The organism is Sporosarcina sp. Y1011 (genome assembly GCF_057669885.1).
The window spans coordinates 1-89,459 of sequence record NZ_JBYHFP010000011.1; the positions used below are offsets into that span (position 1 = coordinate 1).

Annotated in this window: 80 protein-coding genes, 4 pseudogenes and 3 riboswitches; of the genes and pseudogenes, 58 read left to right on the plus strand and 26 right to left on the minus strand. The window is 38.5% G+C overall.

Features of this window, described 5'->3' with window-relative positions; all coding sequences use genetic code 11:
• Positions 1 to 144: 144 nt before the first annotated feature.
• The 4 genes from tsaE to tsaD are packed head-to-tail and all read left to right on the plus strand — an operon-like array spanning position 145 to position 2,768.
• A complete protein-coding gene (gene tsaE / locus AC25Y5_RS12610; protein WP_482105768.1) occupies positions 145 to 597 on the plus strand; it encodes a tRNA (adenosine(37)-N6)-threonylcarbamoyltransferase complex ATPase subunit type 1 TsaE in 453 nt (150 codons plus the stop codon).
• A complete protein-coding gene (tsaB, locus tag AC25Y5_RS12615; protein WP_488140604.1) occupies positions 594 to 1,304 on the plus strand; it encodes a tRNA (adenosine(37)-N6)-threonylcarbamoyltransferase complex dimerization subunit type 1 TsaB in 711 nt (236 codons plus the stop codon). The genes tsaE and tsaB overlap by 4 nt, the downstream gene beginning before the upstream one ends.
• Positions 1,291 to 1,749, plus strand: a complete 459-nt coding sequence (gene rimI, locus AC25Y5_RS12620) for a ribosomal protein S18-alanine N-acetyltransferase (RefSeq protein WP_488140605.1) — start codon at positions 1,291 to 1,293, stop codon at positions 1,747 to 1,749. Before tsaB ends, rimI begins: the two co-directional genes overlap by 14 nt.
• The gene (tsaD, locus tag AC25Y5_RS12625; protein WP_488140606.1) at positions 1,746 to 2,768 is read left to right on the plus strand and encodes a tRNA (adenosine(37)-N6)-threonylcarbamoyltransferase complex transferase subunit TsaD; all 1,023 of its coding nucleotides are present in this window, start codon (positions 1,746 to 1,748) and stop codon (positions 2,766 to 2,768) included. Before rimI ends, tsaD begins: the two co-directional genes overlap by 4 nt.
• Positions 2,769 to 3,141: 373 nt before the next feature.
• Here tsaD and AC25Y5_RS12630 read toward each other — a convergent pair whose 3' ends face one another.
• Positions 3,142 to 5,073 (minus strand): ABC-F family ATP-binding cassette domain-containing protein, encoded by a 1,932-nt coding sequence (locus AC25Y5_RS12630; RefSeq protein WP_488140674.1) that lies wholly within the window; start codon positions 5,071 to 5,073, stop codon positions 3,142 to 3,144.
• A gap of 123 nt (positions 5,074 to 5,196) precedes the next feature.
• Here AC25Y5_RS12630 and AC25Y5_RS12635 point away from each other — a divergent pair, with 123 nt between their 5' ends.
• The 3 genes from AC25Y5_RS12635 (at position 5,197) to tatC (ending at position 7,026) form a co-directional block, all read left to right on the plus strand.
• Positions 5,197 to 5,847 (plus strand): redox-sensing transcriptional repressor Rex, encoded by a 651-nt coding sequence (locus AC25Y5_RS12635; RefSeq protein ID WP_488140607.1) that lies wholly within the window; start codon positions 5,197 to 5,199, stop codon positions 5,845 to 5,847.
• A 175-nt stretch (positions 5,848 to 6,022) separates the two neighbouring features.
• Positions 6,023 to 6,208 (plus strand): twin-arginine translocase TatA/TatE family subunit, encoded by a 186-nt coding sequence (locus AC25Y5_RS12640; RefSeq protein ID WP_488140608.1) that lies wholly within the window; start codon positions 6,023 to 6,025, stop codon positions 6,206 to 6,208.
• Positions 6,209 to 6,225: 17 nt separating this feature from the next.
• Positions 6,226 to 7,026, plus strand: coding sequence for a twin-arginine translocase subunit TatC (tatC, locus tag AC25Y5_RS12645; protein WP_482103180.1), 801 nt, complete (start codon positions 6,226 to 6,228; stop codon positions 7,024 to 7,026).
• Between the two features lie 45 nt (positions 7,027 to 7,071).
• On the opposite strand, the gene AC25Y5_RS12650 is transcribed toward tatC, so the two are convergent.
• The gene (locus AC25Y5_RS12650; RefSeq protein ID WP_488140609.1) at positions 7,072 to 7,809 is read right to left on the minus strand and encodes a CPBP family intramembrane glutamic endopeptidase; all 738 of its coding nucleotides are present in this window, start codon (positions 7,807 to 7,809) and stop codon (positions 7,072 to 7,074) included.
• A gap of 186 nt (positions 7,810 to 7,995) precedes the next feature.
• On the opposite strand from AC25Y5_RS12650, the gene groES reads away from it, so the two are divergent.
• From groES to AC25Y5_RS12665, 3 genes are all read left to right on the plus strand, one after another.
• Positions 7,996 to 8,280 carry a co-chaperone GroES gene (groES, locus tag AC25Y5_RS12655; protein ID WP_482103178.1) on the plus strand — a complete coding sequence of 95 codons (285 nt, stop codon included), beginning with the start codon at positions 7,996 to 7,998 and terminating at the stop codon, positions 8,278 to 8,280.
• Positions 8,281 to 8,336: 56 nt separating this feature from the next.
• Positions 8,337 to 9,971: a chaperonin GroEL gene (gene groL / locus AC25Y5_RS12660; protein WP_482105776.1), complete on the plus strand. Its 1,635-nt coding sequence runs from the start codon at positions 8,337 to 8,339 to the stop codon at positions 9,969 to 9,971.
• Positions 9,972 to 10,067: 96 nt separating this feature from the next.
• Positions 10,068 to 10,673 carry a tyrosine-type recombinase/integrase gene (locus AC25Y5_RS12665; RefSeq protein WP_488140610.1) on the plus strand — a complete coding sequence of 202 codons (606 nt, stop codon included), beginning with the start codon at positions 10,068 to 10,070 and terminating at the stop codon, positions 10,671 to 10,673.
• Here AC25Y5_RS12665 and AC25Y5_RS12670 read toward each other — a convergent pair.
• From AC25Y5_RS12670 to AC25Y5_RS12680, 3 genes and pseudogenes are all read right to left on the minus strand, one after another.
• Positions 10,659 to 10,814: pseudogene (locus AC25Y5_RS12670) on the minus strand (integrase); the annotation flags it as partial. The gene AC25Y5_RS12665 and the pseudogene AC25Y5_RS12670 overlap by 15 nt on opposite strands.
• A 483-nt stretch (positions 10,815 to 11,297) precedes the next feature.
• The gene (yghU, locus tag AC25Y5_RS12675) at positions 11,298 to 12,086 is read right to left on the minus strand and encodes a glutathione-dependent disulfide-bond oxidoreductase (protein ID WP_488140611.1); all 789 of its coding nucleotides are present in this window, start codon (positions 12,084 to 12,086) and stop codon (positions 11,298 to 11,300) included.
• Positions 12,087 to 12,195: 109 nt separating this feature from the next.
• Positions 12,196 to 12,588: pseudogene (locus AC25Y5_RS12680) on the minus strand (DUF8208 domain-containing protein).
• Between the two features lie 511 nt (positions 12,589 to 13,099).
• Between AC25Y5_RS12680 and AC25Y5_RS12685 the strand changes: the two are divergent.
• On the plus strand, positions 13,100 to 13,249 hold the full coding sequence (locus tag AC25Y5_RS12685; RefSeq protein ID WP_488140612.1) for a hypothetical protein: 150 nt from the start codon (positions 13,100 to 13,102) through the stop codon (positions 13,247 to 13,249).
• Between the two features lie 432 nt (positions 13,250 to 13,681).
• Here AC25Y5_RS12685 and gshAB read toward each other — a convergent pair whose 3' ends face one another.
• From gshAB to AC25Y5_RS12700, 3 genes are all read right to left on the minus strand, one after another.
• Positions 13,682 to 15,952 (minus strand): bifunctional glutamate--cysteine ligase GshA/glutathione synthetase GshB, encoded by a 2,271-nt coding sequence (gene gshAB, locus AC25Y5_RS12690; RefSeq protein WP_488140613.1) that lies wholly within the window; start codon positions 15,950 to 15,952, stop codon positions 13,682 to 13,684.
• A 154-nt stretch (positions 15,953 to 16,106) separates the two neighbouring features.
• A complete protein-coding gene (gene fghA, locus AC25Y5_RS12695) occupies positions 16,107 to 16,940 on the minus strand; it encodes an S-formylglutathione hydrolase (protein WP_488140614.1) in 834 nt (277 codons plus the stop codon).
• A 4-nt stretch (positions 16,941 to 16,944) separates the two neighbouring features.
• A complete protein-coding gene (locus AC25Y5_RS12700) occupies positions 16,945 to 18,063 on the minus strand; it encodes an S-(hydroxymethyl)glutathione dehydrogenase/class III alcohol dehydrogenase (RefSeq protein WP_488140615.1) in 1,119 nt (372 codons plus the stop codon).
• Between the two features lie 122 nt (positions 18,064 to 18,185).
• Here AC25Y5_RS12700 and AC25Y5_RS12705 point away from each other — a divergent pair, with 122 nt between their 5' ends.
• From AC25Y5_RS12705 to AC25Y5_RS12735, 7 genes are all read left to right on the plus strand, one after another.
• Positions 18,186 to 18,548: a winged helix-turn-helix transcriptional regulator gene (locus tag AC25Y5_RS12705; protein ID WP_488140616.1), complete on the plus strand. Its 363-nt coding sequence runs from the start codon at positions 18,186 to 18,188 to the stop codon at positions 18,546 to 18,548.
• A gap of 263 nt (positions 18,549 to 18,811) precedes the next feature.
• Complete coding sequence (locus AC25Y5_RS12710) at positions 18,812 to 19,159, plus strand: DUF6568 family protein (protein ID WP_488140617.1); 348 nt, start codon at positions 18,812 to 18,814, stop codon at positions 19,157 to 19,159.
• A gap of 892 nt (positions 19,160 to 20,051) precedes the next feature.
• On the plus strand, positions 20,052 to 20,633 hold the full coding sequence (gfa, locus tag AC25Y5_RS12715) for an S-(hydroxymethyl)glutathione synthase (protein ID WP_488140618.1): 582 nt from the start codon (positions 20,052 to 20,054) through the stop codon (positions 20,631 to 20,633).
• 955 nt (positions 20,634 to 21,588) lie between these two features.
• Entirely contained in the window at positions 21,589 to 22,035 is a 447-nt protein-coding gene (locus tag AC25Y5_RS12720; RefSeq protein ID WP_488140619.1) for a hypothetical protein, read from the plus strand.
• A gap of 1 nt (position 22,036) precedes the next feature.
• Positions 22,037 to 22,270 (plus strand): helix-turn-helix transcriptional regulator, encoded by a 234-nt coding sequence (locus AC25Y5_RS12725; RefSeq protein WP_488140620.1) that lies wholly within the window; start codon positions 22,037 to 22,039, stop codon positions 22,268 to 22,270.
• 36 nt (positions 22,271 to 22,306) lie between these two features.
• On the plus strand, positions 22,307 to 23,041 hold the full coding sequence (locus tag AC25Y5_RS12730; protein WP_488140621.1) for a DUF4386 domain-containing protein: 735 nt from the start codon (positions 22,307 to 22,309) through the stop codon (positions 23,039 to 23,041).
• Positions 23,042 to 23,367: 326 nt separating this feature from the next.
• Positions 23,368 to 23,826: a YrhA family protein gene (locus AC25Y5_RS12735; RefSeq protein ID WP_488140622.1), complete on the plus strand. Its 459-nt coding sequence runs from the start codon at positions 23,368 to 23,370 to the stop codon at positions 23,824 to 23,826.
• A gap of 223 nt (positions 23,827 to 24,049) precedes the next feature.
• Here AC25Y5_RS12735 and AC25Y5_RS12740 read toward each other — a convergent pair.
• Positions 24,050 to 24,139 (minus strand): annotated as a pseudogene (locus tag AC25Y5_RS12740) (ABC transporter ATP-binding protein); the annotation flags it as partial.
• A gap of 206 nt (positions 24,140 to 24,345) precedes the next feature.
• On the opposite strand from AC25Y5_RS12740, the gene AC25Y5_RS12745 reads away from it, so the two are divergent.
• Positions 24,346 to 26,469, plus strand: coding sequence for a glycoside hydrolase family 3 protein (locus AC25Y5_RS12745; RefSeq protein WP_488140623.1), 2,124 nt, complete (start codon positions 24,346 to 24,348; stop codon positions 26,467 to 26,469).
• 284 nt (positions 26,470 to 26,753) lie between these two features.
• Here AC25Y5_RS12745 and uvsE (AC25Y5_RS12750) read toward each other — a convergent pair whose 3' ends face one another.
• Positions 26,754 to 27,719 carry a UV DNA damage repair endonuclease UvsE gene (gene uvsE, locus AC25Y5_RS12750; RefSeq protein ID WP_488140624.1) on the minus strand — a complete coding sequence of 322 codons (966 nt, stop codon included), beginning with the start codon at positions 27,717 to 27,719 and terminating at the stop codon, positions 26,754 to 26,756.
• 41 nt (positions 27,720 to 27,760) lie between these two features.
• Positions 27,761 to 28,714 (minus strand): UV DNA damage repair endonuclease UvsE, encoded by a 954-nt coding sequence (gene uvsE, locus AC25Y5_RS12755; protein ID WP_488140625.1) that lies wholly within the window; start codon positions 28,712 to 28,714, stop codon positions 27,761 to 27,763.
• 1,319 nt (positions 28,715 to 30,033) lie between these two features.
• On the opposite strand from uvsE (AC25Y5_RS12755), the gene AC25Y5_RS12760 reads away from it, so the two are divergent.
• Entirely contained in the window at positions 30,034 to 31,650 is a 1,617-nt protein-coding gene (locus tag AC25Y5_RS12760) for an SLC13 family permease (RefSeq protein ID WP_488140626.1), read from the plus strand.
• 450 nt (positions 31,651 to 32,100) lie between these two features.
• On the opposite strand, the gene AC25Y5_RS12765 is transcribed toward AC25Y5_RS12760, so the two are convergent.
• Positions 32,101 to 32,481 (minus strand): YmaF family protein, encoded by a 381-nt coding sequence (locus AC25Y5_RS12765; protein WP_488140627.1) that lies wholly within the window; start codon positions 32,479 to 32,481, stop codon positions 32,101 to 32,103.
• Between the two features lie 442 nt (positions 32,482 to 32,923).
• Between AC25Y5_RS12765 and AC25Y5_RS12770 the strand changes: the two genes are divergently transcribed.
• A complete protein-coding gene (locus AC25Y5_RS12770) occupies positions 32,924 to 33,127 on the plus strand; it encodes a hypothetical protein (RefSeq protein WP_488140628.1) in 204 nt (67 codons plus the stop codon).
• A 282-nt stretch (positions 33,128 to 33,409) separates the two neighbouring features.
• Here AC25Y5_RS12770 and AC25Y5_RS12775 read toward each other — a convergent pair whose 3' ends face one another.
• Positions 33,410 to 34,825, minus strand: coding sequence for a PQQ-dependent sugar dehydrogenase (locus tag AC25Y5_RS12775; RefSeq protein WP_488140629.1), 1,416 nt, complete (start codon positions 34,823 to 34,825; stop codon positions 33,410 to 33,412).
• A gap of 424 nt (positions 34,826 to 35,249) precedes the next feature.
• Between AC25Y5_RS12775 and AC25Y5_RS12780 the strand changes: the two genes are divergently transcribed.
• The 3 genes from AC25Y5_RS12780 to AC25Y5_RS12790 are packed head-to-tail and all read left to right on the plus strand — an operon-like array spanning position 35,250 to position 36,615.
• Positions 35,250 to 35,741 carry a DUF2975 domain-containing protein gene (locus AC25Y5_RS12780; RefSeq protein ID WP_488140630.1) on the plus strand — a complete coding sequence of 164 codons (492 nt, stop codon included), beginning with the start codon at positions 35,250 to 35,252 and terminating at the stop codon, positions 35,739 to 35,741.
• Between the two features lie 15 nt (positions 35,742 to 35,756).
• Positions 35,757 to 35,978, plus strand: a complete 222-nt coding sequence (locus tag AC25Y5_RS12785) for a helix-turn-helix domain-containing protein (protein ID WP_488140631.1) — start codon at positions 35,757 to 35,759, stop codon at positions 35,976 to 35,978.
• 55 nt (positions 35,979 to 36,033) lie between these two features.
• Positions 36,034 to 36,615 carry a hypothetical protein gene (locus AC25Y5_RS12790; protein ID WP_488140632.1) on the plus strand — a complete coding sequence of 194 codons (582 nt, stop codon included), beginning with the start codon at positions 36,034 to 36,036 and terminating at the stop codon, positions 36,613 to 36,615.
• A 632-nt stretch (positions 36,616 to 37,247) separates the two neighbouring features.
• On the opposite strand, the gene AC25Y5_RS12795 is transcribed toward AC25Y5_RS12790, so the two are convergent.
• Positions 37,248 to 38,390 carry a hypothetical protein gene (locus AC25Y5_RS12795; RefSeq protein ID WP_488140633.1) on the minus strand — a complete coding sequence of 381 codons (1,143 nt, stop codon included), beginning with the start codon at positions 38,388 to 38,390 and terminating at the stop codon, positions 37,248 to 37,250.
• 865 nt (positions 38,391 to 39,255) lie between these two features.
• On the opposite strand from AC25Y5_RS12795, the pseudogene AC25Y5_RS12800 reads away from it, so the two are divergent.
• Together AC25Y5_RS12800 and AC25Y5_RS12805 are read left to right on the plus strand one after the other, a co-directional pair.
• Positions 39,256 to 39,357, plus strand: a pseudogene (locus tag AC25Y5_RS12800) (hypothetical protein); the annotation flags it as partial.
• Positions 39,358 to 39,726: 369 nt separating this feature from the next.
• Positions 39,727 to 40,050 (plus strand): hydrolase, encoded by a 324-nt coding sequence (locus AC25Y5_RS12805; protein WP_488140634.1) that lies wholly within the window; start codon positions 39,727 to 39,729, stop codon positions 40,048 to 40,050.
• A 1,364-nt stretch (positions 40,051 to 41,414) separates the two neighbouring features.
• Here the strand turns inward: AC25Y5_RS12805 and AC25Y5_RS12810 are convergent.
• The gene (locus AC25Y5_RS12810) at positions 41,415 to 41,624 is read right to left on the minus strand and encodes a hypothetical protein (RefSeq protein ID WP_488140635.1); all 210 of its coding nucleotides are present in this window, start codon (positions 41,622 to 41,624) and stop codon (positions 41,415 to 41,417) included.
• A gap of 860 nt (positions 41,625 to 42,484) precedes the next feature.
• On the opposite strand from AC25Y5_RS12810, the gene AC25Y5_RS12815 reads away from it, so the two are divergent.
• Positions 42,485 to 43,255 (plus strand): hypothetical protein, encoded by a 771-nt coding sequence (locus AC25Y5_RS12815; RefSeq protein WP_488140636.1) that lies wholly within the window; start codon positions 42,485 to 42,487, stop codon positions 43,253 to 43,255.
• Positions 43,256 to 44,562: 1,307 nt separating this feature from the next.
• Here the strand turns inward: AC25Y5_RS12815 and AC25Y5_RS12820 are convergent.
• Positions 44,563 to 45,879 carry a hypothetical protein gene (locus AC25Y5_RS12820; RefSeq protein ID WP_488140637.1) on the minus strand — a complete coding sequence of 439 codons (1,317 nt, stop codon included), beginning with the start codon at positions 45,877 to 45,879 and terminating at the stop codon, positions 44,563 to 44,565.
• A 319-nt stretch (positions 45,880 to 46,198) separates the two neighbouring features.
• Here AC25Y5_RS12820 and AC25Y5_RS12825 point away from each other — a divergent pair, with 319 nt between their 5' ends.
• From AC25Y5_RS12825 to AC25Y5_RS12845, 5 genes are all read left to right on the plus strand, one after another.
• Positions 46,199 to 46,930: a BMQ_0737 family morphogenetic spore coat protein gene (locus AC25Y5_RS12825; RefSeq protein WP_488140638.1), complete on the plus strand. Its 732-nt coding sequence runs from the start codon at positions 46,199 to 46,201 to the stop codon at positions 46,928 to 46,930.
• A 107-nt stretch (positions 46,931 to 47,037) separates the two neighbouring features.
• Positions 47,038 to 47,613, plus strand: a complete 576-nt coding sequence (locus AC25Y5_RS12830) for a hypothetical protein (RefSeq protein ID WP_488140639.1) — start codon at positions 47,038 to 47,040, stop codon at positions 47,611 to 47,613.
• A complete protein-coding gene (locus AC25Y5_RS12835; RefSeq protein ID WP_488140640.1) occupies positions 47,606 to 47,908 on the plus strand; it encodes a hypothetical protein in 303 nt (100 codons plus the stop codon). Before AC25Y5_RS12830 ends, AC25Y5_RS12835 begins: the two co-directional genes overlap by 8 nt.
• Before the next feature lie 54 nt (positions 47,909 to 47,962).
• Positions 47,963 to 49,963, plus strand: a complete 2,001-nt coding sequence (locus AC25Y5_RS12840) for a hypothetical protein (protein ID WP_488140641.1) — start codon at positions 47,963 to 47,965, stop codon at positions 49,961 to 49,963.
• Positions 49,964 to 50,264: 301 nt separating this feature from the next.
• The gene (locus tag AC25Y5_RS12845; protein ID WP_488140642.1) at positions 50,265 to 51,986 is read left to right on the plus strand and encodes a sulfate adenylyltransferase; all 1,722 of its coding nucleotides are present in this window, start codon (positions 50,265 to 50,267) and stop codon (positions 51,984 to 51,986) included.
• A 306-nt stretch (positions 51,987 to 52,292) separates the two neighbouring features.
• On the opposite strand, the gene AC25Y5_RS12850 is transcribed toward AC25Y5_RS12845, so the two are convergent.
• Positions 52,293 to 52,859 carry a hypothetical protein gene (locus AC25Y5_RS12850; protein WP_488140643.1) on the minus strand — a complete coding sequence of 189 codons (567 nt, stop codon included), beginning with the start codon at positions 52,857 to 52,859 and terminating at the stop codon, positions 52,293 to 52,295.
• Positions 52,860 to 53,120: 261 nt separating this feature from the next.
• Here AC25Y5_RS12850 and AC25Y5_RS12855 point away from each other — a divergent pair, with 261 nt between their 5' ends.
• Complete coding sequence (locus tag AC25Y5_RS12855; RefSeq protein WP_488140644.1) at positions 53,121 to 53,687, plus strand: NADPH-dependent FMN reductase; 567 nt, start codon at positions 53,121 to 53,123, stop codon at positions 53,685 to 53,687.
• 61 nt (positions 53,688 to 53,748) lie between these two features.
• Here AC25Y5_RS12855 and AC25Y5_RS12860 read toward each other — a convergent pair whose 3' ends face one another.
• Positions 53,749 to 54,099 (minus strand): winged helix-turn-helix transcriptional regulator, encoded by a 351-nt coding sequence (locus AC25Y5_RS12860; RefSeq protein ID WP_488140645.1) that lies wholly within the window; start codon positions 54,097 to 54,099, stop codon positions 53,749 to 53,751.
• A 121-nt stretch (positions 54,100 to 54,220) separates the two neighbouring features.
• Here AC25Y5_RS12860 and AC25Y5_RS12865 point away from each other — a divergent pair, with 121 nt between their 5' ends.
• Both AC25Y5_RS12865 and AC25Y5_RS12870 read left to right on the plus strand, forming a co-directional pair.
• Complete coding sequence (locus AC25Y5_RS12865) at positions 54,221 to 55,054, plus strand: pirin family protein (RefSeq protein WP_488140646.1); 834 nt, start codon at positions 54,221 to 54,223, stop codon at positions 55,052 to 55,054.
• A gap of 83 nt (positions 55,055 to 55,137) precedes the next feature.
• The gene (locus AC25Y5_RS12870) at positions 55,138 to 55,635 is read left to right on the plus strand and encodes a flavin reductase family protein (protein WP_488140647.1); all 498 of its coding nucleotides are present in this window, start codon (positions 55,138 to 55,140) and stop codon (positions 55,633 to 55,635) included.
• A gap of 154 nt (positions 55,636 to 55,789) precedes the next feature.
• Here the strand turns inward: AC25Y5_RS12870 and AC25Y5_RS12875 are convergent, their stop codons facing one another.
• From AC25Y5_RS12875 to AC25Y5_RS12900, 6 genes are all read right to left on the minus strand, one after another.
• Entirely contained in the window at positions 55,790 to 57,250 is a 1,461-nt protein-coding gene (locus tag AC25Y5_RS12875; RefSeq protein ID WP_488140648.1) for an MFS transporter, read from the minus strand.
• Positions 57,251 to 57,335: 85 nt separating this feature from the next.
• Positions 57,336 to 58,454: a 5-methyltetrahydropteroyltriglutamate--homocysteine S-methyltransferase gene (locus AC25Y5_RS12880; RefSeq protein WP_488140649.1), complete on the minus strand. Its 1,119-nt coding sequence runs from the start codon at positions 58,452 to 58,454 to the stop codon at positions 57,336 to 57,338.
• A 45-nt stretch (positions 58,455 to 58,499) separates the two neighbouring features.
• Positions 58,500 to 59,684 carry a cystathionine beta-lyase gene (gene metC, locus AC25Y5_RS12885; RefSeq protein WP_488140650.1) on the minus strand — a complete coding sequence of 395 codons (1,185 nt, stop codon included), beginning with the start codon at positions 59,682 to 59,684 and terminating at the stop codon, positions 58,500 to 58,502.
• On the minus strand, positions 59,681 to 60,802 hold the full coding sequence (locus AC25Y5_RS12890) for a methionine biosynthesis PLP-dependent protein (RefSeq protein WP_488140651.1): 1,122 nt from the start codon (positions 60,800 to 60,802) through the stop codon (positions 59,681 to 59,683). Before AC25Y5_RS12890 ends, metC begins: the two co-directional genes overlap by 4 nt.
• Positions 60,803 to 60,879: 77 nt before the next feature.
• Positions 60,880 to 60,986, minus strand: a riboswitch (SAM riboswitch).
• 76 nt (positions 60,987 to 61,062) lie between these two features.
• The gene (locus AC25Y5_RS12895; RefSeq protein ID WP_488140652.1) at positions 61,063 to 61,818 is read right to left on the minus strand and encodes an ABC transporter permease; all 756 of its coding nucleotides are present in this window, start codon (positions 61,816 to 61,818) and stop codon (positions 61,063 to 61,065) included.
• Entirely contained in the window at positions 61,815 to 62,552 is a 738-nt protein-coding gene (locus AC25Y5_RS12900) for an ABC transporter ATP-binding protein (RefSeq protein ID WP_488140653.1), read from the minus strand. The genes AC25Y5_RS12895 and AC25Y5_RS12900 overlap by 4 nt, the downstream gene beginning before the upstream one ends.
• Positions 62,553 to 62,887: 335 nt before the next feature.
• Between AC25Y5_RS12900 and AC25Y5_RS12905 the strand changes: the two genes are divergently transcribed.
• Entirely contained in the window at positions 62,888 to 63,412 is a 525-nt protein-coding gene (locus AC25Y5_RS12905; RefSeq protein ID WP_488140654.1) for a methylated-DNA--[protein]-cysteine S-methyltransferase, read from the plus strand.
• A gap of 34 nt (positions 63,413 to 63,446) precedes the next feature.
• On the opposite strand, the gene AC25Y5_RS12910 is transcribed toward AC25Y5_RS12905, so the two are convergent.
• Both AC25Y5_RS12910 and AC25Y5_RS12915 read right to left on the minus strand, forming a co-directional pair.
• The gene (locus tag AC25Y5_RS12910) at positions 63,447 to 64,463 is read right to left on the minus strand and encodes an AI-2E family transporter (RefSeq protein WP_488140655.1); all 1,017 of its coding nucleotides are present in this window, start codon (positions 64,461 to 64,463) and stop codon (positions 63,447 to 63,449) included.
• Positions 64,464 to 64,807: 344 nt separating this feature from the next.
• The gene (locus AC25Y5_RS12915) at positions 64,808 to 64,978 is read right to left on the minus strand and encodes a hypothetical protein (protein WP_482103144.1); all 171 of its coding nucleotides are present in this window, start codon (positions 64,976 to 64,978) and stop codon (positions 64,808 to 64,810) included.
• A gap of 978 nt (positions 64,979 to 65,956) precedes the next feature.
• Here AC25Y5_RS12915 and AC25Y5_RS12920 point away from each other — a divergent pair.
• The 22 genes from AC25Y5_RS12920 (at position 65,957) to AC25Y5_RS13025 (ending at position 89,061) form a co-directional block, all read left to right on the plus strand.
• On the plus strand, positions 65,957 to 66,670 hold the full coding sequence (locus tag AC25Y5_RS12920) for a GntR family transcriptional regulator (RefSeq protein ID WP_488140675.1): 714 nt from the start codon (positions 65,957 to 65,959) through the stop codon (positions 66,668 to 66,670).
• A gap of 125 nt (positions 66,671 to 66,795) precedes the next feature.
• Positions 66,796 to 67,218 carry a phosphonate C-P lyase system protein PhnG gene (gene phnG / locus AC25Y5_RS12925; RefSeq protein WP_488140656.1) on the plus strand — a complete coding sequence of 141 codons (423 nt, stop codon included), beginning with the start codon at positions 66,796 to 66,798 and terminating at the stop codon, positions 67,216 to 67,218.
• A 73-nt stretch (positions 67,219 to 67,291) separates the two neighbouring features.
• The gene (gene phnH, locus AC25Y5_RS12930) at positions 67,292 to 67,888 is read left to right on the plus strand and encodes a phosphonate C-P lyase system protein PhnH (protein WP_488140657.1); all 597 of its coding nucleotides are present in this window, start codon (positions 67,292 to 67,294) and stop codon (positions 67,886 to 67,888) included.
• Positions 67,888 to 68,994 (plus strand): carbon-phosphorus lyase complex subunit PhnI, encoded by a 1,107-nt coding sequence (locus AC25Y5_RS12935; RefSeq protein ID WP_488140658.1) that lies wholly within the window; start codon positions 67,888 to 67,890, stop codon positions 68,992 to 68,994. Before phnH ends, AC25Y5_RS12935 begins: the two co-directional genes overlap by 1 nt.
• Positions 68,994 to 69,866 carry an alpha-D-ribose 1-methylphosphonate 5-phosphate C-P-lyase PhnJ gene (locus tag AC25Y5_RS12940; RefSeq protein ID WP_488140659.1) on the plus strand — a complete coding sequence of 291 codons (873 nt, stop codon included), beginning with the start codon at positions 68,994 to 68,996 and terminating at the stop codon, positions 69,864 to 69,866. The genes AC25Y5_RS12935 and AC25Y5_RS12940 overlap by 1 nt, the downstream gene beginning before the upstream one ends.
• Positions 69,856 to 70,695, plus strand: coding sequence for an ATP-binding cassette domain-containing protein (locus AC25Y5_RS12945; RefSeq protein ID WP_488140660.1), 840 nt, complete (start codon positions 69,856 to 69,858; stop codon positions 70,693 to 70,695). The genes AC25Y5_RS12940 and AC25Y5_RS12945 overlap by 11 nt, the downstream gene beginning before the upstream one ends.
• Positions 70,696 to 70,708: 13 nt before the next feature.
• On the plus strand, positions 70,709 to 71,884 hold the full coding sequence (gene phnM / locus AC25Y5_RS12950; protein ID WP_488140661.1) for a phosphonate metabolism protein PhnM: 1,176 nt from the start codon (positions 70,709 to 70,711) through the stop codon (positions 71,882 to 71,884).
• Positions 71,881 to 72,507, plus strand: a complete 627-nt coding sequence (locus AC25Y5_RS12955; RefSeq protein WP_488140662.1) for an LbetaH domain-containing protein — start codon at positions 71,881 to 71,883, stop codon at positions 72,505 to 72,507. Before phnM ends, AC25Y5_RS12955 begins: the two co-directional genes overlap by 4 nt.
• 6 nt (positions 72,508 to 72,513) lie before the next feature.
• Complete coding sequence (locus AC25Y5_RS12960) at positions 72,514 to 73,209, plus strand: phosphonate C-P lyase system protein PhnL (protein ID WP_488140663.1); 696 nt, start codon at positions 72,514 to 72,516, stop codon at positions 73,207 to 73,209.
• A 16-nt stretch (positions 73,210 to 73,225) separates the two neighbouring features.
• A complete protein-coding gene (locus tag AC25Y5_RS12965; protein ID WP_488140664.1) occupies positions 73,226 to 74,038 on the plus strand; it encodes a PHP domain-containing protein in 813 nt (270 codons plus the stop codon).
• Positions 74,039 to 74,234: 196 nt separating this feature from the next.
• Positions 74,235 to 75,263, plus strand: a complete 1,029-nt coding sequence (locus AC25Y5_RS12970; protein WP_488140665.1) for a PhnD/SsuA/transferrin family substrate-binding protein — start codon at positions 74,235 to 74,237, stop codon at positions 75,261 to 75,263.
• 125 nt (positions 75,264 to 75,388) lie between these two features.
• On the plus strand, positions 75,389 to 76,153 hold the full coding sequence (gene phnC / locus AC25Y5_RS12975) for a phosphonate ABC transporter ATP-binding protein (RefSeq protein WP_488140666.1): 765 nt from the start codon (positions 75,389 to 75,391) through the stop codon (positions 76,151 to 76,153).
• An 11-nt stretch (positions 76,154 to 76,164) separates the two neighbouring features.
• On the plus strand, positions 76,165 to 76,950 hold the full coding sequence (locus AC25Y5_RS12980; RefSeq protein ID WP_488140667.1) for a PhnE/PtxC family ABC transporter permease: 786 nt from the start codon (positions 76,165 to 76,167) through the stop codon (positions 76,948 to 76,950).
• Entirely contained in the window at positions 76,950 to 77,813 is an 864-nt protein-coding gene (locus AC25Y5_RS12985; RefSeq protein WP_488140668.1) for an ABC transporter permease subunit, read from the plus strand. Before AC25Y5_RS12980 ends, AC25Y5_RS12985 begins: the two co-directional genes overlap by 1 nt.
• Positions 77,814 to 77,869: 56 nt before the next feature.
• A complete protein-coding gene (locus AC25Y5_RS12990; protein ID WP_488140669.1) occupies positions 77,870 to 78,676 on the plus strand; it encodes a Cof-type HAD-IIB family hydrolase in 807 nt (268 codons plus the stop codon).
• Between the two features lie 195 nt (positions 78,677 to 78,871).
• A complete protein-coding gene (locus tag AC25Y5_RS12995) occupies positions 78,872 to 80,341 on the plus strand; it encodes a nicotinate phosphoribosyltransferase (protein ID WP_482105829.1) in 1,470 nt (489 codons plus the stop codon).
• A 15-nt stretch (positions 80,342 to 80,356) separates the two neighbouring features.
• A complete protein-coding gene (gene nadE, locus AC25Y5_RS13000; protein ID WP_488140670.1) occupies positions 80,357 to 81,181 on the plus strand; it encodes an NAD(+) synthase in 825 nt (274 codons plus the stop codon).
• A gap of 211 nt (positions 81,182 to 81,392) precedes the next feature.
• Positions 81,393 to 82,343, plus strand: a complete 951-nt coding sequence (locus AC25Y5_RS13005; protein WP_482105831.1) for an AAA family ATPase — start codon at positions 81,393 to 81,395, stop codon at positions 82,341 to 82,343.
• The gene (locus AC25Y5_RS13010) at positions 82,340 to 83,554 is read left to right on the plus strand and encodes a DUF58 domain-containing protein (RefSeq protein WP_488140671.1); all 1,215 of its coding nucleotides are present in this window, start codon (positions 82,340 to 82,342) and stop codon (positions 83,552 to 83,554) included. The genes AC25Y5_RS13005 and AC25Y5_RS13010 overlap by 4 nt, the downstream gene beginning before the upstream one ends.
• Entirely contained in the window at positions 83,551 to 85,746 is a 2,196-nt protein-coding gene (locus AC25Y5_RS13015) for a DUF4129 domain-containing transglutaminase family protein (protein ID WP_488140672.1), read from the plus strand. Before AC25Y5_RS13010 ends, AC25Y5_RS13015 begins: the two co-directional genes overlap by 4 nt.
• Before the next feature lie 31 nt (positions 85,747 to 85,777).
• Positions 85,778 to 85,878, plus strand: a riboswitch (purine riboswitch).
• Between the two features lie 93 nt (positions 85,879 to 85,971).
• Positions 85,972 to 87,543 carry a glutamine-hydrolyzing GMP synthase gene (guaA, locus tag AC25Y5_RS13020; protein WP_488140676.1) on the plus strand — a complete coding sequence of 524 codons (1,572 nt, stop codon included), beginning with the start codon at positions 85,972 to 85,974 and terminating at the stop codon, positions 87,541 to 87,543.
• Positions 87,535 to 87,635, plus strand: a riboswitch (purine riboswitch). It overlaps the preceding gene by 9 nt.
• A 91-nt stretch (positions 87,636 to 87,726) precedes the next feature.
• Positions 87,727 to 89,061 carry an NCS2 family permease gene (locus AC25Y5_RS13025; RefSeq protein ID WP_488140673.1) on the plus strand — a complete coding sequence of 445 codons (1,335 nt, stop codon included), beginning with the start codon at positions 87,727 to 87,729 and terminating at the stop codon, positions 89,059 to 89,061.
• The last annotated feature ends 398 nt before the right edge of the window (positions 89,062 to 89,459 follow it).

Genomic DNA, 89,459 nt, shown 5'->3' on the forward strand with positions numbered 1-89,459 from the left:
TTCAGAACCGATTACGGGATTTCATTCCGGAGTCGGTTTTTTTGTTGTTTAAGATGTTAAAATGATTATAAAAAAGTATCAATACTTTCCGATGCAATGTATTTTAGGTACACTATAGCAAAGAAGTAGAAAGGAAATATGATTATGACTAGGAAAATAGAAGTGAATTCTGTCGAGGAGACAGAAAAAATCGCAACTAAACTTGCATCTCTTCTCACTCCTCCAGATGTACTGACGCTTGAGGGGGATTTAGGTGCCGGAAAAACAACATTTACAAAAGCCCTTGCAAAGGGATTAGGTGTTACAGGCACAGTTAATAGTCCGACTTTCACAATCATTAAACAGTATGAAGGGAAGTATCCGTTCAATCATCTGGATGTCTACCGATTAGCTGGCAGTGATGAGGATCTTGGCTGGGACGAGCTATTTTATGGTGATGCCGTATCAGTTATTGAGTGGGCACATCTAATTAAAGATGATTTACCTACAGAACGTTTGGAAATTCAGCTTGTCCATAATGGTGAAGACAAACGAACAATTATTATTACGCCTCTAGGTAAGAGATATGAAGAGATTTGTGAGGGGATTTTCTTATGATATGGTTAGGTATAGATACAGCTAACACGCCAATTTCCGTTGCCCTAGTTAAAGATGGGGAATTATTAATAGAAGAAACTTCCGCGATGGCTATTAATCACTCCTTACGTGCTATGCCAGCAATTGAACAGCTATTGGAAAAAGCAAATCTGAAACCATCGGATATAGGTGCAATTGCAGTTTCGGAAGGACCGGGTTCATATACAGGTGCTCGAATTGGAGTGACGATTGCAAAGACACTTGCCTGGACACTCGGTAAGCCTCTCGTTGGGGTGTCTACTTTGAAAGCAATGGCAGCAAATGTGTTATTTTACAACGGTTTGATTTGCCCGTTAGTCGATGCTAGAAGAAGTAATGTCTATGCAGGTGTTTATCGGTCCGAAGCAGGAAAACTTACTCAATTGATAGAGGATGGACATTACTCCCTTGAAGAATTGATTCTATTACTTGAAGAGCAAGGTAGTCCTATTTTATTCGTTGGAAAAGATACGGCTATGCATAAAGAAATGCTTATTGAACGGCTTGGTACAGGTGCGGTAATTTCTCCTCTTCAATTTAATCTACCTCGGGCATCTTCGCTTATATATGTAGCTGCTCAATCAGAACCGGAAAATGATATTCATGGATTCGTTCCGGAGTATCGACGTATTGCTGAAGCAGAGGCAAATTGGCTGAAAGAGCAGGGAAAGGAAAATGATCTTGGATAAAGTGATTGTTTATAGAGAGATGGGAACAGGTGATATATCTTCAGTTGTTGAAGTTGAAGAAGAAGTATTTGCTACTCCTTGGACTGCGGAAGTTTTTGAACATGAAATGAATGGAAATGACTATGCTCATTATGTCGTTGCTGAATTTGAAGAGAAAGTCATAGGCCATTGTGGCATGTGGATCGTTCTAGATGAGTGTCATATTACAAATGTTGCGGTACGAAAGCATATGCAGGGAAACGGCATTGGTGAAGGACTGATGAAAGAAGCGATAGCTGTTTGTAGAGAAAAAGAAGTCCGGTTAATGACCCTGGAAGTGCGGATGACTAATACTACGGCTCAAAATTTGTACCGTAAACTTGGTTTCCAGGACGGCGGAATCAGAAAAAACTATTATGCAGACGACCATGAAGATGCGCTCGTCATGTGGGTGGAATTCAAATGACAAAAGATATTTATATTTTAGGAATAGAAACGAGTTGTGATGAAACTGCCGCTTCCGTTGTGAAAAATGGAACTGAAATCATTTCAAATGTTGTGGCATCACAAATTACTAGCCAAAAGCGATTTGGCGGGGTAGTACCGGAAATCGCTTCAAGACATCATGTTGAACAAATTACATTGGTGATTGAAGAAGCACTTACGAATGCAAAACTTAAACCTGCAGAGTTGGATGCAGTTGCTGTTACGGAAGGGCCGGGTTTAGTCGGCGCGTTGTTAATCGGCGTTAATGCTGCGAAAGCATTTGCATTTGCCAATGGATTGCCGATTATAGGCGTGCATCATATTGCAGGCCATATTTATGCGAATGAGCTGATGCAACCAATGGAGTTCCCACTTCTTGCTATAATCGTCTCAGGTGGTCATACAGAGCTTGTATTAATGAAAGGGCATGGTTCATTTGAACTCATTGGTGAAACGCGTGATGATGCTGCTGGTGAAGCCTATGACAAGGTAGCTCGTGTGCTTGGACTTTCATATCCGGGTGGTCCACAAATCGATAAGCTGGCAGCTGAAAGTGATGGACAAATAGAATTTCCAAGGGCTTGGCTTGAACCAGGTTCGTACGATTTCAGCTTCAGTGGACTCAAATCTGCTGTTATTAACTACAAACATAACCTTGCACAACGTGGAGAGGCCGTAAACCCATTCCATGTCGCAGCAGGTTTCCAGGCGAGTGTTGTGGAGGTACTGACAACAAAAGCATTGAAAGCAGCGAAGGAGTTTGGAGTCAAGCAAGTAATTGCAGCTGGAGGAGTAGCAGCAAACAAAGGATTACGCTCATCTCTTGAAGAAAACTTCAAGAGGGAGGAAGTTCCCTTCTATGTACCTCCAATTGCACTCTGTACAGACAATGCAGCAATGATTGCTGCTGCTGGATCAGCAATGTTCAGTGACGGTATTCGCGGAAATCTTGCAATGAACGGTAAACCAGGTATGCCCCTCGTCTCGTGGAAAGAATAAATACGTAAAAACACAGAAGTTGCCAAATTGCGACAATTTCTGTGTTTTTTATCCCGATTTTTTTTAGAATGTCAATAGGGAACATTCGTACTTATGCACAATTGTTGATAAGGTGTGCATAACAATGACATATCAACCATTAATAACAGTTGAGAGAGGATAACTATGTGCATAACAAACGACTTTATTGTGGGTAGTGTGGATAATAGTAAACTATTACCGGTATAACTAGGTTTTAGTTGTGAATAAGATTGTGGAAAGTATTTCACCGGTATAATGTGCATATTTCGTAATCCGATATGTTCCGACAGCAAAAAGTGACAAAGCGCCACTTTGAATCAAGAGTCTTGATTCAAAATGGCGCAATCCTTTCTTAAGCTAAAATCTCTAGTTCCTCTTGCAGCGCAAGCCAATTTTCCGATTTGCGATCATGTTCATCCTGGAGTGTGTCAATCTGGGACTGCAATTCCATTAATTTCACATGGTCATCTGCAAAATCAGGAGTTGAAAGTTCTTCTTGTAATGCCCCAATCTTATCTTCCAAAACAGAAAGCTGAGATTCTATTTCGTCTATGGCTCTAGTTAATCTTCTTTCCTGTCTTTTTAGCTCTTTGTCATCATCTTTTTTTCTTTCAATCACTGGAGTAGTCGTTTTTCTTGCTGCATTTGTCTCGGCGAGCAGTTCTTCCTGTTCCAGCTTCTTCTCTACGAAGTAATCGTAATCACCAAGATATTCAACTGCACCCGAACCGCTAATATCAATTACCTTAGTTGCAATACGGTTAATGAAGTAACGATCATGTGACACGAAGATAAGCGTGCCCGGGAAGTCATCCAAAGCATTTTCTAGAATTTCTTTACTATCAAGGTCTAGATGGTTTGTCGGCTCATCAAGGATAAGCGTATTCGATTTCTGTAACATCAGTTTAGCAAGTGATAAGCGGGCTTTTTCCCCACCTGACAAAGACGTAACAGATTTCTCCACATCCTCACCGGTAAATAAAAAGCGTCCTAGAACAGAACGAACATCTTTTTCATTCATCATCGGCCACTCATCCCACAGTTCTTGTAGAACGGTTCCAGTTCCGATAAGCGTTGCCTGTTCCTGATCGTAATAGCCAAATTGAACATTTGTACCATACCGGATTTTACCGGATATCGGGTCTTGTGCTTTGACGATTGTTTTTAATATTGTTGATTTCCCTACGCCGTTCGGTCCGATGAGCGCAATGCGATCTTGTTTGTATACCCGCATATCGATTCCTTTTGAAACAGGCATACCGTCATAGCCTACCGCTAGCTCTTCAAGGGCAAGTACATCGTTACCACTGGGCCGGTCAATTGAGAAGGTGAAATTTGCGGATTTCTCATTACCATCAGGTGAATCCATCCAGTCCGTCTTTTCAAGCGTTTTTCTACGACTCTTGGCCATTTTGGATGTAGATGCACGTGCAATATTGCGCTGAACGAAATCCTCAAGCTTGGCCTTCTCTCCCATTTCTTTCACAAAAAGTTTTTGATCACGTTCATAGTTTTTTGCTTTATCGTCAAGATAGGCAGTATAGTTACCTGTGTACTTCACTACTTTTTTACGGGATACCTCATAGACTATTGTGACGATTTCATCTAGGAAATAACGGTCATGGGAAACAATTAGAATTGCCCCTTCGTAGGATACCAAGTATTTTTCAAGCCATCCTAACGTTTCGATATCAAGGTGGTTTGTCGGCTCATCGAGTATGAGGAGATCCGGTTTACTAAGTAGCATTTTAGCAAGCGCCAATCGTGTCTTTTGACCACCCGAAAGAAGGGTAACGTTTTTAGTATAGTCCTCTGGGTAAAAACGCATTCCATGCAACACTGAACGAGTATCAGATTCGTATTGATAGCCGCCTGAGTCTTTGAATTCAACTTGTAGAGCATCGTATTCTTTAATGACACGATCATAGTCAGTCGAATTGTCATAGACAGACGGATCCGCCATTTGCTCTTCAAGCGACCTGAGCCGTCTTTCTATACTGTGAAGTGGTTCAAATACGGTCATCATCTCTTCCCAAACCGTCAATAAGGAATCGATTCCTGAATGCTGTTCAAGATAGCCGATTCGTATATCTTTTGGAACGATTAAATCACCTGAATCAGCTGTCATTTCACCCGCAATTATTTTAAGAAGTGTTGATTTACCAGCGCCATTACGTCCAACTAATGCAACGCGGTCGCGGTGCTGGACTTCTAGTTTTACGTTTTCTAATATATCTGTTCCTGAAAATGATTTTGTTAGTCCATTCACTTGTAATACAATCAAAAGTAGCACCTCTATTCCTCTTCAGTTTAAATGAATAGTGTCAAGCGTGCAACGGTCGCCTTTACAACATTCATTATCTACTGTACGATAGAATCGCCTTTAAGTACGTGCAGGAGGGTTAGTATGATAGAAGAAACACCAAAAATTCCACAGGCAACGTCAAAGCGTTTGCCTCTATATTATAGGTTTCTCCAAAATTTTGCGAACACAGGAAAGAAACGTGTATCATCCAGCGAGTTAAGTGAAGCGATGAAAATCGATGCCGCTACGATTCGACGTGATTTTTCCCATTTCGGGGCACTTGGCCGTAAAGGTTATGGCTATGACGTGCATTACCTAGTAGACTTTTTCCGTCAAACTCTCGACCAGGATGAAAAAACGGATGTCGCCCTCATCGGGGTTGGCAGCTTGGGAAATGCTTTTTTGAAATATAATTTCCATAAGAATCATAATACGCGTATCGTCATTGCATTCGATCCAAAATCAACTCAAGAGGGTACAGAGATGAGTGGAATACCTGTCTTTCATCCTGATACGCTTAAAGAAAAGATTGAGGAATTAGGTATTGACCTCGTCATTCTCACAGTGCCATCACGTATTGCGCAAGAAGTGACAGATCGACTTGTCACTATGGGTATTAAAGGGATTCTAAACTTTACTCCTGTGCGTCTAGCAGTACCAGAATCGGTACGAGTGCATACAATCGATTTGTCTGTCGAATTGCAAACACTTATCTATTTCATAAAAAATGACGTCAAAGGTTCACATATGTAACGGTTCGTTATTAGTAATCCCAACAGCTTTCGTGTAAAATAGACAAAGGAAGGATTGAATTGTATCCTTCCACGAGAAGGATCGAACTTTATCCTTTCCAAGGAAGGATAGAATTTTATCCGTCCCCGAAGAAGGATTGTACTTCAATTCCTATCTTATGAAGGAGGTGTCCGAAATGCCAGGTCCAGGAAGTCTGATTATCATCGCTGTTATTGCTTTGCTCGTATTCGGTCCTAAGAAATTGCCTGAAATCGGGAAAGCCTTTGGTTCTTCATTGCGTGAATTCAAACAAGCCACAAAAGGTCTTGTAGAAGACGACGATGTAAAAAAAGTGGAAGACAAGAAAGAAGAACTGAAGTAAGTTAGGATGACTGTCCGATGAATGATAAAAACTTAACAATCATTGAACATATAGATGAAATTAGAAAACGGCTGATGGTCATCGTCGTTTTCTTTGTTATTGCAGTAATAGGTGCTTTTTTCGTCGCGAAGCCGCTGATTCAATTTTTGCAGTATGATGGAGAAGCGAATAATATTACGTTGAATGCTTTCAACGTACTGGATCCAGTCATGATTTACGTGAAAGTGATTGTCTTTATCGCATTCATCGTAATTTCTCCGGTACTGATGTATCAATTATGGTCTTTCGTTTCACCGGGATTGCATGAAACGGAACGGCGCGCGACATTAAATTATATTCCGTTCACCTTTCTCCTGTTTGTCGGAGGAATTGCTTTTTCTTATTTTGTCTTGTTGCCATATGTGATGAAGTTCATGATGAATTTATCCGCAGAGCTAGATATAACCCAAACAATCGGGATAAATGAGTATTTCACTTTTCTTTTCCAACTGCTTATACCATTTGGTATTGTTTTCCAATTGCCGGTAGTCTTACTATTTTTAACAAGACTCGGTATATTGAACCCGAAGACACTCGTGAAAATAAGGAAGTACGCTTATTTTGTCCTATTCGTGATTGCGGCATTCATTACACCACCTGACTTGTTGTCCCATTTGTTCGTCACGGTTCCGCTATTTGCGCTTTATGAAATTAGTATTTTCATATCCCGCTTTGGTCATAGGAAATACTTGAAGGCGGAACAGCAACGACAATTTGAAGAAGCGACAGCTGAACAACAACGTCAAATCGAAGAAGTTAACAATCAACAGCAGAAATAATAAAAAAGTCTTCCACAACCCGCATATGGGTTGTGGAAGACTTTTTTAGTTCAGGAAAGTGACGATGACAGGTTTCATCTTTTCTTGCCATTTTAGTATCTTCTCCATGTTTAGGTTGAGTAGGACTACAAATCCATTCATCAGTAAATGAGCAATCATCGGAGTCAATATTCGTTTCGTTCTGTAGTACAGATAAGCGAAGACGAATGCTGGCATCATGTACATCAGAAGGTGTTCAAATTCATTATGGACCGCGGCAAACACGAGCGCACTGACAGTAGCTGCAATCCAAAAATTCGTCTTTTGATAAACACCACCAAAAATAACTCTACGGAAAATGATCTCTTCGAGGAATGGGGCAAAGAGTACCATGCATATAATGATGATTGGGGATACTTTGGCAATTTCTGATAGGATTGCGGTATTATCTGAACCTGGTGTTATTCCAATTGCATTTTCGATAGCACCGGCAAGCATTTGACCTCCAAGTGCCAGAAAGAAACCAATGAAGCCCCATAGAATCGAATTAGGAATGGTAGACTTTTTCCCTTTGAAAACCTGGAAGAAATTCTTCTTCGGTACAATTAATAGTAGGAAGATAATAGATGCTATTGAATTGACGATGAAAAGTGTCCATGAACTTGCTCGATATGCTATATCTTTATCGGTGAATTGCTCATCCCAAGGGAAGTATAAGAATAGTCCTTCGGATAAAAAAATACTGCTTACATGCATTAGGATGTAAGTAAGAAATAGGTAGATGTAAATTTTTCCGTTTTTCAAGTAATGCCACCCTTTCAACTGTGGTTGAGCCTAATATTATCTGTTCAGAACAAGATATGCAAAGAGAAAATCTTCGGAGTATTTCACTTGCAATATATGCAAATCTTCATTATGATTAGAAATGTATTAGCACTCATGACTGTTGAGTGCTAAAAAGAAGATATTACTCTGAGGAGGTTGTTTCAATTGTTGAAACCATTAGGTGACCGTATTGTTATCGAGCTAATCGAAGCAGAAGAAAAAACGTCAAGCGGTATTGTGATACCGGACTCTGCAAAAGAGAAACCACAAGAAGGTAAGGTTTTTGCAACAGGTACTGGACGCGTTCTTGAAAACGGCCAACGAGTTGACTTAGAAGTTAAAGAAGGAGATCGTATCCTTTTCTCTAAATATGCTGGTACTGAAATCAAACATGAAGGAAATGAATATCTGATCTTGCGTGAAAGTGACATCTTAGCGGTAATTGGCTAATATACTAATGCTTGGATAGTTAAAAAATACACGAAAAATCAGGAGGGTACTTATAAATGGCTAAACAAATTAAATTTAACGAAGAAGCACGAAGCGCAATGCTGCGTGGAGTAGATACATTAGCAGATGCTGTCAAAGTAACGCTTGGACCTAAAGGACGTAACGTTGTTCTTGAGAAAAAATTTGGTTCACCGCTAATTACAAATGACGGAGTAACAATCGCACGTGAAATCGAACTGGAAGATGCTTTCGAAAACATGGGAGCAAAACTGGTTGCTGAAGTAGCGTCTAAAACGAATGAAATTGCTGGTGACGGTACAACAACTGCAACGGTTCTAGCGCAAGCAATGATCCGTGAAGGACTGAAAAACGTTACAGCTGGTGCTAACCCTGTAGGAATCCGTAAGGGAATCGAAAAAGCGGTTGCAACTGCTGTTGAAGGTCTAAAAGAAATCTCCAATGAAATCGAAGGAAAAGAAGAAATTGCACAAGTTGCTTCCATCTCTTCTGGAGACGAAGAAGTAGGACAACTGATTGCTGAAGCAATGGAGCGCGTTGGCAACGACGGCGTCATTACAATCGAAGAGTCAAAAGGCTTCACGACTGAACTCGACGTTGTTGAAGGAATGCAATTCGACCGTGGCTATGCTTCTGCTTACATGGCAACAGACACTGATAAAATGGAAGCTGTTCTAGATAATCCGTACATCTTGATCACAGATAAAAAGATTGCGAATATCCAAGAAATCCTTCCTGTTCTTGAACAAGTTGTTCAACAAGGTAAACCACTTCTAATGATCGCTGAAGACGTTGAAGGCGAAGCACTTGCAACACTTGTTGTGAACAAACTGCGCGGTACATTCAACGCTGTTGCTGTTAAGGCACCTGGCTTCGGTGATCGCCGTAAAGCGATGCTTGAAGACATTGCGACATTGACTGGCGGGGAAGTTATTACTGAAGACCTCGGACTAGACCTTAAATCAACTGATATTTCTCAGCTTGGTCATGCAGCAAAAGTTGTCGTTACAAAAGACAATACGACTATCGTTGAAGGTAGCGGAAATTCAGATCTTATCAAAGCACGTGTTAATCAAATCCGTGTTCAGCTTGAAGAGTCAACTTCAGAATTCGATAAAGAGAAATTGCAGGAACGTCTTGCGAAACTTGCAGGCGGCGTGGCAGTTATCAAAGTCGGAGCAGCTACTGAAACTGAACTTAAAGAACGTAAACTTCGCATTGAAGACGCATTGAACTCAACACGTGCGGCTGTTGAAGAAGGTATCGTTTCTGGTGGTGGTACTGCACTAGTAAATGTTTACACGAAGGTAGCGGCATTGCTAGAGTCTACTGAAGGCGACGTTGCAACAGGTATTAAAATCGTACTTCGTGCGCTTGAAGAACCTGTACGTCAAATCGCTAACAACGCGGGTCTTGAAGGATCTATCGTTGTTGACCGTCTGAAACGTGAAGAAATCGGCATCGGCTTTAACGCTGCAGAAGGCGAATGGGTAAACATGATGGAAGCTGGAATCGTTGACCCAACTAAAGTTACACGTTATGCACTCCAAAACGCAGCATCTGTTGCAGCGATGTTCTTGACTACTGAAGCAGTAGTTGCAGACCTTCCTGAACCAGCAGGCGGTGGAATGGGCGGAATGCCTGACATGGGCGGTATGGGCGGCATGATGTAATCTCTTCACAGGCTATTTTGTGAAGCTGTCTCGTTCATAATTAATTAGTATAGGAATAACCACTTCTCAGAAAAATTGGAGAGGTGGTTATTTTTTATGCTTTTAAAATTTGCATATCAAGACTTTTTAGCGGACAGAAGGTTTAAGAACACAACGAAAGTGAACATTGGAAACTACGAGAGGACACTAGGGCTGTTTATCGACTATTGCCTTGAACTTGGTGTCATTAACATTGAAGAGGTAGCACAAAGCCATGTACGTAGTTACCTAGTTGATTGTCAGGAGAGAGGGAATAAGCCGGGGACAATTAATACGAAAATTATGAGAATACGAGCGTTCTTCAATTATCTTATCGAGGAAAAAATAGTGAGTGAAAATATGGCTCATAAAGTAAAATTACAAAAAGAAGATGTCAAAATTGATGTCTTTACAGATGAACATATATATCAAATGTTAGTTTACTATCGAAGTTTAAGATGGAAAGAGAAAAGTTATTTCAGTTATCGAGGCTATTTATTGATTATGCTTTTACTTGGAACAGGCGTTAGATGGAAGGAAGCGATAAATCTCAAATGGTCAGATGTCGATATGCAAAATGTAACAATGAGCGTCTACGGTAAAAACTTCCAATATGTGACAAAACGTATGCCTAAAAGTATGTGGGCTAACCCTTACACCCTTAAAATTCATATGTTTCTGTAGGTTCCTAAACACTAGCATAATGGAGTTGTCTGTCATGGGAGTATTATCACGATTCAAGAACACATATTCATTCTCTTCTCCAAAAGGATTCTTACAAAACACTTTATACACAGAGAGTTCCTTAACAAGCTTTTCGGTCATAAACACTTTATTTATTTTAGCAGCTCTTTCATAATTACCACTATCCAACAATAGGGCGCTTTAATGGAACTACATTTAGATTTAAACGACTTTATTGTTATATTTTTTAAGTACAGTGAAGCTGTATTCGGCAATCAAAAAATGCTGTTTATGGCAGCATATTTTATGAATGAAAAAAGAGCCTAAATATACAAGAAGTGTATAAATCCTTGCATATTTTAGACTCTTTAATTTTATTCCTTATTGTGTAAAAGCACCCTATAGTTTAAGTGGGAATCTTCACAGTCTTTTCTTTACCCTAACAAGATCTCATCTATTAAATGTGCTGGGCATATCAAAAAGACGCCTTCTTATTCAAGAAAAGCGCCCTTTTGTTGAATAAACCACTCTTCCTATTTATGATACCGTTCTCTTTGACATGTCTATATAAGGTTTTAATTCTTTTTTAAAGGAGAAAAACATCAATACATTGTTTTCTTGAAACTACTCCCCAAGCAACTGATACTCTGCTACCAGACCTTTTTGAACGCCTGGTCGTTCCGCAATGCGATGAGCCCATTTCAAGAGATGAGTATATTCATCCATGTTTAAAAATTCATAAGAGCCTTCATACAATTTTCCTAAAGCTAAACGCCCGTACCAAGACCATATCGTAATATCTGCAATAGTATAGGTATCACCAGCGATATAAGAACGCTGAGCTAATATTTTATCAAGTAAGTCTAATTGACGTTTCGTTTCCATAGTAAAACGATCAATTGGGTATTTCATAGGCTCTGGCGCATAAGCAAAAAAGTGACCAAACCCTCCACCAACATAAGGACCTGACCCAATTTGCCAGAATAGCCAATTAAGGGTTTCTGTCCGTCCATGAATATCTGTCGGGATCAGTTTATTAAATTTCTCAGCCAAGTAAAGCAGAATCGACCCTGATTCAAAAATTTCCACACGTGGACTTTGACTTTGATCGACTAGGGCTGGGATCTTAGAATTAGGATTGATCTTGACAAAATCTGAACCAAATTGATCGCCGGCTCCAATATTGATTTTATACAAATCATAGTCTGCACCATCGACACCCAACTCTTTTAATTCTTCCAGCATAATCGTCACTTTAATACCATTCGGCGTTCCCAGTGAATAGAGTTGGAACGGTGCCTCTCCGACTGGTAGTTTTTGTTCGAAACGTTCACCGGCTGTCGGAAGATTACCGCCTCTATTCGAATTCTCTTCTTCCCACTGCCACACGTCTGGTAATTCATATTTTGTCATCTCAACACTCCTCCTAATATCTATTATTAACTCCATCATACTAACAATATAAAAGTACTCCTAATATTTAGCTTATCATCTATTTATAATACGGCTCAGCATAAAATATCTAAGTGCCTGCGTCTGTAAAGTCATTTGCTTTATCCATTCCTGCATTTAGCATGAGGACGATGATACAGTCGATAAAGATGTTTACTGCAATTCCTTCACGGTTAAACTTCCTGTTGAAGATTAGTAAATAGCACGTATAAAGAAGGGAAAAGGCTAACAAAATGTACAGGAAGGGTCTGATAGCATCGATAAAGGCTATAATTTCAGGATTGTTATAAAAGGTCTTAATCAATTAGATGTCATCGGTTAGGTTTTCAAGGATATCTACAACCCATGTCAAACCTTGAACGAATACCCAAGCGATCCATCTAACGATATCTGTAAAAATGTTTGAAGTACTCAGATAGTATTGGAACTCTTCAAGTTTGCGAGCTACCTCTTCTTTACTCATTTGTTACTCCTCCAGTCATGGAGTCAATAAAATAAATCAATTCCTTCTGTTGGCGAATTCCTTCATAAACTTCAAGGTCATATTCTCCATAGGTTTTTCCATCTTTGATATAGTAAATGGCATTCACATGCGACATTTCAAAATGAGGGAGTATGAAATCATTTAACGGTATTTTCTGATTTTTTTTGAAACGTTGATTTTAATGGGTTTCTTTGTAGCTGTTTTCGAGGATTTGCGTGGCGAACTTATGGGCGGCATGATGTAAGATAGCTAAAGAAATCCTTGCAAATTTCTTATCAAGATCCAGACTATACGATTGAAGAGAAAGCAGAGAGACAATTGACTAGCTATTTTTGGGGTGTATTTCGGGGTGTAATTTAATCAAAGTGAATCAAACAGCGATATGTTAATAATAAGATTTTTTAGTGATTAAGGTTTACTTCAGTAAAATAAGGTATATTATATTTGTTGAATAGATTCTCTTTAAAGACAAGAAAAGTAGGTGAACAAAGTGGGTAAATATCAATTGGATAACAAAGGTCGGGTAGCTGTGACAAAGTATCATGAAAAACACAAGCCGGCCCAATTTGATAAAAAGGAGCAACTCGAAAAAATACGTGCGGAGTATTTGAAAAAGAAGCAAAAACAAACAGATAAATAATAAGAAGACATATCTTCAAAATTGTCAAGAACAGACCAAGCAAAAGGATATTTTAGAATTTGCGACGGTACAATACTTGTTTAAGAATTTAATATATTGTAATTTGAATATTTAAAGAGGATTAAAGTAAAATCATTCTTTTACTAAGCGAGGTAGAGCAATCTATCTCGCTTTTATAAAAAAACACAAAAAGGAAGACCTTTTTTTGGTAGATTTAAGTCACCACAACTAATCCTAGAAAAGAGGTCTTCCCTTTGACTCAGTTTACAATAGCTATTGTTCAATAACTAGTAGAAAAACAAGATATTACCAAGCAACTCAGAACAAAGTAATACATCTTTAGATTTAAACATCAAATAACTTAATTATCATTCAACAGCTAAACGTTGTAAATTTGCGTTCTGCTTATGGTGCCTCTAAATTGATTAACTTTTATTCCTGACTTTGTAGTAGTTCAGGAAATAAATAATGTAAAATATCCATAGTCAGACGTTGCGAATTCCCTTTATATGGATATATATGCATATACATGGATGGATTAAAGTTCGCTTCTAAAATCCCATAAGCATTTTTATCAGATGCGGGAGCTTCTTTATTTTCAATAATCAAATCGATGCCGCTAATTTTAGCTCCAAGTGCCGATACCGCATCCACTGCAATCTTTTTATAATCATCAGAAATTTGATCTGTTACATCAATCGAGTCTCCACCTGTACTGACATTAGAGTTTTCACGCAAATAGATGATTTCATCAATTTTGGGAATCGAATCCAATCCATATCCTTGACCTTTAAGCATAAGTTGCTCCAATTCACCTAATTGAATACTTTCTAAAGGCGTCCTATGGTCTCTTCCTCTTAACGGATCACGGTTCTTTTCAATGACTAACTCTTCGATTGTATGTTTACCATCACCTTTAATATTCGCAGGAACTCGTGACAAAATAGCATACACTTTATCATTTAATACAAAAAATCTATATTCTGTTCCATTAAGAAACTCTTCGACTAATACAGAAGAATCTTCTTTAAATGCGAGTGTGATTGCTTTTAGATAATCTTCGTAATTTGCCCCTTCTTTAAAAATTGATATTCCCAATCCAAAGTTAGTTGTTTTAGGCTTCACAACGAAAGGTTTGGAAGAAAACAAATCGTAAGAACGTAAAGCATGATCTATGTCATTATATTCTTCACCATTCGGTACTCGGAATCCGTGTTGATGAAGAATCTTCTTTGTGACTGTTTTATTTTCCATAACTAAAGTAGATACATAGCTATCTTTACTTGTCATATTCCCGTTTTTTACAAATTCAACATGATCTTTTAATTGAAGCTTCAAAAACTGATCTTGCCTATCTAAGATTTCTACCTGGATTCCTTGCTGAAAAGCATCGAACATTAAAATCTGAGTGGACAACTCCATGTCAGTAAAACCTGTTAATTGATATGGTTTATCCCATGACTTTTCATGATTTTCTTTAGCAATACTCGTAGCCACTTGACCTTGACTATCCTTTTTACTATCTTTATACAGTCTTCCGGCTAAAGTCTTACTTGGGTCCATTAATATTTCCCTTAGACTAACAAATAATGAATCTGAAACAGTCAAATCCAGGATTTCTACTAGGTGTTCCATCTCATCAATAATATTTTTAGCATCTACTTCAAATTGTGTATGCTCTAATGGATGTTCAAGCGCCACTAAATCATTGTAAAATTTACCCGCTTTTACCCACTCATCACTATGAATACCTTCATCTTTCCAAAGTAAATAAATTAAAAAAAGATGTAGGAATTCTGCTTGTTCATAGCTAATTCCATTCTTTTCAAAAGGGTTAATATCTATATTTCTTAATTCAATATATCTTACACCCTGACCTTCTAAATCTGAAGCATGTTGCCCACCTCTTAAACGGACAGCTGAATAAAATTCTTTTTCTTCTACTAGTAGTCCTCTTTGAACCATCAAAGAGATATCTGATATATAATTTTGCAAACTACTATATGAAACTTGAACATCATTGTGATTGGTATAACCATATTTACTGTTTCTAATACTTCTTACTGGTACATTCAAAGAATCTTCATCGAAAAAGTTCTCTTCACTACTAGGAGATGCGCCATATAAATAAGTTATTAACCATTGATAGTGTAAATAATTTCTTGTGGTTTTAAGATAAATCTCGGTTTTAAAATGTTGATAATCTTTTATCTCCGATTGTAAGTTGAATAACGCTTGGATTAACTCGTCTCCGAATTCAAAGTTGAAATGAATACCACTAATCATTTGTTTACGACGGCCATACGTTTTGGATAACGATTGACGATATCTAACATTTTCGGAATTGTTCAGTTTTGCAATTACAATATCTTCTTCTTTTTCTGGTAACGCAGGCGGCATGCTTAATGGCCAAAGCATTTCATTATCATCCATAGAACGATAAACAACGTCATGGATAGCTGTTAAGTAATTAAACAGTTCATCTAGCGTCTCAGTAACAGGTGTGACTAATTCCATCTGTGTTTCGGAAAAGTCACGCTTTATAAAGGGGTGCTCATCTCTTGTAGAAATAGATTTAGGATGATCTGTTTTAGATAAATTTCCTGATAAGTCAACTCGTTGACTTTCTTTTTCAATCCCATAACGGGCTTTTAATAAGTATGGTTTAACCCGGTCATTCTCTAACATTTTTTTAATATCCATATTAGCGATACCTCGCAATTCACTTGTTTTTAAAATTATTACTTGTTTTTTAGATTGTAAACCGTGAAATATGACGAAATACAATAATGGAAAATACCCACATTTAGTTGAAATGGGGATATTTTCCATTCTATATTTTATTGTGAAAGGGGAATTAGCTTAAGTGTTTCATATGAAAAGCGAAATGATCATCTAAGAAAGTAGCAATGAAGAAATAGCTATGATCATAACCTTCAATTTTCTTGTAATTTACTTCTTGGTTACTTTCTCGGGCATTTTCTAAGAAAGTGGTTTCTCCCAATTGTTCTGGATAAAACGTATCTGCAGTTCCTTGTGAAATAAGAATAGGTGGCATGCCAGTTTCTTTGATGAGTTCTGAAGCATCCCAATCTTTCCAAGCTGTTTTATCTTCGCCTAAATAAGAGGAGAATGCTTTTATTCCCCACGGGACTTGACTAGGACTTAAAATAGGAGAAAAAGCAGAAATTGCTTTGAATCTCGCAGCATTTTTCATCCCAATTACTAATGCGCCATGCCCTCCCATTGAGTGGCCCATTATGCTTTCTTTTCCCGAAAAATTAGGGACTAAAGTGGACGCGATACCTGATAATTCATCTGTAATATACGTATACATTTTATAATTCTTTGCCCATGGATTTTGTGTAGCATTTAAATAAAAACCTGCACCTTGTCCAAGGTCCCATGCTTCAACATTAGCAACATTTTCTCCACGTGGTGAAGTGTCTGGAATAATGACAGCGACTTGATATGTTTCAGCCAATCTTTGAAAGCCACTTTTTTGGCTGAAATTATCATCTGTACAAGTTAAACCAGATAACCACCAAATAAGAGGGATTTCTTTCTTTTCTATATTTGATGGTAAGTAAATACTAAATGTCATATCGCATTGCAACGCTTCTGAATAATGGGTGTACTTAGATTGTTCTCCATCAAAAGAGCGTTTTTCTTCAATTAGTTTAAGACTCATTATTTCACTCCTCATATGTTAACATTGTACGGATTGACTCACCTTTATGGAGTAAGTCAAATGCCTCATTGATATCTGTAAAGTTTAAGTTGTGTGTAATAAACGAATCTAAATCGATATCTCCTTGCATAAAGTCTTCGATCATTCCTGGTAGTTCAGTTCTACCTTTAACACCACCAAAGGCTGACCCTTTCCATACTCGACCCGTTACTAATTGGAATGGACGAGTGCTAATTTCTTTACCGCCAGCTGCAACACCGATAACAATACTTTCTCCCCAACCTTTATGACAGGATTCAAGTGCGGATCTCATGACATCGACATTTCCGATACACTCGAAGCTATAATCTACTCCGCCGTCCGTCATGTCAACGATGACTTCTTGGATCGGTTTATCAAATTTAGAAGGGTTAATAAAATCAGTTGCACCCATTTTTTTAGCCAATTCAAACTTATCTTCATTCATATCAATGGCAATAATACGACTTGCTTTTGCTTGAACCAATCCTTGAATAACAGCTAAACCAATTGCGCCTAAACCAAATACCGCTGCTACAGCGCCTTCTTCAACTTTTGCTGTGTTGTGTACAGCGCCAATACCTGTGGTAACTCCGCATCCAAGCAGTGCAACTTTATTAAGTGGTACGTCTTTATCTTCTACTTTTGCTAATGAAATTTCAGCAACCACTGTGTATTCGCTAAATGTACTTGTTCCCATGTAGTGATAAATAGGCTCTCCGTTATAAGAGAAACGAGTCGTTCCATCAGGCATTAACCCTTTACCTTGCGTTTCCCGTATCGAACCGCACAAGTTCGTTTTACCAGAAAGACAGAATTTACATTCTCCACACTCAGGTGTGTATAGTGGAATAACATGGTCCCCTGGTTTTACTGAAGTTACGCCTTCACCGACAGATACAACAACGCCCCCACCTTCGTGACCTAGCACGGTAGGAAATACGCCTTCTGGATCAGCACCTGATAATGTGTAAGCATCTGTATGACAGACTGAAGTGTACAGAATCTTTACTAATACCTCTCCTGCTTTTGGTTCCTCTACATCGATTTCTACAATTGTAAGTGGTTCTCCTGGTTTAAATGCAACAGCTGCTCTACTTTTCATATGAATACCTTCTTTCTATTTATCTACCTCTACATTGTTCATGATTACATATTATTGAACATCATACAATACTGACATATTTGTCAGTATGTAGTATGATTAACATTAGGAAGTGAAAATGTATGACAATTCGGTATAAAGAGAAAACTTTTTTCAATGGAAAAGACTTGGCATTATCAGTTATAGGCGGACGCTGGAAAATAGCAATTATATGGTGTTTGCTTCAACAGTCTCCATTAAGGTTAAGTGAAATGCAAATAAAACTCCCCCAAGTCAATCAACGCATGTTAATTAGACAACTAAGGGAATTGGAAGATGATAAAATAATTAATAGAACTGTATTCCCAGTTGTACCTCCTAAAGTTGAGTATCAACTAAGCGTAATCGGTCTTCGACTAGAACCCGTTGTAACCTCCATCTGTGAGTGGGGAGATGATTTTGCAGAACAATTGGAAGGAAACGCTGGTAAAATATCAGTTGACTAACAAACTGTACAAATAATTCCGATAATTACACAAAAACACTATCCTAAATTGCAACATTAAATGCAACAAATGTTCACAGTTGTGGAAGAAGCACTGTGCATGTATCGGGCCAATGAAATAAATTCTTGTGAAATCAGGAAGCCTTTTTAAACTGTGAACTCTATTTTTATAAGTCTCGATATTCAGACCCGTAAGTATAATTTATTTGAATATTCACAAATTGTGGTATAATAATTACATATGAAAAAGGAGATTGAGCGATTATGACTACTTATGAAGAAAATGTTGAAGGTTTTGATAAAATTGATTCCGCAAAAGCACAGGACTTGGTAAAAGGAGAAACCGAAGCCGTAATCTATATTGGCAAGGCTGTATGTCCTTATTGTCAAATATTCGTTAAAAAACTTAGAAATGTTGCTGAGGAAACTGATACTCATATTTATTATATCAATAGTGTAGAAGAATCTGATATGGAAGGTATTACTGCCTTCCGTAAAAAATACGACATACCTACAGTTCCAGGTTTCATCTTTACTAATGGTGACAAAGTAAGCGTGAAATGCGATTCATCAATGCCAGAAGAAGAAATTAAAGCTTTTATGAATAAATAATTCAATTTCAAACAGTGATCTTTGCAATCGGGCTCTGTTGTGGGTGCGAAATGTTCCTGGCTTTAATGAAATGTGGTTACACAATTTCGGTAAAGGCCAGGCATTTTTAGGTTTCCTAAAACGGAGGGATTATGTCGAGGAGTCGGGTGAGTTGGTAACGCCCTGGAAGGCTCTCCATGCGTCGAGTAGCACGCTATTCAGTAAGGGGAAACGTGTTTTATTGGCTTGGCTAATAGGCACGAGAATCTACCGTAACAGTTCGATTGATGAAAGCATACTTGATGGGGTGTGTAAATCATGGAGCTTGGTTTGAACAGATATGGTGAGAGTGTAATATGAAATAACGGAATATACTGTATTTATGCAGATCTTTTGAATGTACGGTTCTAGAAGCGCGTTATATAGAAATGTATTTACTACCAAATGTGGGGTTAGCTATGGATGAGTAAGAATCCGCAATACGAAAATCCATCTTGTGTAACAGGCGCATGCATTGCTAACAGGCTCATAGGAAGCACCTAAGCTTGTTATTCGTATAAAGTTCCATACCTTTTTAATCAATCAAATTATTCAATTTCTTTCTCAATACTTAATTTAAATAGATAGTGACAAATATGTCAGTATTAACTTATTATTCAAAATACAGTACAATAGGTTTAGAAGGAAGAAGGGGGAAATGTGAAAAGTAAAGCAGCGTAACATTTGGACCGAATGGACCACTCAAAATTGTTTGCTTGGTTGTGGAATATCTCCTGGTATCTGAGCTGTTAAAAACACTTCGAAAGTCGAAGAAGAAGCTGTAACTGTAACTGCAGTATTTAAGTTAGGCGCATTTGGTTTAGCTGAAATTCAGAGATTAAAAAATAATGAATATACTCAAGGAGGAATTTATATGGTTACCACTAAATTACATTCAAGATTAGATAACGGGATTAATGATTATCCAGAAGTAAAAGACTTTGCTGGAGGTACATTAAAGTGTCTTTGTGAATCAAATAAAGTAGAAGTCAAGGTAGATTCACAAACAATGCACAACCATGCTTGTGGTTGTTCAAAGTGTTGGAAACCAGAAGGTGCAACTTTTTCTTTAGTAGCTGTAGTATCTCGTGATAAAGTTAACGTCGTTAGTAACGGTGATAAGTTAGGGATAGTTGATGAAACCGCTGCAATTCAAAGACATTTCTGTAAAGAATGTAACGCACATTTATATGGTCGTATAGAAAACAAAGACCATGCATTTTACGGATTAGATTTTGTTCATACAGAATTATCAGAGGATAAAGGATGGTCGGCACCACAATTCGCAGCATTTGTTTCGTCTGTAATCGAAACAGGTACACCGGCTTCAGAAATGGCTGATATCAGAAAAGAGTTAAATAATCTTGGATTACCTACCTATGATGTCCTATCACCTGAGTTAATGGATTTAATTGCTGCTAAAACTGCTGAACTGAATAGCGCATTGCAGAGATAAAAGTTATATTTTAATTTAGTAATTAAGAAATATTAGACTAGTTAAATGGACCTTCTTTTTTATAAACTAGCGGTTGTTGATTAATCGTAAAATCGTTAGTTTATAAAAATTATTGTCGTCAAGAGTCTTTTAAAAGTCTAGTTTTGCTTCAATCTCACACATTTTTAAAAATCTAGAGATTGAAAAGATATACAAAAGCACTTACTCTATTTCAGAGTAAGTGCTTTTGTATATTGATTATTTAGAGTGTGGGTCTAAGCCAACAAGTAACGTATTGTGGCTCAGGTTCGATAGAGTGTATGCAATCATTGCACTATTCGTCGTCTACATGTCTACATATTTATATGAAACCTCTCTTAATATCTGGAATAATAGGCTTTAAAAAGGAAATGTGAGAGAGTAATTTAATGCTAGATAGACAATTGAATACAGAAGCATTCGATAAAAGACGTTTCAACGAAATTTATGCTATGTTGCAAGGTCTTCAATAGAAGGAACAGATCTCAGCGAAAGAGGCGGCGAACATAGCAATTATAATAATTTTTAAAACTAGACAACAATTAGAAACAGAAAATGCGGTAAAAGTTATGCATGAGTGGGGAAGTGCCAGTGAAGTTTTTCCCTGAATGAACTTGTTTTCTGTTTAATTAGGACAGAACCTATTCATCAAATTACTTGGAACACTGGAATTATGAAACAGAAAATTTTATACTTATTTTTTTGAAAAAAGCATTGCTGTCTCTTAGCATTGCTTTTTTGATCCTATGAAGGTCAGAAAATCGTTTATGTCTGAGTTCGTTCTTAAGTTTACCTAACCAGTTGGACCTTCATTTGTACTTACTGACTATTCATTTAATCAATTTCCCCTCATGTATAGTCAACCTTACATAATGTTTAACATACAATACAATATGTAAAACAGCGCTGACTTAATTTTAAGAGGGGGTATGTAAGTATGACCTATCAAGAAAAGAAAAGCATCGTCTCGTTAATCAGCGCTATTTTCATTTTCATATCCTTCTGCTTGTATATGTATCCACAGTATCCAGAAGGGGGGCTAGACTCGTCCGAAACCTATCGCTATTGGGGTGTCTTCGTTCTCATCTTAACTGTGGTCTCTGTAGTAGCTCACATCGTAATTAGTATTATTTTTAACATTTTGTTTAGAATTACAACAAGAGAAAAAGAACCAGCTTTCGCAGATGAATTAGATAAACTAATTGACTTGAAAGCAAACCGAAACTCCTTCTTTGTATTTATCATCGGTTTTGTTATTGCAATGGGATCGTTAATTATTGAGCAGTGGTCACAGATGATGTTTATTATTCTAATTGCTTCAGGATTCATCTCAGATGTGGTTGGCTCTATATCGAGGCTATATTACTATCGGAAAGGTGTCTAATATGGGTAAAAGTCTTGTCGGCAATCACATCCGAAAATTACGGTTTAACCATGATGAAATGACCCAACAGCAATTAGCTGACAAGGCAGGTGTTACAAGACAAACTATCGTGGCTCTCGAAAAAGGAAACTACTCGCCATCACTAGAATTGGCCTTTCGTATTTCCTTAGCCTTTAACTTACCATTGGAAGAGGTTTTCTATTACGGGGACGTCACAAACTTGAAGAAAAAATAATCGTTTATTATGAGTTTTAGAAAAGGGGGATAAAGTATGAATTCAAATCAGAAAGCAGCAAAGATTGTGGGGGTCCTGTTTTTATTAGCAGCTCTTTCGGCGGTAATTGGTCTTTTATTGTACGATCCAATCCTAAATGGTCCCAATTACTTGATTGAAGGTTCTGCTCATGCCAATCAGGTGACACTAGGAGCACTTTTGGAGTTAATTCTTGTTGTATCCGTGGTGGGGACTGCTACGACAATGTTTCCGATTTTAAGAAAGTACAATGAAACTATAGCTCTTTGGCATGTTTACTTCAGATTTCTTGAAGCGGTTATAATTACTGTAGGCATAATTAGCGTATTGTCACTATTGACCTTAAGCCAGAACTTTGTAGCAGATGGAGCCGCGAATCCTGCCTCTTATCAAGCTTCAGGAATATTATTAAAAGCGATACATGACTGGACGTTTATGCTTGGGCCACTATTCATGTTAGGCATCAACACAATCATGTATAGTTATATATTTTACAAATCAAAGCTTGTACCCAGACCTTTATCTATCTTGGGTATGGTAGGAGCAGTGATGGTATTCCTTAATGCTTTGTTAGTACTGTTCGGAGTAGTTGAACAAATTTCTGCTTGGGGTATTTTAGCGCTTCCAATAGCAGCATTTGAAATGATATTAGCTGTATGGCTCCTAGTTAAAGGGTTCAATGAATCTGCACTTTCTTCCTTGTCAAAAATAGCAAAAGACAAGAGATTAGCTCAGGCAGATCGACTGCATTAATGCAAAAAGAGAGTACTGGATCATGACGTCGTCACAATCCAGTACTCTTTTATTTCAGCTATTCTATTGAAGATATGGAGGAATACGGACTAGTTCCTTATGGTTGGCAAGTCCATCATGAAATCCCTTTGAATCGAAATGGTACCAATGATATGGAAAACTTAGTTCTAATTAGAAACGATCCCTATCAAAAGGTTATTACAAATAAGCAAAATTCATTAACAAAGGGTATGAAACCTGGGGACAGTAAAATAGTGGATTTTCCTATTCCTGAAGGAGACATTTATCCTCCTAATAAGGAATAAATAATTTTAGAAGGTGATTATATGTGGAGAGAGCAAGTTAGTCAGATTTCCAAAATAAGAGAGGAAGAACGAGATCGAAAACTCAATTTACCTACCAATGAAAATGAGTTATCAAGATTTCGTAAATCTGTAGTAGAAAAATTTGGTGAAGATGTACTGCCAAAGCAATACTATGAATATCTACAAACAGTTAATGGAATTGAATTTAATGGACTTAAAATTTATGGGATTGACCAATCTTTTTTGGATTCTAAGTCAATTAATCATGTGGATAGTTTTTTTGATGCCAATGAAACATGGGAGTCAATTAAAGAAGAAGATGAACTGATTTTCTTTGGAGATTCAGATATAGCTTGGTATTGTTATAATATTTCTAAAAAAAATTTTGTTGAACTAGATAAACCTTCAGGTGAGCATATGGAAACTTTTTGCGATTTTGATACTATGCTTGAATCTGCTTTCTCAGCAGTACTTAGTTAAATGTACAATCCACCGCCAATTTTGGCGGATGGAGAGTATCGTGTACTACACAGAACCTGACCAACCGCTAACTGTTTTAAGGAATGAGATAATAGTAAATGATTCTGGATATTTATTGGTGGAATTGGTAAAGAAAGAAATTGTAGATTATAAATCACTATTTCTGACCTTGAAAGGCTTATGCCTTTCAAGGTTTCTTATTAGGAGGGGGATACCCAGTGACGAATACCCTTCTTGTTGGGGCATCTATGCAAAGATAAACTTCATCAAAAATGGTTATACTTGAGCGACTTGCTAATCCTATTGTTACATCCCTCGGGAAATAATCCCGTTGATCTTCGTTCCGTGCGGATGCCGATGACACCACGCCATGCAAAATATGAGCGTGAGACTTTTAGACAATTGGCAAATCAATAAAAGTCTTATGCAATGCCTCTTTGCAATTATACATGAAGGCGAATGATAGGTATTTTCATCTCATTGGTATAATAGAGAAAACCCAATTTAGGAGGAATTTAAATGGTAATGAACAATAAACAACCCAATTTAGAAGCCAGAGTCAAGAACATCATTGAAGTGGATGGGTTAAAATTTAAAGATTTGAATAACAGCGGAAAGTTAGAGCCATATAAGGATTGGCGTTTGAGTCCGAGAGAACGCGCGGAGAATTTAGTTACATTGATGAATACGGACGAAAAGGTCGGTATGATGCTTATTAATACACGTAAGATGGGACTTTCTCAAAAAGATAAGGAAAAGACGAGTCATAACGGTATATTAGATGAAGCGATTGTAGAAAAAGGGGAAAATATATTTGCTGCATCAAAAGTATATGGATCAACACATACGATTGAAAAAAGGAATTTAAGACACTTCATTTTAAGAGATAACTTTAGTCCAGCTGAAATGGCGGAGTGGATTAATAAATTAAATGAAGTTGCTGAGGGAACACGTCTAGGTATCCCAGTCCTCGTAACGTCTAATTCAAGAAATGAAAATGCCGAGCCTGTTTTTGGTATGAATGATGCAGGCGGTATTTTTTCCACATGGCCCGGAACTTTAGGACTTGCGGCGGCAGCACAAGGAGATATTAAAAACGGTGGGGATGCATCACTTATTAGCGAATTTGCCAGGATTGCTCATGAGGAGTGGAATGCTACGGGTATAAGAAAAGGTTATATGTATATGGCGGATACCGTTACAGATCCGAGATGGCAACGGACGTATGGCACATTCGGCGAAGATCCGGAATTTATTTCCGATGCGATTGGTCGCCTTATCGCTGGATTTCAAGGTAAGGAGTTAGGGAAAGAGAGTATAGCGATGACAACGAAGCATTTTCCAGGTGGTGGAGCAAGGGAAAATGGATTTGACCCCCATTACGTGGAAGGGAAGTGGAATCCTTACCCAACCCCGGGAAGTTTAGAAAAGTATCATTTACCTCCATTTAGAGCAGCCGTTGAGCATGGTACATCGTCTATTATGCCGTATTATTCTATACCGAGTATCAAGAAGAGTGTCGTACAAGAGTTCGAGGATGAAGAGATTCCATTCGAAGAGGTGGGCTTCGCATTTAATCATTATTTTATCAATTATATTCTAAGAGAAAAGCTTGGATTTAAAGGCTATATAAATAGTGACAGTGGCATTGTTAATAATATGAGTTGGGGCGTAGAAGCATTGAGTGTGGCTGAACGTTTTGCTAAAGCAGTCAATGCAGGAACAGATATAGTTGCTGATACAGGAGATATAGAGAATCTGAAATTAGCTGTTAGCAAAGGATGGATTAGTGAAAAACGTATTAATGAAGCAAATGTACGCCTCCTTACGGAAATGTTTACACTAGGACTTTTCGATGATCGTACGTATAATGCACCGGAATCGGCTACAACTGTAGTTAGTAACCAAGCTAATTGGGATGCAGCTTATGAGGGACATAAAAAATCTGTAACCGTATTAAAAAATCAAAATCAGACATTGCCTTTAACAGCTGAAAAGCTTGCAAATAAAAAGATTTATGTGGAAGTATTGCATAGGGAAACGGAACAAGCAACAGCTTACACTGATAAGGCGAGAAAAGAATGTCTTGAGTTTGGGCAATTTACGTTGACTGATAACTATGAAGAGGCAGACGTAGCGATTATGTTCTTACATCCAAAATCCGGATCCTATTTCAATGCAACACTAGGACTGTTAGAGCTTGATATTTGTGAGGATAAAGTAGTATCAGCGCTGGATGGTTCATTGTATCAAGAAACGACTTTAACTGGCTTGGATCATTTAAAAGAGGTGGCGGATAACGTTCACGACCGTGATGGAAAAGTGGTTATTAGTGTTAATGTGACATTGCCATGGATACTTGGAAGTATTGAGCCATTGGCAGATGCTTTGATTGTTGGATATGATACCTTCTATAAAGCGCAGTTTGAAGTTATTGCGGGAAATAGTAAACCTATAGGCGTTCTACCATTGACATTACCAGCAAGCGATCAAGTCATCGCAGTTTTTCAGAATGGCGATTGTGTATCCCGAAATGATGTGCCAGGCTATGACAAGGACAAGTACATGCCTGAAGGACTCAATTATGCTTATAAGGATAGCGATAGTAACATCTATAGACTTGGTCATGGATTAAGATATTAATCTATCCGCGGGGCACTTGCCAGTCTCTACGCAGTCGGGGTCGATCTCGATGGCCAGACAACTTGGAACCGGTTGGATTCGTCGAACCAAGGGCCGCGCTCCTGCCGCCCATGGATCTGACGACAATGGGGTAGTCTGAACGCGGTTGGTATCTTGTTGCTTACAAAGTACAACTGTTCGACACCAGAGGAAACGCAGGACCCATAGCTTGGGGGGTTGAACCCAAGGTGACTCCTGAGAAGTTATCCATTAGTGGTACAAACTTTTGGGAGACTTTTTTTCATTTACTTTAAGGAGAAAGAAGAATCATCAATAATTTCAACGTCTTTCCTTGCTTTTACTTCATTCATCAATTTAAAAAGCGCCTCATCTTTCTTCTTAGCCTCAATCATACAGTCAATTTGTGAAATACTACCCTTTATGACATTAAGGAATCTAAAAAACATATCGATGTCTACATAATCTGAATGATGGCGAAAATCTTTATCACTCTTTGGACTTGATATATGCATTTTTATTGGGAGAGGAGAATGCCTCCATGTCTGCACAACTCTATTCCAGTTGTTTTCCCAATTTGCATCTTGATGATGGGCCAAATGATGATGATAATCGAAAACTAGAGGTATATCTAGTTTTTCACATAAGTAAAGCGTATCGTCTAACGTAAAAGAAGTATCATCATTTTCAAGCATGATCATATTTTGAATTCTTTTCGGGACATCCATCCAATTATCAACAAAACGTTCAAGTGAAAGTTCGGTATCCTTATAATTACCTCCCACATGCATGACACAGCGATGAGTTGGGTCAATCCCCATCGCTTTCAATAATAAGTAATGTAGCTTTAAAGTACTTATTGAATTTTTCAAGATATGCTTCTCTTTAGAATTAATCAGAACAAAGTGATCTGGATGAAAATCAACCCTAATCTTATGGTTTTTTGTGAAATCTCCAATCTCACGAAGCGGTTCTTTTAATGGCTCTATATAATTCCAGTCAAGAAGTTCCTCGTGGTTTGCTAAAGGAATAAGGCGAGAGGTAAGCCGATAAAAATGAATATCAGACGCTGCATTATGTTTTAACAGTCTCAGTGTGTTGTGCAAATTCGACAGTGCAATACGTTCTAATTTACGGATAGCAGCTTCTTTATCATCGATTTTTTGGAATTGGGTAAAAGTCATTGTTTGCGATGGGGATGCATTTTTAAGTTCCGTACTCATTGCGACATAACCAAGACGTACAATCGTCAATTATTCCACCTCATTAGTTTTGTATACTCTAGTCTCCACGGTTACCATTCCACAGATGCGCCTGAAATACGTTTGACTCCCCGAATTGCGGCTATTTCATCTACGAGTCTGTGCATAGCGAGGTTCTTTTGTTTTGCTTCTATCATTATGTCAAAGTCCTGATTAAGCTCCTTTGCCATCTTTAAGAAGGGCAGGACAAAATCTAAAGAAACAAAATCAGCATGGGAACGATAGGCTTGTTCAGATTTTGGTGAAGAAATGTGGACTTTCGGTACAATTGTAGTGTTATTCCAAGTTTTAAATATACGATGTAAGTAAAGAGGGAGGTCGCACTCTCCGGTATTTGCCATAAAGTGATGATAATCGAGTACCATTGGATTGTTTTCCTTTTCACAAGTAATGAGTGTTTCCTGAATGTCATACGTTTTATCATCGTTTTCTAGCGTCATAAGCTTTTTAATTTCTTTTGGCAGCTTTTTGAGATTTTGATGGAAACGGTTTAATGAACTATTTTTATCCCCATAGGCTCCGCCAATATGAATATTAATTAATCCCTTATCGAGAGCATTCATTGCATTGAGCATTTTATAATGATATTCCATATCTTTTACTGCATTCGTTGTGACTTCTTCTCTTTCGCTTGTGAAAAGTGTAAATTGATTTGGGTGAAAGCTTACTCTGAGCTTAAAATTTTGAACTAAATTTCCGATTTCTTCCCATTCTTTTTTGAATGGAGTTAAGAAATCCCACATTACTTCCGGATGGGTTGCTAAAGGGACAAGTGAGCTTGAAAATCGGTATAATTCTATTTCATGCGCGATATTATAATGCAAAATTCTTTTTGTGTGCTGTAAATTTTGTGCGGTTACGGATTTCAACTTTTCCATTCTCTCGTTTTTAGGAAGCGCTGAATACCGTGCAAAAGTTAAAGTTTTTGATGGGCTTGCATCCCATAAGCCAAGTGCATTTGCTACATATCCGAACCGTATTTTCATCTACTTTACCCCTTCATTCAATACTTTGAGGTTGAAATCTATTCATGTAAACAGTGAGAAAAAAGTTGTATAAAGCATATTATTCGCATAAATTCATATTGCATACACAAGTTGAAAATGGAAATACCAAAATGTATGTAGTGATTTCAATTGTTCGCTAAGTAAAAAAAATATCCGAATCTGGATCCCCTTCTTTAAATATGGCGTGTTCTTTGTCGCCTTAAAAAGGAGCGCACTATCATCATTTTTCAAATGGGATAGAAGAATTAATGATTACTTGTTTACTAAATTTAAATGAAGTCATTGCCACGATTAACGAAGCTGTTTTCAGTAGGTAGCTATCAACTATGAACGGATAAGTTGGTTCATAATTTTGGGGAAACGGTGCCATTATTTGCAGAAATAAATAACTTTTTATTTTAGCAACGACCGGTTGAGTTTAATGAATTTCTTTGTTTCTGTTATCGAGGAATTCCGTAGAGAGCTTATGGGCGGCATGATGTAGTTCTCATCACAGGTTATTTTGTGAAGCTGTCTCATTCATAATTAGTTCGTATAGGAATAGCCACTTCTCAGAAAATTGGAGAAGTGGCTATTTTTTAGCATATAGAACGTTTAAGAACACACGATATCTGAAAATTTCAACTCACATTGACTTGTTAGAATTTACCCTTGACAATACATTCGCCCCCAGAGATAATTGAACTGTACGATATGTGATATATTGTACGCATAACGTACAAGTGATTGTTGGCTTACGCAATCCTTATCATGCGGATTTTATCGAAGGTGTTTAGACATTACTATGAAGGACTGTTTTATTGAAGTATGTAGCCGCTTTCAGAAGGTGGTAATACTTCCATCTCCACACATCAAATAGATGTAAAGGTCTTCATCAAACTGAAAGAAATTAAGCGACCCATTTTGAAGGGCTAAACTATAGGAGCTTTCATCCCTGCGCTTATTGCATCGTTACGATGATGAACGATTAGGAAAAATTGTGCCATTATTCAAGGGATTCGCAAAAATATTTAGTTGCATCATTTCATTACTACTAATGAAATGAAAGCGTTTAAATAGGAGGAGGGAAATTTAAAGCTAGGCATAGCTTTAATGTTTATTGGAGTAGAAAGAGCCATTATACATAGGTATTTGAGGAGTAACATGGAATTTATAGATTTTCCGTACAAAAAAGCTCATGCTGGTATAGCCCGTTTTAGAAACAGGATTAAATGCACATTAAATGGGAGTAACACAAAAAACGAATGAGATGATAACTTTTTTTAGAACAACCCAATTTGGATGAAGAGGTGTAAGAGATGTGGTATAAATTATGGGCTTCACACCAACAGACAAAGACGTTATTGTCTTTCGCGGTAATGAATCCAAAAGCAATGGAGCATGCGGCTAAATCCGTAGAGATGAAGGAAGTGGACAAGAAGAAAGGTCCTCCTTCCTACACAAATTTACAAAAAGCAGGACTGTTCCTAGGTCCACTGCTATTTCTGTTATTTACTTTTATTTTTAGTTTTCCGGGCTTAAGTCCTGAAGGACAGGCTGTTATGGGGACGACGATTTGGATGGCAACGTGGTGGATCTCAGAAGCGGTACCTATTCCGATTACTTCACTAATGCCAATTGTCTTATTGCCACTGTTTGGAGCGGGGACAGAGGGAGAAATTGCTTCAAGTTACGGAGATTCAATATTATTCTTATTTCTTGGTGGATTTCTAATTGCCCTTGCGCTTGAAAAATGGAATCTTCATCAGCGTATTGCTATAAATATTATCGCTGTAGTCGGTACAAAAACATCTGGGATTGTCCTTGGATTTATGGGCGCAACTTGGTTCTTGTCAATGTGGGTGTCTAATGTAGCGACGGTGATGATGATGATTCCAATTGGGACCGCTATCATTGGTGAAGTTGTCCAGCTCATGAAGGATAACAACGTGCACACGCTTGAAGAAGAACAAAAATTTACTAAGCTAATGATTTTTGGCATCGGTTTTGCAGCAACTATCGGTGGTGTAACAACACTAATCGGTACGCCAACAAATATTATTTTAGTGGGAATGCTTAGAACGATGTATGGCATTGAACTCTCTTTTGGAGGCTGGATGCTGTTTTCACTTCCATTTATCACCTTTATTATGATACTAACTTGGTTCTATCTGACACAAATTGCACTTCCGATGAAAGTTAGAAAAATCGAAGGTGCTAATCAATTTATTACCGATAGTAAAGCAAAATTAGGCAAAATTAGTTTTGAGGAAGTTGCAGTTTTAGTTATTTTTAGTTTAACTGCGTTTATGTGGATTACGCGTACTTTCATCTGGAATCACTTTATTCCAGGCTTAACAGACACAGCAATCGCGATTGTCGCTGGATTCTTACTGTTCTTAATCCCGGCCAAGAACAAACCAGGGCGTATTCTCAACAGTAATTCGATTAAAGACTTGCCTTGGGGAGTGCTTGTATTAGTTGGGGGCGGCCTTGCACTGGCGACAGGATTTATGCAAACTGACCTTGCAAGTTGGATTGGTAGTCAGATGCTAATAATGGAAAATATCCCAGTGTTCTTGGTGATCTTATCTGCTACTATTCTTGTTTTAGCAATGACGGAACTTATGCCAAATAGTGCGACGTCAACAATCATGCTACCGATTATGGGAGTACTTGCCTTAGCAATTGATGTGCATCCACTTACATTAATGATTCCCATCTCACTAGCAGCAGGGTTGACATTTATGTTGCCAATTGGAACTCCGTCAAATGCGATTATGTTTGCTACAGGCAAATTCACCATTTTGGATATGGTTAAAGTAGGGTTTTGGTTAAATATCCTTGCTGTTATCACCATTATGCTTGCCGTTTACTTCTTATTACCAGTGGTCTTTAATATTGATTTAACTGGCTTTCCAGTTGAATTAAAATAAATGTGTTAGATAATAAAAGGTGCAGGACACTACTAGAAAATCATATTAGATGCCCGTTTGATATCTAAACTTTAATATCGATCATTATCAAGCTATTAAAGGCTTCTCATTAGTTAAACAAACTTTTGAGAGGCCTTTTTCTACGTTTAGTCAAGCGTTTTTCAATGAGTGCGTAGGTATGGTTATATGTTGCTAAGACTAGTAGGTCGCCAACCAGTATTTATAGTTCAATAGTGTGAAACGAGAGAGAGAATAATTTACTAAGGCTTGTTCATACATCCGTAGAAGCGACTTTATGACATTTATTAATACACTGTTAAAGAAGAATGTAATTACTATACAAAGGAAAAAATAAACGCACCCCATTGAAAAATAAAAACCCCTTGGAGGTCTAAAAGGGGTTGTTTTATAATTAAATATTTCATATAAATTTCGAGTCAAAAAACGCCATTATAAACTTGTTCTTCCGCTATAACCGTGTCTATGGGAATTATCACCATTTATAGTAGTATATCCGCTAAACTCATGATAATGACCACCGTTAGGGAGGGGTATAGCGGGACCGGTAACTCCACGAATCTCATGTCGATGTCGATCATCGACAGATGTAAAAGTAAAGTATCTATGAGTGTGTGGTACACCACTTGGGGCTGGTTCAGTAGTTCCGGCATATCTGTGATTATGTCCTACATCAAAAGAAGTGACGCCTCTAAATTCGTGGACATGAGCAGGAACGGGTCTTCCATCCCATTGAGTAATAAAAAGCTGATGGGAATGCATAGGGTCAGAATCGTCTGAATGATACATGAACCCGGAAACTGGTATTTCCAATAGTATAACTCCTTTTTGCTTTTTCAATACTATATGTATGGGAGGAAAAAAGGTTTCAAACTTATGTCGATAAAGAGGTTTGTTTGTAAAAATACGCCACACCTTTTAATTTATCATATCAGTATGAAACTGCACTCTGAATATACAATGTTTAGGAGAATTATCCTCCCAATCTTACTAAATACCATTACAGTTGTTTTATTTACGACATTTACAAAATAATATTCCATTTTCTATTAGCAGATACATTTTTGGAAGTACACTTAATTTATTTAGGTGTTTTTCTATGTACTACGCCATTCGGATAATTCATCTTCAGCTAACAGGGGTTAATCAAAAAGAATTATCGTTGAAGTTTAGCTATGTTTAGGATAGGCGAATGTACATCATGTGAATCATTACATCGCATAACCTAAAATGAGATCAAAGGGAGGTAAAAATATTGACACGATTTGATTACGATCGATATGACAGAGATGATGATGACTACGATTATGACGGTTATGGGAGACGTCGCAGAAGACGTCGTCCACAATATCAATACCCACTTTTCCCAATTTATCCATTCTTCCCAATCTACCCGCCATACCCATCATACCCGCCCTATTATCGCTATCCATACTACAACCGTCCTTATGGCTATTAATATATAAGACGCCTACTCTTTTAAAAATATCTACACGAATTATGGATATACGGTGGCCGACTCGTGGATCTGGTTTGCCACGGGTTGTATCGTGAGCCTGCAAAAATTCCGCATTTAGTACTTCACGCACAGTTGTAAATGTAGAGTCATCCTCTAAATTTCCCGAAAAAATAAACAAACAAGAGAGCAGTTTACAGGCTCCCTTGTTTGTTTTATTTTTCAATTCAATTAAATACCTGAAAGAGATTTATCTGGTATTAAGTCGAATTCCGTAGTTATGGGTCATGGGACAATTTCAAAAACAGTACCTTTGTTAAAATCAGTCACATTCATAGAACCATAAACCCCTAAATATAGTTTTGTTTGATCCGAATTTGATCCTAAGCTAACATAATAAGCTGATTCAGACCCAAAATTATAATCGGTTTGAATCACACTAAAATCATTTGGTTTACTATCCGTTCTTACTTTAGTATAAGCTAAAACCCCTCTACCTGGAGATTGAGATTCCTCCTTCCGGGCAAAATCAGTAAAAACAACGCCTCCTTTTAAATCGGGGATTCCATTCCCCATATAGGCTTGCACTCCTGTAAGTGCAGTACCTCCAAACTTATCGGGTCGGGGATCGTTATGAAAATAACTAGTTAAAGGTTGAAGACGACTAGATGAATTTTTTACTGCTTCATTGTAATAAGCGATTATTTTTTCCTCCAAATTAAGATTTGCAGAGCAGCCTCTAATCATTGAAGTAGGAAAAGCGCCTTCCCACCCTCGCCAGCCAAAGTTAATAAATCCTTCATGGTCAGGTTCAGATTTCATTAAAGAAGTTTGAATTAGCTGAGTAACTGGTATTGGTTTATAATGCACAAATGAAAAAATCGCCTCTTCCAAATCCTGTCCTACATTTCCCACGTATTTAATATACTGTTTATAAAACCTTTGAAATGAAATACCTGGTATATTCCGAACACCTTTGGCGATTACTGTAAGTGTTTCCTGTATAGGGACAGGCAGTTCATTAAAACGTGTGACTACAGGTGAATTATAAATAAATGGATTCTTAACTACATCAATTTCAATTATTTTCCCGGCTATCTCCATATCATTCTGGCTTAAATTAAATGGATCATAGCCTGATCCGCCATCTCCAGTTGTTAAAACAAGTTTTCCTGATTCAGGTGAGAAGTTTAAGCTATTGACACCATTATGGTTTGAAAATGGTCTTCTTAAGTTTAGTAATGTCCGCCGTTTTTGAGGTTGACCATTCGATTGTAAAGCCCATTCTTCAACTGTATCAATATGATCATATCGAGTTTCTCTATTTATCCACCTTAGGTTTAAAGTACCTGGATCGCACGGGTTAGGCTCAAAAGGTTCAGTAAGAGCACCAGGCCCTTGTGTTCCAGCTACTGAATAGTGAAGATAAAACAGACCATTATAATGAAAATCGGGATGAAACGCTAGACCTAGTAAACCGCGTTCGTCATATCCACCACCAGAAGCACCTAGATTTATAATTCGAGGGCGAATATCTAAAAAAGTTCTTATAACTCCGTTTCCTATGTAAAAGATTTCTCCTACCTGTGTTGCAATAAATAAACTTTCAATTGAGTCACCCGGAAGTATAGTTGTTTTCAAAACGGTGGGTAAATTTATATTATTTACAATGGGACGTAAATTAACCTTAACTTTTATCAACTAACAATACACTCCTTTAAGTTGTTTTCTTTTATAAGAATATGAATTGAACTGTTCTGCTAGTACAAATTGAGGCGGGGGAATCTGACAAGACATTGCAGTGATTTCCGTACCAACGTCGGAGGAATCCAGGGGAGGGGACTTAGGGGATGACTCATTCATTTGCTTAAATTTTATACAACATACGATAGTGACATTATTGCTGCAATAACACCTGTTCCAGAAAATATGAGAAGTTCGGGCATATGTTTACAATTGAATAGTTTAAAGTTAGAAGCATTTCTTTGTAATAGAAATGTTTTTTTATTTTCCGGAAATGAAAATAATAACAACAATAAAGTAGTGGTATTGAATAAAAGTTTATTGCAAAACGATATATTACGTGCTAATATAAAAGTGATAATAAATATGTGAGGTGCTTTTTATGAAACGAGGATCAACACTTTTTTTGAAGTTAGCTGTTATTCTTATGGGAATTCCTGTTCTTGCTTTATGTCTGTTTTTGTTGCCCCAAATAGCGAATGAGGCAAATGAAGCAGCAGAAAGAGGTTCAGATTTAGCTTTTGTAGTATATGGTCTTTTAATGATTATGTATGTTTCGGCAATCCCATTTTACTTCGCTTTGTATCAATCTTTTAATCTTTTAAGCTACATTGACAAGAACCTAGCTTTCTCGAATTTATCCGTAGGAGCTCTAAAGAAAATCAAAAACTGTGCCATCTTAATCAGTGGCTTGTACTTGGTAGCTCTGCCTTTCGTTTATATCATGGCGGAGGTGGACGACGCACCAGGTCTAATAATAGTCGGAATGATCCCTATTTTTGCTTCCGTGGTTGTTGCCTTCTTTGCTGCTGTTCTTCAAAGGCTTTTAAAAGAAGCTATAGATATAAAAGAGGAAAATGATTTAATAGTCTGAGTTGAGGTGAATAATATGGCAATTATAATCAATATTGACGTGATGCTTGCTAAACGAAAAATGAGTGTGACGGAACTTTCGGAGAGGGTCGGAATCACGATGGCAAATATTTCGATCTTGAAAAATGGTAAGGCAAAAGCGATTCGATTATCTACTTTAGAGGCGATTTGTAAGGCTTTAGAATGTCAGCCTGGGGATCTTTTAGAATACAAAAGTAACGAGGACGCTCAAGGATGATCATTGATTAAACGGGTGCTAAACCACCTATTTAAAAAGATAAAAGGTGAGGATTATGATCAGGGAAAAACAGATTTACATCCTTTTAACTGATACAGGGACGACTTTAAATAGGATGATTAAGTCCTATACTAAAAAAACGTATAATCACGCTTCAATTGCCTTTGACGCGGAATTAATTGAGGTATATAGTTTTGGAAGAAAAACAGCGAAAAATCCTTTCATTGGAGGATTCGTTAAAGAAGATATTCATTCCGTCATATTCAAACAAGCCAATTGTGCAATCTATTCTTTAACCGTAACAAATGATGAATTTCAAAGGATGTCTCAATATATCCAAGAAATTGCAGCCAAAAAAGAACACTACCGTTATAATTTTATTGGATTATTTGGTGTAATGTTAAAAAAGCCGATAATAAGAAAGAATGCTTTCTTCTGTTCTCAGTTTGTGGCTACTGTCCTAAAGGAGAGTGAGTCCATTTACTTTGAAAAAGATCTTTCTCTGATCGAACCAAGTGAATTGCCTCATACGGCAAATTTCCAATTGATTTTTGAAGGTAAATTAAAAGGTTATCAAAACGGACTTATGAACGAAAGCGTCCATGTTTGTTATTCAATAGTTCCGATTGAAATGTGATTCTGTGTCATTAGACCAAGTCTCGCCAATTATGCTAGCTGTTCTATATTCGACATGAAAGAGGAGTTTTTGACAACTTTCGATGAAATTAATTTATTAAAAATTACGTGGCGAGGTTATGGGTAGTATGATGTAGCCTCGTCATAGATTATGGGAAAAGCGTCACTCCAATCATATGGAGGACGCTTTTTTTGTGTGCTATAGCGTGTAAGTTCCAAAGAAATAAGGGGTAGCTTAACGCAAGAATGTCCGCGTCGACATAGAATCTGAAGGAAGCGAGCGGCAAATTTCCGGTTTGAGGAACGCCAACGTCGATTCCAGTATTTTTGAAAATATCAAAAGAGCTTTAGCAAAACGAAGATCATTTACTTCGTTGCAACTTGGGAGGAGAATTTTTCCGTTTTTATATATTCTTCTCAATTTCGAAAAATAAGGCTTTCTTTATTTAATGGTAGAGTGTTAGTGTGAGTTTTATAAATATCCTATACCAAATAAAACCCTTGAAAACTCCTAACAGAGTTCCCAAGGGCCAAAAGTTTTATCGATATTAAATTCTCAAGTGATGAACCGTATATCATACGGTTCAGGCTAGGAATCATATGACTTCCTTCTAAAATAATGTATTTGCTATTTTACTTATTTAGTGAACTAAATAATGAATTGTAAGCTGTAACAACTTGTTGGTAATAACCGACTAAGTTCTCCCAAACCGTTTTTTGAACTGTTTCTTTAACAGGTTCTTCTGGAGCATCGTCGCCAACAGCAAGATCTTCTACTACATCTTCAGTAGGCGCATCCGTAGCGTCGTCGCTATCAGCGGGAACTTCTACTACATCTTCAGTAGGTGCATCCGTAGCGTTGTCGCTATCAGCAGGAACTTCTACTACATCTTCAGTAGGCGCATCCGTAGCGTCGTCGCTATCAGCAGGAACTTCAGTTAGATCCTCAGCAGGCATGTCCGTTATAGTACCATCTTCATCTGGTAAGATCATTCCAAGATGATCTTGGATTAGAAAATCGTAGTAATCAATTAAACTTCCATAATTTTGTATGACAGATCTATATTCATTTACTTGCTCTTCTGTTACAATAGTGCTATCGATAGATTGGTCAGTTGACGTAGTATCTTCATTGATATTATCGTCAGCTGGCTTTTCTGTTTCATCAGTTTCATTCGCTAATTCATCTTCACCAGCAGGCTCCTCTGCAGGTTCTTCGTCAACCACAGTTTCCTCCGCAGCATCGTCTTCAATTACAGGTTCATCCGTAGCATCGTCTTCAACCACAGGTACATCCGTAGTTTCGTCTTCAACTACAGGTGCATCCGTAGCATCGTCTTCAACCACAGGTACATCCGTAGTTTCGTCTTCAATTACAGGTGCATCCGTAGCATCGTCTTCATCAACAGGTACATCGGTAGTTTCGTCTTCAATTACAGGTGCATCTGTTGCTTCATCTTCATCAACAGGTACATCCGTTACTTCGTCTTCATCCAAATCATCATCCAAATCATCTTCATTCGGTGCATTTTCCTGCAAATTTTTATTTGCAATGGTACGCATTATTTTTCCTTTTTCAGGTGAACCTGGAATGCTTGTTGCAAAAGATGAAACCTCTGCACCGTGATTTTTAAACTCTTTTTCCTCACCATTTTCAGCTGCAAAAGCTGAGCCACCTGCTCCGAAAATAGCAGCTGTTATCATTGAGGTTGACATTACAAACGGCAAAATCTTCTTGTTCGTGCTCTTCTCTTTTTGATTAGTTTCTTTAACCAAGACTCATCAAACTCCCTTTTTTTGAATTTTTTTAATCTCGACTACTAAATAAGAAATTGAAATAACACTCGCTCTATTAAGCCGTTATGTACATCTACCTCCTTCACAAGCAGAGCCTAAAATAAGGGTCAGTTTTTGAAGTATTCGTTATGTAGCTTTTCAATCGAATAATTTAGCAGTGCCCCATCTGCTTGTTACCTACAATAACAAATGAAAATAACAAGAGTGTAACGGGCGAGTAACAAGTTCCCATGGAAATATTAACCTATGTCACAATTAAAAAACACACCAAGAGTCCTAACTTGTAATTGGGAAAAGACTAAAAGGAGGGCCTATTCTAATAGATCCGCCGCCTAAATCCAGTTTATTCCTTTTTGGAAAGGCATTATCAAAGTGCTGTCCAATCGTATCACGCTACTTTTTGGACATCTACCTTGAATGGTCTAAACGATCTAACGTTATTCAATTTTATATATTACATTCGTAAATATTGAGAAGTTTTCTACCTATTAATAATATGAATGAACGGCTCTACGACAAGTTCAATTCTATAAAACTAAATATCTGTTGCGGCAAAGTTTCCGAAGGCATAATGTAATAGAAACTCCAGACCCTTGAATTATCAAAGGTTAGAGGCTTGCATCATCAATAGGTAGTCATTGAATTAATCATAGGTGCCGAAAAATCACTCTGAATATCAAGGCTTCCCAACAATTCACTGAATTGTTGAGGGGCCTTTTTCAAATACACCAGTTAGTTGTCCGTAAACTTCACCCTTTCTTAAAACACTGGTAAGTTCTATTTTGTATGCAATTTTAATCAACTAAGAATCTTTAGCGTTTCTTACTATCATGTGAAAGAGTAAAACGTCGATGTGATGAACTTACAGCAAGGATCTTATCAAAATGAATTTGAAAATGGTACCACACTTAAAAGTAAATCCATCATCCTATCAACAGGTGCTCCTTGATGCAATGTCGTCGTCCCTGGCGAGGCGGAATTTAGAAATAAAGGAGTCCGAAACTGCCGTGATTATTAGTGTAAGAACTAAAATTGGCATACACTAGCCATCGTTTCGCATTGAAAGAGGAATCTTCTTTTGTAGAGGTAAATAAATTAAAGAATCAAAAGCTATTCATTTAGGGGTGCTGACATGTGGGAAAATCATACACTATTGCATTAGTTTAGTGCTGGGAAGTTATCAAATGGCAAAAGGAATTGGTAAAGACATAAAACATTTAATTACTCTAAACAGATGTCCAAGCGCTTTTCATCTTAAGTTCATATGTTATAAATGTAAGCTAAGCTTAACAAAACAAGAAAAGAGGTGTTATAAATGGAATATTACTATTATAAAAAGAATTGCTCATGTGATAAATGCGAGAAGAAAAACCATGATGAGAAACATGAGAAACATCAGAAAGATGAGAAAGATAAGAAAGATAAGAAACATGAGAATCGCTGTAGTGGCTGTGTTTGTGAACAATTCAGACGCTTAGGAACCGGGACTGCAGTTGACTTATATCTAAGTAGTGGAGCGCAGTTTGCAGCTGCAGTTTTTAATAATCTAGACGAGAAGAGTTGCTGTGCATACTTTACTCTCGGAACTACCCCCCTTATTGTGAGTTGCAAAGACATTACTGCTATTAATATCGTTTAAATGCAGACTGAATTAAAGAAGGACCACTTTCTTTATGAAAGCGGTCCTTCTTTAATTAATCAATGTTTCAAATTACTTCTTGCACAGTTTTTGCGGGTCCATTCTTCCATTGAGTCAACTAAAACCACTTGCATTCAATTCGGAAACTTTTTGTCTTAGCGGGAAATCGCATCCCTTACACGATTCTTACTATCAGTTTCCCCCAACACCTTCATTGATGTAAATAACCTTGAAATCAAACCGGAAAATTTACTCAGTGAAGCCGTTAATTTTGTAATTGGGGGAACATTTCGCGGAGGTTTATTAACGCGGATAGGCTGTACTACTGACAATTCATAAAAGCGGCGATCAACTCAAATAAGTTGATTGCCGCTTTTAAATCTGTTCTCATCATTATGCTTCCTGTATTGATTGTAGGTCCGACTCAGTAAGTTCAGCCGGCTCTATAAAATAATTTTTATCCACCCAGTCGCGCAAGGCCTTAATATGTTCCGCGGGCATCGTCGACGTGGCTCATTTCATCTTACCGTGATAACGATTGTGTTTCTAACATTCATTTCTTTTGGTGTAACGGGAACAAGTGCGAGCACATTGTCGATTGTAAAAGTCCGCTTGGATTCTCTGAGATGACAATATGCGCAGAACGATACCTCACACCCCGTAATACCTTGACTCTCCATTTACTAACTTTACATTTTATTTTATACAATTATAGTGCATTTTCAGAATAGATATCTTTCACAACTCAGTGGGGTTTTCAATGCATTTCCGTATATCACGTTTTAATAAAATGTTGTTCTAACTCAAATGTTAGGTTTAAAATCACGAATAGTTAATTCCAGATCTATTTGGAAAAATGCCTTTCGCTTTTAATATTTTAACGAGAAACGGAATTGACGCGGGAAGTGTCACTGCGTTTATGTTGAATATCATATTTAATATGTTTCCTTCGAGAAAGAAAAAACGGTTCAGTTGACTGAACAAGAAGTAGATAGAAAACCCCAATCAGAAAACGGATTATTTTTTTGTGAACTGAAAGTGAAATCTTTGAATGGAAAGTAAACTGCTTGATATGTATAGTGCATGATGAAATCACTAGAAGTTAAAAGGATGACACCGGAATACAATTCCAGTGCCATTAATTTTTGTCCCTATTCGAACTGTCCTAATAATAGGTGCTGTTCAACTACTATTAATCTTTGTTGTAACAATAACAGTTGGTTACACGATGATAATACCTTCACTAGTGGGATGGTTGCGAAACTCGCAGAACCAAAAATTATTTCACTAGGGGTGAGGGTACATCGACAGTTGCGTTTGTAGCAGAAAAGATATTATTTCCTATTTGCGCGCGATAGAACCGTTCAATCCTTGACGAATACGTTGATAACGGCGTTAGGAAAGGCCACCTGAACAACGACATTATTATTTCCATCTATGTCGACATCTCCATTCTTAATAAAGGAAAACGCCTTACTTCCGCCGCTCGAGCAAGAGTGAGAGTGATGTTGTATATCCGCCGCGTCAACACCTTTGAATGGTCCCCAACTCTTGTTAAAATGTTTAGAACACATATGATCACCTCCTTTCTATTGTTATACTATTCAAAGCAATTGCAAGGCGGACGGGCTATCGACTACTTGTCTAAAAGAAATGAAACCTCATCGGGACAACTGTGTAACATTCAAAACATTGTTGTATGACTGGCTGAATTTCACTATTCAAATTATCAATCAAAAAAACAGCTGCGTTGACTTAGTGTCGACGCAGCTGTTTTATAAAGGGTAATCGATTTGTTGATCCCACATGTCTTCATCTATTCAATAGTTCTAAATGGGAATTCAGGCTTCTTGCGAACGATGTTGAGAAGACATAATGACTCCTTATTTTTATGTTGTTGTCGTCGTTTCATTTTATTCGAAATTTCAATAGGAGCATATATCACCTCAACCGGTGATAGACTATTAAATTCATCAGAAGACTACGTCACCGTCTCGTTTTTTTCAGAAATGCTGAGACGACACGATGGGCTTTTTTAGGCACAAATGAGTATTGCCTAGAATACAGGTTGTTTCGCACATGGCGTTCGAATTTTTTTGTGACATGAGTTTCACTGACCTCATATTGGATAATTCAACGTTTTTTATCATTCACTGGATTAAACAAAATCTAAATATGCCAGTCTAATTTGTCACGATTGTAAACGCTCTTCACAACCAAACCTTTGCGGCATTGATAGCGTATATTCCACTACACTAATTTCATCAACATTGGAAATCCTATATTTAGAGACCAAAACTATCGCCTACATCTTTTCAACGCATGCATTTGAAAGATGAATCACCATTAAGTCGATAGTGTGAAATTGTTAATTTAAAGTCCAGTCCACCTTTGTAACATTGAATACTATGTAAGTAGATAGGAGGTGAAAAAAATGAAAAATAATCATAAAAAAGAATATGAAGAAACTGAGTGCATGGATTCTAATAGCGGGGAATCTATGTTCTGGGAATGTGTTAGCCAAGAACTCAATTGTGGAGACCATCACTGTTGTGAACCGGGACCAAAAGGTGACAAGGGTGACAAGGGCGACAAGGGAGACAAGGGCGACAAGGGAGACAAGGGCGACAAGGGCGACAAGGGCGACAAGGGTGACAAGGGCGACAAGGGCGACAAGGGCGACAAGGGCGACAAGGGCGACAAGGGTGACAAGGGCGACAAGGGCGACAAGGGAGACAAGGGCGACAAGGGTGACGCTGGTGCTCCTGGTTTGTTAGTGGAATTTGAATATTGCCAAAGTCTTGTGAATCCGAACAATGGAACGATGGAACTATCAGGCGGTCCTCTTGGGACAACCTTATGTCAATTGTCTGAAACTAATAATAATGCTATTACAGTTGTTGATCCAGATAGTCGAGTTCTTCTTACAGGAACGGTTGGATGGGAATCTGATGCATCAAATCAAGTAGAATTTGTTATTTACAGAGGTAGTGTAGCAGCTGGAAATGATATCTTCAGAACAAGAGATGATTCACAAGGAAATCAGAGAATTACAACAAGTTTTAATTTTGTGGATGTTGGGCCATTTATGGCTAACGATACCATTAATTATTACCTTACTGCTAGAGTAGTAAGCCAAGGAAATGCTCCGCAGGTCGTAGGACCTATAGTGTTTACAGGGTCTGTATTCAGCCCGAATGAATAACCACACAAACTAACAGTTTACCTTTTCAAGACCAAATATATGCACCCAAAAGACAGGGAAACTAACCTCCTTAGTACATTTTTACTAATTTAGGTAAGAGTACTCTTGGGTCGGCATTAAGATTGGTGACTGAAAGTTCTTTCATTATGCATCAAGCAAAGAGTTTACAATTTCAAAATAAAACAATCCAAATCACTTGTCGGGTACCCAATAGAGTGGCGTGTTTGTGAAAAAAGTAATAAAAGATGAGTATATGAGTCTAGGTATTTGTATGAAAAAATGCTCCTTCAGTAGAATAGATACTGACAACGAAAGTCAGTTCCCTACACTACAAATGAAGGGGCATTTTATTTATAATGAACGCAGTCATTCGTCAATACTTATCTATCCCAGCTTTCGCACTTCGGATCTTACTACACCGTTTTTGTAAAACCTATTTTTGAAAAGTAGTTTGTCAGGTTAGCGTTTACACAAGTTCAATCAAATTTGAAATTCAAGGTCATTTTCTGTATTTACAACGGATTGGTAGAATTATGGCCATTCAGAAACATCTTTTAGAGCCATTAGAACATAAATAGACATATCATACCCAAAGAGTGTAATAGCACGTTTCGTAGGTCTTTAATATTAAAATGGAGAAAACGCATGGTTTGTCCATTTTGTGGGATCAAAACAAGTTGGATGTCCATTAGTTGCACTTAGTGTGTTATTATCGTGAGTGCAAATAACATCCGCTATTCCATTAGAATAAATGGCCTTGTTTCCAGCTTCATTTTTGTTCGGATTCGATATTCAAGCATGCACAGTAATAACGCCGTGCCGTAGACAATTCCCCCTCTACAATGGTTGGATTCAAGTATGTCAAGATAAATAGAATTCATATTATCATCGACTTTCTCTGTTATTCTGTTAAAAGAGACTGCAAGTCGGACGGGCTATCGACTACTTGTTTATCGCAATTTATAGTTTATTGACTAGTAATGCGGTTTTTCGGAATATCTGTACAACTACCAAAAAAGGTTAAGTTAATAGCCGAATTTTGAAATTCATTTTCTTGATTCAAAAAACAGCCGCCTGACAATATGTCAGGCGGCTGTTTTAAATAGGCGATATGATTTGTTGATTCCAATTATTTCATCTAAATGAGTTGGAATATAGATATCCTTTAAATCCTAACTGGTGCATAGGGTATGCCTTCCGTCATAAGACTGATAGCGTAGCGGTCAGGCTAATGGCTTCGGCTGCCCCTGTAAGGTGTCTTTTCAATTTCCAAATGTATTCTTATGTTCAATAGTTCTATGTGGGAATTAAATCTTCTTACGAAAGAAGTTGAATAGCCATGACGTCTTTTTATTTTTATGTTGTTGTCGCGACATTTCATTAGAAATCTCAATAGAAGCATAATCCGTCTCAATTGGAGCTACATCACTAACTACATCTGAAATATCAATACGCGAGTTATCCACCCCGATTGTAGCTGCATCACTTACTACATCTAAAATCTCAATAGAAGCATTATCCACCTCAATTGGAGCTACATTAATCACTTCATCGGAACTCTCAATAGAAGTAATATCCATCTCAATTGGAGCTACATTAATCACTTCATCGGAACTCTCAATAGAAGTAATATCCACCTCAATTAGAGCTACATTAATCACTTCATCGGAACTCTCAATAGAAGTAATATCCACCTCAATTAGAGCTACATTAATCACTTCATCGGAACTCGTAATAGAAGCATTATCCGCCTCGATTGGAGCTACATCATTCACCTCATCGAAAATCTCAATAGAAGCATTATCCATCTCGACTGGGGCTACATTAATCACTTCATCCGAATACTCCGTCACCGTTTCGTTTTTTTCAGAAACGCTAGTAGCTAGAGACAATGATAGAGCTGAATTCTCGATGACCTTTAGAGGGATCCTTTGTTTTTTTATAAACTTATTTAGATGAATTGCTGATGTTATTGGAACATTTCTGTTTCGACCATTATATAGTTGGCTAGGATTAATGCCAGTCGATGGGAAACTCTTTTTATTAAATTGCTGCACTTCTGGGTGCTTCTTCAGAACATCGAGGCTTGCTATAGGGGGTATACCACTTGGTACTTCCTGTATGTCATTAGCTATCGTTACAAGATTTTGCAGTTGTTTAAAAGATGGTGGTCGATTCGATTGTTGAATGGAAGAAATGGATGTTTGGTCTTTAGTCAAAGTAGTTTCTTCTATGAAGCTTTCCACCTTCTCCTCGTTATTAGAAAAATTTACTGATATTTGTACATCGATCGGAGCATTTCCATTTTTTACTTTATTCCTTATCAATGAAATACCTTGATTCAATTCCTCGACAGTTTGGTTAAGGGAGTTAATCTGAACCGAAATTTTTTTTACTTGTTGCCCATACTCCGCAATTTGTACGCTTTGTTTTGCACCCATTATTTCCGCTAGTGTTTCTAAATGCGAGATTTGAGTTTTAAAATCAATAAATTCATTTTTTATGAAAAGATAGCCATCAGCGGAACTTCCTGTTTTTAACGAAATTAAGGTGTCTTTGTAAGTTGCGACTTTTTTCTTCAGTTTTTCAATGTCCTCAGCGGAGTGTAACTTAGAATCTCCCATCACTTTTCACCCCTTTGCAGTCATTACTATACTATTAGTGGCGTTTTCATTACGTGACGAATTATTTCCTGTTAGACGTAATGTTGCTCAGCGGCAAATGATTTGTCACATTCAGCCTCTGACGTCTATATGATAAAGAGTTGGATTCTAAGGGGGCAATATCTTTCCTGCACTACTTCATTTGCATCAATTACTTCTTACATCTTCCCAATGAATGCAATTCACTTAGTATCTCGTTAAAGCATTCTTTTGCCCAGACCCTCATTTATTCACGTCATATGCTACGAAAGAAAGAAAAAAATTTGGAGGTGTCTACAAAATGCAAGAAAAAAAGCATTGTGATGGGAAAGAGTTAATTTGTATAAATGTCGACAAGGTCTATGATTGGATTGTTAAAGAAAAGTCGTTTGATGTTTCTCCAAAGGGATTCATTACTTTTCAGGGAATACCACACAATCTATGCGATGACGATTTAAAAGGGGCGACCGTTAGATGTGAAGTGACTCCTGATACGCATTATCCAATTGTAATCCTAGGACGTGAGGATCGCACATATTGGATTGATGGCAAGAATGTATGTCTTCAACAGCTCAATATTAAAAAGAAGTTCGATTTAACAATTTTCCTTACTCTAGGAAATGGGCACACATATAAATCAAAACCTATTGATGTTAGTCGTTGTGAACAAGTCACTTTGTGTGCACCTGAAGGAACAGATGTTGAAGTTACGTACACGGATCTAGACTGTTTTGTGTGTAGTGTTGGTATGTTAGAACTTAAAGAACATCATGGGCATGGAGAACATCATGGGCATGGAGAACATTCTGCGGGGCATCCACCAGTGGCACATCCGGATAAAATCAAATTCTCTGATCTAAGCATCTCTGTATCTACCTGCCAAAGCATCCAATCGACATACCCGGTAACTGTCGAGTTTTTGGCTGATTACTGTGAACCAAGAGAGGAATTAGCAAATAATTGCTCCGCACCACATCGCCCGAAACACTGCCAGGCTATTTTCCCAGATGACGACCACCATCACCACGGTTAATGCTTTCACTAATATCGGTCTATAGTGATAATGGTTAATCTCCAAACATATCTTAAAGAGAGGAAATTTCTCTCTTTATTTTTTTTGCAGAAAAGGGGTAGGAGATAGTGGGACACGAAAAGAATGGTGTGGAAGTGAAGATATCGAAGCTCCAGCATCAAACCAAATCATATTTAAATGAAATTAAAAAGTTGGTTGCTGAGCTCAATGATCCTGCCAAAGTGAACATAATAAGCTATTTTACTTATTCATTGAACATCTCTCACGATCCCAAACAGGAGAGCTTATGCCTAGGATCTTACCATGTACGTAATATGGGGAATCAGCCAATCACAAATCCGTATCTGTGTATAAAAGTCCCGAAGGAATCTCCATTTTCATTTTCTGGGAGATATGTCTATGAAAACTTCAAACAGTCATTGAAGAATGCCAGTGGGTGGGTACGTACAAATGAAAAAACGGATAAAGAGGAATTTTGGCTTAAACCTTTAGGGAAAGCATCCATTGAACCTAATGAGACCCTTTCATTTTCAAACTTCCAGATTACATGGTCTCCTGAAGAATCTTATGCAGGCAGTATCATGGCATTTATGTATAGTGATCAATTGAAAGATGGAATCGCTGTGATTAACCCAATCAATCTCAATGGATCCGTCCTAGTACAGGAGGATGAAAATGGCTGATCTAGATGGAAAAGAGCAAGAATCATTAGTGAAGCAAGCAATCCGCCAATTTATGAAAACTCAACTTAACGAACTGCAAGATGATAAACAAGAAAATGACAATAGCTTTGTCTTTTTAGAAAAGAGTACATTGAATATGATGCTTACCTATTTGTTTATGAACGGAGAACATCGAAATAATGGAAAAGTGAATGAAGATTCTCTAGTGAAGATTTTAGAGGAACTTGAACAGGTCATTGCGGACAACAAAGAGGATTTTGAGGAAATCATCACATTGCTTAAAGAAAGAATCTAATTTCATCTGATACAGTCTTTTGCCTCGAAAATAGCTGCGATGGGAGGGAATGATGTGAATGGTGAAAATATCAAAAATAATGATCCTCTGCAACTTCAACAAATGATCATCTTTTTAAAGGCGGAATTAGGTAAACAAAAATCGGAAGTTAAAAAATATCAAGACAGCTATCACTATTCAGTAGTAGAGAACCTTGAGCAAGAAAATCTGCAATTAACGAACGAAAAAATGGAACTAGCTGAGGAGTTAGTGAAGTTAAAACAAGAATTTGAAAAGAGGATTAGTTATTATAAAGGACCAGTTCAATTGCAAGAAATACAAGAGAAAAGATACATCACTTCTATTAATACCTTTCAGAAATCAAACACAGATCTACTACCAATTAGCAAACAGTTAAACGAAGTAATTATTAAATTGAAAGACGGAGTCAATACCAATCAACATAGATACAAAAAACAAGATAAACAAGTTTCTTCTATTCATAAAAAACTTGCAAATAATAAAACGACTATAGAACAACTCGAAAATAAGCTTGTTGATCTTATTCAAGAAATAAATAAGCAAGTACATATCCAAATGGAAAAGTTAGATAGGACCAATAAAGTGCGTGCTCAATACGAGAAAGTAAGACGACATTTAATAAAAGAAATAGAAGATAAAAACAGTGTTATAGGGAAACTCCAACATGAAATGTTGGAGTTAAAAGAACAAAATAAAAAGCAGACTGAGGCTATTGCAATAGAAGAAAAGAAATTAATTAATAAAACGACTATCGCTCAGCTCGAAAATAAGCTTGTTGATTTCATTCAAGAAGAAAATAAACAAGTACACTCCCAATTGGAGAAGTTAGACATAGCCAACAAAGAGCGTAGCCAATCCGAGAAAGTGAGACAACAATTACTACTAGAAATAAAAGAGAAAAACAGTATTATAGAGAAGCTCCAACATGAAATAACGAATATAAAACAACAAAATGAAAAGCATAGTGAAGCAATTGCATTAGAAGAAAAAAACCTAACTAATAAATCGACTATCGTTCAGCTCGAAAATAAGCTTGTTGATTTCATTCAAGAAGAAAATAAACAAGTACACTCCCAATTAGAGAAGTTAGACATAGCCAACAAAGAGCGTAGCCAATCCGAGAAAGTGAGACAACAATTACTACTAGAAATAAAAGAAAAAAACAGTATTATAGGGAAGCTCCAACATGAAATAAAGAATTTAAAACAACAAAATGACAAGCATAGTGAGGCCATTGCATTAGAAGAAAAAAACCTAACTAATAAAACGTCTATCGCTCAGCTCGAAAATAAGCTTGTTGATTTCATTCAAGAAGAAAATAAACAAGTACACTCCCAATTAGAGAAGTTAGACATAGCCAACAAAGAGCGTAGCCAATCCGAGAAAGTGAGACAACAATTACTACTAGAAATAGAGGAAAAAAATAATACAATAGGAAAACTCCAACATGAAATATCGAATTTAAAACAACAAAACGACAAGCATAGTGAGGCAATTGCACTAGAAGAAAGAAATCTAACTAATAAAACGACTATAGCTCGGCTCGAAAATAAGCTTGTTAATTTCATTCAAGAAGAGAATAAACAAGTACACTCCCATCTGAAGAAGTTAGACATAGCCAGGAAAGAGCGTGCCCAATCCAATAAAGTTAGACAACGATTACTACTAGAAATAAAAGAGAAAAATAATACTATAGGAAAACTCCAACATGAAATATCGAATTTAAAACAACAAAATGAAAAGCATAGTAAAGCTATTACAATGCTAGAAAAAAAACTGAAACAGAAGAATGATAGTCAACCAGGGATTGACTCATTTTCTTCTACAACTTCACCTACTATTGATACTGAATCACTTATCCAATTAGACCATCAAATAAAAAAAATATTAGCCAAATCGTTGTATTACGAAGAAAAGTTGGATGCGAAGTTACTTGTTGTTAATACTTTGGAACATAAATTAAATCAGCTTACTGTAGAAATTGATGGAATAGATGTTTTCAGTGTAGAGGGTCGGATTTCAAAGGAATCTTGATACTTGAAACTCAATTTTAATCATTTACGGGCTATCAAAGGTTTCTCATTAGTTGACCAAACTATTGAAAAGCCTTTTTTTATTTTGTTTTTGTGGAATTTAATGGTCTTATTACTATAACTATTTTTCCTGACATTCCTTATGCTATTATTCCCATTTATGAGAAAAACAAAAGAATATTTAAATATTTAGGGTATTTGACTATTCTAATTCCAAATAGAATGATAATATTCAGAATAGGCACATTTATTCATTATATTGTTTTGCTGAATTAAAACATTTTTAAAGAGGAGGAAATGAGATGTTGAATATTACAGAGAAAAGCAAATTTTCCGGATATCCACAGCAGCCCCATGGCGGAAGTTTGGTAGACAAAGTGGTAACTGGTATAGCGTTAGAAGAGGATTTGGTTAAAGCAAAGCAGCTACCAACTATTATGGTGGATATGGAAGCAGTCATTACGCTTGAAATGATTGCGACGGGCGTCTTGTCTCCTAATGAGGGTTTTATGAAAGAAATTGACTATAATTCCGTTCTTACGAAAGGGCGGTTAGATAATGGGTTAATTTGGCCGGCACCGTTGAGTTTTGCTCCAACTGGTAATCGTAACAAAGAAGTGGTCCAGTCACTTTCGATTGGGGATGAAGTAACACTTGCTGATGAAAACAAAGAGCCTGTGGCTATTCTCATAATAGAGGATATTTTTGAGTACGATAAAGAATATCGTGCTTCTCATCTCTTTGGCACTACAGACCGTAATCACCCAGGTGTAGATGCGATTTATAGGCGGATGGGTGACGTCGCGTTAGGGGGACCCATCAGATTATTGCGACGTGCTGATTGGGGACCATTTGAGAAACTTCGTTTGGAGCCAAAAGATACTTGGCATGACTTTTATGAAGTAAAGAAGTTTCGTTCGGCAGCAGGATTTATCACGGGTGCCAATCCTTTACACAGAGGCCATGAATATATTCATAAGAATGCTTTAGAAGAAATAGATGGCTTGCTTCTTCAACCATTAGTGGAAATGGCTAAACGAGAGTATACACGCCATGAGTTTCGTATGCTGTCTTATCGAAGTGTATTAGATACGTATTATCCAAAAGGTCGATCAATTCTAGCTCCCCTGAGAGTGACTTACATTTTTGCTGGACCTCGGGAAACGGTGTTACACGCTTTAATTATGAAGAATTACGGTTGTACTCATGCACTAATTGGTCGGGATCATGCGGGAATAGGCGATTATTACGACAAGTATGCCAGCCATAGTATATTTGATGAGTTTGATCCAGCAGAGCTAGGAATAGATATTCGGCTTTACCATGAAGTCTTTTACTGTACACGTTGTGATAGTCCTGCGACTGGCCAATCTTGTCCACACGACGAAAGCTATCGGATAAACATTTCGGGCACAGGTATTCGAGAAATGCTCCGTCATGGAATTATGCCGCCAAAAGAAATTGTTAGACCTGAATCTGCCCGAATTGCCTTGCAGGGAATTCAGCCTAAAGGACTTGACGATAGTGAAAATGCCATATCGCCCGTAGGAAAAACAATTAAAAGCATGTTCCCATTCTATTTAGAGAGAACGAGGCTTGGTGGACGTAAGCGCGTTACCCCTTTAACAGAGGGAGAATTGACTAACCTGGATTTAGAAGAGGTTAACTTGGATGTCCGCGCCAATGCGGATCGAATCTATCGAGAAGTTTATGAAGAGTATAGTAGTGTTGGCGACACGAATCGTAGTTTGCAATCAGAATGGGTAGCAGATGCTCGAGAAGCATTACACTTACAACAGCAAATGGTAATTCAGGATTTGGAAGAGAAAGTTGAACAAGCTCCAATTGCTGCTTCCGATGAATTCATGTACCAAGACAAGGAAGAGTCTAAACTAGAACTTGAAGTAGCTAAAAAGATTCTTGCAGACCTTCCAAAGGTACTTCGTTCAGATAATCTAAAATATCGTAATTGGAACCACTTACCCTATAATCGTTATCGTGGTAGCGATGATCCAAATGAATAATAGATAAAGTGTTAGTAATACATCCGCCAAATGGGTTCCCAATTGGCGGATGTTTATGTTTGAACTTTAATTGAGAATTAAGGGTCATAGAGTCTATGGAATTGTTCACAATTTCCACTGCTTCAACAATAGGAAGTGGGCAACCTGAAAAAGTACAAATTCAAATCGCTTCAACAGAAAAAAATTCTCAAAAACGATTTAATTAAAAGGTTTCATTCTTTGTTTCCCAATCGATTTTTTTTCTTAATGAATAGTGATTTTCATCCTGATAATGATAGAACATTTGGACCTTGGGAGTGACCTCCTTTACAATAATCGTAAAATCACTCTGATTTTACGCAGGAAAAACAGACTGAATTCTATCCAGAACCAACTATACAAAAGTGAAAAACCAAAAACAACTAAGAGAACAGGCATATTAATTGAGGAAGAGAACCCCGGACCGAAAATCGGAAAGCCCAATCCGTATAAAGGGATGCAAATCCCTATAAGTAATAGTGACCCATTTACAATTAAAATTGCCAAACGATGATGAAAAGTGAGAAACGTCCATCCAAGTCCTAATCCAAGTAGCCCTGTTGTGAAAGGGAAAATCACTAACTCACTAGGCTGAATCAATAATAATGAAAAAATCGTTAGTACATACGTTAGTAATCCGGAACGCAATGAAATCAATGTAGCTAGAAAAATAGGGAGAGATGCGAAGGGGCTAAAGAAGTAACCGATACCTGGTAAAATTCCCCCTGCCGATTGTAATACTGCTGCAAGTGCCGCCAACAATGCTGTGAAGATCATTGTTTTTAGAGGCGACCATTTCATAAAGATTCCATGAACATCCTTTGGAAAGGATGGTAGAAGTTTAATGAAATACACATACTCTCTCCTTTGTACTTAGTCATTCCCTATTATATAAACAAGAGGCAGGTATGTTGATTCACTTAAAATTACAAGTAAGTAACTTGATTAACCACAGAGCACTACGTTTATAGTTGAATTGCTTTAAATTGAAAGACTTCTCTATAGTATCCTTTAGTATACTATAGCACTTAAGAGTGCGTACTTATCTTTTTGTGGTACATGGTTTATAATGAAATGTGCATGAAATAAATCAATTACACAGAGGAGTCCTACACAATGACAATTAGAGTAAAAGCAATCATCGGTAGCAATAGTTCCACTTCATTCAACTTAAAGTTAGTTGAACATATGAGAAGCCGTTATGCAGGTCAATTAGAAATTACACCTGTCTTTATCAACGACCTTGAAATGTTTTCGGTTGATATAGAAAGTACACCACCGAAGAACGTCGTAGATTTCAAAAATAATGTGAAAGATTCGGACGCTGTATTATTTGCAGTTCCTGAGTATAACTTTTCAATTCCAGGTGTAATGAAAAATGCGATTGACTGGTTATCGCGCGGAGGCGATTTCACACTTCAAAACAAACCTGGATTCATTGTTGGATCTTCTATGGGTGTGTTCGGCAGTATTCGTGCTCAAATTCAATTAAGAGAAATTCTATCTAACCCTGCATTAGCACCAGTTCTTTTGCCAGGAAACGAGGTTTACGTTGGTTCAGTTCATGAGAAAATGAACGAAGCTGGAGAACTTACTGATAAAGCGACAATTGATTTCTTGGATACAGTTGTTTTTAACTTTATTGAATTCTACAAGAAACAATCTGTTTCTGCTAACGTATAATTTAAAAGCTAAAACAGACACTCTTTATAAAAGAGTGTCTGTTTTTAAATATTTATCAGTTTCAGTAGCTACTGGCCTCATTATAACTTTTAACTTTTTCAATATGGTCGGCATGAAGTATGCCCCATTCGTGCATAATTGCCAGAACCGGTTGTAAACTTTGACCATACTCTGAAATAGAGTATTCAACTTTGGGAGGAACTTGGGCATAGACGACTCTTTTTACAATATCCTCATCTTCCAATTCACGTAATTGTTTGGTTAACATTTTTTGTGTAATATCGGGCATCAACCGTTTCAACTCACTGAATCGCTGAGTGCCTTCGTTGAATAAATGCAATAAAATAATTGGTTTCCATTTACCTACCAAAATCCCTAAAGCTTCATCGACTTTACATTGTTCAACTTTCATCTCATAATAACCTCCATTAGTATACTTTTAGATACTATGACACATTTAAGTAGGTACTTCTCTTTATGACTTCTTTGCTTCATAATAACATATAAAGGACTTATAGAGGGAGGATATTTAAATGAGCGTTTTATCTAGGGGTATCAGAAGCGTCAGAAATGTAGTTTATCAGGAAAATTCACCGACCCATAAAGTGGGATTAGTCATTGAACCTGGTAACTGGGAAGAGACAGATCCATTTTTGTTGATGGCTGAAGATTTTTTCGAACGAGGCACTTTTGGACCGCATCCGCATCGCGGTATTGAAACGGTCACCTATATCATCGATGGAAATCTTGAGCACCATGACAATAAGACAGGCGGCGGGGAATTGCACCCTGGGGATGTTCAGTGGATGACAGCAGGTAAAGGGATTATTCATTCAGAAGAACCTGCGATTGGAGAAATAGTGAATTGTCTGCAATTGTGGGTTAATCTCCCGAGTGATAAAAAAATGACGGAACCACGTTACCAGAACATGCGTGCAGAAGATATGCCTGTTCGTCAAGAAGACGGTGCAACGATTCGTGTATTTTCGGGTTCTTCGGCTGATGTAATTGCTGATACGAAAAATCATGTATCCGTTACGATGGTTGAGATGAAATTAGAGCCGGGTGCTACTGTTATACAAGATCTTCCGGGAAATTATAATGGGTTTATCTATATAATAGAAGGAAAAGGTACATTCGGCAGTGACAGTACGGAAGGGAAGAAGGGTCAGGTTCTCTGGCTGGAACGAGGAGTGGACGGTGAGCAGTCTGAAGTGGGAATTCACGCGGGAGAAAATTTGCATGTTATCTTATATGCAGGTCAGCCTATCGGAGAAACAGTGGTTGCGCGCGGTCCATTTGTGATGAATTCAGAAGAAGAAATCATGCAAGCTTACAAGGATTATAGAGAAGGAAAATTCGAGTAATGTAATACGGAATCATAAAGTATGAAATATTCCAATAGATTTGCTATGCTTTTAGTAGAAATAAGAAAATGGGAGTTGCTGATATGGATAAAAAGGCGGAATATGTAGCGAGTTTTAAAGAGGCAATGGGGAATTACCCGACGGGAGTAACAGTCGTAACGGCTTTTGATGCGGATAAAAAACCGATGGGTCTAACGGTTAATTCATTTGCATCTGTATCTTTAGAGCCTTTGCTCATATTATGGTCAATTGACAAAAGAGTATCCACTTATAACGATTTTCTGAAGACTGACAAGTTTTCGGTGAATATTTTGGCGTCAGATCAAAGCGATTTATGTACGTTATTTTCCAGCAGAGTAGCCGATCGATTTAGCCAATGTGATTGGAAGGAGTCGGATTTGAATCTGCCGGTCCTCCCAGAGGCACTGTCCGTTCTGCAATGTAAAACGGTTCAACAAATCGAAGCCGGGGATCATACGATTTTTATCGGCGAAGTATTGGATATTCAGAATGAAAGTAAAGAACCTCTTCTGTATCACCGCAGAACTATCGGTCCAATTCCTAAAGATTTTTATAGCTAAGTAGAAGTATTGAATATTGTTCATAGTCTGAGCGCTGGAGGCCTACCTAAGCGCCTAAGCGTATTTGAAGGTAACATTTATTAGAACTTGCACGGCTATCCGTATAAATCACCGTTCGAAAAGGCCTGTCATCACTTGTTGATGACAGGCCTTTTTATTTTGCCAAGGAAACAGAAGTCTTGCTGACCCCTTTACGTGAGATGGCCAGCACGAGCACTAAACCAGCCGCCATCAGTACACCATCAAGCAGAAGCGGCATGCCCCAGTCGCCTGTGCTGTCCCGAAGAACGCCGGAGACAACAGGCGAAAGGACCGCTCCGATTTCTCCAATCAAATTAAGCATCCCGAACATGGACCCTCTGCTTTTTTCGGGCGTTAAGTCGGAAGCGAGTGCATGTGCAACCGGCTGCAATGCAAAAAAGAATAGTCCTGAAACGAATAAAATGATAGACATAACGACGGGACTATTATTACCCAACATTACATAAGCTGCGAATATAAAAATGGTTACGGTCAGTACGGCGGTAAGTATAGCGAGAATATTACGCCGCCCGTTTGGACGATCCGCAACCATGTCGGAAATCTTCCCTCCGAGAGGGAAACCGATGATACCGGCCAAGCCATTGAATGACGCAATCAGTGCAGCAGCCATCAATGCTCCACCGCCGAAATCTTTGACGATGGAGACGGACCAAAAGCCGTAAAACCATAGATGCCACATGACAGGGATGAAAAATAAGTACAATAAGAATAGGTTTTTATTAGCCAATAACGGCTTTATTTCAGATTTCTTCGTCATGTATAAATAAAGTATTAAGAGCGGACATAATGCCACAAGTATGATAGCGATTGCAATAGAAGACAAACCTAGTTTAACCGAAAAATAATAAATACCCATCACTATGACTAGAAAGACTGCGGAGTACATGGACATGTGCAGCAGCCCTTTGCTAAATTGTGTTTTAATGCCTGGCGAGGATAAATCTACAGGTACATTTGGATTATGTTTCGGCTTCATAAATTTAAATAGCAGGAATGCAACGACAAGCGTAATGATCCCAGTCACAAAAAAAGGGAAACGCCAAGCCTCCTCTCCCATAAATGGTTCTGCAATTGTTAAAAGATAGGGGACCCCGAGTGTACCGGCTGTTAGTCCGACAGATAATCCGGTAAGCGCCACGCCCATTCCCAATCCGACTTTTTCGGTAGGTGTATGATATGCGATATAAGAGCGGTCATTCGAATAGAATACACCTTCACCAAGCCCTAATAGAACCCTGAAAAGGATAAAGGCGATAAGGCCACCGACCAATCCGGTTAGCAAGGTGGCAATCCCTGCCCAGACAATACTCAAAATAATTATGGCACGATAGCCGAAGCGGTCTCCGAAGTAACCACCAGGAAACTGCATTAGCATGAAGCCAGCAAAAAACAAACTACCGATTAATCCGCCGATACCATGCGGATTTGCTACGTCTGCAAAAAAGGAAACTTCATTTTCAATCATATATGTAACAATCGGACCAGTGGCTACCCGGTCAACGTAAGAAACGAACCAGCCCAAAAATAATAATCCCCAAATCGTATGATACCTTTGCAAACCCTCTTTTTTCATTTCTCACACCTCCAATTCCGTTCTATATATAAAAATGCCTCTCTATTTTTGATAGAGAGGCATTCGATAGATTATCGCCTATTCATCAGTTCCAAACATCTTGTGCGATAGACACAACGTGGCGAACTTTTTCCCACTGTTGCTCTTCTGTCAAACGATTGCCTTCTTCTGTTGAAGCAAAACCACATTGGGGGCTTAAACAAAGTTGATTCAACGGAACATGTTTGGCAGCTTCCGATATTCTCACTTTTATCTGTTCTGGATCTTCCAAATCACCGAATTTAGAAGTGATTAATCCTAATACGATGTAAAGATCCGGACGGTTGACGTGGCGCAACGGCTCAAAACTGCCTGAACGTTCATCATCAAACTCTAGGAAAAGGCCGTCAACATCCAATTTGCCAAAGATAGTTTTGGATACATTCTCATAGCCACCACTTGAAAAATAGGTTGATTGGAAGTTGCCACGGCAAATATGCATCGTAATGAGCAAGTCGGCTGGTCTTTTTGCGATGGATTCATTAATTGCCCGAGCGGAAAGTTGAGCGATGTCATCAGGATCTTGACCTTTCGCTTTCAATGTCTCTCTTCCTTCTTCCGACAAAAGGGAAGCCCATGACGTGTCATCGATTTGAAGATAACGGCATCCTTCATCGTAAAGCGCCTGAATTACGTCTTGATAGGCTGTTACCAAGTCATTAAATAATTCTTCGTCACTTGAATAGATCCCTTCTTCGAATGTCGCTCTGTGGAGCAGCATATTCGGGCTTGGAATCGTGAATTTAGCAACCGCATCTCCCGCGACACTTTTCAGGAACTTGAAATGTTCAATCATATAATGATTGCTGAAACCGATTTTCCCTGTCACTTTGATGCCGTGTGCTCTCGTTTGAACGCCATTGAATTGAAGACCTTTATCAGTTTCGTAAAATTCAACGCCATCGAAGCCGGAAAGGAAATCGAAATGCCACCATTTACGACGGAATTCTCCGTCTGTCACAGTCTTCAGTCCGGCCTTTTTTTGATTTTCTACTAGCTTTGTGATTTCCTCGTCTTCGATTGTCTGTAATTCTTCGGCAGTGATTTCACCGTTATCTTTTTGAAGGCGTGCTTTTTTTAGACGCTCCGGGCGTAAGAAGCTCCCGACGTGATCCGCTTTGAATGGTGCAACTATTTCATTTCGTTCTTCTACTGTTTTTGTCAATTTATATTCCTTCTTTCTCATTAACTAGTATTTTTTTACGAGTACTTAATTACGTACTGCAACTTGGGTATATGCTTTTTTCAGTGCTTGCTCAAAATCTTCAATCAAGTCGTCCACATGTTCAAGGCCTACAGAAAAACGTAGTAGGCCATCCGTAATCCCACGTTTCTCCCGTTCTTCTTTCGGCATAGCAGCATGGGACATCGTAGCAGGATAAGAAAGGATTGATTCAACCCCGCCTAGACTCACAGCGAAAACAGGTATACGGACATTGTCAACAAATGCTTTTGCTGTAGCTCTATCTGGCAAACGGAATGACAGAACCGCTCCTGGACTAGTTGATTGTTTCGCATGGACTTCGTAACCTGGGTGACTTACCAACCCCGGATAAAATACCTCTTCCACTAAAGAGTGTTCATTCAAATATACGGCGATTTTTTGAGCCGATAAGGATGACTGAGTTAGACGAGCTCCAAGCGTTTTAATCCCTTGAATTAACGAATAGGAATCTTGAGCACCCAATATAGAGCCGAAAGAGTTCTGGATAAACGCCAATCGATTTCCAAGCTCCTCATCCTTCGTCACTGCCAAACCGGCAATAATATCGCTATGTCCAGATAGAAACTTCGTAGCGCTATGAACAACGATATCAACGCCAAGATCAAGGGGGCGTTGGTATAGTGGCGACATGAATGTGTTGTCGAGGAACGTCAGACAGTCATTCGCTTTTGCAAGTTCGACAATGGCTGCAATATCCGTAATACCCAATCGAGGATTGGAAGGTGTTTCTACATAAATTACTTTTGTATTCGGCCGGATTGCACTAGCGGTTTCTTCTAAATTAGCCAGATTAACAAATGTATGGTCGATACCGAACTTTGGTAGGACTTGGGTTACAAATCGGAATGTACCGCCATAGACATCTTCAGTAACAACGATATGGTCACCTGAAGAAAGGAGCATGAAAGCGGAGGAGATGGCAGCCATCCCAGAAGCAAATGCTAATCCGCGTTCACCGCCTTCCAATGAGGCTATTGTTTTTTCCAATGCATCTCTCGTTGGATTACCAGAACGGCTGTAATCATAGGGCCCGAATTCGTCAAAGCTTTCTTGATGAAATGTTGAAGATAAGTAAATAGGTACATTCACTGCACCCGTTTTCCGTTCGGAATCTCCACGTGTCGATGCGTGTATAAGTGTCGTTTGTAATCGTTCATTATTGAGACTCATTGTTGAAGCACCTCGCTTTTTAATGTTGAAAACACTTGCTTTAGATCCGCAATCAAATCTTCTACCTCTTCCACTCCGACTGAGAAACGTAAAAGACTATCGTCAACGCCCCGTCGTATTCGTTCTTCACGTGGTATGTCCGCATGTGTCTGTGTTGCTGGGTAAGTAATAAAACTCTCCACGCCTCCGAGACTTTCAGCAAATGTAATAAGTTTTAGATTCGCTAGGAAAGGTCCAACCCATTCACTATTTTGCAAGCGGAAAGAAAGCATACCGCCTTTCCCTGGATAGAGAACGTCCGCTACATTTGGTTCGCTCTTCAAGTAATTTGCGATGATCTTTGCATTTGCATCATGTTGCTTCATTCGTAAGTGCAGTGTTTTTAGTCCCCTAATGATTAACCATGAATCAGAAGGTGACAGAACTGCACCGATAGCATTATGGTTGGTTGCCAATACTTCACAGAGCTCCGCGCCTTTTGCGACTACAAGGCCGGAAAGGACATCGTTATGTCCTCCGATGTATTTCGTTGCGCTGTGTATAACAATGTCTGCGCCTAGTTCAATTGGTCTTTGGAAATAAGGCGTTAAAAATGTGTTATCGACAATCAGTAATAAATTATGCTTTCGGGCGAGTTTCGCGTATTGACGTATATCAAACTCCTGCATAAGTGGATTTGTCGGTGTTTCGATAAATAGGGCTTTTGTCTTCGCAGTTATCAATTTCTCAGTTTCATGGACATCAGTAAAATTCGTATATGTTGTTCCGATTGAATAGACATCGGAATACTGCTTTAATAGGCGATAAGTACCCCCGTAAATATCTTCCGGAACAATCAATTCATCCCCGGGACGGAAAAGTGACAAAACAAGCTGAATCGCAGCCATCCCTGAACTACATGCAAAACCAGCATCACCGCTCTCTAAATCTGCAATGCCTTCTTCTAAAATGGAACGGGTCGGATTTTTCGTCCGCGTGTAGTCATAGCCAGTTGACTGGCCTAATCCTTCGTGTTTATAGGCGGTCGATAAATAGATTGGTGGGTTCACAGAACCAGTTTTCGGATCACTGTTATTACCTAATTGTACTAGTATTGTTTCCAAACTTCGTCTTGTCATTGGATTCACTCTCTCCTTTTAAAATCAAAAAGAGGACCCTCTATAAGGAGAGGGTCCTCGAAATGTCGAAGTCAATCTCCTTATCTTCTAGGTAAATAGATACCTATTGGACTTAGCACCGTACCTATACAGGTTGGTTGCTGAGACGTCATCGGGCCAATCCCTCTGTCTCTCGTGATAAGAATAATATATGAAATTATTTGAATATACAATTTAGATTATTCTACCATGGCATGAATAATAAAACAAGAACCAGATTCCTAATGCCTTTCGCGAAGCAGCTGCATTCGTTGATTGAACAAACTAGGATAAGATAGAAATCCGAGTAAGACACTGGTTACTGCTGCGGTCGTTAATAAGAGAAAGATAATCAGCAATTGAAACTGAACAGCTTGAATCGGGTCAGCTCCCGCAATGATTTGACCACTCATCATACCAGGCAGTTGAACCAATCCCATCGTCTTCTGACTTTCGATTGTCGGAATCATACTAGCTTTGATTGAATTGATCAGTTGTCTATGAATGGCTTGTTTTGGCGTTCCCCCAAGTGACAGGATAAGTTCCGTTTCGTCGCGATGCGTTTCAACCTCTGCCGTAAAGCGGTTAAGGAAAAGGATTGACAATACCATCGAATTACCGATAATCATGCCGCTAATTGAAATGATATATTGCGCAGTTGCGGGTACAATCTGGAAGCCTAGTAAAATACTTTGGGTTAGCACTTCAACGAAAATTAAGGTGACTGCAATTTTCCATGTAATTCCCTTGATAGCTGTCCCTTTCTTTCTGGCATTTTGTGTCGCAGCTACAATCATCAAAGTAACCATTAACACGATATACAAAATATTTTCTGAGTCGAAGACAAATTTAAGAATGTATCCGACTGCGAGAAGCTGTATAATCGACCGGATTGTTGCAATGATTGTGTCCTTTTCTAATCCTAAACGGAGCGTCTTTGATAATACAAGGGGAATGATAACGAATATAAGGGTGATGGCTAATGTTAAATAAGTCATACGGAGGATACCCCTCCTTCTACAAACTGCCTCACAAATTCATTCGTCGATGATTTTAATAAGTTACTTTCACAGGTTTCGATGATTTGCCCTTCCATAACAACCCATGTGTAATCACCAATTGATAAGGCTTGTTCCAGATTATGTGTAATCCAGATGATTGTTGTACCATATTTCCGATTGATTTTGACGATTAATTCCTCGATTTCAGTTAATGACGATCGGTCTAAAGAAGAGGTGATTTCATCGAGCAATAAGATTTCCGATTTATTGATCAATGTACGGGCAATTGATACTTTTTGACGCTGTCCGCCTGATAATTCGTCGATTTTTCGGTGCAGAAATAGTTTGTCGAGGCCGACATCATCTAGAATTTCAACTGCATCTTGTTCTGGCAGTTTTTTACCTTGAAGTTCTAGGGGCAGTGCTAAGTTATGATAAATAGTACCCTTTATCATTGGTGCACTCTGAAGTGCAATGCCGACATGACGCCGTAGTTCAACAGGTTCATAGGTGGAAATGGGTTTGTCATGAATATAAATTTCCCCGGAAGTGGGGGATATCAATCCATTACACAATTTGAGCAACGTTGTCTTTCCCGCTCCCGAAGGACCGACGAGTGTCGTAATTTTGCCTTTTGGGAAGGAGCCCGTCACGTTTTTTAAAATATGTATATCCCCTATGGAATAGTCAACGTTATAAAAATGTAATGCAGGTTCATATAAATTGGACATGCTAATCGCTCCTAGATCTTCTTATTAATAATGATTCTAATCTAAGGGCTGTATTCATGCAAGGAACATTGATTCAAGCTCTTATAATTCATTAAATGTTTAGTACTATTCATATAGCGTTTTGTGCTATAGTGACGACTATATTGTGGCTTCTACTATTCCTTGAACTGTAAAGTAGACTTTTAACCAATGAAACTTAATGCTGGTTTAAAACGTATATGTATTGAACAAGACGACTTTTTTAAAAAAGAGAGGGGTCCAAACGTTTTGAGTTTGGACCCCGTTTTTTTCCAATATGAGATACTCGGTTGGTTTAATCGTATGGAGGTGCAATGATGGAGAGCAAAACTGAAACTGCAGTGTATTGGGCACTTCTGAGTCACGCACAATGGAACATGTATATCGCAGCGACAACAAAAGGGCTTTGTTATGTTGGTTCTTTAAATGCATCATCCGCGGAATTAGCTGTATGGGTGAAGAAACGGATTTCGGACCATATTCTAATTGAAGACGCCGACGTTTTGCAGCCGTATGCAGTTGAACTGATTGATTATTTGGAGGGGCGGCGAAAAGAATTTTCATTGCCGATGGATCTTCACGGTACGCCTTTTCAATTATCAGTCTGGAATGCATTGCAAGAAATCCCATACGGCCAGACTGTGTCATATTCAGATATTGCTGAACGTATACAAAAGCCAAGTTCGGTCCGTGCAGTCGGAACTGCGATTGGCGCAAATCCGGTATTAATGACCGTACCTTGTCATCGTGTCATTGCTAAAAATGGGAAATTGGGCGGTTTCCGTGCTGGTTTAGAGATGAAAGAGCAATTACTTCGACTGGAAAATCATTTGCAATGGTAGTGGAAGAAAGGCGAATGATAAAGAGATTGTATTATTATCTCTTTATCACCGTTTCTTTATTGGTTACATCGAGTACGTCAAGCAGGAATACAAACACTGGTATACCGATAATCAGACCCCAGACACCGAAGAAGTGTTGAGAAAAAATAAGTACAACGAACGTGTAAAAAACAGGTAAGTCGGTTTTGGAGGACATCAGTTTTGGATTTAATATATACGCTTCAATTCCATGAATAATCATAATCGCGATAAGGACATAAACAACTTTAAGTATTCCCCCGATTGTAAAGGCAATTAAAGTTAAAGGCACCAGTGAAATGATCACGCCTGCTACCGGTATAAGGCCTAAGAAGAAAACCATTATTGTCAAACCAACTATTTGTGGGAATCCAAGTACAATTAATATAATTACCGTTAAAAACGTATTAACAATTGCGATAATGAATTGAGCTTCAATTACTTTACCGAATGTGCGTGCAAACTTTTTTCCGAAGAATTCGATTTCATAATAAAAAGGAGCTATTTTGCTGTCTTTAAATTTGCTGGTGAATTCTATTAAGCGTGGTTTTTCCAATAGGAAAAACAAACTCAAAATTAAAGCAAGCAACACTTGAATACTCGTTTTGCTAATATCGGAAAAATATTTTACCAGAAACGAAAAACCGTTTTCCAAATAGGCAGCGATTTGATTGGTAGAAATGATGGATTCTAAATAGTTAAGCAAAACATTGTCATGAGGCTCAGCATAGAAGTTGGTAATGCGCTTAATAATTTGACTGATTTCCATTGTGATTAAAGGCAGATACTTTACAATACCAAACATTAATAAACTCACGATTACTGAATAGAGTAGAATCACCAACACCTTCCGGTTTAGGCGCACTCGTTTGACCGTAAATTCAACTAGTCGATTCATGAGGAAAGCGAAAATAAAGGTAAGTAAGATTATATTCATCATACTTCTGACGCTGAAAAGAATTAAAATAATTAAAGCAAAGATAATAATACGACGGGGTCCCTTTTTCTCGAAAATATCAAATAATCCACTCATCTGAACTGTAGCTCCTTCATTATTAGTTTGAAGTGATAAATCTTCCTATCATTCATATTAGTATTGACATAAATAATAGAGTTTACCATTCACTCGTAAAAGAATATGTATTATCTAGGCGAAGGAGTTTTAAACCAATTAGGTTACCTCCCTTTAGTGTTTGATTAATTATATGATACATCGAGCAATAAATGAAATTTTGGGGCATGTTTTAATGAGTGGAAATGGCTACTCAATAAGCTCAGAATGTTGCAACTGCATTATACCTCCTTTACCTTCATTAAATAACAGAAAACCATCCTTGCATATCTAACAAGGATGGTTTTACTTTGTTCTGCCAACATTTACTTTTTCGTAGAACGATATAAATCAACCATTGCCTTTTTTCGATCACCAAGAGTAGCAAAATCAAGAGATAACTCTTCATGAATGCCATTTTCATTAATGGTTCCTGTTCTAATTTTTTCGGACAACGTTTTACCCTTATTCAATTTATTACTATCATCTTTTTTCATGCCGATACCTCCTTTACTAATTGATTCTTTTTAATATGGCTCAAAAGCAATTGATTCATGTAGGATATATTTAACTAATAAATGGAATGATCAATAGGATAGGTGACATCCTGTTAACTTAAGCTGAATTTAGGATGAATAGTGTATACTTGTACCATTAGAATGTGTTTTGATCCTTTATTAAAAAGAAATTCTAATAACCCATTCCACGTCTGTTGATTAACTATTTATTTGTATAAAAAGCTAGAGAGAAGAGCTTGATATCAGCCATTTTTACTGGACTATTTCCGGCCCGCTTTCGGCAAATTAATCACGACAGTTTTACCGAGAGGCAAGGATGGCTAGAAGTGACTCCGTCACTTCTAGCCACACTCTTTTCGGATATCCTGTTGTGAATAATAGCCTGTCGCGTTCCTACAATATTCAAGTGAAAAATGCAGTTGCTCTGAAAGTAAGGAATAGTTGCCTTTCTATAGAGAGTGTAAGTGCCCGAAGATATAATTTCGGGCACATAAGCACGTCGTACATTGTATTCTCTGCTTTTCTCTATAAGAAAGCGACCCTTCCTTAAACTAAAAAAAGAGATTCGATAGTAGAAGGCTTGAGCGGCAAAAATTGTATCTTTGGCCGCTTCTCTCCAGGTGAGAAGCGAGCTATTCTTTCGTCCAGAAAAGCTTCGGAACTTCTTGTACTTGTGTTTTTGGAGAGCGACGGATGAACAACCACAATACGATTACCGAAAAAATTAAGTAGGGATGCGACGAAGTCGCATCCCTACTTATCAAAACATCTCGATAATGGTATAGAAGTTGTTCAATTCAAAGCGATCCAAAGACAACTATACACGTAGTATCCAGTGTTTAATTAAGTTATTTACTGGTTATTTTTGGTTAATAAAAAGCCGTGAAAGCATTAATATAAAATATGCTCGTTAATGTCTCACTCTAATTACTACTTTTATAAAGGGGAAATAAATTGATGCAAAGTGTTGAGTCAATCATAATCGATGACATCATTCAAGATATTGTTTTAGGAAAATATAAAGCGAATGACCAATTTCCATCAGAAAATGAACTTGCAGACCACTACCAAGTACCGCGGATCAAAGTCAGGAATGCCTATTTGAAATTGGAAGATATGGGTTATATATATTCGCAACAAGGAAAAGGTAGGTTTTTAAAACCTAAGCTGCAGCAAATTGAATTGCATTTGTCGGGAAGTTCTAGCTTTAGTGAAAAAATGAAACGTGCTGGATATGAACTGGTAACCCAAAACTTGGGATGTGAAAAAATCGCCTATGATCCGAGTATCTTTGCTAAGTTGCAAGTGCAGCAGGAGGATGAAGTATTTAAGGTTTCAAGACTTCGGATCATAGACGGACAGCCGTTAGCGCTCCATATTTCATACGTTGCAAAATCTGTTTTTCCTCGAATAGAAGTAGAGGGCGACCACATTCAGTCAATGTTTTCCTATTACGAAGATCAAGGATTTACTGATTTTGTCAGTAGTAAAAGTTACGTAACTATTTCGTTTCCGACGAGTGTCGAGCGAACTCTTCTCGAGTGTACTTCGCTAGTTCCTTTATTAATTATTCAAAGTGATTGTGTAGATGCCATTCAAAAAAACGTGCTAGAATATACAAAAATCATATACCGCAGTGACTTGTTTACATACGTTATTGCGAATGAATGAAGAACAAGCCCTCGTCAATTTGACAGGGGCTTTTTTTTGTTAATTTGCATTTACATTCCTTAATAATTACTTAACATCACGCCACTTGGCAACAAGATAAGATGAGGTTGTGAAGGAGTGAGATGATGAATCGACGCAAACGAACGAACATAATTATCGATGGCTCACGTAATTTTACAAGAGAATTGGTAAATGAAATTGAACGTAACTACGATATTCATGTTTTAGCTACCCCACAACAAGCGTTAGCGATGGTCAAGTTGAGAGAGACGGCCCAAAAATCACTATTTTACCTTGGAGAAGTACTTGTGACCGAAACAAAGGTTCAGATTAATAATACATTAGGCATCGGAATTATCGTGGGCGATGAAGAAGAATTCTCCTACCAGTTAGCCGTTATCGATGCAGCATATGAAGCAAACTTGGTTGAGACTGAAAAGTGGACATTGCTATTAGAAGATGAAGAAAAACGAATTCATGAAAACAGACTATTAAAAGAAGCATCCATATTAAAAACAAAAGTTAATTTTGAAATGATGGACGTTTAACTTCATTTCAAAATCTGGGCGCAATTACGCCAAGGTGTAATTGATTTATTAAATCATGTTTAGGAGTGAAACGATGGCCATTGACGTAGTGCACGATACACAAGAAGTTTTTCGAACAATCCTTCATTGTATGTCGAGACCAGGAACGATTAAAAGGATTGGTGAAGGCAGTGAACGGAAGGGGCACCGAGGATTTTGCTCGCATTCAATTCTTCTGAGTGCGATTACATTGCTGGATGCAGAAGTTCGTTATCATGTCATAGGTGAAAATGCAGCCTCAATCGAAGCACTTTTCTCTGCCCATACATTGTCAAAAGTGACGGATTTACATAAAGCGGATTACATATTCATTATGCAAGATGATCAGCAACAATTCTTACATGATGTATTTACGAAAGCGAAAAAAGGGACGCTTGTGGATCCTCAAAAATCCGCAACGATTATCATGGAAACGGAATCGCTAGCAAATGAGCTATATCTCGTTTTAGAAGGACCAGGAATTGCTGATAAAGAAAACGTAGAAATCCCGGGTAGTGAATATTGGATGGATGCAAGAGCTGAGGCCAATAAAGAATACCCGCTCGGAGTGGATATGATATTAATCGATAGGCAATCCAATCTGATGTGTCTGCCAAGAACAACGATTATTCACGATCGAGAGGTGTCTTAATGGCTTATGTAGCGGTTAAAGGTGGAACAGAAGCGATTGAAGAATCGATAAAACGCCTCACCTTTGAACGGGTCCAATCACAGGAACTTTTAGAAGTAAAAACGATTATGGCGACGATGCGCGGCATGGTTGACCAGGTGATGTCTGAAAGTAGTCTGTACTCGGAATATTTGGCGGCACTTGCCATTAAACAGTCGGAAGGGAATATGGAAGAAGCTGTGTTCCTGTTACGTGCTCACCGTTCTACATTGCCAAGGACTTATTATACGCGTGTTGTTGAAACGGACTTAATGGCAGTAGAACGAAGAATATCCGCGAGTTTCAAGGATATTCCAGGCGGTCAGATATTAGGGGCGTCCTATGATTATACGCATCGTTTAATGGACTTTGATTTGATTGATGAATCGAAAAATACGATGAAAGAATGGCTTGACCAATTTTTGAATGAAGAAAATACAATGATAGATGAAGCCAGTTTAACTTCGTTGCCAAAGGTAGTTGATTACCTTCGAAAGGAAAAATTACTTTCCGAAGTAGAAGACGACAACACGGAACCGATTGATGTGACAAAACAAAGTATCCAGTTCCCGACAACACGCAGTGAAAGATTGCAAGTGTTAACGAGAGGACAAACGGGAACTGTCACTTCTCTTGGATATGCAGCAATTCGCGGATACGGTCCAGTACATCCGACAGTTGGAGAACTGCGTGTTGGTAAGTTGCCATTAACGATTGGGTATCCAACAGATAAGACAGATGACGAAGAAAATGATTTTTATATCGGTGAAATTAAAGTGACGGAAGTGGAAGCGTTCGTTCCGGTTTCAAGCCAAAAAGATAATGATCGGGAAGAAATTGATTTTGAGATAGGTTATGGAATTTGTTTCGGACAGAATGAAACAAAGGCAATTGCCATGAGCATTTTAGATCAGAGCTTAGAATTAGGAAACCAAGGTTACCCGACGCAGGATGAAGAATTTGTTCTGCTGCACATTGATTCGGTAGAGTCGAGTGGCTTTATCTCCCATTTGAAACTGCCTCATTACGTTACGTTCCAATCAAAGCTAGATAGCATACGGAAAATTAAAAAGGAGTCTGAAAAATAATGCAGCTAAAAACACATTTCGCTTTATTTGATGAAGGTTCCAAAAAAGAAATACGCAGAGCCATTCTGAAAGCAGTCGCAATTCCAGGGTATCAAGTACCATTCGCTTCAAGAGAGATGCCGATTGCGCGGGGATGGGGAACGGGCGGTCTTCAAATTACTTTGTCGATCATCGGAAAACAAGATGTACTAAAAGTGATTGACCAAGGCGCTGACGAGTCGGTCAATGCCGTTAACATTAAGAAACTCGTCAACAAAACGACAGGTGTCGAAACAACAATCGAAACGAGTGAAGCGACGATTATTCAATCGCGGCACAGGATTCCGGAAGTACCATTAACGGAAAAGCAGATTATGGTTTTACAAGTTCCGATACCTGAACCTTTGAGGTGGGTGGAACCAAGCGAGTTTAAAACGAAAAAACTGCATGCCGAGAATGATTATAGCGGTGCATGGTTGCAGTTGTTTGAACAAATTATGAAATATGGAAAAACTGCTACGAATGCGGATCATCCTGTGCTCGTTCATGACCGTTATGTTATGGCACCAAGCCCGATTCCACGTTTTGATAATGCTAAAATGCACCAGTCGGAAGCGCTGATTTTACTAGGTGCTGGACGAGAAAAGAAAATTCACGCGGTACCACCTTATACGAATGTAGCTTCACTTGCATTTGAAGATTATCCATTTGAAGTGGAATCGTTTGAAGGAAAGAATTGTCGCTTATGTCATTCCACGAACGTCTTTATGGATGAATTGGTTGACCAAGATACAGGGGAAACTCATTACCAATGCAATGATACTAGTTTTTGTCTTTCCGTGTTAAACGAAAACGAAGTGGTTTCGGAGGTGGAATTACTACATGCAAGATAAGCCCATTTTACAAGTGAAAAACCTGCAGAAACAGTTTGGGCACGGATGTCCAGTTTGTACAAGCGCCAATGATGGGGTATTGGAAAAAAACTATTGTCCTCATTGTAAAACAGTCTATGCGTGCCGTGACATCTCGTTCGATCTCTACAAAGGTGAAATCCTGGGAATTGTAGGCGAGAGTGGAAGCGGAAAGTCTACGCTGATGCAATGTCTATATTTCGATGAGGCTGTAACGGATGGTGAAGGCTATATAACACTTCATCAGGAGGGAAAGGTAAATATTTTTGAAGAATCTTCCCAACAACAACGTCACATCCGAAATACCATTCTTGGTATGGTGTACCAAAATCCGATTCTTGGACTGAAGATGGACTTTTCATCAGTCGGAAATATTGCTGAAAAGCAAATTGCAGCCGGTAATCGTAGAGTGGATCGAATGGAACAAAGAAGTAAAGAGTTGCTAGAACATGTTCATATTCCGCTGGCGCGAATGAAAGACGAACCGAAGAAGTTTTCAGGTGGAATGCAGCAACGTGTACAAATTGCAAAAGCACTGTCCAACAATCCTCCAATTCTATTATTGGATGAAGTCACGACAGGTCTTGATTTGTCAGTCCAGGCAAGTGTTCTCGACTTGATAAAAAAGATTCAACGGGAACTTGGTATCAGCATGATTGTTGTATCTCACGATTTAGCCGTCATTCGTATGCTAGCAAACCGAACAATCGTAATGCTTAACGGAACGATTATTGAGCAAGGTTTAACCGATCAAGTTTTAGAAGATCCACAACATGCTTTTACGCAACAACTCGTCTATTCACTAATCTAAATGGAGTGATTCTGTGTACGTACTGACAAATGGCCAAATAATTACAGAAAATCAAATCCTTCAAAACCATGCAGTAGTTATAGAAAAGGATCTCATCAAAGCAATCATTCCTGAGAAGGACATTGCGGGGTTCAGTGAATACACACTAATTGATGCACAAGGCGGTTACATTTCACCAGGATTTGTAGACATCCATTCCGATTATATAGAAGGAATTGTTTCTCCAAGGCCGACATGTTTAATGGACTTTAATATGGGCATCCGGGAAGCGGAAAGAATACTGGTCAGTCACGGAATTACAACGATGTACCATTCCCTTTCAATTTATAAGGATGACGGATTTTCACATAAACCGATACGCAATCCACAAAATGTGAATCGGCTCATCGATGCCATCAATGATACACATACGAGCCAGCACTTAATCCGAAATCGTATGCATGCACGTTTCGAAATAGACAATATAGAGGCTGTAGATCGCTTCATTCAAAATATTGAAGAAAAGAAAGTCCATCTTATTTCCTTCATGGATCATACGCCAGGACAAGGGCAATATAGAAACTTAGAAATTTACCGAGATACATTAAAAGGATTCCGTAATATGTCGAATGCAGAGGCGGACGTGCTTATTGCCGACAGCATCACCAAAGAGAAAATCACTCTAGAACAAATCAAAGAAATTGCTCAAATCGCTTTGGACAATAATATAGCCATCGCTTCGCATGATGACGATGAACTAGAGAAGCTCTCATTAGTAAAAAGCTATGGGACTACGATTAGTGAGTTTCCGACGACGATAGAGGTTGCGCGAAAAGCAAAAGAACTCGGCTTGTGGACAATCGCAGGGGCACCGAATGTTTTGCTCGGGGGTTCTCATTCCGGAAATTTATCGGCTGCGGAGGCAATTCAAGAACAAACGATTGATATTTTGTGCAGCGATTATTACCCAGCGGCTTTACTTCACTCGCTTTTCAAATTAAGTGATGAATACGGGCAAAATCTTCATGAAATGTTTCAACTAGTTACACTGAATCCTGCAAAAGCAGTCGGAATCGATGATGAAATTGGGTCTATAAAGATAGGGAAAAAAGCGGATATTATCATTATTGAGAAAATGGATGATGGGTTTCCGATGGTCACGGCTTCAATTGTGGATGGGAAATTGATCACAAGGACGATGTATCGATGAGGACAACTGAGGTTCAATTATCAGAAACGCCATTTATTCATGACCATTCGGAGCTGAAAAACACGCGTCTAGGCATATTTACCGAAGTTGGATTGTACAATTTTATCGAAAATACAGTACTGGATGATTATTCGTATACAGGGCAATTCTGCTTTATCCAAAATGCACAGATTGGAAAGTTCTCCAACATTGCGGCAATGGTTCGGATTGGTCCTACAGATCATCCGTATGAACGGCCGTCACTTCACCATTTTACCTATCGCCCGCATATGTACGGCTTTGGAGATAGAGATGATGAACCATTTTTTGAACAACGTGTGAGCCGGACAGCATATGTCGGCCATGACACGTGGATTGGTCACGGAGCCATCATTCAGCCTGGAGTAGTAGTTGGCGATGGTGCGATTGTTGGAAGTGGCGCAATTGTAACGAAGGATGTACCTCCATACGCAATTGTCGTAGGTGTGCCCGCAAAGCTTATTAAATATCGATTTTCTGAAGAAACGATTGCGGCTTTGCAGCGCATCAAATGGTGGGATTGGTCCTATGAAACCATCAAAACACGAATGGACGACTTTCATATAGATATTGAAAAATTCGTTGCAAAATATGATGGGAGGTAGGATTTTGTGCCGCAGTTGATTGAAGTAAAAGAATTGAGTAAGTCCTTTACGATTCACCATCTGGATAAAAAGATGAGCGCAGTAGATAATATCAATTTTTCCCTTAATGAAGGTCAATTTATTGGCATCGTGGGAAAGAGTGGTAGTGGTAAATCAACCATTTTAAAAAGTATTTACCGAACGTATCTCCCAGAAAAAGGTGCTGTATTATACAGTTCTGAAAAGTTCGGAATGGTCGATTTGTCGCAGCTATCGGAAAGAGAAGTATTATATTTGCGAAAGCATGAGATTGGCTATGTGTCACAGTTTTTAAATGTCATGCCGCGAACGACCGCTCGTGAACTTGTGGAGCAGGCTGTTATTGAAATGGGGAAGTCGCAAGAGGAAGCCGGGCGGACGGCAGCGGAAGCTCTCTCTCATTTCGAATTGGATCCCGAGCTCTGGGATAGTTATCCGAACACGTTTTCAGGAGGGCAGAAATTACGTTTGAATATTGCATGCGCCATTGTGAAAAAACCAAGACTGCTACTGCTGGATGAACCGACAGCAAGCTTGGATAATGCCTCTAAATTGAAAGTGCGTGAAGTGATTGAACGATTGAAAAACGATGGAACGACATTGATTGGGATCTTTCATGACTTAGAATTTATGGATGGTTTATGCGACAAAGTTTACGATTTACAGAAAAAAACTGTGGTCTGAAATGGAGGAACTACTCATGAAAGCTGACTTACATGTCCATTCAAATTACTCAGATGGGTCCTCTTCGGTGGAGGAAGTGATGCATTTGGCTTCAACAAACGGGATAACTCATATAAGCGTAGTTGACCACGATACAATCAAGGGTATTGAGTCTGCAAAAATTGCGGGAAAAAACCATGGCATTTCAGTACTGCCAGGTATTGAAATATCAGCATATGATTTTGTGGAAAATCGAAAAGTACATATTCTTGGTTACATGTTTGATGAGAAAGCAACACATATTCAAGAACTTTGCGAACCCTTGTTAAAGAGAAGGCATGAAAACTCCTTGTGGCAAATTGAACAGTTGCAAAAGAATAATTATGATATTCGGGTTGAAGATGTAGCGAAAAAAGCATTGACGTCAGGCGTTATTTATAAGCAGCATATTATGCATTGTTTACTAGATCACCATATTGAAACACCGCTCTATCAAGAACTTTATCAAGCTCTTTTTAAAGGCGATGGCATTTGTGCCAGGGATATCGAATACGTGGATGCTGTGGAAGCAGTCAAGGCCATCAAGGCGGACAATGGCTTTGCAGTGTTGGCACACCCTGGACAGTTGGATTCATTTGCCCTTATTCCAGAGCTTGTGGAAAATGGACTCGATGGAATTGAACGAGATCATTTGGACCATTCAAAGGAAGACAGATATAAAGTAGATAGCTATGCATTTGAGTACTCGCTGTTTAAGACAGGTGGTAGTGATTTTCATGGTGATTATGGTACTCCCGTTGAAATTGGAGATATTTTGAGCCCAACGCAATTCTTGAAGCAATTAGTATAAAGATTATATGAAGATATTGTAAAAATAAGCATTTGCTTCAATTTATGTGTTCAAATGATAGTGACCTTAGATTCGTAAATCGCTGTCTTGAGTGAGAGGGGGAGTGGGTAGCAGTTGAAAAGATAATCCGGCTTTTGAACCAGGCACAGTTACTAAGAAGATTGCAAACCAAACTAAACAATAAAAGGAGAAAATCATGAAAAAAAATCTTTTATCATTTTTAACTATTCTTTTGCTTGCATCAATCCTTACAGCTTGTTCTTCAGGAAGTGCTGCTAATTCTAGTGATACGTTAACAATGGTTTGGTACCCTAACGAATCAGGCAATGATTTAAAAACAGCGCGTGATGAAATTGGAAAAGTAATCGAAGATGTAACGGGTAAAAAAGTGGAACATAAATTGACAACTGATTACGCCATTGCTATTGAAACAATCGCTAATGGTAATGCTCAACTTGCATTCATGGGTGCACAAGGGTATATCGAAGCGAAAAACAAAAATGACAAAATAGAGCCTCTCGTTGTACCAAGTGGAAAATCAGGGACAATCGATGATGCAGTTTACTATAGTTGGTTGGCTGTGAACAAGGCAGATGCAGAAGACTACAAAAAAGATGGTGAGTTTGCGATTGATAACATCGTAGATTCTAAATTCTCGTTCGTATCAAGCAGTTCAACTTCAGGTTTTAAAGTTCCATCAAGTGATATCGTTTCTTTCTTCTCTAAGGAAGATAAATGGAAAGACTTAACGCCGGAGGACTTAATGGAAGGCGGTACGTTCTTTAAGGAAGTTTTATACGGTGATTCACACCAAGGATCCGCAGTTAACTTACTAAATGGTCGCGCAGATGTAGCTGCATTTTGTGATACATGCGTCGGAAATTACATTGAAATTGCTGAAGGCGAAGCAAACACAAAAGGAACGGTCTATAAAGTAAAAGCGGATGCTGCTGAACCATTCAATACAGTTCCAGGTGAAGAATTTACATTGATAAATGTAACACCAGTGCTAAATGCTCCTTTCGCAGCAAACACCGAAAGTTTAAGCGAAGAAGATTTCAAGAAAATCCAAGAAATTTTAACTTCAGATGAACTTGCAAACAACGAAAAGATTTTTGTCCCAGAAAGTTCTGAAACGGCAGGTCTATTCAAGAAAACAGCAGATGAGAAGTTTGTTATTGCAGAAGATTCCTGGTTTGATCCAATTCGTGAATTGTCCAAGTAAGAGGGATAGACGGTTACAAACGGACATTGGTTTTTACTGAAGATAGCATGTGCCGAAGATGTATTCATTCAGGTACATGCTTTTTTTACAAAGAACTTCAAAAAATGGTGCAAGGAGTTTTTCTAATGGCTTTGTTACATATTAAAAACCTCTCCAAACGATATGGAAAAGACAAAGAGGTACTATCGAAGATTAATATGGAAGTGAATACGGGTGAGTTTGTCTCGATTATTGGACCATCAGGAGCTGGTAAATCAACGTTTTTACGTTGTATCAATCGAATGATTGATACAACCGATGGAGAAATCTTTTTTGATGATGTCGACGTAATGTCATTATCCAAAAAAGAGTTGCGTAAACATAGAACAAAAATTGGGATGATTTTCCAACATTATAATTTAGTATCCCGTTTAACGGTTATTGAAAATGTATTGCACGGCAGGTTTGGCCATAAAACAACGCTTCAAGGTATTCTAGGACGGTTCACGGAGGAAGAGAAATTACAGGCATTTAGTCTTCTCAAAAAGCTAGGGATGGAAGAACACGCCTATAAAAGATGTGACCAATTAAGCGGGGGGCAAAAACAGCGTGTAGGAATTGCACGTGCATTGATTCAATCGCCGAAACTACTACTTTGCGATGAGCCAATCGCTTCGTTGGACCCCAACGCTTCCAAAGTCATCATGGATCACTTGCAGCGTATTTCCAAAGAACTGAATATCACTTGTATCGTTAACTTGCACCAGGTCGATGTAGCAAAAAGATACTCCGATCGGATTATTGGATTAAACAGTGGTCAGGTTGTGTACGATGGCACTTCTAAAAAACTGACATCAGAATACATTCATTCGATCTATGGTTCTGAAGCTGGAGATCTCATAATGGAATAGGGGGTACTGCTATGGATATTGAGATTTTCAAGAGAAAGAATAATCGAGTGACGGTATTCTGGATCATTCTAATAGGCATTACATTGCTATCAGCAAAAATTACGGATTTCAATTTTCTGCATGGAATGCAGACTCTGCCAAAAGCTTTTAGTTGGATGTTTTCTAATCTGTATATTACTGCAGAATCACTGGAAAAGATGCCATCCATTATGGACAAATTAATAGAGACCATTTTTCTATCCATTACAGCTACAACCACGGCCAGTGTTTTGGCTCTATTATTAGCGTTGATGGGATCGCATACGACAAAGGTTAATAACTTTTTCGGGTCATTAAGCAGAATAATTGCTTCGATTTATAGAAATATCCCGATTGTCGCTTGGGCACTCATCTTGCTGTTGTCATTTGGACAAAATGCATTGACTGGTTACTTTGCATTGTTTCTTGCAACGTTCGGGTTTTTAACGCGTGCGTTTATTGAAACAATTGACGAAACAAGTAGCAGTTCAGTGGAAGCTTTGCGGGCAACTGGAGCTACTTATTTTCAAGTCGTAGCTAAAGCGGTCATTCCGGAGTGTTTTCCGCAAATGATTAGTTGGGTGTTGTACATGATTGAAACGAATATTAGAAGTTCGACACTAGTTGGTATTTTGACTGGAACAGGGATTGGTTTCGCATTCGATCTCTATTATAAGAGTATGAACTATAACGTAGTCAGCTTGATTACTATTAGTATTGTCGTTGTTGTCATCGGTATCGAGCTTGTTTCCAACTATGTAAGGAGGGTTATTTTGTAATGACCATCGTTCAAAGCAATCTGGCTTTTGATGTGAAGAGAAGCAGTTCGGGGAAAATTAAATTAAAAGTTTGGAACAAATCGCAGGTTGTAACGATGGGTACGTTCGTGGCACTTCTTTTTTTAACAATCTACGGGTTTCTAACGTTCGATTATAAAGAAATCTCTTTAATAGAAGCGGGCACAGCAACCCTTCATAATTTAAAAGTCATGTTTTTAGAACCCGTACTCAGTCATTTCACTTTTTGGGAGGCTGTCTATCAAGTAGGCCTAACAATGGGGCTTGCATTATTGTCGACGGTATTAGGAGCTGTCCTATCTTTATTTATCGCATTATTTGCTGCAAAGAATTTATCGACGAAGGTTGTGTCAAATGCCATTATTATTGTAGTCGCGTTTGTTCGAGCAGTCCCCACTGTATTATGGGTATTAATCTTCGCGATTGCTGCGGGACTCGGAAGTGAAGCGGCAATTATCGGTATGACTCTTCATACAGTCGCGTTTTTAGTAAAGGCGTACTCAGAGTCATTTGAGGAATTAGACGATGGCATTTTAGAAGCGTTACGGGCAAGTGGAGCTAATTGGTGGCACATCGTAACAAATGCAGTAATCCCTTCAACAGCAGCTTCCTTATTGTCATGGACGTTTTTGCGTTTTGAAACGAATTTCACTGTAGCGGTTGCGATGGGGGCTGCTGCTGGGGCGGGTGGCATTGGTTTTGAATTGTTTATGGCTTCCGGTTTCTATTTCGACCTACGAGAAGTCGGTTTTATCACGTATGCGATTTTGATTGTTGCGATTGGGCTTGAACTGTTATCGACACAATTGAAAAAACGATACCTAATGGACGCGGCAGTAAAATAATAGATCTAAAAACTGTCTATTATTGAAAAAATATATCCATATTGGAGGAATTTAATTTGGAGAAAAAAGCTGTTTTTTTTGATTTGGACGGAACACTTTTAAATGAAGATAAGGTTGTATTGGAGTCGACGAAAAGGGCAGTGCATACGCTGCAGGAAAAAGGCATTTATACAGTAATATCTACAGGACGTTCGCCTCAAATGTTTAACTGGCTTTTAGATGAACTTAATATAAACTCCTATGTATCAATGAATGGCCAGCACGTTGTGTTTGAAGGGGAAGAAATCTATTCGAATCCGATGGACCCTGAAATGTTGCATAACCTTGCAAGTTTAGTGAAAAGTAAAGGTCATGGCCTTGCTTACTCCAACCACCAAATGAGTAAAGTAAATGAAGATAATCATCCGCATATTATTCCTAGTTATGAAAGCTTGAAACAAGTTTATCCGCTTGTAGAACCAGAATTTTATAAGCATTTCCCGGTGCATCAAGTTCAACTGTATTGTGAACGCAAATATGCACAATTGTATGTAGAGCGCTATTCGGATCATACCTTCATTAATTGGGGGGATTATGCGTCCGACGTGCTTCCAAAGGGATCATCCAAGGCAGTAGGGGTTCAGAAAGTGCTTGAGAAACTTGGTATACAGAAAGAGAATAGTTATGCGTTTGGAGATGGAACGAACGACTTTGAAATGATTGACTTTGTTGGAACAGGTATCGCGATGGGCAATGCAGTTCCGGAGTTGAAGGCTATCGCTGATTATGTAACGACATCATGTTCTGAAAATGGAATTCTAGATGCTTTGATCGAATTAGGCTTATTAGAAACAGCAGACGTAGTCGTAGATTTATACAGATGAATAACACAAAAAGGTGCATCTCGGATTGTTGAGATGGACCTTTTTTTATGGCAGAAGCATGAATGAATCATATAGTAAATGATTCAAAAACTGTAAGAATCATTAAAATGATTTGTTAAATCACGTTATATTAAGTCGGATTTAGGGTAAATAGTGTATACTTGTACCATTAGAATGTGGAAGAAGGAGATTAACGTGAGTTCGAAATATGCAGATGACAGTTTAGCATTACATACAGATTTATATCAAATCAATATGGCAGAATCCTACTGGGCGGATGGTATACACGAACGGAAAGCGGTTTTTGAACTATTCTTCAGAAGGTTGCCATTCGGTAATGGCTATGCAATTTTTGCTGGGCTTGAACGTATTCTCGACTATTTAAGAGATTTTCATTTCAGTGAAAGTGATTTGGCATATCTGAGGGATGATCTCGGTTATAAGGACGATTTCATTTCTTATTTAAAAGATATTCGTTTTACGGGAGATGTCTATTCCATGGTTGAAGGGGAGCTTGTTTTTGCAAACGAACCAATTATTCGCGTGGAAGCGACGCTTATCGAAGCGCAGTTGGTTGAGACTGCTTTACTTAATATCGTCAACTACCAAACACTGATTGCGACAAAGGCAAGTCGTATTAAACAAGTCGTTAAAGATGAAATTGTGATGGAGTTTGGAACACGCCGTGCGCATGAAATGGATGCAGCGATTTGGGGAGCGCGGGCCACTTTCATTGGAGGCGTCGAAGCGACTAGTAATGTGCGTGCTGGAAAAAGATTTAATATTCCTGTTACGGGAACCCATGCCCATTCAATGATACAGGCATATAAAAGTGAATATGAAGCATTTCATTCTTATGCAGCGCGTCATAAGGACTGTGTTTTCCTAGTGGATACGTATAATACGTTGAAAATAGGCATCCCAACGGCAATTCAAGTTGCAAAAGAACTTGGTGATAAAATTAATTTCATCGGTATTCGTCTTGATAGTGGAGATATTTCATTCCTGTCGAAAGAAGCGCGTCGTATGCTCGATGAAGCAGGATTCCCTAAAGCGCAAGTCGTTGTCTCCAATGATTTAGATGAATACACAATCCTTAACTTAAAAGCACAAGGTGCCAAAGTAGATGTGTGGGGGATTGGCACGAAATTGATAACAGCTTATGACCAGCCGGCACTGGGAGCTGTCTATAAAATTGTTGCTATTGAAAATGAAACAGGTGTAATGGAAGATACAATAAAGATTTCATCTACAACGGAAAAAGTAACTACGCCCGGAAGAAAAAAACTCTATCGAATTATTGACCGGGAAAACGGAAAGGCAGAAGGCGATTATATTACAATGCATGATGAGGATCCGGCTTCCGAAGAACGCATCAAAATGTTCCACCCCGTCCACACGTTCATTTCAAAGTTTGTTACGAATTTCGAAGCAAGAAATATGCATGTGTTAGTCGTGGAAAATGGCGCTATTATATACGATAATCCAAAGCTTGAACAAATGAGGGATTATGCGATAGCAAACTTAGATTTATTGTGGACTGAATATAAACGCTCTCTAAATCCCGAAGAATATCCCGTTGACTTAAGTCAGAAGTGTTGGGATAACAAAATGCGCAATATACAGGAAGTCCAGGAAATGGTGGAAGACTTTGTTGATCAATAAGGAGGAATTTCGATCATGACACTGCAAGACAGAATCATTGACGCGTTGAAAGTGCAACCTGTTATTGATCCAAAAGCGGAAATCAGGAAATCGATTGACTTTATGAAACAATACGCCACGAAATATGCATTTTTAAATGGCTTCGTCCTAGGAGTTTCTGGGGGACAGGATTCGACGCTTGTTGGGAAACTTGCTCAACTGGCAGTTGATGAATTGAATGAAAAAGAAGGAACGGATCGTTACAAGTTTATTGCAATCAGACTTCCGTACGGTTCTCAGTTTGACGAAGATGATTGTCAGGATGCACTTGAATTTATTGAACCATCGCTGATTTACACAGTAAATATAAAAGAAGCAGTCGATGCGAGTGTTCGTACATTGACAGCGGCGGGTGTAACATTATCCGATTTTGCGAAAGGCAATGAAAAAGCCCGGGAACGCATGAAAGTCCAATACTCAATTGCAGCGATGCACGATTGTATTGTTCTCGGGAGTGATCATGCAGCAGAAGCAATCACCGGATTTTACACTAAATTTGGTGACGGCGGCGCAGATCTAATGCCGCTATTTAGGTTGAACAAACGGCAAGGTAAACAATTACTTAAAGAGCTTAACTGTCCGGAACACCTTTACATGAAAGTGCCGACAGCGGATCTTGAAGAAGACAAACCGGCCATACCTGACGAAGTAGCTCTTGGAGTATCGTATGATGATATCGATGATTACCTAGAAGGCAAAGAGTTACCCGAAGAACCGCGCATAGCAATCGAGAACCACTACCTGCGTTCAAAACATAAACGGCATATGCCGATTACGATATTTGATGATTTTTGGAAGTGATTAGAGGACTCCTGTTGGGGGTCTTTTTTTATGCAATTTGAAGCGTTAAAAATAGACATCGTGGATACGCGCTAACGTATTAGATTAAGCGACAGGTTGTGCTAATGACTACGTTGCTTAAGTTGTTCGAAAAAGGAATATCCTGTATTATGGAAGTATGTTTTGTTAATTTTCGGACAAATAACCACTATATACAATTGGGGGAAATGAAATGACGCATCAAGAGATGATTGAGAAGGTTTTAACCAATATTGATAAAGTGATGATTGGGAAACGGAATATAGCTGAGTTAAGTATCACTGCACTACTTGCAAGGGGACATGTCTTGCTTGAAGATGTACCCGGCGTTGGGAAAACCATGATGGTAAAAGCATTGGCTAAATCAATAGGTGCAGATTTTAAACGCATTCAGTTTACTCCGGATTTGTTGCCTTCTGATGTCCTAGGTGTTTCAATTTATAACCCAAAAGAGATGGAATTCGAGTTTAGGCCAGGTCCAATCATGGGGAATATTGTTCTTGCTGATGAAATTAATAGAACTTCACCAAAAACCCAATCTTCACTTCTTGAAGGAATGGAAGAATCCTCAGTGACAATTGACGGAGAAACCATGCGGATCCCTCAACCATTTTTTGTCATGGCTACACAGAATCCAATTGAGTATGAAGGAACGTATCCACTCCCAGAAGCGCAATTGGACCGTTTTCTTTTTAAATTAAAAATGGGTTACCCAACGAAAGCAGAAGAGATTGAAGTGCTAAATCGTGCTGAAAAGGCTGTCCCAATTGATAGTTTAGAAACAGTCATTTCTCTTGGTGATCTAATCAATCTGCAAAGTGCAGTAACTGAAGTTAAAGTCGACGATACGATTAAGTCATATATCGTGGAGTGTACATCGCAGACGCGTAATAATCCATATGTGTATCTTGGGGTGAGTCCGCGCGGTTCACTAGCACTTATGAAAGCATGTCAGGCTTATGCAATGCTAAAAGGGAGAACGTATGTTACACCGGATGATGTCCAGTATTTGTCCCCGTTTGTATTTGGCCACCGTATGATTTTGCGACCTGAAGCGAAATACGAGGGGATTTCCACAGATGAAATTGTGGAAAGGATATTAGCGAAAGTGTATGTGCCAGTGGATAGGATTCGGGTAAAATGAAGAAAACTAGAAGACTGCTCGAAGTGTCAAGCCGGTTCCTGTTTCTACTATCTGTTATAGTAGGAACTTTTGTATTTGCCATGTTTCAGGGCGGTACGGTAAGTTGGGCAATATTTTATTTTACATTACCTTTTGTGATTTATTCCATCCTGTTATTTATATATCCAATGTCAGATATGACCGTTGAACGGATAATTCGAACACCTCATGTGCAAAATGGAGAGAAGTTAATTGTATCATTAACTGTGAAACGCAAAAGTCGCTTTCCCTTACTCTATACAGTTGTGGCAGAAAAATGGAGTGAGGATGAAATAACCCGATTGGCAAATTCTAAATTAAAACGCCTCCAAATCTTTGGGTTTCGTAAAGAGATCCAATGGGATTATGAAATCGAACATATGCCAAGAGGTGAGCACATTCTTCGAGGGGTTACCGTCGAGATCTCTGACTTTTTTGGATGGTTACGTAAGACGAAGTTTATTGAAGCGAAAAATACGATTCTTGTGTTTCCCAAAATGACTGACATTCATTATGTTCCTTTCGATACACAGTTTGATCGTGGAACAATCGCTTCACCTTTGAATATCGTCAAAGATACGACAATGGCGACAGGTGTCCGGAATTACCAGGCAGGAGACCGGGTGACATGGATTCATTGGAAATCATTCGCCCGTACGCAGACGCTTATGACAAAAGAGTTTGAGGATAAAAGATCGCAAGAGTTATCCTTAATCATGGATGGCAGAGAGACGATTGTGTTTGAGGAACTGGTGGAACTTACTGCATCTATAATGAAGGAGGCTTCAAATCACCAAGCGGGCTTGGCATTGATGACGACTGGCTCCGAACCCGCCTTATTTCCCTTCATCCAGTCCGAAGAGCAACTTCATAGAGCGCTTATTCACTTGGCAAAAATTAAGCCGGATGTAAGTAAAGAGGGTGAAATTGCAGCAGACTTTGGAACAGTTTCTCAGCATGGTGGCACAACTGTATTGATAACAGGAAATCCGGATTGGCATTTACTGCAGTCGGTATTGCGTAGTTCGAAAAATACGGGTTCCATCGTTTGCTTTGCAGTGGTAAAACGAGATAATCAGATGTTGAAAACAATTGAGGAAGATATTCGTTTGGCTAGGTCAAAAGGGATTATCGTGCATTTGGTTAGAAGAGAACAGTTTAAGGAAGTTTTTAAAGAGGTGGCGCGGACATGATAGGAACGAGGATAGACAGAAAACTTCTCGTACTTCTATATATACTTGCATTCATTTTGTTAAGAGAATGGCTCATTCCAGTTATTGAATTAACAGATTCAGAGCATTTGACATTATTTCTTTTGTTTGTTGTTCTGGCCTTTTTACTGGCATTAGTCAGAGTTAAGTGGTGGATCGCTGTTTCCCTTAAGGTTCTATATATCTCGTGGGCAATTTATTATGTGTTTACCGGTAAGGTATTTATATCAAAAGACTCAATCGTATATTTAATAAAAGATATATTTTCAAATTTCGCTATTATTGCAAGCGGAGATTGGGAGAGTATTACCAATCCATTAAGGACTATTCTGTTTTACGCATTGCTTTGGATGACGTGTTATTTAATCCGATATTGGATTGAAGTGAGAAAGAGTATATTACTTTTTTATATAATGACTATCATCTTTATTGCATTTATCGATACTTTTGGACCTTATTCTGCGGATGGTGCTATTTTTAGAATTATGATGGCGGGATTATTACTACTAGGGTTGCTGGCTATTTTCAGACTCGCGGAAAAGTATAATACTGCCATATCAACAGGTACACTCATCTCAATTACTGTCCCGCTCCTTATTGCAGTTGTAATAAGCGCTACTTTTGCGAATTTCTTGCCGAAACAGGAACCTGCATGGCCGGATCCAATTCCTTATTTTAAAATGATGGTACAAGGCCCTGGTGAAGGCGGCGGTTCGGGAGTATCTACAAGCGGATATGATACGGATGATTCGACCCTTGGCGGTTCATTTGTTCAAGATGACACGCTCGTTATTGAAGCGAAAGTTCCTAGTAAACAATATTGGAAAATCGAAACGAAAAATACCTATACTTCAAAAGGTTGGGAGCAGGTATCAGAGGATACTAACCAGGTTACCTACACGCCAGGCATGAAGATGAATGCTATAGATAACTTGGGACAAGAAGCGGAGCAATCCCGACAGCGTGCAGAATTGCAAGTCACGGAGGATTTTCCGTTCATTGTTTATCCATATGGGATAAGTATAGTCCACGCGGCTGATGACGTTGTTTTTCTACATTCAGAGGCTTCTGGAAAGTTTAGCACTTTAATTAATGGAACTGAGAGTTCTCTAGACTCATACGAAATTGAATTTGAGGACTCAGATTATAGCTTAAAAAAGTTAAGGTCTATAATGATGGAAGATTTCACAGGGGAAACGGAAGACTTTGCACAATACCTACAACTTCCGGATCAATTGCCTGAGAGAGTAAAAGAACTTGCAGAAACGATTACTGCGAACGAAGAAAGTGTCTATGAAAAAACGAAAGCAATTGAAAGGTATTTTGGCAGAAATGGTTTTGTCTATTCGCAACAGGGGGTAGCTATTCCGAAAGCTGGAGATGACTATGTCGACCAGTTTCTCTTCGATACCAAAAAAGGATACTGTGATAACTTCTCCACAGCAATGGTTGTTATGTTGCGTTCAATCGATATTCCTGCAAGATGGGTAAAAGGTTTTGCCCCGGGAGAATATACAAATAACGATGCCGGTGAACGGGTTTATCAGGTAACGAATAACGAAGCGCATTCATGGGTTGAAGCGTATATGCCTGGAATCGGCTGGATGCCTTATGAACCCACAATTGGTTTTAGCAACTTGACGGACATTTCCTATGATATTGAATTGGACTTGAACGATCCTGAAGCGCCAGAAATAAAAGAGCCGGAGAAGCCTAAGTCGGAGAAAGTTGAGAAACCTATTAAGACCGTAAAAGATAATGAATTAATAGCGTTTTTCAAATCTTTTGGTTCATGGATTCAAACTCATAAATGGATAGTGATCTTGGCTGGATTCGCCGTGGTCCTAATTGTCTGGCGATTATATGCTGTTCGGGCAAAATGGTTACCCAAAGTTCTTGTTCATCTCTACAAATCCGAGAGTAGCGACTGGGTAACATTCGAAAAAAGCTATACGAGTTTATTGAGACAACTTGAACGTCGTGGTTTGCATCGTGCAAATGGAATGACATTGTCTGATTACGCGGTGGATGTTGACAATTACTTTGGCGGTGAAAGAATGCGGAAACTTACAAATGCATATGAAAAAGGTTTGTATGGTGGGAATAGAACTGATCACGAATGGGTGGATTTGCGTGAGATATGGGAAGATTTAATCAATAGGACTTCGAGTTGATTTTTGATGTGAATAGCAGTAAGATAAAAACAGAATAAGCACAAGGTGCCCTCATATATATCCGATAATATGGTTCGGATGTTTCTACAAGTTACCGATAATAACTTGACTATGAAGGTGGATTCAGCTCAAGTTTGAGCTGTTTTCGCTTTTAAATAGATGATGGGACGCGTGGAGAAGGAATTTCTTGCGCGTCTTTCTCTATTTAATAAGACCTTGGAGCAAATGGAAGAGGTGGACCGATTGGCAACAGCTCCTTTATTAGTCGAACAAGAAAAAATCGTGGTACTTGATTATGGCAGTAAGTACAATCAACTAATTACACGTACAATTCGTGAATTCGGTGTATATAGCGAACTTCATGCACACACGACTACCGCGGAAGCTATCAAGAAGATGAATGCTGTAGGAATCATATTATCAGGCGGCCCTGCTTTTCTGGGAGATGAAGAAGCATTTGAAATTGATCCTGAAATCTTTGCTGCGGGTATCCCGATCCTTGGTGTTTCCTATGGTGCGCAACTAATCGTTAAGCATTTTGGCGGTGAAATAGAAAAAGTGGCTGATCGTATTGACGGTGTAAATTCAATCACTGTGAATAGTGCATCGAAACTGTTTACTTCGCAAGTGGAGCAACAAGATGTATTCGTGAGTCGTGGCGGTCGTATCGTTACATTACCCGAAAGTTTAACAGCACTTGCAAGTGGTGCGGGAAATGAAATCGTAGCGATTGGAAATGATGAGTCGAACATCTATGGCGTTCAATATCATCCTGAAGTAACACAATCCACACACGGAAATGATTTTCTACGTCACTTCGTCCTCGATGTATGTGATGTAAAAGCTAATTGGACGATGGAAAGTTTTATAGATATAGAAGTTGAGAAAATACGCAGCACAGTCGGAGACAAAAAAGTTCTTTGTGCCCTTAGTGGTGGCGTCGATTCATCTGTAGTAGCTGCATTGATACACCGCGCAATCGGAAATCAATTGACATGTATGTTCGTTGATCACGGTCTTCTACGAAAAGGTGAAGCGGATAGTGTAGTGGAAACATTTAGCAACGATTTTAATATGAACTTCATTAAAATTGATGCACGTGATCGTTTCTTAACTAAATTAAAAGGGATTGCTGATCCAGAACAGAAGCGGAAAATAATCGGCAACGAATTCATCTATGTATTCGATGACGAGTCGGCTAAGCTTGACGGAATGGAATTCCTTGCACAAGGAACAATTTACGCTGATATTATTGAGAGTGGTACAGCAACATCAGAAGTCATTAAATCACACCATAACGTAGGTGGGCTTCCGGAAGATATGGACTTTGAATTGATTGAGCCGTTAACTGCTCTTTTCAAGGACGAGGTTCGTGCCTTAGGTGCTGCACTAGGTCTTCCTGAAGAAATCGTTAGGCGCCAGCCATTCCCTGGACCAGGACTCGGTGTACGAGTACTTGGTGAAATTACGGAAGAAAAACTAAAAATTGTACGTGAATCGGATTGGATCTTACGTGATGAAATCAAAATCGCCGGTCTTGAGGGTGCAATTTGGCAATACTTCACTGTTTTGCCTGATATCAAAAGTGTAGGTATGAAGAGCGGTAAGCGTACGTATGACTATGCAATTGGTATCCGCGCTGTTAATTCAATTGATGGAATGTCTGCTGATTGGGCGAAAATCCCTTGGGATATCCTACAGAAAATCAGTGCAAGGATTACGACAGAAGTACCTGAGATTAACCGGGTCCTCTATGATATAACGAGCAAGCCACCTGCAACGATTGAGTGGGAATAAAATATAGATTATCGTATAATACTGGGAATATGGCCTAGAAGTTTCTACGGAACACCTTAAATGTTCCGACTACGATTCTGGTGGAAGGGAATAACCCTTCCATTAGAATTTGTTTTAAGGAGCGTGCAAGCTAATTTTGCACGCTTCTTTTTATTGAAAATATATCATAAAAGGAAGATACGTTTGAAAAAATATTTTGAGTTCGACAAGCTTGGAACGACCTACCGCCGTGAAGTTATCGGTGGGCTAACAACATTTCTAGCAATGGCCTATATTTTAATTGTAAATCCTTTAATGCTGTCCCTGGACGGTATAACTGGTATCCCGGACGAAATGCGTATGGATAAAGGTGCTGTCTTCGTTGCGACAGCAATTGCCGCGGCGGTCGGTTCACTATTCATGGGGATTATTGCGAGATATCCGATTGGACTTGCACCTGGAATGGGCTTAAACGCATTCTTTGCATTCAGTGTTGTATTGGGGATGGGGATTCCTTGGCAAACTGCACTAACTGGGGTACTGTTCTCAGGTCTTATATTTATTGTTTTATCACTATCGGGTTTACGAGAAACGATTATTAACGCGATCCCTGCGCAACTTAAATATGCAGTTGCTGCGGGTATAGGCCTTTTTATTACCTTCCTAGGTTTTCAAAATGCCAATATTATCGTCGCGGATCCAAATACACTTGTCGCGTTGGGTGATTTATCCCAAGGTCCGACCCTATTGGCGATTTTTGGTCTTGTTATTACTGTGATCATGATGGTTCGTAAGTTGAATGGTGCAATATTTTACGGAATGATAATTACTACTATAGTAGGGATGGTTTTTGGGTTAATTCATTTGCCCAATAAAATCGTTTCCGCTATACCGAGCGTAGCACCGACATTTGGCGCTGCATTCGATGCGATATTCCAGGATCCGACTTCTTTACTTACAACTCAATTCCTAGTTATTGTTATTACTTTTCTATTCGTGGATTTCTTCGATACTGCAGGTACGCTGGTCGCGGTTGCGAATCAAGCAGGTTTAATGAAAGATGATAAACTGCCTCGAGCAGGTAATGCGCTTCTCGCGGATTCAATGGCTACAGTCACCGGTGCGGTTTTAGGGACATCGACGACAACTTCCTACATTGAATCGACTGCAGGTGTTTCAGCGGGAGCGAGAACTGGGTTTGCTTCTATAGTAACGGGCGTCCTGTTTCTACTAGCCTTGTTCTTTTCGCCGTTGCTGTTCGTTATTACGTCTGAAGTAACTGCGCCAGCTTTAATTATTGTAGGTGTACTGATGGCCTCATCATTGGGTAATATTGAATGGACACGCTTTGAAGTCGCTGTGCCGGCATTTTTTACAATTATTATGATGCCACTTAGTTATAGTATCGCAACAGGTATTGCGATTGGTTTCATTTTTTATCCCATCACGATGATAGTGAGTGGAAGAGGAAAAGAAGTTCATCCAATCATGTATGGTTTATGGTTTGTTTTTGTTTTGTATTTCATATTCATAAAGTAACTGAAGTGAATTAGAGGGCCTCCTGTTTAATAAGGAGGCCCTCTAATGATATAATTCAGCACCTTGGATAATTACTATCTAACATATATTGTGAATAAACTATGGGCCGCCTAAGAGGTTTAATTAGAGTAGTCTAGCCCTACAGTTTCAAGCTTTGTAACATGAAGACCTCATCTTAAATCGCCGTCTTTGGATCCCATATCTTCAATTGGTTTGAAATGTTGGAATGATAGACATTAATGAAAACGCAACAAACTTTACAGAAAGAATATAAAACTGTTGACATACGTTTATATGGATGTTATATTTATTAAGCAGTCGGGAGCAAACGACAAATACCGACAGCGAATCACAACAAATGAACCTTGAAAACTGAACAGCAAAACATCAATGAGATA

Coding starts and splice junctions, on each gene's coding strand:
- tsaE (WP_482105768.1), top strand. CDS start 145: ATGACTAGGAAAATAGAAGTGAATTCTGTCGAGGAGACAGAAAAAATC.
- tsaB (WP_488140604.1), top strand. CDS start 594: ATGATATGGTTAGGTATAGATACAGCTAACACGCCAATTTCCGTTGCC.
- rimI (WP_488140605.1), top strand. CDS start 1,291: ATGATCTTGGATAAAGTGATTGTTTATAGAGAGATGGGAACAGGTGAT.
- tsaD (WP_488140606.1), top strand. CDS start 1,746: ATGACAAAAGATATTTATATTTTAGGAATAGAAACGAGTTGTGATGAA.
- AC25Y5_RS12635 (WP_488140607.1), top strand. CDS start 5,197: ATGATAGAAGAAACACCAAAAATTCCACAGGCAACGTCAAAGCGTTTG.
- AC25Y5_RS12640 (WP_488140608.1), top strand. CDS start 6,023: ATGCCAGGTCCAGGAAGTCTGATTATCATCGCTGTTATTGCTTTGCTC.
- tatC (WP_482103180.1), top strand. CDS start 6,226: ATGAATGATAAAAACTTAACAATCATTGAACATATAGATGAAATTAGA.
- groL (WP_482105776.1), top strand. CDS start 8,337: ATGGCTAAACAAATTAAATTTAACGAAGAAGCACGAAGCGCAATGCTG.
- AC25Y5_RS12665 (WP_488140610.1), top strand. CDS start 10,068: ATGCTTTTAAAATTTGCATATCAAGACTTTTTAGCGGACAGAAGGTTT.
- yghU (WP_488140611.1), bottom strand. CDS start 12,086: ATGACAAAATATGAATTACCAGACGTGTGGCAGTGGGAAGAAGAGAAT.
- gshAB (WP_488140613.1), bottom strand. CDS start 15,952: ATGGATATTAAAAAAATGTTAGAGAATGACCGGGTTAAACCATACTTA.
- fghA (WP_488140614.1), bottom strand. CDS start 16,940: ATGAGTCTTAAACTAATTGAAGAAAAACGCTCTTTTGATGGAGAACAA.
- AC25Y5_RS12700 (WP_488140615.1), bottom strand. CDS start 18,063: ATGAAAAGTAGAGCAGCTGTTGCATTTAAACCAGGAGAACCACTTACA.
- AC25Y5_RS12705 (WP_488140616.1), top strand. CDS start 18,186: ATGACAATTCGGTATAAAGAGAAAACTTTTTTCAATGGAAAAGACTTG.
- AC25Y5_RS12710 (WP_488140617.1), top strand. CDS start 18,812: ATGACTACTTATGAAGAAAATGTTGAAGGTTTTGATAAAATTGATTCC.
- gfa (WP_488140618.1), top strand. CDS start 20,052: ATGGTTACCACTAAATTACATTCAAGATTAGATAACGGGATTAATGAT.
- AC25Y5_RS12720 (WP_488140619.1), top strand. CDS start 21,589: ATGACCTATCAAGAAAAGAAAAGCATCGTCTCGTTAATCAGCGCTATT.
- AC25Y5_RS12725 (WP_488140620.1), top strand. CDS start 22,037: ATGGGTAAAAGTCTTGTCGGCAATCACATCCGAAAATTACGGTTTAAC.
- AC25Y5_RS12730 (WP_488140621.1), top strand. CDS start 22,307: ATGAATTCAAATCAGAAAGCAGCAAAGATTGTGGGGGTCCTGTTTTTA.
- AC25Y5_RS12735 (WP_488140622.1), top strand. CDS start 23,368: ATGTGGAGAGAGCAAGTTAGTCAGATTTCCAAAATAAGAGAGGAAGAA.
- AC25Y5_RS12745 (WP_488140623.1), top strand. CDS start 24,346: ATGGTAATGAACAATAAACAACCCAATTTAGAAGCCAGAGTCAAGAAC.
- uvsE (WP_488140625.1), bottom strand. CDS start 28,714: ATGAAAATACGGTTCGGATATGTAGCAAATGCACTTGGCTTATGGGAT.
- AC25Y5_RS12760 (WP_488140626.1), top strand. CDS start 30,034: ATGTGGTATAAATTATGGGCTTCACACCAACAGACAAAGACGTTATTG.
- AC25Y5_RS12780 (WP_488140630.1), top strand. CDS start 35,250: ATGAAACGAGGATCAACACTTTTTTTGAAGTTAGCTGTTATTCTTATG.
- AC25Y5_RS12785 (WP_488140631.1), top strand. CDS start 35,757: ATGGCAATTATAATCAATATTGACGTGATGCTTGCTAAACGAAAAATG.
- AC25Y5_RS12790 (WP_488140632.1), top strand. CDS start 36,034: ATGATCAGGGAAAAACAGATTTACATCCTTTTAACTGATACAGGGACG.
- AC25Y5_RS12805 (WP_488140634.1), top strand. CDS start 39,727: ATGGAATATTACTATTATAAAAAGAATTGCTCATGTGATAAATGCGAG.
- AC25Y5_RS12810 (WP_488140635.1), bottom strand. CDS start 41,624: ATGTGTTCTAAACATTTTAACAAGAGTTGGGGACCATTCAAAGGTGTT.
- AC25Y5_RS12815 (WP_488140636.1), top strand. CDS start 42,485: ATGAAAAATAATCATAAAAAAGAATATGAAGAAACTGAGTGCATGGAT.
- AC25Y5_RS12820 (WP_488140637.1), bottom strand. CDS start 45,879: ATGGGAGATTCTAAGTTACACTCCGCTGAGGACATTGAAAAACTGAAG.
- AC25Y5_RS12825 (WP_488140638.1), top strand. CDS start 46,199: ATGCAAGAAAAAAAGCATTGTGATGGGAAAGAGTTAATTTGTATAAAT.
- AC25Y5_RS12835 (WP_488140640.1), top strand. CDS start 47,606: ATGGCTGATCTAGATGGAAAAGAGCAAGAATCATTAGTGAAGCAAGCA.
- AC25Y5_RS12845 (WP_488140642.1), top strand. CDS start 50,265: ATGTTGAATATTACAGAGAAAAGCAAATTTTCCGGATATCCACAGCAG.
- AC25Y5_RS12855 (WP_488140644.1), top strand. CDS start 53,121: ATGACAATTAGAGTAAAAGCAATCATCGGTAGCAATAGTTCCACTTCA.
- AC25Y5_RS12860 (WP_488140645.1), bottom strand. CDS start 54,099: ATGAAAGTTGAACAATGTAAAGTCGATGAAGCTTTAGGGATTTTGGTA.
- AC25Y5_RS12865 (WP_488140646.1), top strand. CDS start 54,221: ATGAGCGTTTTATCTAGGGGTATCAGAAGCGTCAGAAATGTAGTTTAT.
- AC25Y5_RS12870 (WP_488140647.1), top strand. CDS start 55,138: ATGGATAAAAAGGCGGAATATGTAGCGAGTTTTAAAGAGGCAATGGGG.
- AC25Y5_RS12875 (WP_488140648.1), bottom strand. CDS start 57,250: ATGAAAAAAGAGGGTTTGCAAAGGTATCATACGATTTGGGGATTATTA.
- metC (WP_488140650.1), bottom strand. CDS start 59,684: ATGAGTCTCAATAATGAACGATTACAAACGACACTTATACACGCATCG.
- AC25Y5_RS12890 (WP_488140651.1), bottom strand. CDS start 60,802: ATGACAAGACGAAGTTTGGAAACAATACTAGTACAATTAGGTAATAAC.
- AC25Y5_RS12895 (WP_488140652.1), bottom strand. CDS start 61,818: ATGACTTATTTAACATTAGCCATCACCCTTATATTCGTTATCATTCCC.
- AC25Y5_RS12900 (WP_488140653.1), bottom strand. CDS start 62,552: ATGTCCAATTTATATGAACCTGCATTACATTTTTATAACGTTGACTAT.
- AC25Y5_RS12905 (WP_488140654.1), top strand. CDS start 62,888: ATGGAGAGCAAAACTGAAACTGCAGTGTATTGGGCACTTCTGAGTCAC.
- AC25Y5_RS12910 (WP_488140655.1), bottom strand. CDS start 64,463: ATGAGTGGATTATTTGATATTTTCGAGAAAAAGGGACCCCGTCGTATT.
- AC25Y5_RS12915 (WP_482103144.1), bottom strand. CDS start 64,978: ATGAAAAAAGATGATAGTAATAAATTGAATAAGGGTAAAACGTTGTCC.
- AC25Y5_RS12920 (WP_488140675.1), top strand. CDS start 65,957: ATGCAAAGTGTTGAGTCAATCATAATCGATGACATCATTCAAGATATT.
- phnG (WP_488140656.1), top strand. CDS start 66,796: ATGAATCGACGCAAACGAACGAACATAATTATCGATGGCTCACGTAAT.
- phnH (WP_488140657.1), top strand. CDS start 67,292: ATGGCCATTGACGTAGTGCACGATACACAAGAAGTTTTTCGAACAATC.
- AC25Y5_RS12935 (WP_488140658.1), top strand. CDS start 67,888: ATGGCTTATGTAGCGGTTAAAGGTGGAACAGAAGCGATTGAAGAATCG.
- AC25Y5_RS12940 (WP_488140659.1), top strand. CDS start 68,994: ATGCAGCTAAAAACACATTTCGCTTTATTTGATGAAGGTTCCAAAAAA.
- AC25Y5_RS12945 (WP_488140660.1), top strand. CDS start 69,856: ATGCAAGATAAGCCCATTTTACAAGTGAAAAACCTGCAGAAACAGTTT.
- AC25Y5_RS12955 (WP_488140662.1), top strand. CDS start 71,881: ATGAGGACAACTGAGGTTCAATTATCAGAAACGCCATTTATTCATGAC.
- AC25Y5_RS12965 (WP_488140664.1), top strand. CDS start 73,226: ATGAAAGCTGACTTACATGTCCATTCAAATTACTCAGATGGGTCCTCT.
- AC25Y5_RS12970 (WP_488140665.1), top strand. CDS start 74,235: ATGAAAAAAAATCTTTTATCATTTTTAACTATTCTTTTGCTTGCATCA.
- phnC (WP_488140666.1), top strand. CDS start 75,389: ATGGCTTTGTTACATATTAAAAACCTCTCCAAACGATATGGAAAAGAC.
- AC25Y5_RS12980 (WP_488140667.1), top strand. CDS start 76,165: ATGGATATTGAGATTTTCAAGAGAAAGAATAATCGAGTGACGGTATTC.
- AC25Y5_RS12985 (WP_488140668.1), top strand. CDS start 76,950: ATGACCATCGTTCAAAGCAATCTGGCTTTTGATGTGAAGAGAAGCAGT.
- nadE (WP_488140670.1), top strand. CDS start 80,357: ATGACACTGCAAGACAGAATCATTGACGCGTTGAAAGTGCAACCTGTT.
- AC25Y5_RS13005 (WP_482105831.1), top strand. CDS start 81,393: ATGACGCATCAAGAGATGATTGAGAAGGTTTTAACCAATATTGATAAA.
- AC25Y5_RS13010 (WP_488140671.1), top strand. CDS start 82,340: ATGAAGAAAACTAGAAGACTGCTCGAAGTGTCAAGCCGGTTCCTGTTT.
- AC25Y5_RS13015 (WP_488140672.1), top strand. CDS start 83,551: ATGATAGGAACGAGGATAGACAGAAAACTTCTCGTACTTCTATATATA.
- guaA (WP_488140676.1), top strand. CDS start 85,972: ATGGAAGAGGTGGACCGATTGGCAACAGCTCCTTTATTAGTCGAACAA.